We start from the raw sequence: 115,343 nt of genomic DNA, 5'->3' as shown, positions 1-115,343 counted from the left end.
ACGTATTAACAATTATTTATTTCCCGTTCTCTTCAAGCGCTTCCCAGAATTCGTAAGCTCTTCTTAAATGAGGAATAACAATTGTTCCGCCAACAAGAGTGGCAATTCCCATTGCTTCCATCATTTCTTCTTTAGAAACACCTTCTTTATAGCTAGTTTCCAAATGGTATTTTACACAGTCGTCACATCTTAAAACTGTAGATGCTACCAAGCCTAAAAGCTCTTTTGTTTTTACGTCAAGAGCACCTTCTGCATATGCATTGGTGTCAAGATTAAAAATTCGCTTTACAATTTTGTTGTTGTCAGCAAGCAGTTTTTCGTTCATTTTAGAACGATAGTCGTTAAATTCTTGAACTATATCAGACATTTTCTTTTAATTTATTTTTATAAACAATCTTCGAAATTAGAATACTAACCTCGTAAATAAGTAACATTGGAATTGCGACAATGGTCTGGCTCACAACATCTGGTGGCGTCACGATTGCAGCAATAATTAAAATAATTACGACGGCATATTTCCAATACTTTCTTAAGAATTCAGGAGTTACTAATCCTAATTTTGTTAAGAAATAGATAGCGATTGGGAGTTCAAAAAAGATGGCGCTTCCGAGAATACTCGTTTTAACCATTCCCATATAAGATTCCAGGGTGAATTGGTTCTTTACTACATCACTCACGGAGAATGTTGCAACGAAGTTTACCGACATCGGAATTACAACAAAATATCCAAATAATACTCCTAAAAAGAAAAGCAATGAAGAAACAAAGATGAATAATTTCGCATTTTTTCTTTCTTTCTCATAAAGAGCCGGGCTAATAAATTTCCAGATTTCCCATAAAATATAAGGGAAACTCAAAATAAAACCTGCCAAAAGACACATCCAGACAAAAATATTGACCTGACCTTCCATTTCGGTATTTTGAATAATGAAATTCAGCTCTGTAATACAGATGCTGTCTGCAAATCCTAATGAATGAGATAAGTCGCAAAACCATACATAAGTAAAAAATGTTGGTCTAATTGGACCTAAAATAATTTGATCAAATAAATAATCACTAATAAAATAAGTCACAATTGCCATTATGATTGTTGCAAGTGTACTTCTAACCAATAACCATCTTAATTCTTCAAGATGATCCAAAAATGACATCTCGCCAAGATTTTTCTTTGCCATTATACGATTCCTTCTTTTAAAATGTCATGTAAATGTAAAACTCCTTTATATTCTCCGTTATCCGCAACGATTAATTGCGTGATCGAAAAGTCTTCTAAAATATTTAAAGCATCAACAGCCATAGTTTCAGACGAAACTACTTTTGGATTTTTAGACATAATATCTTTTGCAGTTAAATCTGCAATAGTATCTACGTCGTTTAGCATTCTTCGGATGTCTCCATCGGTAATAATTCCAACAATTTTATTGTCTTCAATCACTGCTGTAACGCCTAATCTTTTTTCAGAGATTTCAAAAATCGCTTTTTTTATAGAAGTTTCTGGAGTTACAGCCGGTTTTAATGAATGCTCGATCATGTCTTTTACGCGAAGCAGTAATTTTTTTCCTAAAGCACCTCCCGGATGATAAACCGCAAAATCTTCTGGTTTGAAATCGCGCATTTCCATTAGGCAAACTGCCAATGCATCACCCATTACAAGTTGTGCTGTTGTACTATTTGTAGGAGCTAAATTGATAGGGCAGGCTTCTGTGTCGACAGTTGTATTTAAAACCAAATCAGAACCTTTTGCCAAAAATGAAGTTGTGTTTCCTGTAATGGCAATCAAAGTATTTCCGAATCTTTTTAATAAAGGTACAAGGACTTTAATCTCTGGACTATTCCCGCTTTTAGAAATACAAATAATAACGTCATCGTTTTGTATCATTCCTAAATCACCGTGAATAGCTTCTGCAGCGTGCAAAAACATAGAAGGAGTTCCAGTTGAGTTAAAAGTAGCCACCATTTTTTGAGCAATAATGGCGCTTTTTCCAATTCCTGTAACGATTAGACGTCCTTTAGATTCGTATATGCGTTGGACAGCTTCGTAAAAATTTTCGTCCAAAAAATCAATTAGTTTTGTAATTGCTTCACTTTCAGAGAGTATTGTTTTCTTGGCGATCGCCAATATATTTTCTTTTGTGATCAAAACAGAATATTTAAAATTTGTATGTATAAAAGAAAGTTGTATCTTTATGTGTTGCAAATTTATACAAAATACCATTAATATAGAGAATGAATTCAAATGAAATTGAAATACATAAAGAATTAAAGAAGTATTTCGGCTTTAGCCAATTTAAAGGCTTGCAAGAGCAAGTCATTACGAGCATTTTAGACGAGAAAAATACATTCGTAATTATGCCGACCGGTGGAGGAAAGTCTCTTTGCTACCAATTACCGGCTTTAATTCAAGAAGGAACAGCAATCGTTGTTTCTCCATTAATTGCTTTGATGAAAAATCAGGTTGATGCAATTCGAAGTCTTTCGTCTGAAAATGGAATTGCACATGTATTAAACTCCTCTCTAACCAAAACAGAAATTGCTCAGGTTAAAAAAGATATTACTTCTGGATTGACCAAACTTTTGTATGTAGCCCCAGAATCATTAACAAAAGAAGAATATGTTGCATTTTTACAAAGCGTACCTATTTCTTTTGTTGCCATTGATGAGGCACACTGTATCTCAGAATGGGGACATGATTTTCGACCAGAGTATAGAAATCTTAGAAATATAATTAAGCAGTTGGGTAAAGTGCCAATTATTGGTCTTACAGCAACCGCAACACCAAAGGTTCAGGAAGATATTCTGAAAAACCTTGACATGGCCGATGCCAATACTTTTAAAGCATCGTTCAACAGACCGAACTTGTATTATGAAGTTCGTACAAAAACTAAAAGCATCGAATCGGATATTATTCGATTCATCAAACAGCATAAAGGCAAATCTGGAATTATTTACTGCTTAAGCCGTAAAAAAGTAGAATCGATTGCCGAAGTTTTACAAGTAAACGGAATCAGTGCTGTTCCTTATCACGCAGGTTTAGATGCAAAAACACGGGCGAAACATCAGGATATGTTTTTGATGGAAGACGTAGATGTCGTTGTAGCAACAATTGCCTTCGGAATGGGAATTGATAAACCAGACGTTCGTTTTGTAATTCATCATGATATTCCAAAATCACTAGAAAGTTACTATCAAGAAACGGGTCGTGCAGGACGTGATGGAGGAGAAGGGCATTGTTTAGCTTACTACTCTTATAAGGATGTCGAAAAGCTAGAGAAATTTATGTCTGGAAAACCAGTTGCTGAACAAGAAATTGGTTTTGCACTTTTACAGGAAGTTGTGGCCTATGCCGAAACCTCAATGTCGCGTAGAAAATTCCTTCTTCATTATTTTGGTGAAGAATTTGACAGCGAAACCGGAGAAGGTGCCGATATGGACGACAACGTTCGTAATCCAAAACATAAAATTGAAGCGAAAGAACAAGTGGTTAAACTACTTGAAATTGTTCGCGACACCAAACATATCTACAAATCAAAAGAAATTGTGTTTACTTTGATCGGACGTATTAATGCGGTGATTAAAGCGCATAAAACAGATACTCAGCCTTATTTTGGTTCTGGTTCAGACCATGACGAAAAATACTGGATGGCATTATTGAGACAAGTTTTGGTTTCAGGCTATTTATCTAAGGATATTGAAACTTATGGAGTAATAAAAATTACGAAAGAAGGTTTAGACTTTATCAAAAAGCCAGTTTCATTTATGATGTCTGAGGATCATGAATATACAGAAGCTGATGATGAAACTATTGTAACAGGAGGTAAGTCTTCTGGAACAGCAGACGAGGTTTTAACAGGAATGCTTCGTGAACTTCGTAAAAAAGTAGCTAAAAAACTTGGAGTTCCGCCATTCGTAGTTTTCCAAGATCCTTCAATTGAAGATATGGCTTTAAAATATCCGATAACAATTCAGGAATTATACAACATTCATGGTGTTGGTGAAGGAAAAGCAAAAAAATACGGAAGCGAATTTGTTGCCCTAATCAGCCGTTATGTTGAGGACAACGATATTATTCGCCCAGACGATTTAGTCGTAAAATCTACAGGGGTAAATTCTGCCAACAAATTATACATCATTCAGAATATCGATAGAAAACTTCCGCTAAGTGATATCGCTTCCGCGAAAGGTTTAACGATGGATGCTTTGATCAAAGAAATGGAACAGATTGTTTATTCTGGAACAAAACTGAACATCAAATATTGGTTAGACGATATTTTAGATGACGATCAGCAGGAAGAAATTCACGATTATTTCATGGAATCGGAATCTGATAAAATCGAAGACGCACTAAAAGAATTTGACGGCGATTATGATATTGATGAATTGCGTTTAATGCGTATTAAGTTTATTAGCGAAGTAGCGAATTAAAAAGTTTACAGTCGCAGTTTACGGTCTCAGTAAACTGCGACTTAAAATTAGTCTCAGTACAAAACTGTAAACTGTGACCGAAAAGTGAAAACTACTCGTAGAGTTCCCCACGATGCGGTTTCAAAGCATCTCTTACTTGAATCATATTTTCGTCGGTTACGACCATAAATGCTATGGCGTACATTTCGTCTATGATTTTGTATCCTGTAATATTTAAAGGTAATTTTTCGATTGCAATATATTCTTTTAAATGAATTTCGTGGTGTTCAGCAGTTTTAGCTGAAGCTGGTCCGCGGAAATCCCAAATCAGTTTTATTTTTCTAGACATTTTTTATTAGGTGCAAAGGTTCTGAGTTGCAAAGGTACAAAGTCTATTTGAAAAAAGGTTCTAAGGTTCTGAGATACTAAGGTTCTAAGTCTTTTTTTTCGTAGAGACATACAGTGTGTCTAACTGCTCTTAAAAGAAATCTTTTTAATCCAAATAATCTGTGGCTAAAAATAAATCGCAAAGATTTTATGAAAAATAAATAAGGATAAAATCTGCTTAGATCTGCGTAAATCTGCGTGAAAATTTAGAGTAAATATAAAATCTCATTTCAAAATAGTACTTTTGCATGTTCTTTTCATAGAAAGAAAAGCTAATAGAATAAAAAAGACAAAATGCCTAAAGAACTTTTACTTCAAGTTACACCCGAAATTGCTGCAAACGAATCATTGCTAAAAGACCATTTGTCAAAGCAGATTAAAGTTTCTGCTCAAGAAATTCAGCATGTTTCAATTTTAAAACGCTCTATTGATGCACGTCAGAAAGCGATTAAAATTAATTTGAAAGTTCTTATTTATTTAAAAGGTGAACCTTTTCAAGAAACTAAAATTGAACTTCCTATATATAAGGATGTTTCCAATGCACAAGAAGTAATTGTTGTTGGAGCAGGTCCAGCGGGACTTTTTGCGGCATTGCAATTAATTGAATTAGGTTTAAAACCAATTGTTTTAGAACGCGGAAAAGACGTGCGAGGCCGTCGTCGTGACTTGAAAGCGATAAATCGCGAGCATATTGTAAACGAAGATTCTAATTACTGTTTTGGTGAAGGTGGAGCAGGAACGTATTCTGACGGAAAATTATATACCCGTTCTAAAAAACGTGGAGATGTAACTAGAATTCTAGGACTTTTAGTCGCTTTTGGAGCTTCTGAAGATATTTTGGTAGAAGCGCATCCGCATATTGGAACCAATAAATTGCCTAAAATTATTGAAGACATCAGAAATAAAATCAGAGAGTTTGGCGGCCAGGTTTTATTTGAAACCCGTGTAAACGATATTTTGGTAAAGAATAATGAAGTAGAAGGAATCGTAACGCAAAACGGAGATAAAATTCATGCCAATAAATTAATTTTGGCAACGGGACATTCAGCTCGTGATATTTTTGAATTATTAGATAAAAAGAAAATTTTAATAGAAGCAAAACCATTTGCTTTGGGAGTTCGAGCAGAGCATTCGCAGGAATTAATAGACAGCATTCAATACAGCTGTGATTTCCGTGGAGAACATTTGCCACCAGCGCCATATTCTATCGTAAAACAAGTTAACGGCCGCGGAATGTACTCATTCTGTATGTGTCCAGGAGGTGTAATTGCGCCATGCGCAACAAGTCCGGGTGAAGTGGTTACAAATGGTTGGTCGCCTTCTAAGCGTGATCAAGCAACAGCAAATTCTGGAATTGTGGTCGAGTTGAAATTGGAAGACTTTAAACCTTTCGCAAAATTCGGAGCTTTGGCGGGAATGGAATTTCAAAAAAGTATCGAACAAAAAGCTTGGCATTTGGCTGGGGAAACCCAAAAAGTTCCAGCACAGCGAATGATCGATTTCACTAAGAGTAAAGTTTCAGCAGATATTCCGAAAACATCTTATGTGCCAGGAACTACTTCGGTAGAATTGGGACAGGTTTTTCCAGGATTTCTAACTCAGATTATGCGTCAGGGATTTCAGGATTTTGGAAAATCAATGCGCGGTTATTTAACTAACGAAGCTATTTTGCACGCACCAGAAAGTAGAACTTCATCACCAGTTAGAATTCCGAGAGATCCTATAACCTTAGAACATTTGCAAATCAAAGGGTTATATCCATGTGGAGAAGGTGCAGGTTATGCGGGCGGAATTATTTCTGCAGCCATTGATGGCGAAAAATGTGCCTTGATGATTGCGGAGTCCTTGAAATAATTGGCCTCAGGTTTTTTGGTGTAGTAAAAAGATTGTTATCTTAGTGGTTTGATTGTAATAGAATTTGCCCCAAAGATGACAATACAAGAAATAGAGAAAAAATACGGATTCACTTTCCCGCTTTTATACAAGCAATTAGACGCTGACGGTATGTTGGACGTCGGAGAATATGGCCCAAATTGGTATACAGAAGTTTATCCAACCTTAAAAGATAATCCGCCTTTGCTTTTGCATTCGTATGATTTTGAATCGCTGAATTTGAAATCGGTTGCCGAAGAAATAGAAGAGCTTAGAGATCCTGAGGATTATCGAAATATCAATCCAGAATTTAAATTTATTCCGTTTGCCAAAAGTGGCGGTGGCGACCATTATTGTTTCTTTTTAAACGAAGAAAATAATGGAGATGTGCCGATCGTTTTTGTCTGGCACGATTCTAATGAAGTCAATTATTTGGCAAAAAACCTTCAAGATTTTATCTTCAAAGTTTTATTGATCGATATGTCAAAAAAAGATATTTACAACGAACTTTCTGATGATGAGTTTAGGAGTGATATTGAATTGGTGTTTAAGTCGCACCAGAAATATTTAACCGATAAGCAAAGAGATATTTTGTCAAATATTTTAAAGAGGGATATTATTGATTACGAAATTAATGTTTCTCCGAAAATAGTAGAATCTGCAAGAGGATTGCTAACGGATCATGAACTTCAGTCTATTATTGACAGCGTTATTCCTTTCGATAAAATGAATCAAAGTTTTAAATATTCGAACGAATAATTTTACAGAAAAACACTACTACATTTGCGTAAAAAATAACAATATATAATGGCAGGTTTTTTTTCCAATTTATTTAATAGAAATAATGATCCAAAATCAATTATTTCTTTTGATGTTATTGATGCAATTTATAGTCATTTGCATCATGAATCTAATAGTCTAGAGTTCAGAGTAAAAGGAATTCATGATACGGTTACTGTAAATTTATATTCTGTTCCTTCCTCATTAGATCACGAAGAAGGAAAAGCAGAAGTTAAAAAAGCGGGATTTAATAATGCGTATGAAGTTCTGAACGAACTTTATAAAAAACTGAATATTGGAGGCTTGTCAGAAGAAGCGATGCAAGATGATTTACAATATGATTTTATTCATATTCAGTTTTATTCGGAGCCAACTGCTGAGGAGAAAAAGTTTTTCAAACATTCCATAAAAAACTTTGTAATCTTTTTTTGCTGTACGAATAGTTTAGAAATAAATGACTTTAGGATGTTGTATTCAGGGAAACATTTCTTCGATTACACAAAAGGGTTGCTGGAGAGCGAAGCTATTGATGTGAATAATCCGAAGAATAAAAGTCAGGAAATAGGAATTAAAGATTTCAAAAAAGTTTTGCAAGCCATCTGCCAGTATTTTAGTATCGAGATTTCTGCGGGTGTTGAGCTTCCGTCTTCAGAAAATCTGCTATTAGATGACAAAGCAACTGTAGAGGATTTTGAAGAGTTTGTCAAATTGGTTTCAAGAAACAGTATTGAAGAAAGTGATCTAAAAAAATATGCAGAGAAACTTTTTGAAAACTTCAATGATGAAACCAAAGATTATTATGAAGCGACAGAAGATCATTTTATCTTTTTTGAAGAAATAAATACTTGGCATAGCGATTGGAAATTTGATCCAGAAGATGCCGAATATTTTATTTCTGAAATGCTTGGCGAAGATTTCAAATTTGATTATCCAGAAGAAACCTATAGTCATGATCTGTTTCCGTACATTCAATCAGCGTTGGAAAAACGCGGTTTTGAATTAATGACTTATAATACAAATGGAGATGATTATTTGTTTTTTGTAGCTAATAAAGAAGATGTATATAGGATTTTGGAGTTATCGGAAATAACTAAAATTGAAATAGATCGATTGTAATAATTTAACCGTATCAATTTCATTTAGTTCCTACGGGACAATTAATCTGGGGTGTTTAATTGTATTTTACTACCAATATTTAACTCCTATCGGAGTTTTTTTGAATCTTCTTTTTAGTGTCTCGTAGAGACTAAATATTGGTAGATCACAAATGATAAGGAAGAGTTGTCCCGTAGGGACTATATTGTGCGGTCAAATACAATGGATAGCCACGAATTCACGAATTTATTTAAAAACTTTACGCATAGATTTTAAAAATAAAATTCGTGAATTCGTGGCGAAAAAAAATTAAGGTATCAAAATAATTTTTCCTGTACTTTTTCTGCTTTCTAAGAAATCGTGCGCCAGTTTTCCTTCTGATAATTTAAATGAAGTTGGTTCTGAAAGTTTGATTTTTCCTTCGGTAATCCAATCGAATAATTGAGTTGCTCTTTTGATTCTTTCTTCTTTAGAATTTAAATAGCTCCATAAATCGCCTCCCGTTAAAGTTTTGGAACCGTCCATTAACATTCTCGGATCTACAGGTGCTGGATCGCCGCCCGCCATTCCGAAGAAAACAACTTGTCCGCATTCTTTGGTCACTTCAAAACTTTCCATTAAAGAGCTTCCGATACTGTCATAAACAACATCAACACCTTTAGAAGCAATTTTAAAAACTTGCGATTTCCAATCTTCATTATAAAGAAAAACATGATCTGCGCCTTGTTCAAAACCAATTTTTGCTTTTTCAGCAGATGAAGTTAAGCCAATAACTGTTGCGCCAAGAAGTTTACTGATTTGAGTTAAAATCTGTCCGACTCCACCAGCAACTGCGTGTATTAGAACCGTTTCTCCTTGAATGGTTTTATGGCTGTCTGTTGCAAGATAATGTGCTGTTAAACCCTGAAGCAAAACAGAAGCTGCAGTTTCAAAAGAGATTTTTTCTGATAATGGGATAATATGATTTACGTTAACGGCAACCAATTCTGCATTGGCAAATGGAGCATCGGCAAAAGCTACACGATCGCCAACTTTATATTCTGGATGATTGTTGGCATCGACTACAATTCCAGCGCCTTCATAACCGGCAATAAAAGGAGGATTTCCTTTTAAATGATAATTTCCTTTTCGACGGTAAACATCTGCAAAGTTTAATCCGATGGCTTTCATCTCGACTAAAATTTCGTCTTGTTTTAATTGCGGATTAGGGATTTCTATATATTCTAAAACATCTGATTCTCCAAAAGAAGAAAAGGTAAGTGCTTTCATTTTTTTTAATATTTTAAGAAAGCAAAGTTCGTGAAAAATCAAAAGAAAAAGCCTCAAATTATTTTGAGGCTTTAGTTATTTTTTTTGCCATTCCCGATAACTATAGGGAGTGGCAGAAAATATAAATTAGATCTTAGGGAATTTCATGTCATTAAAAGTACTTTTTTGTTTGGCTAAAGCTTCGATGTCTTGCCATTTTCTTGGAGAATCTGCAGAAAGGTTTTCATACGAATCTTTAAGCATCAAAATATCATCTTCAATACGAACACCGATATTCCACCATTTTTTATCGCATTTGCTGTTTGCAGGAATATAAATTCCAGGCTCAACAGTTAGAATCATATTTTCTTTTAGATTTCCCATATAGTTTCCTTTATCATGAACATCTAAACCAAGAAAGTGTGAGCAGCCGTGCGGATAATATATTCGGGCGTCTTTTGGATCTGTAATAATTCCTAATTTAATTAATCCAGCCGCAATAACTTCTTTTGCTTTTTTGTTCAAATCCTGAATTGGAGTTCCTTCTTTACAAAGTTTAAAAACTTCTTCTTGAGCATCATAAACAATTTGATAAATCGCTTTTTGTTCTTCAGTAAATTTCCCGTTAGCAGGAATTGTTCTTGTAACGTCTGCAGAATAACCATGATATTCAGAGCCAACATCCATTAATAATAATTGATTGTCGATTTTTGTGGCATTGTTTTCCCAATAGTGTAGGATGCATCCATTTGCTCCAGCGCCCACAATTGGGCCATAGCCTTCTCCTTCAGCTCCATAATGTTTATGAATGTAGGCATGAATTCCGTCAGCTTCGTTTTCGCTCATATCTGGACCTACAGCTTTCATAACTTCGTTGTGCGCAACACAAGAAAGTTTTACGGTTTTGCGCATCAGGACAAGTTCTTCAGGAGTTTTTATTTCACGAAGAGAACTGGTAATTTTATTGAATAATTCTGTTGAAGTTTCATTTGCTTGCGTAATTCCCGCTTTAGCTTTAAATGATTTTAGTAACGCATATAAATTATCAGGATTATTGTTTTCTGCTACATCTGTTGGAATTTTATCATAAATAATTTTATCAAATTTTGCGAAATCAATTGCAAATCCATTAAAATCTTTTCCATTATAAACGGTTGTAAAACCTAGTTTCGATTTTGCGCCTTCAATTCCTAAACGCCTACCTGTCCACATTTCATATGTTGCATTTCTCTCTCTAACAAAAAGCACTTCATTGTACTTTTCCGTTCCTTGTGCCTCTTTAAAAATTAATAATACAGCATCGGGTTCTTTGTATCCCGATAAATAATACATATCGGGATTTGCGTGGTAGTTGTAATCGACGTCTCTAGAAAAGACTCTTTCTGGATAAGAAAAAATAACGGCAACCGAATTAGCAGGCATTAAAGCTCTAAAAGCTTCGCGACGCCCGTGATGAAATTCTTTTTCGAGATAATCTGTTGGAAGGTTTTCTTGCGAATGAGCAAATGGCATTGTCAATGCAAATACAAGCAAGCATAGAAATTGTTTCATTTTTTTGGTTTTTTATTGATGATTTTTGGCTTTTTGATCAACGCAAATTACAAAAAAAATAATGGCACTTGTTTTATTTTAAACATTTGGACTATAGAACTTTAAAAAAATATAGTAACTTAGTTACAGAAATAACAGCTTATGGTAAAACATAAACTTCGATAAATCTTGTAACTGGGCATGGATATTGAGAAAAGAATTTTTATAGAATGGTTTGAATCTTCAAAAAACAAATTATAAATCTTTAAAGAACATTTTTATGAAAAAATACACATTTGCAGTCCTTTCAGTTTTAACCTTATTATTTGCTTCATGTACAGCATCAAAATCTGCTTCAAGCGGAGATGATTTATTTGGTACAACTTGGGAGTTGGAATATATTTCGGGGCCAAGAATTGCTTTCGAAGGATTATATCCGAATAAAAAACCACAAATTACTTTTGATAAAAAAGAAACAAAGGTTTATGGAAATAATGGCTGTAATGGTTACAGCGCGCCATATACTTTAAATGGTAAATCTCTAACTTTTGGAGAGCCTGGGCCAACAACAATGATGTTTTGTGAAGGCGGAGGAGAACAAACGTTTTTAAAACAAATGGAAAAAATTACAAGTTATTCTATTGATAAAGATGGCAAACTGAATTTAATTCAAGGTGATATACCAATGATGCGATTTAAAAAAGTAGCTAAACAATAGTCTAAAAATAAATACGGAAGAAAGTGAAATGAAACCAATCATTTCACTTTTTTTTGTTTTTATGGCAAAACAGTTTAGTTTAACTGCTTCATATTTTTACTGATTATGGCTTTGTCGGCAGAAGTTTTGGCTAGATTCATTGCGGTTTCAAAATGGTTTAAAGCCTTTTTTGTGTCAATTTCAGAATAGAGATTTCCAAGTAATGAATAATAAAAGTGATTATCGGTTAAATTTAGTTTTTCGGCTTCTTTGATTGCTTCTTTTTTACCTTTTACTTTAGACAAAGCGTAAGTTCTGTTTAAAGCCACAATTGGCGAATATTCTAAAATAATCAGGTTGTTGTAGAGTTCTAGGATATTTTCCCATTTTTCGATGGTTTCTTTTTTTATAGTGTGCCAATAAGCAATTCCAGCTTCCAAGTGGTATTTCGAAAGTGTATTTCCTGTTGAAGATTTGCTTAAAAAGTAAGTTCCTCTGTCAATCAATTCTTGATTCCAAAGCGATTGGTCTTGATCTTCATATAAGATAATTTCGCCATTTAAGCCAGTTCGTGCATCAAACCTTGAAGAATGAAAACACATCAAGGCCATTAAAGCATTGGTCTGAGGCAAATTGGTGCTTTCGTTTTGAATTAATAAATAAGTCAGACGCATGGCTTCAGTACAAAGGTCTTTTCGTAAAGTGGTATTTTGCGAAATAGAGTAGTAGCCCTCAGAATAAATGAGATAAATCGTTTTTAGAACGGTTTGAATTCTGTCTTTTATTTCAGAATTGCTGGGATGCTGAATTTTTATATTTTCTTCTTTGAGTTTTTCTTTGGCACGATTAATCCTTTTATAAATAACTTCTCTGTTAGATAAAAAGGCATCAGAAATTTCATTTACTCCAAAACCGCACAATAAATTTAAAGCAAGGGCAATTTGAGCTTCTTCAGAATTACATGGATTGCAAACCGTAAATATCATCGCGAGCTGACTGTCGGCAATATTCTGATCAGATAAATCAATATCTATTTCCGGATTGTTTAATGGAGTGTTGTGTTTTATTTCGGTAACAATTTTGGTTTCAAAAACGTTGTTTCTTTTCAGGTGGTTTTTGGTTTTATTTTTTGCAACGGTATAAAGCCAAGCTGAAGGGTTTTCTGGAATTCCTTTAATAGCCCAAGTTTCTGAAGCGGTCAAAAAAGTATCACTTACAATATCTTCTGCAATTTCGATATGCTGAATTCCGAATAAGCCGCAGAGAACTGAAACTATTTTTTGATATTCGGTTCTGAATAAATTGGGTAAAAGTTCTTTGTGCTCCATATTTTTAAGAAAAAATGCCTAAGTAAAGATACAAAGGCATTTTATATAAGTTAGTTTAAAATTTTAAACCGCCATTCTAATTTCGACATTTCCGCCAAAATTTAAAACTGGACATCCCTGCGCTATTTCGGCTGCTTCATCATAATCTTTGGCTTTTATGATTATTAATCCGCCAATAGATTCTTTGATTTCAACAAAAGGTCCGTCGGTAATTCCTTTATTCGAATTTACAAGTTTTCCTTGACCATCCCAGCGTTGCAATGGTCTTGCCAGTTTATCTTGAGCAGCAAGACTTCCAAACCAGTTTTGCCATTGCTGTAAATGCTGTTGCAATTCTTCTGGTGAAGGCTGTGCTTCTTTTGTTTTAAAATCTCTTCTGAAAATCAATAAAAACTCGTTCATTTTTTTATGTTTTTACAATTGAATAATCTGCTTTAAGTTGTATAAAGTTAATTGTTTTTTAGAAAATAAAAATCAATTATTGTTTATCCGAACTGTCCAACTCTGTAAGTTCCTGGTGTATTAGCAAAAGTAATATTTAGACGATTCCAAGCATTAATTGCAGCAACGGCAAGGGTAAGATCTATTAATTCTTGTTCTGTAAATTCAGCTTTTGCAATTTCGTAAATTTCGTCTGGAACATCGCAAGCGTTTACTGCTTCTGCCAAAGCAAGAGCAACTCTTTCTCTTTTTGTGTAATAAGGAGCTTCTCTCCAAACACTTAATCCAAATAAGCGTTGTGTTGTTTCTCCAGCGGCTAAAGCTTCTTTTGAATGCATATCTAAACAATAACCGCAGTTGTTGATTTGAGAGATTCTGAAATTTATTAATTCCATTAGAGAGGCTTCAATTGCTCCTTTTTTTAAGTAACCGCTAATTCCAAATAATGTGCTAACTGCTTTTTGACCTTGTTCGAATAAATTAAGTCTAGTTTCCATGATGTATAATTTTTAATTGTTTATATCCTAATAACAATCGAACTTTCAGGATTGGACAAAAAAATTGAAAAAAAGTAAAATATTTTTTCAATTAAAAGAGAACCCCAGTGTTTATTAGGGTTTTCAAAATAAAAAAAAACCGTCCACCTAAATGGACGGTTTTAGAATAATATCTATAATAATCGTTATTTCTTTTTGAGTTTGTCTTTAAAAACCTTTTCAAACTTTTCTATTTTAGGCTGAATTACCATTTTGCAATACGGCTGATTTTTGTTGTTTGCATAATAGTTTTGATGATAATCTTCGGCTTTGTAAAAAACTTTGAAAGGTTCCACTTTTGTTACTATCGGACTGTCATAAACTTTCGCTTTGTTTAGTTCGGCAATAATGCTTTGTGCCGCTTTTTTCTGTTCTTCATTTTTATAGAAAATAACAGAGCGATATTGCGTTCCGACATCAGCTCCCTGACGGTTTAAAGTTGTAGGATCGTGAACGGTAAAAAAGACTTTAAAGATTTCGTTAATATCAGTTACATTTTTGTCGTAAGCAATCTGAACCACTTCGGCATGTCCAGTTTCTCCTGTGCAAACTTCTTCGTAAGTTGGGTTTACGGTTTTTCCGCCAGAAAATCCAGAAACAACAGATTTTACGCCGTCAAGATTTTCGTAAACGGCTTCAACGCACCAATAACAGCCTCCGCCCAGTGTAATAGTTTCCAGGTTCGCTTTTTTATTTTGAGAAATGCCATTTAGCGAAAGCGCAAAAAGACATATTAAAAGTATATTTTTCATTTGTAAATTATTTGTTGTCTGGAATAAAGTCAAGAGCAATTGAGTTCATGCAGTAGCGTTTTCCAGTAGGAGGAGGACCATCATCAAATATGTGGCCTAAATGTCCACCACAGCGTCCGCAAAGCGCTTCAATTCTTTCCATTCCGAGAGAATTATCTTCTTTAAAAACAATGCTTTTTTTGTTTTCTTGTTCAAAAAAACTTGGCCATCCGCAGCTGCTTGAGAATTTTGCTGTAGATCTAAAAAGCAAGTTGCCGCAAGAAGCGCAATAATACGTTCCTTTTTCATCGGTATTCCAATATTTTCCCGTAAAAGGTCTTTCGGTGTCAGCTTCGCGCATTACGGCATAAACATCTTCAGGCAAAACCTTTTTCCATTCGGCATTGCTCACGTTTAGTTTCTTCGTGTCAGTATTAGAATAATAAGGGTTTCCGGGCTTGCTGATTTTATTTTCCGTAACAGCTGTGTTTGCAGATTGTTTTTTTGTGTTTTGTCCGCAAGCCTGTAAAACAAAAAGCGGAAGTAAAAAACAAAGGCTGAAAATTAGATTTTTAGATTTCATAGTTCTTGGGTGAATTAATCTGTACATCAAAGATACGTTGGGAATTAGCTTTAAAATACAGGGAGTGTTATTATTGAGATTTTTTTAAGTGTGTTTTAACTTTTTATTAGTTACGTAAAATACGACAATGTAGTTTTTATGTCTTAATTTTAACAGCTTTTAAATTTTACTGCATGATTATTTTGTTGGAAATCAGTAAAATAGAAGTTAAGTAAAAAGGTTGGCTTTTGCCAAACAGAATTAGGATTTTTAAGCCATTTCTTTTTTCGTATTTTTGTTTGCTTAAGAAGCCTTATGACAGAAGAAAACGTAATATTAGTTAATCAGAACGATGAACAGATTGGCTTAATGCCAAAATTAGAAGCACATGAAAAAGCGCTTTTGCACCGTGCCTTTTCGGTTTTTATTTTAAATAGTAAAAACGAAATTATGCTGCAGCAGCGTGCGCATCATAAATATCATTCTCCTTTGCTTTGGACTAACACTTGCTGCAGTCATCAGAGAGAAGGCGAGAATAATATTGAAGCAGGAAGCCGAAGATTGTTTGAAGAAATGGGTTTTAAAGCTGAATTGAAAGAATTGTTTCATTTTATATATAAAGCGCCTTTTGACAATGGTTTGACAGAACATGAATTAGATCATGTTATGATTGGCTATTATAATGAGGAGCCCAACATAAATCCAGACGAAGTAGAAGACTGGAAATGGATGAGTATTGAAGATGTGAAAGCAGATATTGAAAAACAGCCCGAAATTTATACCGTATGGTTTAAGATAATTTTTGATGAATTTGATCATTATCTTGAAGACCATAAATTATAGCCAAACTAACCAGAAGCATAAATGAGAGTAACCATATCAAGAAAAGCACATTTTAATGCTGCACATCGACTACATCGAAAAGATTGGTCATTTGAAAAAAACGATGCTGTTTTTGGAAAATGTAACAATCCTAATTTTCATGGTCATAATTATGGTTTAACAGTAAGTGTTACAGGAAAAATTGACCCCGAAACTGGTTTTGTTCTCGATGTGAAAGTATTAGCGGATATTATACGAGAAGAGGTAGAAATTCCGTTTGATCACAAAAATCTCAATCTGGACGTTCCAGAATTTGCAGATTTGAATCCGACCGCAGAGAATATTGCTGTTGTGATATGGAATAAAATTAGACAACGAATTCATGCCGACTTTGATCTTGAAGTTGTGCTGAACGAAACGGAACGAAATTTTGTAACTTATAAAGGAGAATAAAAAATGTCATTAAAAATAGGAGATATAGTTCCGAATTTTACTGCAAAAGACAACAATGGTGAACTTTTTGAAAGCCAAAGCGTTTTAGGAAGAAAGCCATTGGTGATTTATTTTTATCCAAAAGATAATACGCCTGGCTGTACAACCGAAGCTTGCAGTTTTCGGGATCAATACGAAGATTTTAAAGATTTGGGAGCTGAGGTAATTGGTATTAGCAGCGATAGTGTAAAGTCACATCATAAATTTGCCGCTAAACATAAATTACCTTTTATTTTGCTTTCAGATCAAGATAAAAGATTAAGAAAACTTTTTGGTGTTCGCAATAACTTATTCGGACTTCTGCCAGGACGCGTTACGTATATAATTGATAAAAATGGTTTGGTAATTTCGATATTTGATAGCGCAAATGCGGCTAAACATATACCGAAAGCCTTAGAAGCCGTACAGGAATTAGTGTCATAGAATACCAAAATAGTATCAGAATAAAATTAATTAAACAAATATATTAGCCTAAAAAACATGAGCCAAAATTTATACCCATTGCAATTTGAACCGATTTTGAAAGAAAGAATCTGGGGAGGAGAAAAACTAAAAACAATTCTAAACAAACCAATCGTTTCTAAAATTACGGGCGAAAGCTGGGAATTATCTACTGTACAAGGAGATGTAAGTGTGGTTGCAAATGGAGTTTTAAAAGGAAAATCTTTAATGGATTTAATCGATGAAACACCAGACACTATTTTAGGAACTAAAGTTTATGAAAGATTTGGAAAACAATTTCCGTTACTTTTTAAATACCTAGACGCGAGAGAAGATCTTTCGATTCAGGTGCATCCAAATGATAAATTGGCAAAAGAGCGTCACAATTCATTCGGAAAAACAGAAATGTGGTACGTAATGCAAGCCGATGCCGATGCTAGAATTATTGTTGGTTTTAAAGAAGATTCTAGTAAAGAAGAATATTTAAAGCATTTGCACGATAATACTTTAGTTTCCATTCTAGATGATGTGAAAGCAAAATCGGGAGATGTTTTCTTCTTAGAAACCGGAACTGTTCATGCAATTGGAGCTGGATTGGTAGTTGCAGAAATTCAGCAGACATCTGATATTACTTATAGATTGTACGATTTTGACCGTGTTGATGCACAAGGAAACAAAAGAGAATTGCACGTAGATCTTGCCCTAGACGCAATTAACTATAATAAAGTAGACACACAGAAAAAATACGAGACTAAAGTAAATACTTCAAATACGGTTGTAGACTGTCCTTATTTTACAACTAATTTTCTTCCGTTAGAAAATAAATTGGAAGTTGCTAAAAATGGAGAAACATTTACGGTATATATGTGTATTGAAGGTGATTTTGAAATTGAATATGACGGATTCAAACAGGCTTACAAAAAAGGAGATACTGTTTTGGTTCCAGCTGCAATAAATGCATTTAGCTTGAGCGGAAAAGCTTCAATTTTAGAAATTTACATTTCTTAGCATTAAATTTAAAGATAATATGTACTTTTGCAGACGCAAATTAAAATAAAAAGAAAAATGGCAAACGTTAAGAATTTAAAGAAAGACATCAACTTTGTATTAGGAGATATTATTGAGGCGGTTTACTTGTTTGAGATGTCAACAACAGGAAGTCCAACTCCAGAAACGAATGCTTTGGTTGATGAAGCTATTGCTGTATTTGATACTTTGATTACAAAAGTGAACGCTAAAAACGTTGAAAATAAAAAAGCACATTTCAAACAAATTAATGTTGAATTAGAACAAGCTGCTAATCAATTGATTGAAAAAATCAACGCACTATAAGCAAAAAAAAGCGTAAAAAAGTGCAAAAATATTTTGGGAAATTGAAAAACCGCTTTATATTTGCACCCGTAATGACGCCGATGTAGCTCAGCTGGCTAGAGCAGCTGATTTGTAATCAGCAGGTCGTGGGTTCGAGTCCCTCTATCGGCTCAAAAAACGGAAACCATCACAGAAATGTGGTGGTTTTTTTAATTATAGAGAGAGGTGTGAATTTTTTTTGGAATATTAAAAAACATTTATATCTTTGCACTCGCAAAATAGGCCGATGTAGCTCAGCTGGCTAGAGCAGCTGATTTGTAATCAGCAGGTCGTGGGTTCGAGTCCCTCTATCGGCTCAAAAACCATCACAGAAATGTGGTGGTTTTTTTTTTTGTTCCAAAATGAAAAAAAATCCAATTTTTAAATTTCAAATATCACCTTTCAATTTTTAAACTTATAAAGTTTTTTCAATGGGTGGTAAATGGCAATAGTTAAATATTTGGGATCTTTTGTTGTTTTTAAGAGGTTTTTTTTAATAGCGTGGGTGTTTGCATTATTTAATTTGAAATTTCAATTTAGAGCATAAAAAAAGCCCTGAATTTCTCAGAGCTTTGAATGTTTTGTAAACGAAAAATTATTTTTGTGCTTCAGTTGTTGTCGTTTCAGCTTTAGCAGCTGCAGGAGCTTTTTGTTCTTCTTTTTTGATGTCAGCAACATATTTTGTCAATTTCTTTCCGTAAAGCGATTGCGCTACTTTTGGAGTCATCGATTTTTGAATGGTGTCCAGAAACTTAAGGTTGATGTCGTAAATCTCTGCCAAAGCAATATAAGGTGCTACTTCGTGATCTTTATTGTTGATAGCAAAGTTTGTTGCGTACAAATATTTTCTTTTGATATTTGATTGCTGTTTTGCGTCAAGACTGTCAAGAGCTTTTTGGTCTTTTCTTTTTAAAGCTTTGAACTTTGCTTCAACCATAGATAAGTTCTCGTCTCTAAAGCGAGAATTTATTTTTTGATATTCTTCGTATAATTCTTGGTTTTTAGATCCAGTAATTTTTGCGCCAGCGATGAAATTATCTAAGTTGGTGTCAATATTGATATTTCCTGGTTCAGCAAAGAATAAAATGTTATTGTCTAATGAGTTTGTTACACCACGATCTAAATATAGGTATAACATTTCTGGAGATTCTAATTTAATGTCTCTTTCAAAAGCCGAGTTTCCGTCAATTTTGATGCTGTCAATGGCAACGAGAGAAGTGTCAACAATTCTTTGGATATATAAAGTTCCGGTTTTTAAACCTTTAATGTTTCCTGTAATGTGTAGGTTATCGGCAGCAGTTTCTTTTTTGCTGCAAGATGCTAATACTGCAAGAGTAACAAAAGCAATTAATGTTTTTTTCATTGGTTTTTGAGATTTTGGTGCAAAATAAAGAAAATAGTTTAAATGTAAAGAGACAGCCGTTTTATTTTTATAAAAAAAATAAATCCCAATCTATTTCTAAATTGGGATTTTAAAGTCGTATAGGAAAAGGTCTTACATCGAAAGATTGAATGAAGAACCGTTTTCGTGTGTATAAGTGTAAAGTGCATCGCAGTCGTTATTTCCGTAATCTACTACGCCGTTTAAAATGCCTCCTTGTACTTTTAGTTGTCCTTTAGAGATAAATAGGCAAGAATATTTTTTAATCAATGGTTCTTTTACAGTCAAAGTAAGCGTTTCTCCATTTGAAGCCGTTACTGTATGAGTTCCTTCTGAAATTTCATATACATTATCAGATAAGACAAGTGGTGTATCTACGCCAGCTGTTTGTTTAGTAGTGTAGATTCCTGAATTGGTATAAACACCTCCTTGTAAATCTGTCAATTTACCATTGGTTACTTTTCTAGTCCATTGTGGTACAGTTGCAACAGTTGTAGTATTGGTGTATTCAATAGTTCCTTCAAGTTTGATGCCTTTTATAGAATAGTCAATTCTTTCAATTGTCATTTTGCTTCCAGTTTCAGTGATTGGTCCAGAAAGCGTAACTTTTAGTTTTCCTTTGCGTGTAAGATTGTTCGCATCTGTGCATCCTACTGTTCCGAAATCTGCTAAAAAGACTTTAGGATAGCCTCCTTCGTTTGTTGTAACCGTAATTGTTGCGCAAATTCCAGGAGCTGTTTCGGCAGTTTTTCCGGTTGTTGATGTGCTTGTACTGATTAAAAGACCTGTGCTGAGGTCCATTTCGTTTGAAGTGTCAACTGCAACTGAAGCTCCGATGTTTACCAAGCTTGTTGAAGTAGTTTCTTCGTGATTATCACTTGAACAAGAAACATATAAAAGTGCTGTTGCACAAATAGCTGTTAATAAAATAGCAGTTTTTTTCATAATGGTTTTGTTTTTGGATTAGATTAATAAGGCATTCAAATGTAACAAAAAAATAAATTACAATTAAAAAATCCTGTAATGGGTATTTACAGGATTTTATAACGATTTTTTGAAGTAAAAATTATGACTGCTTAAATTAAAAATGATTTTATACAGATTTGTAATAATTGCTTTTTGCCTTTCTGATTTTTTTGTATTCTTCCCAATTAAAGCGGTTTAGGAAGGTGGCTGCATTTTGAGCGCCTCTTATAAAAAGGTCGATTTTTGCATCATCAGTCAGATTAAAGTTTAACCAATTATGGCTTCCTGTGTCAATGTATCCAATCAAGTGTTTGAAGTCTGGATTCTTTTGCAGAAATTCATAATCGTAACCATATCGAGCTGTGTCAAACATCGAACTTATTAAATTGGAGAATTTTTCGTTTTTATTGATTTCGTTTTTGTCATAACCTAATTTTATTCCGAAGGTAGGGGAGGCGGGGACATTCATATTTTCGTGAAAAATATCGATTGGGAAATTCGAAATAATGCCTCCATCCATAAACATAACTTCTGATGGCACCGATGTTCTTAGGCAAGTTGCATCGTTCCACTTGTTCCAAGCATCAATTCCGCCTGGAATATTTTTAATTTTAAAAGGAGTGAAAAATAACGGAATCGACATAGAAGCGCGAACAAAATCGGCTGGGTTTTGGACATCGGGATTGGAGTAAAATAAATCAATCATTTTAGGAAAAATGATTTTACTTTCGGTAGTGATATCAGCGGAGATAATTGCCATTTGGCTCCAATGATCTACTCGAGTATATTCTACTTTATCTCCGTGATTTGGCAGATTTATTCGATATAATTTATTCTTGTCTGAAACGCCTTTTTCTCTTAAAGCTCTCAAGTCGGCATAATTTTTTATTCCTTTTTGTGAAAGCAGATTGGTCATCCATTGATGAAAATTGTTCCCGGGATTTAATCCTAAATCATCTTTAAAATTATCCACAACCTGACATCCTTTCATTATTAATTTTAGATTTCCGGCATCGCTTAATAAAGCGTCGATAAATTCTCGGGCATCATGATCTCCATCAACAAAATCGTATAAGTTTTTATTGCAAAGACATTCCAAAATCCATTCTGATTTTTCGATATCGCATGTTCCGGCTGCGGCCATCAGCATAGTATTGATACTTCCTGCAGAAGTTCCTGCAAGACTTAAAAACCGAATTCCCATTTGTTCCAAAACATATACATAGCCGACTAATGCAATTCCAAGAACACCTCCGCCTTCTTGCACAAGATCAACATATTGGCAATTATTATTATCTATAATATCAGAGAATTTTTTGCCTTCAATCTGTTCTTTTAAATCTTTTATAATTGCTAGAACTTCCCCGTTTTCTGTAAACTTCTTCTTGTCCATGATTTCTAGAATTTTAGATTTTTTTGTTTAATATTCTGATAATCAAATGTATGTGATGTTCGTTTTTGAGAAAAGGGGAAAATGACCCTTTTTTAAAGAGCTATTTTAGAACAAAAAAAATCCTGCAAAACTTAATTTGCAGGATTTCAGAAATATTATTTTCGAATGATTATTTAATCATTTCAAAACTTCTCTTAACAAACGCTGTAAGCGCTTCGCCTTTTAAAAGGTTTTGAGATAATTTAGCTAAGTCTAAAGCTTGTTTCACTAAATGTTCTTGGTGCGTTTTGTCTTCAGTATTTAAAATGCTTGAAGCCAAGTCAGAATTTGTGTTTACAACCAAATTGTACATTTCTGGCATATTGCCCATTCCGAACATTCCTCCGCCGCCAGTTTGGCTCATTTCTTTCATTCTTCGCATAAACTCTGGCTGCGTGATAATGAAAGGAGCTGCCTGAGAATCCATCGCTTCCAACTGAACGCTATATGCTTTTGGAATGTATGCTTCTAACGAAGTTTTTAAAGCTGCTTTTTCGTCGTCAGATAATTTTGAGATTGTGTTTTCCTCTTTTTTAATCAAGTTGTCAATATGATCAGAGTCAACACGAACAAAAGTTAATCCGCTGTTATCGTTTTCAATTTTTTGGATTAAGTGTGAAATAATCGGAGAATCTAAAAGCAATACTTCGTAACCTTTATCTTTTGCTGCCTCAATATAAGAGTGCTGTGCATCTTTGTTTCCGGCATATAGAACTACAAGTTTGCCGTCTTTATCAGTTTGGTTTTCTTTTAGTTTCTCTTTTAATTCGTCTAAAGTGAAATATTTGTCATCTACAGTTGGGTATAAAACAAATGCACCTGCTTTTTCGTAGAATTTCTCTTCAGAAAGCATTCCGTATTCTAAAACGATTTTAATGTCATTCCATTTTTGCTCGAAATCAGCACGGTTTTCGTTGAATAAAGCTTTTAATTTATCAGCTACTTTACGAGTAATGTAGTTAGAAATTTTCTTAACCGCTCCATCTGCCTGTAAACCAGAACGAGAAACGTTTAACGGAATATCTGGAGAATCGATTACACCTTTTAACATCGTCAAGAATTCAGGAACAATTCCTTCTACGTTGTCAGTAACGTAAACTTGGTTTTGGTACAACTGAATTTTATCTTTCTGGATCTGCATATCTGTACCCAATTTAGGGAAATACAAAATACCAGTTAAGTTAAATGGATAATCTACATTTAAGTGAATGTTGAATAACGGCTCTTCAAACTGCATTGGATACAATTCTCTGTAGAAGTTTTTATAATCTTCATCAGATAATTCAGAAGGCTGTTTTGTCCAAGCTGGATTAGGGTTGTTAATGATGTTGTCAGTTTCAACAGTTTCATTAACGTAATCTTCTGGAGCATCTTCTGGTTTTGGAAGCGTTTCAGTTCTTGTTCCGAATTTAATCGGAATAGGCATGAATTTGTTGTATTTGTTTAATAAACCGCTGATTTTAGAATCGTCTAAGAACTCAAGAGAATCTTCTGCAATGTGAAGAATGATTTCAGTTCCGCGTGAAGTTTTGTCAGCAGGCCCTAAAGTAAACTCAGGACTTCCGTCACATGTCCAGTGTGCAGCTGGCTCATCTTTGTACGATTTTGTAATGATTTCAACTTTTTCAGCTACCATAAACGCTGAATAGAAACCAAGACCAAAATGTCCGATAATTCCAGAATCTTTAGCAGAATCTTTGTATTTGTCCAAAAATTCCTCAGCACCAGAAAACGCTACTTGATTAATGTATTTTTCAACTTCATCAGCAGTCATACCTAAACCTTGATCGATAATGTGGATTTTTTTACCTTCTTTGTCCACTTTTACTTCGATAATCGGGTTTCCGTATTCAACTTTAGCTTCGCCAATGCTGATAAGGTGTTTTAATTTTAAAGTAGCATCAGTACCATTAGAAACAAGCTCACGCAAGAAAATTTCATGGTCGCTGTACAAGAACTTTTTAATTAAAGGAAAAATGTTTTCTACTGAAACATTAATTTTACCTGTTGCCATATTTTTTATTTTTTTGATTTAATTTGATGATTTTCATTTATTCAAATAGAATACCAATTGTTTTTTGGGTGACAAAATGTCGGAAATGTTAATTTTGAAAGAAAATAAATGGATTGTAAAACAAAAAATATCTGAACGAATCGTATATTTGTGGTACAATAATTGTTAAAAAGACAAATATTAATCTAAAAAAATTGTACAAAATGAAGAAGAGTATTTTAATGTGTATGATTGCCGCTCTGTTTTTTGCGTGTAAATCATCTTCGTCCACAACAGCTTCATCTTCTGAGGCTACTACACTTTCAACAAAACTTGACAAGAAAACTCAGGTAGCTCTAAAAGGGAATTGGGTTCTAACTAATGTATCTTATCCAGGCTCAGATTATATCAAAGTGAATTCTTTCGATCTTGCCGATTCTAAATGTTTTATTGGAAGTACTTGGAGTTTTATTTCAAATAATAATAAAGGGAATATGGCTTTGACATCACCAAGTTGTACTGGATTTTCTTCTCCAATTGTATGGAGTATAAACAACCAAGGTTTATTTGTGCTTAAAATTCTTAATGCAGGTGAAAAAGCTAAGAAAGTAAGAGATGGTTATTTGCTAAAAGTTGCTGGTGTGACTGATAACTCTTTTCAGTTGATAGACAATATAAATGTGGGAGGTCAGGTAAAAGATGTGACTTACCAATTTCAAAGAGCTAATTAATATTTTAAAGGTATAAAAAATGAGAAAGATAACGGTTTTAGGATTAAGTAGTTTACTGGTATTAGCTAGCTTTTTTACAAGTTGCGATTCAGTAAAAAATGCAAATAATACACAAAAAGGAGCTGGAATTGGCGCCGTAGCAGGTGGTGTTATTGGTGGTATTTTAGGAAATAATATTGGTAGAGGCGGTAACGCTGCACTAGGAGCTGTAATTGGAGCTGCTGTAGGTGGTGGAACTGGAGCTTTGATTGGTAATAAAATGGATAAACAAGCTCGTGAAATCGATCAAGCTTTGCCAGGTGCTGATGTTGAAAGAGTTGGTGAAGGAATTCACTTGACTTTGAACGAAAATGCAGTTCGTTTTGATACTAACAAATCAACTTTGACTACTCAGGCAAAAGCTAATTTAGATAAATTGATCCCTGTATTCACTGAGTACGGAGATACTAATATTGAAATTTTTGGTTATACTGACAATACAGGAAAACCAGAATATAACTTAACACTTTCAGGACAAAGAGCAGCATCTGTACAAGCTTACTTAGTTTCTAAAGGATTAAAAGCAAGCCGTTTCAAAACTTCAGGATTAGGAATTGCAGATCCAATTGCAACAAATGATACTCCAGAAGGTAGAGCTCAAAACCGTCGTGTTGAATTCTCAATTACAGCAAATGACAAAATGGTAAATGACGCTAAAGCGGAAGCTGGAAAATAATTTCAAAACAAAATAAAATATAAAAAAAGCTGTTTCATAATTGAAGCAGCTTTTTTTTGACTTTAGAAATTAAACATTGTAAATTTGACGTCTCATATTACAACTCATGCTCGACATACAAAATATATCTTTTTCGTACACCGAAAGCCCCGTTATCAAAAACATCTCTTTTTCTATTGAAAAAGGCCAGAACATAGCCATTATTGGCGAGAGTGGCTGCGGAAAAAGTACACTGCTCAAACTAATATACGGACTTTACGATCTAGACGAGGGAAAGATTTTTTATGGGGATAAACCAGTTTTAGGACCAAAATTTAATTTGATTCCAGGAATGCCTTACATGAAATATTTGGCGCAGGATTTTGATTTGTCTCCATACGAGACTGTTGCAGAAAACGTAGGTAAGTTTCTATCGAATGGTTTTGCAAACATGAAAAAACTTCGTGTTCAGGAATTATTAGAAATGGTAGAAATGGATCAATTCTCTAATGTAAAGACCAAATTCTTAAGTGGAGGACAGCAGCAAAGAGTAGCTTTGGTTAGAGTTTTGGCTTTAGAACCAGAAGTCATTTTATTAGATGAGCCATTCAGTCAGATTGATGCTTTTAGAAAAAATGCCTTACGCCGTAATTTATTTCGATACCTAAAACAAAAAGGAATTACCTGTATTATCGCTACGCACGACAGTACCGATGCTTTGTCTTTTGCAGATCAGGCAATCGTAATGCGAAATGGGGAAGTCTTAGTTAAAGACGATCCTTCAAAAATATATGAAGATCCGAAAATTAAATATGTTGCCTCTTTGTTTGGTGAAGTAAATGAAATTCCGACTCATTTATTATTATCATATGAAGACGAAACTCATAAAACATTAGTTTATCCGCATCAATTTAAAATGGTTTCAGAATCAAAATTGATGGTGAAAATTAGGAGAACCTATTTTAGAGGAAGCCATTATTTAATTGAAACCGTTTATAAAAGACAGTTGATTTTCTTTGAAAGCGAAATAGATTTACCGCTCGAACAAGAAGTCTTTTTAGCTTTAAATTATTTATAATTAGGGAATGTCAATTAGAAAATTAGATAATTTCTAATTGTTAAAATAATAAACCCGACAAGTTTTTGAAACTTGTCGGGTTTACTTTTGGAATCAAATTATGAATTTAGTTTTTCAGATACTTTTCTAAAAACTGATCTTGTTCCCATAATAAGTGTAGAATATTTTCTTTGGCCACATAGCTGTGCGATTCTTTTGGAAGAATAACCATTCTTGCTGGCGCTCCTAAACCTTTTAATGCTTGAAAATAACGCTCAGTCTGCAAAGTAAAAGTTCCAGGATTATTATCGGCTTCTCCGTGAACCAATAAAATTGGAGTTTTCATTTTTTCTGCATTCATAAATGGAGACATTGCATTGTAAACTTCTGGAGCTTCCCAGTAATTTCTTTGTTCAGATTGGAATCCGAATGGGGTTAACGTTCTGTTGTAAGCGCCGCTTCTTGCAATTCCGCAAGCAAAAAGATTAGAATGTGTCAATAAATTTGCTGTCATAAATGCTCCGTAAGAGTGTCCGCCGACAGCCACTTTTTTACGGTTTATATAACCTAAAGCATCTACTGCATCGATTGCAGCTGCGGCATTATCAACTAGCTGAGAAATAAAATTATCGTTTGGTTCTGTTGTTCCTTCACCAATAATTGGAAAAGCGGCATCGTCTAAAACCACATATCCTTTTGTAACCCAATATACAAACGATCCATAGTAAGGGAATGTGAATTCGTTAGAATTTTGAGTAGATTGCGAAGCGCTGTTTCTGTCTTTGTATTCTGCAGGATAAGCCCAGATCAATAGCGGCAATTTTTCTTTTTTCGTTTTATCATAACCAGCAGGAAGATATAAAGTTCCTGAAAGGTCCAAACCATCTTTACGTTTGTATTTAATGACTTCTTTGCTAACATTTTTAATGCTTTCAAACGGATTTTTGAAATCAGTCACTTGTGTTAAGCTGTTTTGTTTTTTAATATTTCTGAAATAATAATTAGGATATTCTGTCTTTGACTGAATCTGAACTAATACTTTTCCAGATTTAAAATCTTCAATTTCTAAAATATCTTCTTTTTTGTCTTTGTATGGAGAAGTATAAATGCGTTTTGATTTTAAAGTTTCTAGATTGAATTCGTCCACAAAGGGGAATTGCCCGTCTTTAGTGTAACCTTCTCCAATTCTATACAGGTTATTTTTTTCGATAGCTAAAACATATTTATTGTATGCGTTTTTTCTTGTTTCGAAAACTCCAGGGTCAGAATAAACATCCTGAGAATTTCTATCGGTAATCAGTTTTGGCTGCTGACTTGGGTTTGATGGATTTATTAAAAACGTTTTGGTGTTTCGCGTATCGTACCATTCTTCTGAAAGAACCGCTAAATTGTCATTCCCCCAAGTAATATCACTAAAACGTTGTGGCGTTTTTGCCAACGAAGAAGCGTCTTTATCAAAAGGTGCATCCCAAAGAAAAACTTCGTCTCTAAAGTCAACTTTATTTGCTGGATCACCTTCATCCAAAGCTACAACATAAGATAAAGTTGCAGGTTTGTCGTTTCTCCAAGCCATTTCTCTTTTGCCTTTTCGGACAGCCATAAAACCTTTAGGCATAATTTCATTTAAAGGAACCTCGTTTACTGTTTTAATTTCTCTACCGCTTAAATCGTAAACAATTGTTTTGGATGGAAATCTATTTAATGGGACGACATAAGAAAATGGTTTTTGAATGGTTGTCAGCATAATGTAATTACCATCTGGTGAGATTCTTTCTCCGGCAAACATAGCGGCATCTTTGTATAAAACAGCATCGCCATTTAGTTTCACCTTATATAATTCAGAAGTGATGCAGTTTTCAAAATTAGCTTCGTCGTTTTTGTTTTTCAGCATATCTGGATAGGTTCTGTTTTGCGATTTCTCTCCCGAAGTGTTAGAAATAATTGGTCCCGTTGGAAGATCCTTTTTAGAATCCAAAAGTGGCTTTCTATTTTTAGGAAGCATTTTTACTAAGATAGTTTCATTATCCAAAAACCAGCTAAACGGATTTCCAAGATTTGCATTTACTCTAGCTTCTGTAAGTTTTGTTGCTTGTGCTGTTGCCACATCCAAAACCCAAAGCTCAACACCAGAATTTGTAGTATGCGAGAATAGGATTTTTTTGTCGTTTGGCGACCAAAGAATGTTTGTTATTTTCGGATTTTCAGGAAGGCTTTTAACCTGAATTTCTTCCTTACCACTTATTTTTCTTAGTTTTAGATTGTTTAGATAAGTTACAGTACTTGAAATGTTAGTAACGGGATTAATTCTTAAACCTGCCAAACGAACTTCGTCCTGATTGAGATCATCGAGTGTTTTATAGGTGTTGCGATACATTAGGAGCATGTTTTCTTTTTTGGTATCCATAGATACAGAAGGCGCTCTTTGGTAATCTGCCAAATCTAAAATAGATTTAGAAGGTTTTTGATAAGTCAGATTCTCTTGAGCAAAAGAGAAAAAACTTATATTTAGAAATAAAAACAGCGTAACCTTTAATTTCATAGTATAAATTTTAGGAGTTTGTAATAGTATTCAAAATGTTTGTCTAAAATACTTTTATGTTGTTACATCTTGTATCTGATTTTTAATTTTTTTCAATGTTTATGTCTGAATGCTGTCTTTTCAAGAAGTAAATGATCATAAGTTGCTGTATAATTAGAATATATTAAATTGCTAATAACGAAAAAAATAGTATTTTGTATACGTATATTTTAAAGTATGCGTAAATTTGCAATCCAAATTTTTAATAAATAATAATTGATTATGTATCATTCAAAAATAGCTGGTTTAGGATATTATGTTCCTTCCAATGTGGTGACTAACGATGATTTGTCTAAGATAATGGATACCAATGATGAATGGATTCAGGAAAGAACTGGAATTCAAGAGAGAAGACACATTATTCGTGGAGAAGACACCACGACTTCAATGGGAGTAAAAGCAGCTAAAATTGCAATAGAGCGTTCTGGTGTTGCCAAAGAAGATATTGATTTTGTAGTTTTTGCTACATTAAGTCCAGATTATTATTTTCCAGGACCAGGTGTTTTGGTTCAAAGAGATTTAGGTTTAAGAACAGTTGGAGCATTAGATGTTAGAAATCAATGTTCAGGTTTTGTTTATGCGCTTTCTGTTGCAGACCAATATATTAAAACCGGAATGTATAAAAATATTTTGGTTATCGGTTCTGAGGTTCACTCTACAGGATTAGACATGACTACTCGCGGACGCGGTGTTTCTGTAATTTTTGGAGATGGAGCAGGAGCGGCAGTTTTAAGCCGTGAAGAAGATTTAACAAAAGGAATTTTGTCGACTCATTTACATTCAGAAGGAGAACATGCTGAAGAGTTAGCATTACAAGCGCCAGGAATGGGAGCGCGTTGGGTAACAGATATTATTGCGGACAATGATCCAAATGACGAAAGTTATTATCCTTATATGAATGGACAATTTGTGTTTAAAAATGCAGTAGTTCGTTTTGCAGAAGTAATCAATGAAGGATTAGAAGCAAATGGGCTGCAGGTTTCAGATATTGATATGTTGATTCCACATCAAGCAAACTTGAGAATTTCACAATTCATTCAGAACAAATTTAAATTGACAGACGATCAAGTTCATAATAATATCCAGAAATACGGAAACACAACAGCAGCATCTATTCCGATTGCTCTGACAGAAGCTTGGGAACAAGGAAAAATCAAATCTGGAGATACTGTAGTTTTAGCAGCTTTCGGAAGTGGATTTACTTGGGCAAGTGCTATTATTAAATGGTAAAATAATCATCTTACATTTATATTTTTTAAAACCTGCTTCTTATTGGGAGCAGGTTTTTTTATAGAGATTTGTCAGGCTGAGCGGAGTCGAAGCCCACGTCCCAATAGGAGTGCCCTTCGACTCCGCTCAGGGAGACAAAAATTGTACATATTGGTATGTGGTTTGTCAGGTTGAGCGGAGTATAACCCTCGTTTCAATAGGAGTGCCCTTCGACTCCGCTCAGGAAGACAAAGATTGAACATATTATTATGTGGTATGTCAGGCTGAGCGGAGTCGAAGCCCTCGTTCCAAGTACCCACTTTTATCATTTTCTTTGAATTAATTTTCTTACTTTTATTTTTTTTGAAAATAGAAATTATGAAAATATATTATGTATACATTTTGAAATGTTCTGATGGAAGTTATTATACAGGAATGACAAATGATATAAATAGAAGACTAAATGAACACAATTATGGTTTAAACAAAGAAAGCTATACATTTAATAAAAGACCTTTAGAGTTGGTATTTTGCACAGAGTTCAATGATGTAACGCAAGCCATCGCATTTGAAAAGCAAGTAAAAGGCTGGAGCAGAAAAAAGAAAGAAGCTATAATAAAAGATAAATGGGAAGATTTGAAAAAACTTTCTCAATGTTTGAATAAAACAACTCATGAAAATTTTAATAAAAAGGATGTTTAGTAGTAAATTAGCAGTCGATTTTGCTCAGTAGAATATAAGCGACTTGTCAGGCTGAGCGGAGTCGAAGCCCACGTTCCAATAGGAGCGCCCTTCGACTCCGCTCAGGGTGACAAAGATTGGACATAATTGTTTTGAAGTTTGTAAGGCTGAGCGAAATGGAGCCCTTTAATAAAATCAAAATGAAAAAAAATCAACTAGAAATAGCTTGCTTTAATTACGAATCGGCGTTAATTGCTCAAGCAAATGGTGCGGACAGAATTGAACTATGTGAAAACATGAAACTGGGAGGAACTACTCCAAATTCTATTTTGGTAGTGAAAGTGCGTGAAAGTTTAAATATAAAAATGCATGTTATTATAAGACCTCGAGGTGGTGATTTTGTTTATTCGGATGAAGAACTTACTGAAATGAAGCAGGATATTAAGCACTATAAAAAACTAGGCGTTGACGGTTTTGTTTTCGGAATCTTAAAGGAAAACGGAAAAGTAAATAAAAAGCAAAATAAAGAATTAGTGCATCTAGCGCATCCGCTGTCGTGTACTTTCCACCGCGCTTTTGATGTGGTTAAAAATCCTGAAAAGTCTCTTGAAACGGTAATTGATTGCGGTTTCAAAACAATTCTGACTTCTGGTCAAGGAGTAAATGTAGAGGAAGGAATTTTGGCACTAGCAAGACTTCAGGAATTGGCTGGAGATCGAATAGAAATTATGCCAGGTGGTGGTTTACGATCTTCAAATATAAAATTGTTGCAAGATAAATTAGATCTGACTTTTTATCATTCTTCAGCAATCACCGATAATTCTGAAATTGCAAATCCAGAAGAAATAAAAGAATTACGAAACTTTTTATAAATATCTACAAAAAACAAAAAAAGTCTGGAGTGGCATCTCCAGACTTTTTTTTACAAGAAATATTTAAAAATTATTAAAAAAATCTTTTTAGGTAAGATTAGAACATTCCGCCTCCACCTTTGTTAGTATTGTCGTCTCTTTGTTTACGCTGTAAATTTTTGATTTTTCCGCCTCCAAAATTGTAAGTTAAACCAAAATAGACTGTTTGGCTTTCCCATTTGAACTGCCCAGCTTGAGGGTAAGGATTTTCGGTATCAAAAGCATATTTCATAGTATTAAAGACATCATTGAAACGAACACTTAAATTCATTTTGTTGTCTAATAATGTATATCGTGTACCAATATCCATTTTGTACATTTCGTGACTATTGTTCTGAAGTCCATCTGTTGCACCTCTATAGAATCCGAAAGCTAAGAAACTTAAACGTTTGTTTACTTTAAAGTTAGAGTTCATACGTCCATTAAATGCGGCAACAGTAACCGTTTTGTTCTTAGGTCCAATTTGATTTTCTTCTGGAATAAAACCATATATAACTCCTGATTGATCAATGCTTGAGAAATCAATCGATGGCTGAATATCCCACCATTTTGTGATTTTATAATTAAATGACATTTCAAATCCATAAGCAGTATTATGATCAAAATTTGTATAACTCATAATTTGCTTTTGCTCACTTGCATCGTTAGGATCAGGATATAAAATTCTACTAATTTGGTCATTAATGCTTCTCACGAAAACCCCTGCCGTAAAACTTCCTTTTTCAAGAGTTTTAGTATAATTTACTTCAATTGAGTTGGTGAACTGAGGTCTTAGGTCAGGATTTCCTATCGAAGTAACTAACGGAGTAGCAAATTCACGAATAGGTTTTGTCTGCTCTAAACTAGGGCGGTCAACACGACGGCTGTAGCTTAACTGTAAAGTATTTTTCTCAGTGATATTGTATGTTAAATAAGCTGATGGATACAAAGTAATGTAATCATCATCAAATTTATCTTTACCATAATTTAAGTTGGCTTGAACTTTATAGCTTTCAAAACGTGCACCTACTTGATAGCTTAGTTTTTTGAATTTTTGTCCAAATGTTACATAAGCAGAATAAATATCTGTGTCATAAGTATAGTGAGACGTTTGATCCGCAACAGGTAGCAAAGGATTTCCGGTAATATAATCGTTTTCTGTTCTCGTAATTCTTGCTTCAGCACCAGCTTCAAGCGTTGTTTTTTCGTTTAACGGATTAACATAATCTACGTTTATTGTGCTTAATTTTCTGGTTCCTTTCAAATAATCTTCATAGAAGACATTCCCTGCAGTATTGTCTATTTTTGTCGTTTCAGTATCAAAAGAAGCATTTTGAGTTTCTTTATTGTCACTATAGTTGGCTTCAAAATCTAAAGTGTGACCTTCTTTTTTGAAGATGTGTTTGTATGCTAAATTGTATGTTCCAACCTGATCTGGCCCCCAATATCTTGATTTTTGAAAGATATTCGAAATATCAGAACCAGTTACATTATTGTAATCAATATTAGTGTCCACATAACCTTTTCCTGTAGATTTATTCTGGTTAGTATAGATAGATAAAGTATTGTGGTCATCGATTAAATAATCCATCCCGATTTTGTATAAGTAAGAATCATTATCATTTAGTACATCTATATTTTGAGTAATATCTTGATCAAATCTTTGGATAAAACCTTTGTTATGATATTTTCCGAAGTTTTGTCCCACATTCCCAAAGAAATTTACTTTTCCAGTTTTATAGTTTAAATCTAAAGACTGATTATATTTTGCAGTTTCACCAAAAGTAATACCGCCACTGTAGCTTCCGTTAAAACCAGTGTTTGCATTTTTATGCAAAATAATATTAATGATTCCAGACATTCCTTCTGGATTATATTTGGCGCTTGGGTTCGTGATTAATTCAATTTTCTTGATAGAAGTTGAAGGAATCTGTTTCAATAATTGAGCAGGATCAATATTCGTTGGACGTCCGTCAATTAATACACGAACATTATCATTTCCGCGAAGCGAAAGTTTTCCATCCTGATCTACATTCACAGAAGGAATATTATTCATAATATCTGATGCGGAAGCTCCAGCTGTAGTTAAATCTTTACCAACATTAACTACTTTTCTATCGATTTTTTGTTCAATAGTAGAACGTTCAGCAACAATGTTAACACCTTTAAGTTGAGTAGCTTCTTCTTCAAGAGCAACATTTACAGTTGCCGTTTTTTTGTTTTCGCTCAAAAGTACAGAACCAATATATTTTCTAAATCCGATATATTGAATTTCGATAGTATAGCTTTTTAAAGCAATATTTTTAAATGAAAAGTCCCCGTTGTCATCTGTATTAACACCAGAAACTACTTTTCCATTTTCTTTTAGCGAAACTGTTGCATAAGAAATGGGTGCGTTGTTTGACTTCTCTGTAATTTTTCCAGAAACACTTCCAGTATTCTGGGCCTGTGCAGTTGCAATTATTCCTAATAATGCAAACAGAAAGAATTTTAATTTCATGATTTTTTTACTGATTATTTTTGATTTGATTGATGATGATTTCGTTTTGTTAGTTTTTCTTTTTTTTTGTTTTTTCCTGACTTCAAAAAATTAAAGTCTCTATTAAGACTCTTTTGCGGTTGATATGTTACAAGAAATTATAGAAAAAAAAATATTTTTTTTTCTCATTGGCTGTTTTGTAAGAGATTAGGGTTTTGATTTTTTGATAATTTTAACAATTAAAAAATGCGCTTTTTTGTCAAATTGCAACTCTTTTCTCGAATTTAATATGTTTTTGATTTTCTCTAATTGATGAATAAGCAGTATCTTTGCTCACTTTAAAATAAGTTTACATGTCATTACAACAAATTCTTACACCTTCTATACAAAAAGCAATACAAGCATTATTTGATGTTACTGTTGATAAAATCGAGTTTCAAACTACTAGAAAAGAGTTTGAAGGAGATATTACAATGGTAATTTTTCCTTTATTGAAAGTGATTAAAAGCAATCCAGCTGAATTGGGGAATAAAATTGGAAATTATCTAGTTGAAAATGTTTCTGAAGTTGCTCGCTTTAATGTAGTTTCTGGTTTCTTGAATATTGTAATTTCAGACAGTTATTATGTGAATTTCTTTAACGGAATTAAAGACCAGAAGCAGTTCGGTTTTGTGGCTCCAAGTCCAGATGAAAAAGCAGTTATGGTAGAATATTCTTCTCCAAACACTAACAAACCTTTGCACTTAGGACACGTTCGTAACAATTTGTTAGGATATTCTGTTGCAGAGATTTTAAAAGCTTCTGGAAAAAAAGTGTACAAAACGCAAATTATCAACGATCGCGGAATCCATATCTGTAAATCGATGTTGGCTTGGGAGAAATTCGGAAACGGAGAAACTCCTGAAACTTCTGGTTTAAAAGGAGATAAATTGGTCGGTAAATATTATGTAGAGTTTGATAAAGCTTACAAAAACGAAATTAACGGTTTGGTAGAAGCTGGTAAAACTGAAGAAGAAGCCAAAAAGCAAGCTCCAATTATTATTGAAGCGCAAGATATGCTTAAGAAATGGGAAGCTGGTGATGAAAAAGTGATTGCACTTTGGAAAAAAATGAACGAATGGGTTTATGAAGGTTTTGCTACAACTTATACGAATCTAGGAGTTGATTTTGATAGATATTACTACGAAAGCAATACTTATCTATTAGGGAAAGATGTTGTTCAGGTAGGTTTGGATAAAGGAGTTTTTGAAAAAGATCCTGATGGCTCTGTTTGGATTGATTTGACTGACGAAGGTCTTGATCGTAAAATCGTCTTACGTTCTGACGGAACAGCGGTTTACATGACGCAAGATATCGGAACAGCGATTCAGCGTGTAAAAGATATGCCAGATGTTGGAGGAATGGTTTACACTGTAGGAAACGAGCAAGATTATCACTTCAAAGTGTTATTCTTAATCTTGAAAAAATTAGGATTTGACTGGGCTTCAAGCTTATATCACTTATCATACGGAATGGTAGATTTGCCTTCTGGAAAAATGAAAAGCCGTGAAGGAACTGTTGTAGATGCAGACGATTTGATGCAAGATATGACCGATACAGCAAAACAGATTTCAGAAGATTTAGGAAAACTAGACAGCTATTCTGACGAAGAAAAAGCAAAATTGTACAAAACAATTGGTTTAGGAGCTTTGAAATATTACATTTTAAAAGTAGATCCTAAAAAACGTATTCTGTTCAACCCAGAAGAGTCTGTAGATTTTGCTGGAAATACAGGTCCGTTTATCCAATACACATATGCTAGAATTCAGTCCATAATTCGTAAAGCTGACTTTGATTTTTCTAACAAAATTGAAATTGAAGAACTGCACGAGAAAGAAAAAGAATTGGTAAAACAAATCGAGCTTTTCCCAGAAGTAATTCAGAATGCGGCTCAAAATCATAGTCCGGCATTAATTGCGAATTATACTTATGATTTAGTAAAAGAATATAACTCGTTTTACCAATCAGTACATATTTTAGGAGAAGTAGACCTGACTAAAAAAATATTCAGAGTGCAGCTTTCTCAAAAAGTTGCTGAGGTAATTAAATCTGCATTTCATTTGCTAGGAATTGAAGTTCCAGAAAGAATGTAAGAAATTAAAATACAGTTAAAAGAAAAAGCCAATAGTTTTTAAACTATTGGCTTTTTTTATTGCTTTTTTGGCTTCTATGGCGTTTTTGTAGTCTCATTCTTAGGTAATTTTGCACTGGCTTTTGTAAGTATTACAATGCAAGTGATAAAGTTTTAAGTCAATTCTTCTAATATTCATTTTTAACTATTTTGAATTAGTACGCTTTTAGTTGAGATGAAAAGAATGAAAAAACCATCTATATACTGGATGGTTTTTATTCTTAATTAAAGTTCAGTAATTAATTTCCTTCTCCAATAAGCTATCATAAAAAGCTTTTTTAATATCGCATAAGTTATTTAGTATGTAATTTGTAGTATTAATATTTCAAATTATAATGTTAAAAGTAAATTGATTCTTGTTAAAATTATTTTAATTTTTTAAGTTCGCCCTCTCTAATTAAAAAAACAAAATAATGAAACAAAAATTAAAAGGACTTATAATGCTTTTTTTCATTCTGATTCTGCAGTCAAGCATTGCTCAGGAGAAAAAAATTACAGGAGTGGTTTCGGATGCAAATGGTCCAATTCCAGGAGTAAATGTAATGGTCAAAGGCACAAAAACTGGAGTACAATCAGATTTTGATGGGAAGTATGTAATAAATGCTAAAACTGGAGATATTTTGACTTTTTCATACATGGGATTCAAAGATGTTAATTTGACTGTTGGATCTGGTTCTGTTCTAAATGCTAAGATGCAAGAAGACGGAAAAGAGTTGGATGAGGTTGTAGTAGTTGCTTATGGTACAGCAAAAAAGACATCTTATGTAGGGTCTGCTACTCAAATAAAATCAGAGCAATTGGAGAACAGGCCTTTAACAAATGCTCTTTCTTCTTTAGAAGGAGCGACATCTGGTGTCCAAATTCAAAGTTCTGCTGGACAGCCTGGTGCAGCTCCAGAAATTAGAATCCGTGGTTTTAGTTCAATTAATGGATCAAATACTCCTTTGTATATAGTAGACGGTGTTCCATATGCTGGGGATATAAGTAATTTAAATTCAAGTGATATTGAAAGTTTAAGTGTTTTAAAAGACGCTTCTTCAACATCTTTATATGGTTCAAAAGCAGCGAATGGCGTAATTATTATTACCACAAAATCAGGAAAGTCGCAAAAGGATAAATTTTCCCTTAATGTAAGTACTGGAATGACCTCTCGATCTATTAAAGATTATAAAAGGGTAAATGCTTTTGATTATTATCCTTTAGAATGGGAAGCAATTAGAAATAGTCGCCCTATGGGCAATCAATCAGAAATAGATGCAGCAAATCTTTATGCGTCTGCTAGAGTACCTGTTGTATTAGTTACCAACCCATTTGATGTTCCTAGTGGAAGCATAGTTGGAACCGATGGCAAATTAAATCCTAATGCAAAGTTAATGTATCCTCAAGATCTTGATTGGGCAAAACAATTGGAAAGAGCCGGAGTTCGTAAAAATGTAGATTTCTCTTATCAAGGAAAATCTGAAAAATCAAACTACTTTGCCTCTTTAGGTTATTTGGACGAAGAAGGATACATACAGAAATCAGGTTTTGAAAGAACAACGGGAAGGCTAAATTTAAATACAAGTTTAAAAGAATGGTTTAAAACAGGTGTAAATATATCAGGAACTTTGACTAATTCGAAATTAGGAACTGATGGAGTTGAAAATACCAGTTCATTCAAAAATCCATTTAGAACTATAAGAACAATGGGACCGATTTATCCTGTTTTTGATCATACGACAAATGGCGATTATGTGCTTGACGCAAATGGCGATCGAATTTATTCGACTGTTAGAGGTTCAGGAGCATCAAATGGGCGCAACGTTGTTTATGAAACTTTAAATGATACTGATGTAGTAAAAGGATTAGCGCTTTCAGCAAGAACTTTTTTTGAAATTTCATTTACTAAAGATTTAAAGTTCACAACAAATGCTTCTATTGACAAAACATATCGAAATAGAACTTATTCTTACAATACTGAAATTGGGGATGGAGCGCCAACTGGATTAATGGCAAAAGAGGATAAAGTTCTAACTGGAATTACTTATAACCAGCTTTTGAACTACTCTAAGAAAATAGGAGAACATTCATTCAATATATTACTAGGGCATGAAAGTTTCGATTATGAAACAAATTGGACCAGTAGCAGTAAAACAGGTCAAGTAACGCCGGATATTATTGAATATGTTAACTATGCAACAACTACAGGTTTGACTTCTTTTACAAGAAATTATGCAACAGAATCATACTTCTCAAGAGCCGGTTATGATTACATGAATAAGTATATTTTTTCAGCATCATTAAGAAGAGATGGATCCTCAAAATTTGCGGAGAATAATCGTTGGGGTAACTTCTGGTCTTTAGGCGGTGCGTGGGTGATTTCTAAAGAAAATTTCTTAAAGAATTATACTTGGCTTGATGATTTGAAATTTAGAGCTTCGATCGGACAAGTTGGAAATGATTCTCATATAATTGGCGATACTAATGATGCGGGCTCAAAAATTAATGGTTTAAATTACTATGTTAGCCAGCCTACTTATAGTTTAGGTTATGATAATGGAAGTGAAGGCGGTATTGTAACTTATGCTGCAGCTGCGCCAGATTTAAAATGGGAAGTTAATACTCAAAAAGATATTGCTGTAGAGTTTGGTCTGTTCAAAAACAGATTAAAGGGAAGTGTGGAGTATTATAATAGAAATACTGACGGGTTAATTTTTTCAGTTCCTAATCCTTTGTCTTCGGGTCTAGACAATAGAGTAGAAAATATTGGTTCTATGGTCAACAAGGGGATTGAAATTTCATTAGATGGTGTTATCATTAAAACAAATGATTTTTCTTGGAATTTAAATGTCAATGCGTCAACAATTAATAATAAAATTACAGAACTTCCTCAAGGAGAAATTATTAACGGAAGTAAAAAACTTTCAGTAGGACATTCAATTTATGATTATTGGTTAAGAGATTGGTATGGTGTTGATCCTTCGGACGGATACGCCTTATTTGTAGCAGATCCAAAATTTGTAAATTCAAGTGATACTTCAATAAGAATTGTAAATGGTGTAAATGTGACTACAGATCAAAATAAAGCATTATACCATTATGCGGGTTCAGCTATTCCAGATTTGTTTGGAAGTTTTGGAAATACATTTAAATATAAAGGACTGCAATTAGATGTAATATGCTCATATCAAATAGGAGGACAAATGTATGACACTAATTATGCTGTTTTAATGCATACTGGTAATAATTATGGATCTGCTTTAAGTACAGACATTTTTAGAAGATGGCAGAAGCCTGGTGACATAACTGATGTGCCTCGATTGGATGTCAATAGAAATACTCCAGCAAGTGCAGCTTCTGATAGATGGCTAATAGGTTCTGATTATTTATCATTAAGACAAGTCAATTTATCATATAAGATGCCTTCAGAGTTTATATCAAAATTCGAAATAGATAATGCTTCGGTATATATAAACGGAGAAAATTTAATGCTGTTTACAAAGCGTCAAGGGATGGATCCAACTCAAACTTTTAATGGAACAACTCAAAATAGATATATACCATCAAGAGTAATTTCGTTAGGAGTGAATTTAAATTTTTAATATTATGAAATCAAATTATATAAAAGTATTATTCGCATTTATAGTGCTAACTTTTTTAGGCTCATGCTCTGATGATTTTTTAGATAAAAAGCCAACTGAATTTGTTGACTACGAAGGAGCAACAAAAACAACTGAGAATTTAATGACACTTTTGAATGGCATTCATAGATCTTTATATGTTAGTTATGAGGATCAGAGTCAAGGAGGTTTAGGAGGTTTAATGGAACAAATTGATATTGCAGGTGACGATGTAGTTTTTCCAATTACTAATGGATGGTTTTTGACAGTGTATAATTGGAGCGCAATGAACAATGAAAATTCGACAGAACTCCGTTTTGCATATAGAACCTATTATAGAATTATTAGAAATGCGAATACAATAATAAATGCGACAGATGCTGCAATTGGTTCCGATGCTGATAAGAAAATTGTAAAAGGACAAGCTTTGCTTTACCGAGCATTTTGTCACTATCAATTGGTACAGTTATTTGGTAAAAGATATGTAAATGGTGAAACAAATTCTCAGCTTGGTGTGCCAATTGTCTTGACTGTAGGAAATGATAAATTTCCACGCTCAACAGTTGAAGAAGTTTATGCTCAAATAAATAAAGATTTAGATGAGGCTAATGTTTTATTAATAGGTTACACAAAACCGAATAATTCACATTTAGATTTGAAAGTGGCTCAAGGCTTAAAAGCCAGAGTAGCTTTGACGCAGGGGAATTGGTCAATTGCGGCCGAATATGCAAATAAAGCTAGAGCCGGTAAGACCTTAATGCCAATGGCAGAATATACTTTGGGTTTTAATGATTTTAATAACAGAGAATGGATGTGGGGAAGCCATATTAATGAAGTACAAACAACATATTTTGCAAACTTCGGAGCTTATATGTCTAGGAATTTTAGTTCAACAGTAATTCGTTCTTGTCCAAAGGCAATTAACAGTAAGCTATATAATATGATTCCTTCTACAGATGTTCGTTCTGCTATATTTGATAAAACTGGAAAACATACTGCATTAGCACTTCCTTCGAATTTTGCGAAATTCCCTTATACCAGCCAAAAATTTTTAGCTATAAGTACTGGAGATAGCAGATGTGATGTCCCATATATGCGTGTTGCAGAAATGTATTTAATAGAAGCAGAAGCAAAAGCAAGACTTGGAAATGCAGATGCGGCTAGCATACTTTTTGAATTTGAAAAAACAAGAAATCCTTCATATACATTATCAACAAATTCTGGACAAGCATTAGTTGATGAAATTTTACTTCAAAGAAGGATTGAGTTGTGGGGAGAAGGCTTTAGATTCTACGATTTAAAACGCACAGATTCTCCTCTTGACAGAACTGGTTCAAATCATGATATAGGTATTACAAATGGAGTTTTAACTGCTGTTTCTTCAGATAAAAGATGGCAATGGTTGATTCCAAAAGCAGAAATAGATGCAAACCCACTAATAGTTCAAAACCCATTATAATAAAATTGAAAGTAAAAAAAGCCTGAAGTTTCAAAACTTCAGGCTTTTTTACAACAACTAATTCTAATTACTTAACAAATTTGTCAATGATTTTATCTGTTTCTGCTTTTGCAGTATCTGGTTTCAAGTCAAATAAAAGAGAATAAAGAGCTTTTCTGTCCACTTTAGCCTCTAAGTTTAAGTCTTGGTGTCTGTCAAAAAGAGTTTGCCATTTGTCACGAACATTTTTCCAAAGCGCATTATTTTCTTTCCACCATTTTTGTCCAGCAATACATTTAGAATCATCTACTTTAGTGTAAACGTCAAATCCTTTTTCTTGAGCTAATAAAACATCTTTTCCAGTATCGTCGCGAACTAATTTATCATTGTCTTGCTCATGATTCCACCCTGTAGCAGTGATTTCGTGGATGTTTCTTCTTTTCAAAACGTTATAATCGTTACGTTTTGTCTGCTCTCTTCTTGGAAGCGGAGCATCTGCAACATTTGCCCAATAATCTTGCCCATCAACATGTACCCATGTTGAAGACCCTTCATATCTTGGGCTATCATCTACCTGATATACTTTTTGAGTCCACTGGCCTTTAACCGCTTTTTTGTCTAATTTCTTGTACTTCCAAGAATTGCCTTTATCAAAAGTATATAAGTCTGTGTTTTCGTATAGCCAATCTTGTCTCCAGTGTTTGATGATCATATCAGGACTTACAATAAGTAAATGCTGCATCACAATTTTGTTAGGAGTATCTTCTAATAACTCTACCCACTCTAAAGCAGATTCGTGTTTGGTCTCAGAAGGTTTATAAGTAAGAGAATCTTTTGGATATGAGAAAGTTTCTGTGAAGTTAAACTTTACCTCATAACAACCACACATTGATTTAATTGATTTTATGTCTTGTTGTTTTTTGTCCTGACTAAAACCAAGACTACATGTTAAAGCCATAGCGGCTGACAAAAAAAGGCTTTTTGAAATCATAACTTATTGTTTTGTTTTTAAAATTTTCGCAAATATATAAATTTTATTTAGAACAATTAAAAATAGTTATATATTTGCCTCGATTATTAAGACTGAATAAAAATAATGAATTTTAAAATTACTCTTTTTGCTGTTGTGCTTTTTTGTCAAATTTCTGTTTCTCAGGAGGTTCAAAAAGATAGTGTGGAAACAAATGAATTATCAGAAGTTAAAGTTACTACTGCAACTAGAACAGAAAGAGTACTTTCGTCATTGCCTTTGCCCATGACAATTATTACATCTGAAGCGATTATGAAGTCAGGCGTTACAAGATTAAATGAAATTTTAAACGAGCAAACCGGTATTATTTTAATTCCTGACGAAAGTGGTTTTGAAGGAATTCAAATGCAGGGATTGGATGCAGCTTATACCATGATTTTAATTGATGGAGTGCCGTTAGTAGGAAGAAGTGCAGGAGTTTTGGATTTATCAAGGGTTTCTGTGGGAAATATAGAAAGAATTGAAATTGTTAAAGGAGCTTCTTCAGCATTGTATGGTTCTGAAGCAATGGGAGGAGTAATAAATGTAATTACAAAAAGGCCTAAGAAAGATACTTTTACAGGAAGCCTTTCTTATCGATACGCAACTTTTAATACCAATGATGCTAACACAAATTTGCTGTGGAAAAAGAAGAAATTCTCAGCTAATCTTTTTGCTAATTTTTATTCTACAGATGGTTATGATTTAGATAAAAGTACACCATTAAAAAATGTAGAGCCATTTTATAATTTTACAATCCAGCCTAAAATATATTACGATTTTTCGGAGAATTTAAAGTTAATTGTAAATAACCGTTTTTACGATATGAAAATGGATAACGTAGCAATTATCGATTCTGAAAACTACAAAGGTGATGCAAAAGAAAAAGAATGGAATTCGCAAATTAAATTTGAGCATAAATGGAGCTCAAAAGTGTATTCTGAATATGAGTTTTATACTACAAATTACAAAAATGATTCCTTTTTAAATGATAAGAATAACGCTCTTTATGAGAGTGCCTATTACAATCAATGGTTAGTTCGGCCAGAAATTCGAACAACACTTTCATTAAAAAATGATAAACTGACAGGTGGAGTTGGATTAAATTATGAGACTTTAGATAGAACCTATTTTGAAAAGCAAGTAAATTTTAATTCCCAATATATTTATCTGCAATACGATTACAATCCAACCGAAAAATGGAATGTTCTTGCTGGATTTAGATATGATAATCATAGTGAATATGCCTCCCAGTTTAGTCCAAAATTAGCAGTCAATTATAAGATTAATGAAAATTTTTCTCTAAAATCTTCTGTAGGCTATGGATATAAAGCGCCAGATTTTCGTCAATTGTATTTCGACTTTACAAATCCGTCAGTTGGATACACGGTTTTGGGATATAATGTTGCAGAAGACCGCTTAAATCAGCTTGAAAAGCAAGGCCAACTTTTGTCTAGAGTAGATGGAGTAAATTTTGGAGAACCGTTGAAACCAGAAAGCTCAATAAATGTCAATTTTGGAACTTTTTATAAGAGAAATAAATTAAGATTAGACGTAAATGCTTTCTATAATTCAATAGAGAACTTGATTGATACCCGAGTTGTTGCCCAAAAAACGAATGGTCAGAATGTCTTCAGTTATTTTAATATTAGTAAAATCTTTACCTATGGTCTAGAGTTTAATTCAACTTATGATTTTACAAAACAATTATCAGTATCATTTGGGTATCAGTTTTTAACAGCAAAAGACAAATCGGTTCTAGATAATTTCGAAAATTACCATTACATCCGCAACTCAGATTTGCAGACCATTCAGATTAAAAAATCCGATTATTTTGGATTGTTTAACAGATCAAAACATACTGCCAATGTTAAGTTAGCCTACACTATACCTAAAATTAAGACCGACATCAATTTGCGTGTTTTTTACAGAAGCAAATACGGAATGTTTGATACAAACGGTAATCAGATGCTTGACAAATATGACACATTTGTTGATGGCTACTTTTTAACAAACCTGTCAATTTCAAAATATATCGCAGATAAATTTATGCTTCAAGCTGGAGCCAATAATCTATTTGATTTTACAGATCCTAGCCAAATTAGCAATTTGGCAGGTCGACAGTTTTTTGCACGAATTCAATATAATTTTTAATCAATATTTATTTAACACCATTTTCAAAATGAAAACAAAATTCTTAAAACTTTCGCTTTTAGCATTATTTATTTTTACAGCATCTTGCAGCAGCGATGATGATAAAAAAGAAGTAGCACCAGTGGTAACTACAAAAGTTTCTAATATTGCTGCGCCTCAGACAGGCGGTCAGGGACAACCAGCAGGTGGAGCATTTGCAAAATTTAGTTTTTCTCAAAATAAGTTGGTAACAGACAATAGCTGGGATATTGCTTTCCGTGGGACTACAATCATTGTAAATGGAGGAGCTAAAATTGGTCTTACAGATGAACCAGAAAGAACAGGATCTGGCGCAGTAAGCATTGTGTCTGGTACATTTGCTAGTGTAACTGCATTTCCTGCGGCAAGTACTTTTGCTCAAGATGCATCAACAGTTTATTCAATTCCGACAGGAAGCGGAAAAGGTTGGTATTCTTATAATGCAGAAACTCATATTATTTCTCCTATTGCAGGAAAAGTATTTGTAGTAAAAACACACGATGGTAAATATGCAAAATTTGAAATATTGAGTTATTATAAAGATGCACCTGCAAGTCCAACATTAACTTCTGAGTCGCCATACTACACTTTTAATTTCGCTTACCAGGCAAATAGCACTACTACATTCTAATAAAACTAATAATCTCGAATAGATTTTTTATATAGGGTACTTTTAAAAACATCAAAAATCTAGTCAATCATTAGCTTTGTTTTTTTTATTTTTTTTTGATAAGGAGGTTAGAATTTTTCTAACCTCTTTTTTTTGTTCTACTTTCCTGTTAAAATGAAATAGAAACAAAATGTTATTCTATCTTTGCACAAATTTTTTCTGCAGTAACTAAGCCGTTATTAATTGGTTTAGTTTTTGAATGCAGTCCTTCATACTTTATTATAATTATTTAAGTGAATACAAAGTCTTATTTTTTTCAGTCTTTTGCTATCGTAGCTTTGGCATTGGTGGCTTTTATTGGATTCAAACAAATCCTTCCAGACAAAATATTTTCTGAGAGTAAGTTAGATTCTAAAAATATATTAATAGACAGTCTGCTTTTAGAATCTGTTGCCCAAGATTCTCTTTCTTTAGATAAGGACAGTATTGCTGAAAGTGAAAAAGAGCTGAATCAGCAGAAAATTGTTTTTGATGAAACCGAAGGAATCGAATTTCCTGCTGAGACATTCGAAAATTATAAAGGATATCAATACCTGATTTCTTTCTATGAAAAATTGTATCAGTTAGAGAAAAATCCGCAGAACAAAGTTAGAATCGCTTACTACGGAGATTCTATGACTGATGGCGATTTAATCGTTCAAGATGTTCGTACCAATTATCAGGAACGTTTTGGAGGAAATGGAGTTGGATTTGTTCCTATCACTTCAGAATCTGCTGCTTCGAGAGGTTCTGTAAAATCAACTTATTCTAAAAACTGGAAAACGCAATCTTACTTAAATGTAAAAAGACCAACAAGTCCTTTTGGAGTTAATGGGCATGTGTTTTTTGCAAATGATAAATCTAATCCTACTTGGGTTCAGTACGAAGCTGGATTGAACAAATATTCAACTTCTTTAGATAACGCCACATTATTTTATGGGCGTGCTGCTAAAACAGGAAAAGTGAATTTCATTATCGGAAAAGATACAATTAAGAAAAGCCTTTCTCCAAATAATTTAGTGAACACGTTAAAAGTTTCATCGGGAAGTTTAAAAGCTTTTAAAGCTAATTTTGTTCAGGCAGATTCTATTCCGATTTACGGATTTAATTTTGATAACGGAAGCGGAGTTCACGTAGATAATTTCTCTCAGAGAGGAAATTCAGGACTTCCAATTTCTATGTTCAATGCTGATGTAATGAGAGCTTTCAATAATAGTTTGAAATATGACTTGGTTATCCTTCATTACGGGACCAACGTTTTAAATTACGGAACTAAAAATTATTCTTGGTATGAAAGAGGAATGACAAAGACCGTTAATAAAATTAAAGAATCGTTTCCTGGTGTTTCAATTTTAATCGTTTCAACTGCTGATAAATCGACAAAATATGATTTGGAAATGAAAACCGATTCAGCGGTAGTTCCTTTAATGAAAGCGCAAAAACATTATGCTTTAGAAACTCATGCAGGGTTTGTAAACTTATATACTTTAATGGGTGGAGACGGTTCTATGATAAAATGGGTTGACGAAACTCCGGCAAAAGCAAATAAAGATTATACGCATTTTAACCAGCGTGGCGCAAAAGCGATTGGTAATTTGCTTTACGAACAATTGAATAAAGGTTACGAAGAATATAAAGTACTCAGACAAAAAAGAGATGCTGAAGGAACTAAGCCAAAACCAGTAAAAAGAGCCAGACCCGATTCCATTTTAGTAACAAAAGATAGTGTATGATAAATAAACTTATGGTTTTCTTTTGTTGTCTTTTTTTTACAACAAATGAAAAAACTCCTAAAACAGATGTACAGCCAACACACGAAAGTATGATTCAAAAAGTGGATACAGCAGCAATTGATGCTCCTTCTGATGGCCAGATTTATAACGCAAAAGCGATAAGCGATTTTTTTGAGAAACTGGAAAAAAATGAAGATCAGAAGAATCAAAAAATCAATATTGTGCATATTGGCGATTCGCATATTCAAGGCGACTTGATGACCAATGAAATCAGAAAAAAATTGCAGCAGAGGTTTGGCAATGCTGGGCGTGGTTTAGTATTTCCATATCAATTGGCCAAAACAAACGGATCTTACAACGAACGTTTTCGATCTAACAGAACTTGGGAAAGCTATAGAAATATTCACCCATTTAAACAATGTCCGATTGGGATAAGCGGAATTGGGCTTTGGCGAGATTCTGGCGGATTTGTAATGGAGATGAATGTAAAAGATCCAGCGTATAAATTCAATACAATAAAAATTATTACGCCCCAGAATCAGAATATGTTCGATTTGGCAATTTCGTCTAAAATCAATTCTATTCAGACAACCGAGCGAAGAGTTATTACCCATAAGATTAAAAAAGGCGAAGTGCTTGGAACAATTGCAGATAAATACAATGTTTCGGTTGCTGAAATTAAAAGAGACAATCGTTTAAAAGGGAATAATATTCGTGCAGGAAGAACATTAAAAATTGCCACAAACGAGACAAGAGCAAAGACGATTTCAATGTCAGAGTTTGTTCCGTTGGCAATCGAATCAGATTCTTATACGCATTTTTATAATTCAGAAAATGCATTAAGCCGAATTTTCTTGATTCCAAACAAAGAGGCAAAAGATTATGAGCTAAACGGAATTGTTTTAGAAAAAGACGCTCCAGGAGTAATTTATAGCAGTATTGGAGTAAATGGAGCTAAATATTCAGATTACAATAAATATCCGTTGTTTTTTGAGCAGTTGAAATCATTGCATCCCGATTTGCTGGTTTTTTCACTGGGAACAAATGAAAGTTATGATCATTTAGATCCAGAGAATTATATTAAAGAGTTACGAGAGTTTATCAATAATGTAAGAGCACAAAAAATAGACGCTCCTATAATTGTAATGACGCCTCCGCCATCATTGTTAAGACGAAAGCCAAATCACTACATTGATAATTACGCGAGACAAATTATAGATATAGCCCAAAAAGACGGTCTTGCCGTTTGGGATTTGTACGACGAATTTGGAGGTATGAGCGGAATCAGACAATTAAAAGTACAAGGGCTAATTGGACCAGATTGGGTTCATTATTCTAAAAAGGGATACGAGAAACAAGGAGATTTGTTCACTCAAGCGATTTTAAGATCATACGATAATTTTAAATTAAAGAAGTAAGTTGACGACAATAGAGAGCATTAATAATTGGTTCATTCAAAATTTTGGTGCAATTACAATAGAACAAGTTAAAAGTTGGTTCGTTTATAATGAAGACGAAAAACTTTTATTCAATACCGGTTTATTCTTAGGTTTATTTCTGGTTTTCTATTTTGTGTATGGTTTTTTACGCAAAACATTTTATTTGAGATTAACATATGTTATTCTCTTCTCATTATTCTTTTACTATAAATCAAGCGGAATTTACTTTCTGCTTTTATTGCTTTCATCAGTAGTAGATTATGGTTTGAGCCAGATTATTTACAGAGAAAGCAGAGACAGCGTTAAGAAATTTTACTTGGTGATAAGTGTTATTTTGAATTTGGCACTTTTGGGCTATTTCAAATACATGAACTTTTTGATTGTGACTTACAATGACATGTTTCATGGTAATTTTGCACTTCATAATGTTTTTCTTCCTGTTGGAATTTCGTTCTACACTTTTCAGTCGATGAGTTATATTATTGAGATTTACAGAGAAGAAATCAAACCGACAAAAAATTACATTGAATATTTATTCTTCGTTTCGTTTTTTCCACAGTTAGTTGCTGGGCCAATTGTACGTGCAAAAGATTTTCTTCCTCAGATTTACCAAAAATTGAATCTGACGAAACAAGACGTAAACAATGCTTTGTTTTTGATTATTGGAGGTTTGATAAAGAAAACGGTAATTTCAAACTACATATCTGTAAACTTTGTTGATCGTGTTTTTGATACGCCAATGAGTTATACTTCTTTTGAAAACTTAATGGCGTCTTACGGATACGCGATTCAGATCTACTGCGATTTCTCAGGATATTCAGATATGGCCATTGGTATTGCATTACTGCTTGGATTTAAATTGCCAGTCAACTTTAGAACACCATATAAATCAACTTCGATTACCGATTTCTGGAGAAGATGGCATATTTCGCTTTCAACTTGGTTAAAAGACTTTTTATACATTTCGATTGGTGGAAACCGAGAAGGTTCTTTCGCTGGATATTTATTTCCAAGTTTATTTTTCTTTGGCTTATTGCTTTGGGGAATGTCTTGTTATAATGAAAGTGTAATTCCGCTTTTCATTGCAGGAATTAGTATCTTAATTTTTGCTTTATCGTTTTTACTGTCAAGCAAAATAAAACAAACCTTAGTAACCAATTTCAACTTGTTTACTACAATGCTTTTAGGAGGATTGTGGCACGGAGCAGGAGCGCAGTTTATAGTTTGGGGAGCACTTCACGGATTAGCTTTAGCGGTTCATAAAATTTTCATGGAATTCTTTCCTTCAAAGAAAGATAAGAACCCGAATTTCTTATGGAGATTTTTCTCAATCGTAATTACATTTCATTTTGTAGTTTTCTGTTGGATTTTCTTCAGAGCAAGAGATTTTGAAACAGCACTACAAGTAATTAATAATATCGGACAATTAACATTCGAACCGGAACTTTGGAAAACAATTGTCTTAGGATATAAAAATGTATTTGGATTAATGTTGTTCGGTTACGTTTGGCATTTCTTACCAGAAACATTCACCAACGGAATGAAATCGGTTTTCGACAAAACTCCATTATTAGTAAAAGCTATAATCTTAGGATTTGTTTATTGGATTGTATACGCAACTGCGGTAGCAGGTTCGCAACCGTTTATTTACTTCCAATTCTAAAAAGATATAGCCGCAAAGGCACAAAGGCGCAAAGGTCTTATTCTTTGCGCCTTTTATATTTATAGCCACAGATTAAAAGGATTGAAAAGATTTTTTAAAATCTGCTAAAATCTTTTTAAATCTGCGAGAAACAAAAACTTTGAGCCTTTGAGCCTTTGTGGCAAAAAATTGCGTATAAATAAAAATTGCCTGAAATATCTAATTAGATTATCTTTGCACTTCAAATAAACAAAAAGATATGTTTGATAATTTAAGTGATAAGTTAGATAAAGCGTTCCATATATTAAAAGGACACGGTAAAATTACAGAAGTAAACGTTGCCGATACCTTAAAAGAAGTTCGTCGTGCTTTACTTGATGCCGATGTTAACTTTAAAATTGCTAAAGATTTTACAGCAAGAGTAAAAGACAAAGCAATTGGTCAGGACGTATTGACAACCTTACAGCCAGGACAATTATTAGTAAAACTGGTAAAAGATGAGTTGACAGAATTAATGGGTGGAGATGTTGCTGGTGTAAACTTATCAGGAAATCCAACTGTTATTTTGATGTCAGGACTTCAAGGTTCTGGTAAAACTACTTTCTCAGGGAAATTAGCTAACTACTTAAAAACAAAGAAAAACAAGAAACCACTTCTTGTAGCGTGTGATATCTACCGTCCGGCGGCGATCAATCAGCTTCATGTTGTTGGAGATCAAATAGGAGTTGAGGTTTATTCAGAACCAGAAAATAAAAATCCTGTAGAGATTGCTCAAAACGCAATCAAACACGCCAAAGCAAACGGATTCAATGTTGTTATCGTCGATACAGCTGGACGTTTGGCAGTAGATCAGGAAATGATGGATGAAATTGCACGTGTACACAAAGCAATTCAACCACAAGAAACATTGTTCGTTGTAGACTCTATGACAGGACAAGATGCTGTAAACACAGCAAAAGCTTTCAACGATATCTTGAATTTTGATGGAGTTATTTTAACGAAATTAGATGGTGATACTCGTGGTGGAGCAGCGCTTTCAATCAAATCTATTGTAAACAAACCAATCAAATTTGTTGGTACTGGAGAAAAAATGGAAGCAATTGACGTTTTCTATCCAGAACGTATGGCAGAGCGTATCTTAGGAATGGGAGACGTTGTGTCTCTTGTTGAAAGAGCTCAGGAGCAATTTGACGAAGAAGAAGCAAGAAAACTCCAAAAGAAAATCGCTAAAAACGAATTCGGTTTTGATGACTTCTTAACGCAGATTCAGCAAGTAAAGAAAATGGGTAATATGAAAGATTTGGTTGGAATGATACCAGGAGCTTCAAAAGCCATGAAAGATGTTGAAATCGAAGATGATGCTTTCAAACATATCGAAGCGATCATTTATTCGATGACGCCAGCTGAAAGAAGCAAACCAGCCATTATCGACGTAAAAAGAAAAGCCAGAATCGCTAAAGGTTCGGGAACAAAAGTCGAGCAGGTAAATCAGCTGATGAAGCAGTTTGACCAAATGAGCAAGATGATGAAGATGATGCAAGGCCCAGGCGGAAAAAATCTGATGAAGATGATGGGAGGTATGAAAGGGATGCCGGGTGGTATGCCAGGAGGAATGCCGAGATAAAATAAGAAAAAGTTTCAAGTTTAAGGTTTCAAGTTAAGAGGCCAAAACTTGAAACTTTTTTAATTACATTAATAGTAAGTTTCAACAGTAACATGAAACTTGAAACCTGAAACAAAAACAACAAAACACAATGCAACTACTAGACGGTAAAAAAACATCTAACGACATTAAAAACGAAATTGCAATCGAAGTTCAATCTATAAAAGCAGCTGGAGGAAAAGTGCCTCATTTAGCAGCAGTTTTAGTGGGTAATAACGGGGCAAGTTTAACTTACGTAGGAAGTAAAGTAAAATCATGCCAAGAAATCGGTTTTGATTCAACTTTAGTTGCTTTACCAGAAACTATTACAGAAGACGAACTTTTAGCAAAAATCAAAGAATTGAACGAAGATGATAACCTTGATGGATACATCGTTCAGTTGCCTTTGCCAAAACATATCGACGAGCAAAAAATCTTATTAGCAATCGATCCAGACAAAGACGTTGACGGATTTCACCCGACTAACTTTGGAAGAATGGCTCTTGAAATGGAAAGTTTTATTCCAGCAACACCATTCGGGATTATGGAATTGTTAGAACGTTACAAAGTTGAAACTTCAGGAAAACATACCGTTGTAATTGGTAGAAGTCACATCGTAGGACGTCCGATGAGCATCTTAATGAGCCGTAAAGGAAATCCAGGAGATTCTACAGTTACTTTGACTCATAGTCGTACTAAGGATTTAGCTGAATTCACTAAAAATGCTGATATCATTATCACAGCTTTAGGAGTTCCAGAATTCTTAAAAGCAGATATGGTAAAAGAAGGAGTAACCGTTATCGACGTTGGGATCACACGTGTAGAAGATGCCTCAAATGCAAAAGGGTATGTTATCAAAGGTGACGTGGATTTTGACGGAGTAAGCAAAAAAGCATCGTTCATTACGCCAGTTCCAGGTGGAGTAGGACCAATGACAATTGCAATGTTACTTAAAAATACACTTTTAGCAAGAAAAATGAGAAGCGCAAGAAATCAATAATTTCTTCCTGAATAATATTCAAAACCCGTTCAAACGAACGGGTTTTGTCGTTTTTAATATATAATTAATAGTTTAAAGTTTCGGTTCTTAAAAATAAAGGATACTTTTGCAGCACTTTAAAAAATAACACTTCTCCAAATGGACGATTATTATTATTCGTTAGTATTAAATTAAGCAGCTTTTGAAATTTCAAAATGCTGCGCTAAAAACCTGTATTTTGAAATGAAAGCCTTTTACACAAACAACAACGGATTAGTAGAAATCCAAAAATGGACTTCAAATTGCTGGATTCATATCGAATCTCCAACAGAATCAGATAAAAATTATTTATTAGAAGAACTTCAAATTCCTGAAGCTTTTTACAATGATATCGAGGATATCGACGAAAGACCTCGTATCGAAATCGAAGACGGCTGGACTTTGATTATTATGCGCATTCCTATTAAAAGTGGCGATGTCAAAATTCCGTTTCATACCGTTCCGCTCGGGATCATTTTTAAAGACGACATCTGCGTAACTATCAGCTTTTATAAAACAGAAATCATAAAAGATTTTGTGGCTTATTCACAGCGCAAAAACATCGACATAGAAGACAATTTCAATTTAGTTTTAAGATTGCTTTTGTCTTCAAGCGTATGGTATTTGAAATATCTAAAACAAATCAACCAGAAAATAAAACTGGCAGAAGATAATTTAGAGAAATCAATCAAAAACGAAGAATTGCAAGCCTTGCTACAAATCGAAAAATGCTTTGTATTCTTCATTACTTCTCTAAAAGCAAATGACGTTTTATTTCAAAGAATCAAAAATCTAAAAGCGCACAAAGCTAGTTACGATCCAGAATTGTTAGAAGATGTTGAAATCGAATTAAATCAGGCGCAAGACACAGCCAACATTTATAATAACATCTTAACTGGAATGATGGATGCCTACGCTTCTGTAATTTCAAACAACATGAATAATATCATGAAGCAAATGACATCAATTTCAATCATTTTGATGATTCCAACCCTAATTGCCAGTTTGTACGGAATGAATGTCCCAAACGGATTAGAAGAAAGCAAATACGGAATCTGGATCTTACTTTTAGTCTCCATAATTCTATCTACTTTTGGAGTCTTTTTATTCAAACGCAGAAGATGGTTCTAAAACTTTAAATAACATTTAAGGCCTGTTCGTTAAGAATGGGCTTTTTTGTTTTTATAATTTGGGCGTGACCCCGACCCGTTGAGAGGGCAAATATACTTTGCGCTTATACGCCCTCTCAACGGGTCGGGGTCGGGCTATCCGCGCTACTTCGGTAGCTTGCTACTATCCCTCACGCAACTTTACGGAGAGACCTAACAGGTTTTTAAAACCTGTTAGGTCTTGTTGGATATCTTTTAAATATAGTCCCTACGGGACAAAAAAACGACGTAAATTATTGTTATACTAATATTTAATCTCTCCGAGATAACCCCGCTAGGAGTGAAATATCGGTAGCTCAAAATTATTAATACCCACATAAATATCCCGTAGGGATTATACATTTAAAGGAACAGAATACAGATTAAGATATAAAACAATTATTTTTTCACATTTTTTACTTGCCAATTCAAAATAAATAATAACTTTGTAACGCAAAGTACTTTAATTATGAATCAAAAGCACCAAGAAGATTTAGCACATATTCGTTCCATGATGGAGCGCTCTTCAAGATTTATATCGTTAAGCGGACTTTCAGGAGTTTTCGCGGGTCTTTCGGCTTTAATTGGTGGAATCTATGTATACCAATTGTTCAAGGCAAATGGAATGGATTATTTGACCGAAGAACATAGATTATATTCCGCTAATTTAGTTTCAGAATTATTCTGGATAGGAATCGGAATTTTAGTTTGCGCATTTGCATTCGGAATCTTTTTCACCATTAGAAAAAGCCGAAAATACAATCTGCCAATTTGGACATCTGCTACAAAAAAAATGCTATTCAACTTAACAGTTCCTTTGTTTGTAGGAGGTATATTCTGTCTAGCGATGATGTATCACGGTTACTTCGGATTGGTTGCGCCATCGACTTTGCTTTTTTATGGTTTAGCGCTTATTAATGCAGAAAAATATACTTTTTCTGATGTAAAATATTTAGGTTTCTGCGAACTTTGTTTGGGATTAATTGCTCTTTTCTTTATTGGGTATGGATTGATTTTCTGGATTCTCGGATTCGGAATCCTGCATATCTTATACGGATTAGTAATGTTCAAAAAATACAAATAATTGAATGGGAATTATTGACAAACTAAATAAAGATTTCGAAAGCCGTGTCAGACTGGGTATTATGTCCGTTCTGATGGTTAACGACTGGGTAGATTTTACCGAGATGAAAACGCTTTTGAATATCACCGATGGTAATTTAGCGAGTCATTCTTCTGCATTGGAGAAATCTGAATATATCGAGATTAAGAAAGAATTTGTGGGCAAAAAGCCAAAAACATCTTATCAGGTAACACCGCTTGGCCGCGCGGCGTTTAAAGAGCACCTTTCTTACCTCGAAAAATTAATGAAATCTTAGAATCTAAAATTTTTTACCTAAAAACTTTGAATTACAAAGTACTTTTAAAAACTAAAACCATGAAAAAACATCAAATTATCTTCGCATGTACAGCGGTTTTCATACTGCTTTTTTACAACGAATCTGTTGGAATCAATATTTCTATTTTTGGCGTTTTGCTAACACTTTTAATTAGTTATTTCTTTCAAGAAAAGCTTGTAGATAGATCACACCTTGTTTTGGTAATGACTTCTATTTTGTCATGTTTTGCCTTTGCGTGGTATGGAGATGCGGCATCGTTTTTTGCCTTGGCCTTATCAATTTTGTTTTTACAATTTAAAACACAAGATGGCGAACTCAAAACGATACAGATCTTTCCATTAATAATTTTAAACGGATTTACATCAGTAGGACGTATTTTTCTTTTCAGCCAATGGCTTCCAGAAAGAAAAATCCACAATGATTTTGCTAAAAAAATAGTGGCGTTTGTTGTTATTCCAATCATTTTTCTTGGATTGTTTTTTATCGTTTACTCTTTCGGAAGCGATCATTTCTCTTCACTATTTACAGACTATGAATTGGATATTAATCTGCCTCAATTAATTGCGATGTGCATTTTAGGCTTTTATATTTCATTCAGTTTTTGGAATTATTGGGTTCCAGATGCTTGTTACGAATTCAATCCAAAGCTGAATAATGATTTCAGTGCTATTTCTGAAGTCAAAGACCAAAGCACTTTTTCTTTTCTTGATTTAGACTTCGAAAGAAAAAGTGGCGAAATCACATTGTTTCTCTTGAATATTATGCTTTTAGTTTTTATTGGAACTTACGATTATGAGCAATTCTTCGAAGTTGTAGAAAAAACAAATTTAAGCGCAGATACACACGAACGTGTAAACGCGGTTATCTTCTCAATTTTAATGGCAGTTGGTGTAATCCTTTTTTATTTTAAAGGCGGATTTAATTTTGATGAAAAAGCCAAATCTTTAAAGAACTTGGCAAAAGTTTGGCTTGTACTAAACGTCATTTTAATTGTAAGTGCCATGATTAAGAATACAGAATATGTTTCTTTTTATGGTTTAACCTATAAACGTCTTGGAGTTTATGCTTTTTTAATCTTAGCTATTATCGGATTGGTAGTTTCATTTCAGAAAATCAGAAAACAAAAAACTAATGCGTATCTTTTCAATCAGATGGTTTGGTATTTCTACGGAACGATTCTTTTGTGCAGTTATGTAAATTGGGGAAGTCTTGTTACCAATTATAATATTTCAGTAAACAAAGGAGTAGAGCCAGTTTTTTTAAGCGGTTTGAATTTCAATGATGATGTCCGTCGCGAATATTTGCAAAAGAATAATCTGGATGGAAAATATGCAGAAGCAGTAAGAGAAGAATTGATTTCGAATTATCAAAACTCAAGCTTTTTGTCTAAAGCTTTATATTATGAGTTTTTGGATAAAAGGAAATAAAATGAAAAATCCCATTCGTTCAGAATGGGATTTTCTTTATTTATTATCTCCTCTTTTTTTAAATCGAGGATCATGTTTTGAAACAAATGTTTTTCTTCTGGTTGGAGCTGAAGCTGAATTGGAACTTGAGCTTTCAACTTTAGGAAAACTTGCTTCTTCCGTTTTACTCGAAGGTTCAATTAACTGATTTAATTCTTTAATTTCAGCATCTGTTAAATCTCTGTATCTTCCAACTGGAACATCCAACGAAATATTGATAATTCGAATACGTTTTAAGGCCGTAACTTCGTAACCCAAGTATTCAGACATTCTTCTAATCTGACGGTTTAATCCCTGCGTTAAAATGATTTTAAAAGTGTATTTGCTAATTTGCTCTACTTTACATTTTTTAGTAACCGTATCTAAAATCGGAACGCCATTTCCCATTCGCTGAATAAAACGTTCAGTAATAGGTTTGTTTACTGTAACCGTATATTCTTTTTCGTGGTTATTTCTGGCACGAAGAATCTTGTTTACAATATCACCATCATTGGTCATAAAAATCAAGCCTTCACTGGCTTTATCCAGTCGTCCAATCGGGAAAATTCGTTTAGGATAATTAATATAATCAACAATATTATTTTTTACTTCAAGATTGGTCGTGCATTCAATTCCGACAGGTTTATTGAATGCCAAATAGATCATTTTTTCGTTTTTCTCAACGATTAATTTTCCGTCAACGCGCACTTCATCCTCTGGCGAAACTTTTGTTCCCATTTCCGGCACAGCACCATTTATTGTTACGCGTCCTTCTTCAATTAATTTATCAGCTTCACGACGAGAACAAAAGCCCGTTTCGGCAATAAATTTATTAAGACGTTTAAGATTTTCTTCCATACTGCAAAAGTAGGCAAAAGTTTAGACATCTTAGAATTTTAGGTTTTAGAAAAAAAACTTAGTCCCGATAGCTATCGGGATAGCAACTTAGAATCTCAACATCTTTTTTACGAATCATGAAAAATGGAACTGTCTTCTGGAGTTTCTTTTCTATCGAACATTCCATAATCACGAACTACAGATGCAATTCGTAAATGATAATCTTTAAAAACTTCATTTCGGCCTTTGGCTTGTGCGGCGCGATGCATTTCAATATTTCGCCATTGCTGAATACTTTCTTCATCTCGCCAAAAAGACAAAGACAAAACTTTTGAAGGATCGGAAAAACTTTGAAATCGTTCTATCGAAATAAATCCTTCAATATTATCTAATTCCGGACGCAGACTCGCGGCGATATCCAGATATTCTTCTTTTTTTCCTTCATTAGGAATCACTTCAAAAATTACAGCTATCATATTTTTATTTTTTTATTGTAATGAAGTCCAGATTGTTTTGGGCAATCTGGCGTTGATCATGGGTTCATGTTGAATATTATTTTCTAAAATTGCAATGGCTTTAAATTTATTAAATAGAAACCATAAAGCTTCAGTCGCCAAATGAATCGAAAAATGTTTAGCGAGACACATATGACCGCCAATTCCGAAAGTTAGATTTTCAGCATTAGTATTTCTTTCAATATCAAATTTTGATTCATTTTCAAATTTCTTCGGATCTCGATTTGCCGATGCAAGCACAACTAAAATTGAATCATTTTTTTTAATTAGGCTTTCGCCAATAGAAATGTCTTCGGTTGCAATTCGTCTTGTATTATGAATGGACGGATCAAAGCGTAAAGTTTCGATAACCGATTTTTCTATTTCTGTTCTACTGGAAAAAGTTTTTTTGTTTAAAATCTGTAAAAGCGAATTACTCAAAATTCCTCTTCCAGCATCAAAACTCTGAATAAATAATCCAATTAAATTGCTAACACAAATTGTTTTGATTTCGTCAAGCGAAAGCGAATTTGGCTCCGAAATTTTTGATGATAAAGATCCGTAAATGTTTAATTGAAAAAGCTGTTTCTCTACGATTGAAAAGATTTGTTCAGAAATTTCATTGATAGATTTTACTTGCTCTTCTGTTTTCTGCGGAAGCATTATTTTAACCAAAGATTCTATTTGGTTTGCTATAAACTCACAATCTTTTTCATCAAAACCAAAACTTTTCAAAACAGCTAAAACCGGCATTTTTTTGCAAACCGAATTTACCCAATCTATTTTATTTTCAGTCAAATCGTCTTTTATTAATTGAGAAATAATAGAATTAATATCGACAGATTTCATTTTTGAAAACAGCAATATTGCAATTTCTTTTGAAATTTCATGTTGTATTCCGTTTGACAATCGGGTTAAATTGGTTAGAATATTTAGAGCATGTTTATTCAGTTTTTGCTCGTTGTTTGGGTTTACAGCTGGAATCTCTGCTTTAGGATTTTTCAAAATAGAAACACAATCTTCATAAGGATATATTGCCCATATTTTATTTGTTTCATCCCAATAAACGGGATTGTTCTGTAACATGGTTTTATAATTCGAATAAGGATTTTCGATATCAGATTGAAGGAATAAAGTCGAAGTCATTTGGAATGTTTTTAGCAAAGTTATTTAACTTTACAAGGCGATACTTCATTCTGCACTTAACTATGAATACCTAAATGGAAGATCAATTTATAAAAACGGCCTCTTTAATTGGCGATCCAACACGCGCCTCAATTTTGTGGACTTTGCTTGACGGAAGAGCTTTTACAGCTACAGAATTAGCGGTTTCAGCCAATACTTCGCCACAAAATATAAGTATGCATTTGGGAAAACTTCTCGATGCCGATTTGCTTTGTGTAGAAAAACAAGGGCGTCATAAATATTACCGATTTTCAAATAAAGAAGTCGCGTACGCGCTTGAAGCAATGGCAAGTTTAGTTCCGAAACCAGAAGTTTCTTTAAAAAATAAACCAGAAAATTATCCGCCAATAAAATTCTGCAGAACTTGCTACGATCATTTAGCAGGGAAAGTAGGCGTGGCTCTTGCGGATAGTTTATTGGAACAAGAAATAATTGTCGAGAGGGATAATGTTTTTGAAATAAGTCTACACGGAAAAAAATGGTTTTCGGATTTTGGAATTAATTTGGAAGAAGCGCAAAAACAAAAACGAATTTTCTTAAAACCGTGTTTAGATTGGAGCGAACGAAGAAATCATATTGCGGGTTCAGTTGGAACTTTGCTTTTCAATAAAATGAAAAATGAAGACTGGTTAAGGAAAACCGAAAATTCAAGAGCGATAATTGTCACTGCAAAAGGAAAGAAGGAGTTGTTGAAATATTTTAAAATTGTTGTTTAGACAAGTTAGATTGTTAGACTTTTAGATTTCCTATAAAGTTTGTCATTCCGAACGAGGAATCTTCAAGAGTAACGTGACAAAGATTGGCGATTTTAGAAGCGGAGTTTCTTACGGAGATTCCTCGTTCCTCGGAATGACAAAAATGCGACAAAACCTCTGTCCCTTTGCAACTTTGTTACTTTGAACCTTCAAAAAGAAACTCAATCACTTTATCGTACAATTCATCATCATGCATTCCGTGACCTAAACCGCTGGTTTCAATAAATTGACTATTTTTCCAGCCTTGAGCTATTTTTTTTCCTTCTGCAAAAGCAACAATTTTGTCTGCCGTATCATGAGCAATAAAACCGGGAATTGTAATTTCTGATGCAAATTTTTGACCTGAAAAGTCTTCTAGCTTAAAGTTGAAACGGTTTATGAATTTACTTTCCAAAAGAGGCAACATTCTTCTATTCAAACTAAGCATCGAAATATAATTGTCAATCAAAGTTTTTAAATCTGAAGGAGCACCAAGAATAACCATTTTGTTGATGCTCGTATTCGGAAACAAATATTGATGGTAAATGCATGCAGCACCACCAATAGAATGTCCAATGATAATTTCGGGCTGATATTTTTCTACCGCTTTATTTATGAATTCAGCATAAAGCGGAACATTAAATTCTTTTCCGCTGCTTTGCCCGTGTGCGGGTGCATCAATAGCTATAATGGTACTTCCAGATTTTTGAAGATGTGGTAAAGTTTTTTTCCAGCGAGCAGCATTGCTTTCCCAGCCGTGAACTAGTAGAATTTTGGTTTCATTTCCTTTCCAGACGTAGGTTTGGAAATGATGTTCGTTATGATGAAATATTTCTGTTTCTGTATGTCGCAAAACTTTTGGAAGTTCTTCTTTTTTTAATCGGCCAATTCGTGGTTGGCTGAAAAGTGCATACGAAAGTTCTGTAGCTTTCTGAGGACGAACGTAACTCAAAAAATTAATATAAGATCCAACTGATTTTAAAGTAATAAAACGAATGCCTTTTTTAATTCCCAAAACTTAATTTTTTTTCTAAAGGTAAAAAAAAAGTCTGCCACGAATTACACAAATTAGCACGAATTTTTTATTCACATTATTATAGGTAAAAAAATAATTAGTGAAAATTTGTGTAATTCGTGGCTAAAATAAATGCAAAAAAAAAGTCCCGATTTAATCGGGACTTGATATTTAGAATTTTGCGAACAATTGTTCCATTTTTTCTTTTTCTTCTTCAGCTAATTGCGTATCAACTAAAATTCTTCCAGAGTGCTCATCAGTGATGATTTTCTTTCTTGAAGCAATTTCAACCTGAGTTTGAGGTGGAATTGTAAAGAAAGATCCAGCAGAAGCTCCTCTTTCGATAGAAACTACAGCTAATCCGTTACGAACACTGCTTCTGATTCTGTTATAAGCAGCTAATAATCTGTCTTCGATTTGTGCAGCATATTCAGCAGATTTCTCAGTTAAGAAAGTTTCTTCTTTCTGAGTTTCAGCCATAATAGCGTCTAATTCAGATTTTTTATGTTTTAAATGAGAGCTTTTAGCATCAAGTTTTTCTTTTAAATTAGAAATAACTTCTTTTTTGTGCTCGATAGAAGCTTTCATTTCTTTGATTTGCTTTTCAGCCAATTGAATTTCTAATTCTTGAAATTCAACTTCTTTTGTCAAAGAATTAAATTCTCTGTTGTTACGTACTGATTCTTGTTGTTTTGTGTACTTTTTGATCACTTCTTTATGCTCCTCAATAGCAATTTTTTTTGCTTTGATTTGCTCCTCAATCACTTCAAGTTCACCTTTCAGTTTTTCTGAACGAGTGCTTAAACCTGCAACTTCATCTTCTAAATCTTCAACCTCTAAAGGAAGTTCTCCTCTAACGTTTCTGATTTCGTCAATTCTAGAGTCAATAAGCTGTAAATCATATATTGCTCTTAACTTGTCCTCAACACTTAATTCTTTCGTATTCGTCATATTTTATAAGTACTTAACTGGATTTGTATTTTCTTCCGATAAAATGATCGCAAAATTAAGAATTTTTTTTCGAAGATAATCAACAATATAGTTTTTTGTATAGCGTTCACTCTCAAAATGACCAATATCCGCCAAAAGTAACTTGTTTTCGGCTTCATAAAATTGATGATATTTTAAATCGGCTGTCAAAAAAGCATCGGCTCCAGCCTGAATTGCATTTTTTATAGCAAAACTTCCTGAACCGCCCAAAACTGCCACTTTTTTTATTTTTTTGCCTAAAAAAGCAGAATGACGAATTCCATCAGCAATCATTTTGTCTTTTACGAAGTGAAGAAATTCTTTTTCATCCATTTCAGTTTCAAATTCACCAATCATTCCCAAACCAATATTTTGATGCGAATTTTCAAGATTATAAATTTCGTAAGCTACTTCTTCGTAAATATGATTGGCAAAAAGCGCTTTTAAAATTCGTGATTGCAAGTGTTTTTCAAAAACTACTTCGATTTTGATTTCTTCACCTGTATGCAGTTTTCCTTTTTCTCCAATTACTGGATTGCTGTCTTCGTTTCCTTGAAAAGTAAAAAAGCCTTGAGTGTTAAAACTGCAATTGTCATAGTTGCCAATTTTTCCTGCGCCTGCTTCAAATAAGGCATTTCGAACTTTATCGGCATTATCTGGAACGGTAAAAGTGACTAATTTTTGAATGAAATTTTGTTTCGGAATCAAAACTTTGGTATTTGTCAATCCTAAAGCATCACAGAAAATTTTATTCACGCCTTGCGAATGATTATCAAGCGCCGTATGAACGGCATAAATAGCAATGTCATTTTTGATTGCTTTTAAAATTGAGCGTTCTACGTAATTTTTACCTGTGATTTTTTTAATTCCAGAAAATAATATCGGGTGAAAACAAACTACCAAATTGCAGTTTTTAGCAATTGCTTCATCAATTACATTTTCTAAGGCATCGTGGCAAACTAAAATTCCTGTGCTTTCGGTTTCCGAATTGCCAACTAAAAGTCCAACGTTGTCAAAATCTTCGGCGTAAGCCAAAGGAGACATTTCTTCAAGAACCGCTATTATTTCTTTAATTTTCATTCGTATTTTAAAAGGTTTAAGGTGAACAACAAAAGTAATCCAAATTCTAAACTATTACAATCAAAGAAATAATGTGACTTTTACTAATTGAGATTTCTGGTGAATTTTAGTTTTAAATGATTTTCAGTTAATAACATAAATCGAAAATGATTTTTTCATCAGGCAGGATAAAACTGTTATTTTTCCAAAAATCTAAATTTTCAGGAACTGAATTATTTAAGCCAATTTTTAAAAGCGCTCGATTGAGTTTTTCAGTATTTATCATTTTTACTTCTGTAGACATTAGATTGTTGACATTATAGGTGTCGTATAAAAAGGAATTATCAGCTGTTGAAGTGATAATCGATTTGTCTATTACATTGAGATAATTAATAAAATATTTTCCATCTGATAGTTTATACGTTATTGTGATTTTATGATTCATTTGTGCAGTTTTACCAACCTGATTTTTTAATTCAAATGGTTCTCTGGTAACACAATGTTGATACTTTAATACAGCAAATGTTTGCGTGTCGATATATAAAACTCCAGATGATTTTTTTGGTGCAGGATAACCATAACCTGTAGAATATGCACCAGGCTCATTGTTTTGGAAGCTTATTTTGTAGACTTTCTGGTCGTTGTAAGGGACAATGCCTTCTTTTTTTAACGTATAAGAAGCGGGTTTATAAAGTACATTGGCTTTGCTTAGAATAAGATCACGATCAAACAGAAAAGCAAAAGTAGCCATGCTGCCGAGTTTGTTTTTCGAAGTATTTTTAATAATCTCGCGGGTTTGCTGTATTTCTCCAAATATTTTTTCTTCAGGATTATTGACACCTTTCATTCCTGTTGAATTATAGGTTGCTATAATTGATTCGTCATGAGAAATAACTTCATTGTTTTTAATTACTTTATTGCTAAAAAAGAATGTTTGATTGTACGGGTTCTGATCGTAATTGAGTTCAATATTAATCTGAGCTTTTGCTACTATTTCTTCTGCAGATAATGGTTTTGGGGTCGAACTTACTACAACTTCATTTAAATTAATAGTTTGAAAATGAAATGGTCTTAGTTTTATTTTTACAAAATGTTTATTCGTATCAACAAGATTTTTAATTGAAATCGTGTCCGAAATATATCCAAAAGCCGATACAATGATTTTGTCATTAAAATTGGGTTTATCTATTAGAATCGAAAATTCCCCTTCTTTATTTGCCAGAATATTTTTGTTTGTTTGTTGTATTGAGACGTCAGCATTTGCGATTATTTTATGATTTTTAAAATCGTTTATTTTTCCATTTATGACAAATGCATCGTTTTGAGCTTGTACATAATTTTCTTTTTCAAATAATCTTGTTTCAGGCTGATATGATTTTTTAATGAAAAAAAGACCATCAAAAATAGTATTCCATTTTGCTTTTATTGGTATGTTTCCTAATGCAGAGCAGTAATAACCATTAGTTTCTTTCTTGTCAAATTCGAAAAACACTTTTTTATAACCTTTATTTGAATTTTGTTGTTCGATGCTATTTTCAGGAGGAGTAAGAATTGGAAGAGTTTTGCCATCTACACGTCCATAAAATCCTTCGTAAGAGGAAAATGCAATACTATAAACTTCATTTTTAAAATAAGTTTTTAAAAGACCGCCCAGTGGTAATGCTCCTTCAAGAATTTTTGCTCCTTCGCCAGGAGTATAATCTGTAAAACCAGTGATTTTAAGCTCCATGTCTGACTGCTTTTGCAAATAACTTTCAGTTACTTCAGTAAATTCTGTTTGGTCGATATTTTTGGAAAAATGATAAGAAGCTCCCCAGCAAATCATTTTTTCATTTGGATACATTTCGGATAAGAAAATCAAATTTTTTGACATTTGCTTGTCTCTCGGATTTTGAACCGCAACTTTTTGGTTTTGCAATTGCATGACCTCAAAATTGACATCAGAAATTTTACTATTGATGACCTGTTTCAGCATTTTTTCATGGAAAGTCGGATTTTGTATTTCTTTGAGAGCGTTTACCAGAATATTAAAATCTTGATACAAATCGGTAGAATCTTTTTTGCTGTTGGCAATACTTTCCAAGTCTCTAAAAACAAAGGCTTTTTCTATTCTTGTCAAACTGTTTTTAGCAATATTAATTTTTCTGTTTTTGATCAAATCAGTTAAATCATTCATAAAATGATTCGAAAAAAGAATTCCTTCCTGGCTATCAAATCCTAAGATTTTTATAGTGTCTTTTTGTTTGGCGCGTTCTTCAATATAAAGAAGTAAATTTTGAAATGCTTTGGTATCAGACCAAATGTCTATAATACTTTGGTCGAAAACTTCTATTGCTGTTTTTTTTTTCGAATATTCTTGAAACGCTTTATACTGATCATACATTCCACTTTCGAAAGCGATAGCATTGTATTTCTGCTTTTCGTGCAGATATTTTATGATATTCACTTTTTCATCAAAAGTAGCTCCGTCACCATGAGATTGTTCTCCCAATAAAACGATTTTTTTATTTTTAAGAATGGTATCTAAAAACGAATAGTCATTATTTTCGATTTTGCAATATTTGCCCGATATTATATTTTGTGAAAAAGTTAAATTTAAAAGTAAAACACAAAATAGCGTAAAATAAAATTTCATGATCTATTAGTTTTCTAATCAGAATTCTCTTGATTAGATTTTAAATTGTTTAAGGAAAAATCGTTCTAAAAGTAGTGTAATAATTTATTGTTTTTAGATTTTTTTCTGATATTTCTTTTTAATTTTTGTAGATAACCAAAAGTTGCTTTGCGTATAATTTTATCAATTTTTATATTTTTATAATTTCTAATAATAGTATAAAAAATTATACTTTCGTAAAATGAACATACTTAGAAAAATACTTTTCCCATTCGCTATTTTATACGGATTCATAACCTCAATCCGTAATTTTCTTTTTGATAATGGAATTTTAAAATCGACTTCATTTGATCTTCCAGTTATTGCGGTTGGAAATCTAAGTGTGGGCGGAACTGGGAAAACGCCTCAAATCGAATATTTGATTCGTTTATTATCTGATAAATATAAAGTGGCTACTTTAAGCCGTGGCTACAAAAGAAAATCGGAAGGTTTTGTTTTGGCTGACGAAAATTCAAACGCTGAAATTCTGGGAGATGAACCTTTTCAGTTTTATCAAAAATTTCCAAATGTGATGGTGGCAGTTGATGCTAATCGTACAAACGGAATTATGCAATTACTTTCACAAAATGAAAAGCCTGAAATTATTTTGCTTGATGATGCATATCAGCACAGAAAAGTAAAAGCTGGTTTTTATATTTTACTGACTTCTTATGGAGATTTGTATGCAGATGATTTTATGCTTCCAACAGGAAATTTGAGAGAAAGTAGGAGTGGAGCAGAAAGAGCCAATATTGTTGTAGTAACAAAATGCCCTAAAATTTTAGCAGAAGAAGAGCAGGCAAAAATTAGATTGAAATTGAAGTTAAATGCTACTCAGCAAGTCTTTTTTACTTTCATAGATTATGATATAGTCATTTATGGTAAAAGCGAAAAAATTGCAGTTGGAGAAATTAAGTCAGAATCAAAATTGTTAATCGCTGGAATTGCAAAGCCGAAACCATTTTTTGATTATTTAAAAAATGAAAGCGATGAATGTCTTACTTTTCCAGATCATCATCATTTTTCTGATGCCGATTTAGATTCGATTCTACGCAAGGCAAACGGAAGAAAAATTATTACTACCGAAAAAGATTATGTGCGCTTAAAAGATTCGGATCTGGTTGATCAGTTATATTATCTGCCAATAAAAAGCTCTTTCATCAATCATCAGCAAGATTTTGATGCCACAATTTTAGAGTATATAAAGAAAACTTAGAATCTCAGTATCTCAGAAACTTAGGAATCTTAATTAATCAAAAAACTTAGCAATAGTGCTATAGAATTCGTCTGGAACAAAAGGTTTTGTGATTACATCATCCATTCCGTAAGAAAGAAGCATGTCTCGATTTTCGTCAAGAGAAATTGCTGTCAATGCTATAATAGGAGTGGCTTTATCAAATTCACGAATCATTTTTGTTGCTGTAGTTCCGTTAATGCCAGGAAGATGAACATCCATTAAAATCATATCAAAGCGTTTGATTTTTAAAAGTTCTACAGCATCTTCCCCATTGTCAACAATCTCGCAGGTAATGTTTTTATTTTCCAGCATTTTACGAGTGATCATTTGATTGATTTTGTTGTCCTCAATCAATAAAATAGATTTGTTTTTCAATTGTTTATCGTTATATGGTTTTACTTCTTCAATTACTTCCAATGGTTCGTTGTTGATTTTAAAATTCAACTTGAAGGTAAATGTAGATCCTTTACCTACTTCACTTTTTAATTTTATTTCGCCTCCTAGAAGTTCTATTAATTTTTTTACGATAGTAAGGCCAAGTCCTGTTCCGCCATATTTTCTATTTACTTCGATGGAACCTTGAGAAAAACTTTCAAAAACAGATTGTAGCTTATCCTCCGGAATTCCAATTCCAGTATCCACAATTTCAAAGTAAATAGTTGCCTCATCTTCTTCTTGCGAATATAGTTTTGCGATAACATTTACATGTCCGTTCTGGGTGAATTTTAAGGCATTGTTTATTAAATTAAGTATGATCTGAGATAGTTTTGTGGGATCTCCAATTAAATTGTCTGGAATTGCTTTGTCTATCTCTAAATTAAAGTAGTTTTTGTTGGCTGTAGCCAGCTCTTTTAGTGAACTTTGAATATTGAAAAGCAATTCTTTTAAATTGAAACTGATATTTTCAATTTCTACTTTAGTAGAATCAATTTTATTGATCTCAAGGATTTCATTGATAAAAGTAGTCAAATAATTTCCAGAGAATTTTAAAGATTCTAAGTATTTCAATTGTTTTTTCTTTGGCTTGTCTTCAAGCAAAATATGAGTAATTCCGTTAATGGCATTCAATGGCGTCCGGAGTTCATGGCTTACTGTAGACAAAAATTCAGATCGGGCTTTCGAAGCTTTTTCTGCTTTGTTTTTGGCTAAAATTAATTCTTTATTTTTTTCGCGAAGCAGTAAATTATTCTGATTTCGTATAATATTGTTTTTGTACAAAGCCAGACTCAAAAGTGATAAAATCGAAATTAAGGCAATTGCCAAAATGCTGACTAATTTAGAATAGCGATAAGTTTTAAGTTGGAATTTCTCTTCGCTTTCTCTTTTTATCGTATTGTTTAAAGATTGATTTTTTTTGAATTTTTCATATTCGTCCAAATCAATTTTGGCATTTTTTAGTTTTAAAAGATAATTTTCAATCTGATAATGTTCGTCTAGATAAGAATACGCCAGATCATAATTTTTATTCTGTTTGTAGTACTGGCTTATCGCTAAAACAATTTTCGATTTTTTTGGAAGATCATTGATTTTGTTGTTATAATCTAGTGCTTTGTCAAAATAGACAATAGCCGAATCATTTCTTTTAAGCTGTCCTTCAATTAAACCAAGCTGATAATAAGCGTCTACTTTTGTTTTTAAATTTGCGTTGTTATCTGGCTTTGCGGTAATTATTTTAAAAGTTTTTAAAGCAGATTTAAGATCATTATTGGTTTTAAATGCCAAAGCTTTTTGATAATTTAATGCTTCTGCATTGTCTTTAAGATCTAACTGTTTTAATAAATCTTGGGCTTTTGTATAATAAGCAGCAGCTGTTTTATAATCGCCCTTTGCGGTATTGGTTACACCAATATAATGCAGAGCTAAAACTTTTGTACAACTAGGTTTAAAGGTGTCAAATAAAGAAACTGTTTTGTGGAAGTTTTTTAAGGCGTCTTCAAACTTTTTTTGATTATAATAAATCTTGCCAAGCTTGAAAGTCTGATTGGCCAAATTCTCTTTTTTGCCATTTTCTTCACAAAAATTAATTGATTTTTCTGTGAAAAAAATGGCTTGATTGTACTTTTTATTATTTAGGTTGCTGTTTGCTAGCTTGTTATAATAGGTCACGCTATCCGTATTCTTTTTGGCTTGAGAATACAAAAACGAGTTAAAAAAACAAACAACAATAAAAAGACAGTATTTCATGTATGGCAATGCTTTTACAATGAATCTTATTATTTTCTTACCAGTAAAATTAAATCAATCAATCTTGATGAATAGCCAATCTCATTATCATACCAGCCTACAACTTTTACCATTTTGTCGATAACCGAAGTTAGCTGAGCATCAAATAAACAAGAATGTGTGTTGCCAATTACATCAACCGAGACAATCGGATCTTCGGTATAATCTAATATTCCTTTTAAATTTGTTTTTGAGGCTTGTTTAAATGCTTTGTTTATTTCTTCAATGCTAACAGCACGTTTTACATTGAAGGTTATGTCTGTTAATGAACCGTCTGGAACTGGGACTCTAATACCACAGCCACCCATTTTATTATGCAATTTAGGAAAAATTTTTGTTAATGCCTTAGCTGCACCTGTTGTTGTTGGAACAATCGACTGGCTAGCGCCTCTCGCACGGCGTAAATCCTTATGTGGCTGGTCGTGAAGGCTTTGGTCTGTCGTGAAAGAATGTATAGTTGTAATGTATGCTTGTTCAATTCCGCACAATTCTTCAATAATTTTAATCATTGGTGCAGCATTGTTTGTTGTACAGCTTGCATTTGAAACTATATTTTCGGTTCCGTCCAAAATATGTTCGTTTACTCCAAGAACTACTGTTTTTATAGTATCTACTTCTGAAGGAGCTGAAAGAATTACTTTTTTTGCTCCAGCTTCAAGATGCGCATTTAACTCTTCATGCGTTTTATACTTGCCCGTCGATTCGATTACAATATCAATCGAATGCGATTTCCAATCTATATTTGAAATACTTTTTTCGTGAAAAAAGAAAAAATGCCTTCCGTCTACAATAATGCTATTTTCGTCATGACTTACTTCATAAGGCAAAACTCCATGAATACTGTCATATTTAATTAAATGCGACATGGTTTTGTTGTCAGCAATGTCATTTATAGCAACGACTTCAATTTCAGGGTGATTTAAAAGCAATCGGAATAAGTTTCTGCCAATTCTTCCAAATCCATTAATAGCAATTCTTGTTTTCAATTATTTGGTTTATTCGTTTAATTGGTTAATCGTTTAATTGTTTTCAAACCGTTAAACGTCTCTACGATTAAACGATTAACCTAAAAATTTATAAAATATGTTTTTGTGCTTTGTATGAAGAACGAACAAGAGGTCCGCTTTCGACATGTCTGAAACCTAATTCAAGACCAAATTGTTCATATCTGGCAAATTGTTCAGGCGTAATAAATTCTTTTACAGGAAGATGTTTTTTACTTGGCTGTAAATACTGTCCAATGGTTACCACATCAACATTTGCATTTTTTAAATCTCTCATCGTCTGGAAGACTTCTTCTTCAGTTTCTCCAAGACCAAGCATAATTCCAGATTTTGTTCTGTTGATTCCTTTTTCTTTCAGATAACGAAGCACTTCTAAACTTCTGTCATATTTTGCCTGAATACGAACTTCGCGAGTCAAACGTCGTACTGTTTCCATGTTATGAGAAACCACTTCAGGATTTGCTTCTACAATGCGATCTATATTTCTTTCAATTCCTTGAAAATCTGGGATTAAAGTTTCAAGCGTAGTTTGAGGATTCATTCTGCGGATTGCTCTAACGGTTTCCATCCAAATGATAGAACCTCCATCTTTCAAATCATCTCTGTCAACACTAGTAATAACAGCATGTTTAATGTTCATAATTTTAATAGAACGCGCTACTTTTTCAGGTTCGTCCCAATCTACTGTTTCAGGTCTACCGGTTTTTACACCGCAGAATCCGCAAGAACGCGTGCAGACATTTCCTAAAATCATAAAAGTCGCTGTTCCTTCACCCCAGCATTCTCCCATGTTTGGGCAGCTTCCAGAAGTACAAATGGTATTTAAACTATATTTATCAACTAAACCTCTAAGTTCAGTATATTTTTGTCCAATAGGTAATTTTACTTTTAACCACTTAGGTTTTGTGGTTTGTGTATTTTCAGCGACTGTTTCCATATATCAATGTTCAAAGTACAAAGATACGGAATGTAGTTTATTTTGAGACGTTTATTTGCTTTTCCTTTACATATTATATTTGTCGAAGAGATTGAGGATAAGTTGGATCAAATGTTAATAAATTGGTTTTAAATATATTTTGAAGTGATTTTTTTAGTCTCTATTTAATGATTTGATATTCCATTTAGCTTTTCTGAAATATAAAAGTTCGGTCTTAATCTGTTACAAATTTGGCTTCTTGGGAACTTGCAAAATTCATGCAATACTAATTTTGCTGTTAATTTAACAGTTTTAAAACCATGAAAAAGAGAATTATTGTATTAGGAGCTTTATTTGCAATTTTAAGCCTTACCAAAGCAAATGCGCAAATACTTTCAGATAAAACTATGGGGGCTTTAGGCAAGGGTGTTTCAGGATTTACCTTTAGTGATGCAGACGCTGCGGCTTTAGCTAAACAATCTATTGCAGAATTGGATGCAAACAATCCAGTTGCAGATCCAAAAAATGGATATTCAATTCGTTTAGATCGCTTATTTGGAAAACATACCACTAGCGAAGGAGTTACTTTAAATTATAAAGTGTATTTAGTAAAAGATATTAATGCTTTTGCATGTGCTGACGGAAGTGTACGCGTATTTGCAGGTTTAATGGATATTATGGATGATAACCAATTGCTTGCTGTTATTGGTCATGAAATCGGGCATGTTGTGAATCATGATACAAGAGACGCGATAAAAGCGGCTTATAAAAAAGAAGCTTTATTAGATGTTGCTTCTTCTCAGTCAGGAAAAGTAGAAACTCTTACTCAATCTCAATTAGGGCAAATAGGAAGCGCTATGATTGATAGTAAACATAGTAGAAAACAGGAATCTGAGGCAGATAATTTCTCTTATGATTTCATGAAAAGAAATGGTTACGATGTGAATGCTGTAGAGTCGGCTTTTAGAATTCTTCAAAATTTAAGCGAAGGAGCAGAGGCTTCTTTTATGACGAAGATGATGAGTTCGCATCCAGATTCTGGAAAAAGAGCTGATACGGCCAAAAAAAGAGCAACAAAAGACGGCTTGTATCATGCTTACGAACAGCAAAAAATTGTAAATACAGCTCCTGTAATTGCAACGAAGAAAACAAGTACAACAACAAAGAAAACAAGTACAGCAAAAAAGAAATAAGCGATACATGATACAAAACCGGTAAATCTAAAAATTTTGCCGGTTTTTTCTTTTTTTAATATAGATCAAAATCGGTTGTAAGTTGATTATCAGCTCGTAAAAATGTTATATCTTTATTTGTTGAAAAACAAGTTTTGTGTGAATTTAAAATAGCATTTTGTTATGCTACATTTGTTGTTAAATTGTAATTATAAAAAATATGAAAAAGAAATTTATAATCGTAGGACTTTTATTTACAGCATTTGGTTTAACTAAAATGACTGCACAGATTAATTTTGGAGATAAGGCAATTGGTGCGGTTCAGAAAGGAGTTACTGGTTTTACTTTTAGTAATGCGGATGCGGCAAAATTATCTAAAGAAGCGGTAGATAAATTAGATGCAGAGCATGAAATTGCTGGACCGACAGATGGTTATGCTATACGATTAAATCGTGTTTTTGGAAAACATGCAGCAGGAGACGGATTCACTTTAAACTATAAAGTATACAAATTAAAAGAAGTTAATGCTTTTGCAACTGCAGACGGAAGCGTTCGTGTTTATTCAGGATTAATGGATATTATGGATGATAATGAATTGATTGCTGTAATTGGGCATGAGATCGGACACGTAGCAAATAATGATTCAAGAGATGCGATTCGTGCAGCTTACCAAAAAGAAGCATTAATGGATGGAGCAGCTTCTCAATCGGCAACTGTGGCAACAGTTACAGACAGCCAGCTTGGAAAAATTGGAAGCGCGATCATTGATAGTAAATATAGTCGTAAACAAGAATCAGAAGCTGATTTGTTTGCTTACAACTTCATGAAGAAAAATGGTTACAATGTAAATGCTGAAGAATCTGCGTTTAGAATTTTAGCAAAAATGAGTGAAGGTGCTCAAGCTTCATTTATTGATCAAATGATGAGCTCGCATCCAGATTCTCAGAAAAGAGCTGATGATGCTAAGAAAAGAGCAGAGAAAGATGGTTTGTATAAACCGTATGTGCAACAGAAAATTGTAAATACAGCTCCTGCAACAACGACTAAAAAAACAACTACAACTACGAAGAAAACAACTACTGCAAAAAAGAAATAAGAGTTGTTACTTGAATTATAAAACCCGGCAAATTTCTACTTGCCGGGTTTATTTTTTTTATCCTAAAACGTGATGTGCCAATACTTTTTGCACTTCATAAACATTAACTGATTTATTGAATTGTTTTACAATACTTGGGTGCTGTTCGCTAGAAATCCAGATTTTTAATTCGGCATCAAGATCAAAAGTTCCTGCAGTTTCTACACTGAATCTTGTGATGCTTTTGTAGCCAATAGATTTGTATTCTGTTTTGCTTCCTGTAATTCCTTGCACATCTACTAAGATTAGCCTTTTGTTGGTGAAAATGAAAGTGTCGCGAATAAGTTTGAAACCCATTTCGATTTCTTCATTTGCTGTTAAAAGCTGACCGTATTTCTTAATTAAATCTTCTTGGCTTACTGAACCCGCGTTACCAAGAATAGCTGAAAATATTCCCATTATTTGTTTTAATTAGTTAAAATGAATTCCGTTTTGAAGCAGTAAAAGTAGTAGATTTTGTTAATTTTTTTGAGTTGGTTTTGATTTAATTATTAGTGGAATTATAGTTATTGCAATCATAAAAGAGGCTATAAAAGTAACAACCAAATTTCCAATATTTAGCACTTTTGGATTTAGTACAAATCGAATAAATAAAATTGCTGTTGTAAATAAAATCACAGAACTCCAATATAATTTAGTAATCGAATTTGTGGAATTGCTTGTTATTGGCAATCTAAAGAAAGTTATCAATAGAATAATGCTGCCAATCAAAGTGCTTAAATGCTGAGCTATTTTCCAGAATGGGATTACTGTTCCAAAGATTGCTGTCGTGCTTTTCAAAGTTTCAATTTGATTCACAAAATAACCGTGTTTATGGGTAAAGGCATCCCATAAAATATGAGAAAATATTCCGATAAGCAAAGACATTATTATGATAAGCCAATTTCTTTTAAAATAAACATTCCAGTTAAAATCTGTAAAAATCAAAATTCGACTTCTGATAAATGAAGGAAGATTTTGAAATAATAGATTTCTAGTAAGATTGTGAAAGAGAAAAGTCAATAAAAGAGCAAGAGGTAAATCGAACCAAAAAATGCCACTTAAAGTATGGCTATAGTTGCTTTTAACTTTCATGCGAAGGAAATATTCAAAATCTGGAGTTAAACTTCCAATTGCTAAAGCTGTTAAAGAAAACCATGATTTTGGCAGATGTCTTAAAGGAAGAATTATTGCAGGATGCGAAAAAGTGAACGGCATTAAGTTTATTTTTAGTTTTGATTTTAGGAATTAAATGTAACAAAAAAGCAGAACCGAAGTTCTGCTTTTCTCACTTTTCAAAATATTTATATTATTCGACTTCTGTTTTTATTGTGATAGGAAGATTGTATGCTGTTCTAACTGGTTTTCCGTCTAGAATTCCTGGCGCCCATTTTGTTTTTAATGATTTTAAAACTCTAATGGCTTCTTTGCCCATTCCGTAACCAGGATCATTCTTTACAATAATGTCTGTAAGTGATCCATCTTTTTCAACCACAAAAGAAACATACACTCTTAATGTTTTTTCTACGTCAAGTTCTGGTCTGCGGAAATTGTTTCCAACATACTTGTAGAACTGAGCAATTCCGCCTGGAAATTCAGGAAGTTTATCCAATATAGCTGTAGAAACAGGTTCATTGCTTGGTGGCGCAACCGAAGTGGCGTCACCATTACCTCCTCCGCCTCCCGTTGTAGGTAATACATTTACCGAAGTTCCTGTTCCGGTAGCGTTTTCAACAACTGGTGCGTTTTCTGTATTAGGTGCGATTTCCTGTACAGCGTCTTGAGTTCTTGTAACAACAGGATTGGTTAATTGAACTGCCTCTGTTTGGCTTGTTGCAGTTTGTTCTACAACCGGTGCAGGTGGTGCTGGTGGTGGTGGCACAACAGTAGGATCAATGTTTACGGGCGTTATCGGGTCGTAAATCATTGGTTCTGGCTCGACTGGAACTACTGAGGAATTAAATTTGCTAATAAGTGCAGATGCACTCCCTAAAGCCGTTAATAACAATAAACCCATAAAGAGAGCTGTAACAGAATTTTTAGAATTTTCTTGGCGTAATTGGTACGCGCCGTATTCCTTGTTTTTGTTCTCGAAAACAAGATCGGTCCACTTGTTTTCATAAATGCTTAATTTAGACATAATTTTTGGGTTTTAAGGTTAAGTAACTTTAAATCATACGCAGAAAAGGTTTAGGTTTGAGCTAGCAACTAAAAGTTGTAGTTTTAATATTGTAGAAATGTTTTTATTTTAAGAATAAATATGAGAATAATTTATTCTTTGATTAAAGATAATAAATTATCTATTACGTTCGATAATTTCAGCCAATAATTTTTTAGCGCGTAAAAGTTTTACCTTAACACTGCTTAATGGTTCGTCAATCTTAGTGGCAATTTCCTGATAAGACATTTCCTGAAAATAACGAAGCTGAATTACTTCTTGGTAGTGCGGTTTGAGTTCTTTGATGCATAAGAGCAGACGGGAAAGATTCTGTTCTTTAATTAATGCGTCTTCTGCAGATGGAGTAGGGTCGGCAATATTGTATGCCTGTTGGTCTTCGTTGTCTGTGATTTCTATAAAAAGATTGGTTTTCTTTTTTCGCAACAAATCAATATAGACGTTTTTTGCAATTGCAATAAGCCAGGTATTAAACTGAAATTCTGGATTGTAAGAAGCAATTTTATCAAAAGCTTTAGAGAAAGTTTCTATCGTAATATCTTCTGCGGTGGTTTCATTTTCGGTACGTTTGAGCATAAACGAATACACCTCATTCCAATAATGATCTAATAAAAAAGTAAAGGCGATTTGATCGCCTTTTTTTGCTTTTTCTATTTTAGAATTTATTTCCAATATACTGGTTTTGAAAAGATATTAGTTATAAAGATATTAATTTGCGTTAATATAAGCGCTATCTCAACAACCGGAAACCAAATTTTAATATCTTTTTCTTTTAATTTTCCTGCTGAACATCCAACTACTGTCCACACAATAGTATAGCGTGTAGCTAAAATTGCTAATACGGCGATCCATTGGAATTGAAATGCTAACAGTATAATAACTAAAATAAAGAAGAATAATTGTGAGAGAAAGAATAATCCTAACTGCATTTTATCAAAAAACTTGTAATGTTCTGCGGTAGAAATATGTCTTCTTTTCTGAGTGAACCATTCTTTATAGGTTTTCTTAGGTTCTGAATACGTAAAACTTTCAGGTGCATAAGAAATAGTCGTATTCGCTTTATTTGCTGCCTGATTAATGAATAAATCGTCATCGCCAGAACGAATCTGAATATGATCAATAAAGCCATTTACATTAAAAAACTCTTCTTTTTTGTAGGCAAGATTTCTTCCAACTCCCATATAAGGAAGTCCCATTTTTGCCCACGAAAAATATTGAATTGCAGTTAAAACTGTTTCAAAACGGATAATTTTGTTTAAAAATGAACGCTCTACTTTTTCATAACCTCCGTAACCTAAAACTATTGTTTTATTCATGGTAAACTGAGAAGTCATAGAAGTAATCCAATCTTTAGAGTTTGGGAAACAGTCTGCATCTGTAAAAAGTAAATACTCTTTCCTTGCTGCTTTTATTCCCAGCGTTAAAGCGTATTTTTTATTTCCCCAAAAAGCTTCGTTGTTTTCAACTTTTACTAGACGGATATTAGAGAATTCTTTTTCAAATTCTTCAAAAACTTCAAGAGTTTCATCGCTAGATGCGTCGTCGATTAAGACAATTTCAAAATCTGGATAATCTTGCTGTGCCAAAAGCGGAACGTATTTTTTTACATTCTCTTCTTCGTTTTTAGCGCACACAATTACAGAAACCGGAAGATTTTTAGGTTTCACATGCTGTGGTTTGGCAAAAGCAAATTTGCCAAAAACTCCTAAATAATAAAATAATTGAACTACGACAATAGCAATAAAAAAGTAAAATATGTATATAAGCATCTGATTTATTAGGTTCTATTAATTTCACGTTCTGCGACTGCAAATGTACTTATCAATTCGCTAAATTCAATAACCAAAACCGATTTACTTTCGGCATTTTGACATTTCTTTTGCAACAGCAATAGACTGAGGGTTTTCGGTTTTTTCTAATTCCGAAATTATGTTTTTATAATTGTGATCGTCACGATTTTGAGAGATTTTTTTTGTAGCTTGAATTTCTTCAATTTCGATTTCAAAACCAAAGATTCCTTTTGCTTCGCGCATGGTTTTTTCAGATAAATTTTCAACACGAACAGGATTTTTAGAATTCACTTCATATTTATCTACCAGCTTTTTCAACTGGCCTACCGAAGTTTCGTAATCTACAATCTTGATTCTTCCATAAACATGTACGGCTATATAATTCCAAGTCGGAACATTTTCGTGATCGTACCAAGAAGAAGAAATGTAACTATGAGGTCCAGTAAATACAGCCAAAACTTGGTCATTTTCTCTAAAACCTTCAGCTTGCGGATTTAGTTTTGAAATGTGACCTTGAAGAATCTCTTTTCCATCAGCATTCAATTCCAATTCTATCGGAATATGCGTTGCACATAACTTTCCGTTAGTTTGATTAATCAGAATTCCAAAACTATTCTCTTTCAAAAAAGCTTTTATTTCTTCCTGATTTTCGTTTTTGTATAAATCTGGTGTGTACATGATCTTGTTGTTTATACAATTTGTCACATTGAGCGGAGTCGAAATGTTTTATAGCAAAGACTTCGACTCCGCTCAGTCTGACAATGGGTTAAATTCGTGACAATTAGTGAAATTTGTGCTTTAAATCACATTCACTTCCGCTTCAATCTGAATGCCGAATTTTTCAAAAACGGTTTTTTGCACTTCTTTTGAAACAGCTAAAATTTCTTGTCCTGTTGCGTTTCCGTAATTTACCAAAACCAAAGCTTGATTTTTGTGAACTCCCGCATCTCCAAAACGTTTTCCTTTAAAACCAGCTTGTTCAATCAGCCATCCCGCTGGAACTTTTACTTCAGTTTCTGAAACTTCGTAGAATTTCATTTCTGGGAATTTTTGGTGGATTTTCTCAAAATCAGATTTCAATAAAATCGGATTTTTAAAGAAACTGCCGCTATTTCCTAGTTCTTTCGGATCTGGCAATTTACTTTGTCTTATGGCAATTACAGCATTACTTACATCTTTTAAAGTAGGTTCAGTAATATTGTTTTTGGCCAATTCTGCCAAAATATCTCCGTAAGAAGTATTGATTTTATGATTGCGTTTAGTCAGTTTAAAAATAACCGAAGTAATAATAAATTGGTCTTTTACCTCATTTTTGAAAATACTTTCGCGGTAGCCAAAATTACATTCAGCATTGTGGAAAGTCTTCATTTCTTGGGTAGCAATATTCATCGCTTCGCAAGAAACAAAAGTGTCTTTAATTTCGGTTCCATAAGCACCGATATTTTGAACTGGAGTTGTACCAACATTTCCAGGAATAAGAGACATGTTTTCTAATCCGCCAAAATTGTTATCGATCGTCCAAAGAACGAAATCGTGCCAAGTTTCTCCCGCCTGACTTTCAACCCAGACAAAATCGTCGTCTTCCTTAATTATTTTTTTTCCTTTTAAATCAATATGAATAACCAATGCATCAATGTCTTTGGTTAAAAGCATATTGCTTCCGCCTCCTAAAATGAATTTTTTCTCGTTTTGGTTTTCTTTTAAAATGGTTTTTAATTCGTCAACAGAATGTACTGCAACAAATTGTTTTGCACTGGCTTCAATGCCGAAAGTATTGTGTTTTTTTAAAGAAAAATTGGATTGGATTTCCATAAATAAAAGGCTTTTTAATCTGAGTTCAAAAGTAAGGATTATAAGTTTTGGTTTAACCGCAAAGACGCAAAGTTTGCGCAAAGTTCGCTAAGCTTCGCGTTCATAGCGTAAACCCTTGCGAACTTTGCGGTTAAGTATTTCTAGAATTCAACAACTCATGATATTTCTTTGAAATAATCTTCATATTAATATCATAATTCGCATTTTCTTCTACAAATTTTCTGTTTCGAATAATCGTTTCATTTCGTAATTCGGCACTTTCAAAAGACCAAATTAATTCATTGGCTAGCATTTCGATATTGTCAACTTCAATCAATTTTCCGTTTTCACGATGCGTAATCCAGCTTTGATTTCCAGGAATATCAGAAACAATGGGATAACAATTGCATGCCATTGCTTCAAATAAAGAGGCAGAAACGCCTTCAGTAGTAGGCATGCTGATGTAAACATTGGATTGCTGGAGTAATTTTGGAAGTTCTGTATTCGGAATTCTTCCTGTAAAAATCACTTTGTTTTCTATTTGGAGTTCTTTTGCTAAATCTTTTAAAAATTGCAATCTGTTTCCGTTGCCAACAATGGTCAAAGAAAAATCAATTCCTTTTTGATTTAAAATTCCGAAAGCTTTTAAAATGCAATCATGACGATATTCTGGTTGCAGCGAACGTGTTACAATCGCTTCAATTTTATTCGAATTGTTAGTTAATGGAGTAAAAAGCGATAAATCTATTCCTTTTGGGAGAACCAAAACTTTGTTCATGTCAACTCCAGTTGCTTTCATGTGAATTGCCATTACAGGACCCCATGCATGAATTAAATGTGCTTTTTTGAAAGCGTATTTCTGAATGAATTTTTTAAAAGGATATAATTTAGATTCTTCCGGCCATAAATCACTTCGGCCTTGTTGTGCGATTGCAATGGCTTTAGAGCCAGAGATTGCTGCAAGAAAACCATAACTGGTAGTTCTTTCTGCAATTACCATGTCTGGCTTTTCTTTTTTAATTATTTTTCGAATAGAAATTGGAGCGAAGAAATATTCTAAAATACGTTTAGATCTGCGATTGTTTGATGTTTGAAGCTCCCAAGTGATGATTTCAAAATCGCCAAATTTTTTAAGGCCTTTCATCCAAGTGATGGCATCAGCGCGATAAGATTCTCCAAGAAAAAGTATTTTCCTATTCATTCAATTATTTGTTTTTTTGCCACAGATTAAAAAGATTAAAAGGATTTTACAATTGCGAAGAATTAATCTGTGAGAATCTGTGAAATCTGTGGCAAATAAAGCTAAAATTCTTCAGTATCTAAAGCGCGATTTATAAATTCGTTGAGTGGTTTTAGGGCAATAAGTTTTTGGCTCATTTTTTTTACAAAATCCTTTTTTGTAACTTCAGAAATATCGTAGGTTTGGCTTGCTGTAAAACTTTTTAATTTTAAAAATTCAATAGCAGGATGGTCTTTTTCGTAACCGCGAGGCATGCTTTTTAATGAATTGTTTTCGTTTACGTCCAAACTTCCAAATTCCTTTTTAAAGTTTTTATCATTTAAGATTTCCTGTAAATCATCATAGAAAAAAGCGATTTCTTTACGGACTTTCTTTAGCTCTTCTGCATCAGGAGAATAAAACCCGCCAGCAATAAAACTTCCTCCTTTTTCAATATGAACGTAATAGCCCGAACGATTTGCGCCTTTTGCTCCAGCTGACATCCAAACGCCCAAATGAGATTTGTAAGGAGATTTGTCTTTAGAAAATCGTATGTCGCGATTGATCCTAAAAGTGCAGTCTTTTATTTCAAGAAGTTCCAACGACGGATCAAGAGGTTTCATTACATCCAGAAAATCACTCACCAACTGATGGTAGTCTTTCTTAAAAACTTCATATCGCTTTTTATTTTCCTGAAACCATTCTCTGTTATTGTTCTTTTTTAAATCGTCTAAAAATTGCAATGATTCTTTCGCTAACATATTCCTTAATATATTTATTGCAGTTGTTTTTAAGTTTTTTGCTCAGGCTAATTTACTGATTTCTATTTTGGGATTGATTCTAAAATCTGATATAAATTGTATCAATTTTGCAGAATCAGAAAAAATCACAAATTAAATATTTTATAAGTTTGATGCGTCGATTTGACAATCGCTTCTGTTCTTTCGGGATGTGTGTCCGAAATAAAAAGCTGTCCAAACGTTTCGCTGTTTACCATTTCAACGATTTTGGCAACGCGCGTTTCATCTAGTTTGTCAAAAATATCATCAAATAAAAGGATAGGTTTTACACCGCTTTGTTTTTTTAGAAATTCAAATTGAGCCAATTTCAGTGCAATCAGGAAAGATTTCTGCTGTCCTTGCGATCCGAATTTTTTTATCGGATGTGAGTCGATTTCAAAAGACAAATCATCTTTATGAATTCCAACACTTGTATATTGAAGCGCACGGTCTTTATTTATATTTTCTTGCAAAAGCATCAAAAGGTCTTTTTCAAATAAATGGCTTTCATAAACCAGTTGCACACTTTCTTCAGATCCAGTTATAACTTGATGATGCTTATTAAATATAGGTATAAACTGCTCTAGAAAATCTTTTCGTTTTTCAAAAATCGATTTTCCGTAACCTCGCAATTGCTCGTTATATATAGATAAGGTGTCGTTGTCAAAAACATGATTCAGAGCGAAATATTTTAAAAGAGCATTTCGCTGTGTAATTACTTTTTGATATTGTATTAATTCGTGGAGATATGTGGCATCCAACTGCGAAATCACACTGTCCATAAATTTGCGGCGCGTTTCGCTTCCTTCAATAATTAAATCACGATCTGCTGGCGAAATAATTACTAGCGGAATAAACCCGATATGATCTGAAAATTTATCGTAAGGTTTTCCATTTCGTTTTAAAACCTTTTTCTGTCCTTTTTTTAAACTGCAAACAATCTGTTCGGTTCTTTCGTTCTTTTCCAGTTCGGCATCAATAACAAAAAATTCTTCGCCGTGTTTGATATTTTGAACAGCAAGTGGATTAAAATAGCTTTTCCCATAAGCTAAATGATAAATAGCGTCGAGCACATTGGTTTTTCCAATGCCATTTTTTCCCACAAAACAGTTGATTTTGATGTCAAAATCAAAACTTGCTTCTGAAAAGTTTTTATAATTGAATAATGAGATTTTGTTTAAATGCATTTTTTCGGGACTTCCACGTATAAAATTTACCCTTTTTGAACAGTAAAAATTTGAGGCTGCAAATTACCGAAAATTATCGATATAATTGGCTTTGGCGCTTTCTTGGGCATATTTATTTTACCGCTTGCGCGAAAGGATGAGCGAATACGGAAAATATTTTTTTTAAAATAGTGATAAAATTGAAATTTTTTACCTCAGTTTCAAGAAAAATTTTATTTTTGCCGTTCACTAAATAAATTTTAAATGGCAACTTACAATAAAAGAGGATATAAGACACCAAAAGAAAAGGAAGTAAAAGAGGTGGTTACAGAAGAGCAACAAGTAATTATTGACGAAAAAGACAGTACTACAGCTGGAGTTTTCTCAAAATTAGATGAAACTGCTTCAAAAACTGAGGATTGGGTGGCTAAAAATCAAAAAATCATTATTGGTTTAGTTGCTGGTATTGCAGTTGCTACAATTGGATATTTGGCTTATCAAAAATTTATTGCAACTCCTAAGCAAGAAGAAGCTGCAAGTGAAATGTTTGTTGCTCAGCAAAACTTTGAAAAAGCGGTAAATGGAGTTTCTAGCGATTCATTATTCAAATTATCATTAAACGGTTCAGAAGGTAAATTCGGATTTATTAAAATCGCTGACGAATATTCTGGAACAGATGCTGGAAACTTAGCAAACTACTATGCAGGTATCGCTTACCTAAACACTGGTAAATTTGATGAGGCAATTAAATATTTAGGTGAATTTAAATCGGAAGATGCAATCTTAAGTGCTTTGGCAAAAGGTGCTACAGGTGATGCTTATTCTCAAAAAAATCAGCAAAAAGAAGCTTTAGATTTTTATGTAAAAGCTGCTGAGTCTAACAAAAATGATTTTACAACGCCTCGTTTCTTGTTGAAAGCTGGTAAAACGGCTTTAGCTTTAGGACAAAAAGAGGATGCATTGAAATATTTCAATGACATTAAAGATAATTATGACAGTACTCCAGAAGCAGCATCTGTTGATGCTTTGATCGGATTAGCGCAATAAAAATTTTAGACTTTAGATTTTAGATTGTAGATTTGTAATTAAGAATCTAAATTCTAAAATAAAAAATCTAAAATATATAAGATGGCTACTCAAAATAAAAATCTATCAGAATACGATAAAAACGCAATCCCAAACGCGAAAGACTTTCGGTTTGGGATTGTTGTTTCTGAATGGAATGATACTATAACAGAAGGACTTTATAATGGTGCTTTTGACGCTTTGGTTGATTGCGATGTTCCTGCTCAGCAAATTATCCGTTGGAATGTTCCAGGAAGTTTTGAGCTGATTTACGGAGCAAAAAAAATGCTTCAGACTCAAAATGTTGATGCGGTTATCGTAATTGGTTGTGTAATTCAAGGAGAAACGAAACACTTTGATTTTGTTTGTGAAGGTGTTACGCAAGGAATTAAAGACTTGAATGTTCAGACTGATATTCCAGTTATTTTCTGTGTTTTGACAGATAATAATATGCAGCAATCTATCGATAGAAGTGGAGGAGCTCACGGAAACAAAGGAACCGAAGCTGCAATTGCGGCAATAAAAATGGCTTATATTCGTCAGCAAGCTTCAATCGCACATGTTTTCAATCAGCCATTATTGACTTCTGGAGCGCTTCAAATAGAAGATTCTCCGAAAAAAATAGAAAACGAATAAAGCACATTTGTTTTAAAAACATTAAAACCTATACTGTGTAATAACGGTATAGGTTTTTTTGTTTTTTTTATGATTATTCTTATTCTAAAAGCCAACCAAAATTCATTAAATTTGTACTTCTTGGTTTGCAAAAACCTAATCTAACTTTTAAACCTATTTTTGCTTAATGTCGAGTATTATTCAATTGCTTCCTGATCACGTTGCTAACCAAATTGCTGCTGGAGAGGTGGTTCAAAGACCAGCTTCAGTCGTAAAAGAATTGTTAGAAAATGCTGTTGATGCCAAAGCAACCGATATTAAATTAATTATAAAAGATGCCGGTAAATCGCTGGTGCAAGTTATTGATAACGGAGTCGGAATGACGGTTACCGATGCACGCTTGTGTTTTGCCCGTCATGCAACATCCAAAATCCGTCAGGCAGAAGATTTGTTTTCGCTAGGAACAAAAGGTTTCCGTGGAGAAGCGTTGGCTTCTATTGCGGCGATTGCTCACATGGAAATGAAAACGAAACAAGATCAGGACGAGCTTGGAACGCATATCGTAATTGAAGGAAGTAAATTTATCTCACAGGAAGTAGCCGTTTTGCCAAAGGGAACTTCGTTTGCGGTTAAAAACTTGTTTTTTAATATTCCTGCTCGCCGTAATTTCTTAAAGTCAGATACAGTTGAATTTCGTCACGTTATGGATGAGTTTCAGCGTGTGGCATTAGCGCATCCAAATATTCATTTTAGCTTTTATCATAACGGCAGCGAAATGTACAATCTTCCTGCAGCAGGATACCGTCAGAGAATTGTGGGTATCATGTCTGGAAAAACAAATGAAAAATTAGTTCCGGTAAACGAAGACACAGAAATTATCAACGTTCAGGGTTTTGTATGCAAACCTGAATTTGCTAAGAAAAATAGAGGAGAACAGTTCTTTTTTGTAAACGATCGATTTATAAAAAGCAGTTTCTTGCATCATGCAGTTATGTCTGCATACGACGGATTGCTGAAAGATGGTTCTCAGCCAAGTTATTTCTTGTATCTGCAGGTTCCGCCAAATACAATTGATATCAATATTCATCCAACCAAAACAGAAATTAAGTTTGATGACGAACAGGCATTGTATGCTATTTTAAGAGCATCTATTAAGCATAGTTTAGGGCAATTTAATGTTGCTCCAGTTTTAGATTTTGATCGAGATGCTAATTTAGATACGCCATATCATTATAAAGATGTAGAAGTTGGAATTCCAACTATTCAGGTTGATGGAACTTTTAATCCTTTTACAGATGACAAAACCAATCAGCATTATAGTAAAGCCGCTTCGGGATCTTCTGGATATAGTTCGGGTTCTTCTTTTTCGTCTTCATCAGGATCATCATCGTCTGGATCTTCGTATTCAGGATATTCTAAAAGAGTAGAGCCAACTGCGAGCTGGGAAAGTTTGTATGTTGGTTTGGATGTAGAGAATCCTGAAAGTATAGAAAGTTCACCTTTTACATTCGAAAATGAAGAAGTAACCTCTTCTTTGTTTGATGATGAAGATGTCGAACAAGCAACACATAAAACGTATCAAATACATAAAAAATATATTGTATCGCCAATAAAATCAGGAATGATTATTGTTGATCAGCAACGCGCGCATCAGCGAATTTTGTACGAACAATTTTTGTTGAATATGACTGTTAATCAGGCTTCTAGTCAGCAGTTGCTTTTTCCTTTAGATTTGTTTTATTCGGCTTCAGAAATGAAATTGATTGAGGAATTAAAACCTTCTTTAGAAACCACCGGATTTGTTTTTGACGAAAGTAAAACAGATCACGTTGTAATTTCTGGAATTCCTGTAAATATTACAGAAAGTGAAGTTTCGCAGGTAATTGAACAATTATTAAGCGATTTGCAGGATGGAATTCCAGCAAACAGCTACAGTCAGAATGATACAATTGCCAAGTCGATGGCTAAAAGTTTAGCGGTTAAAACAGGATCTTATTTAACCGAAAAAGAACAAGATAATTTGGTAAACGGTTTGTTTGCTTGTAAAGATCCAAATATTTCACCTTTTCAAAAACCTACCTTCATCACCATGCGTGTTGAAGATATAGATAAAAAGTTTGCTTTATGATGAATATCACGCCAGTAGTTAAACAACTGCTAATTATTAATATAATATTCTTTATTGGTGCTCAATTAGTGCCAGTTTCTTACGAGTATTTGTCATTGTTCTATCCAGAAAGTGAAAGTTTCAGAGCTTGGCAAATTATTACTCATATGTTTATGCATGCGCCTTGGCCAAATTTTGCGCATATTTTATTTAATATGTTTGCCTTATACAGCTTTGGATCTGCATTGGAACATTTTTGGGGTGGAAAAAAGTTTTTGTTTTTCTACATTTCTTGCGGATTAGGTGCGGCATTGCTTCATACTGGAGTAAACTACCTTCAGCTACAATCTCTTTTAAGTTCGGTTTCTGAATTGAATTTATCTAAATCAGAATTACACTTGATTTTAAATGCAAATTATTCTTCTTTGTTCGATGCCAGTGGCCGAATGGTGCAAGGAGAAATCGCTACAATTTTGAATAAAGCACATTGCACGCAAGAACAATTTAATGCTTTGGCACAAGCTAGCGGTATAGTTCAATCGCCAGTTTTAGGTGCTTCTGGAGCAATTTATGGTTTGCTTACTGCTTTTGCATTTATGTTTCCAAATGCTCAGCTTGCCTTGATCTTTATTCCTGTTCCAATCAAAGCAAAATATTTTGTGCCTGGAATTTTAGCAATTGACTTATTTTTAGGTTTTAAAGGAAGTTCTTTATTTGGAAGTGGCGGAACTGGAATTGCACATTTTGCACATATTGGTGGAGCAATTGCTGGTTTTTTAATGATGTTATACTGGAAAAAAAATCAGTTTAATAACAACCGTTGGAATTAATTTTTAACTTTAAAGTACAAATTCTAAAAACAAAAAGGGTTTTATGAATATTCTAGACGATTTAAAATTACAATATAGATTGGGTGGTATTGCTATGCGCGTTATGTATTGGAATATAGCATGTTTTATTGTATCACTTATTTTCTTCTATCAATTTTCAATAGGTCAGTTTGCTTTTCCAAGTTGGTTGGCTTTGTCGTCAGATCCTCAGGTTTTTATGTTTAAGCCGTGGACTTTTTTAACGTATGCTTTTTTTCATGATGGATTTTTCCATCTGTTATTCAATATGATGGTGCTTAATTTTGCGAGCACTTTGTTTTTGACTTATTTTACTCAAAAGCAATATTTAGGATTGTATCTTTTAAGCGCTCTTTTTGCAGGAGTAGCTTTTGCATTGAGTTTTTATTTTTCTAACATCAGCGGTTCCATTGTTGGTGCTTCAGCGGCTATTATGGCTATTTTAGTGGCGGCAACAACCTATTCTCCTTTAATGAATGTTCGTTTGTTTCTATTTGGAAACGTGAAACTCTGGCATATAACAGCAGTTATTCTAATTTTAGATTTAATGCAGTTCCGTTTAGGAAATATGGGCGGACACATTTCGCATCTTGCTGGTGCTTTCTTCGGATTTGCTTATATTAAACTGCTTCAGAACGGTACCGATTTGAGTATTATTGTTTCTAAAACGTTAGATTTCTTTGTAAATCTTTTTAGAAAATCTCCTACGACCCCATTTACAAAAGTTCATAAAAATTACAAAAAACCTACAGAAAAAACTACATCAAGAATTGTTACGAAAGACAAGACGCAACAGCAGATTGATGAAATTTTAGACAAAATTAGCCAGTCAGGTTATGATTGTCTGACAAAAGAAGAAAAAGAGTTTTTATTTAAAGCTGGAAAATAAACTTGTAGGAGAAAAATATGAAAAACCTTTCTTGGTTTAATAAAATAATGTTCTTTTTGAACATAGTGCTGACTGTACTTACATTTAGCATCTATGTTTTACCCTTTTTAGCACCTAAAAGTTTTCCGCTTTTATCGGTGCTTACCTTGTTTATGCCTGCTTTTTTTGTAGCCAATGGATTATTCTTTATCTATTGGGGAATTCAATTTAAAAAACGGCTTATTTTGTCTGGTTTGGTTTTGCTGACCGGAATTACATTCATCAGTAAATTTTATAAGTTTTCTGGAAAAGAGTATGTGAAAGATGAAAAGGATTTTTCTGTAATGAGTTATAATGTGCGTCTTTTTAATGTTTTTAAATGGCTGGATCGTGATGATATTCCGTCAAATATTAAAGGTTTTATTGACGAAAAAGATCCTGATATTTTATGCATTCAGGAATATTCAAATTCAGCACATTTGGATTTAAAGGTTTATCCGCACCGCTATATTTTTATTGATGGCAAAAAAATTAAGACTGGGCAGGCTATTTTTTCTAAGTTTCCAATTATTGACGAAGGGAATATCATTTTTCCAAAGTCAGATAATAATGTAGTTTATGCTGATATTAAGCGCGGAAAAGATATTATTCGCGTATACAATATGCATTTGCAATCAATTAAAATATCTCCAGATGTAAGTGAGATTTCAGATGACATTGATAATGTAAATCAGAAGAAATCACAACGCATTTATGCTAGAATCAGTAAAGGATTTACGCAACAGCAAGAGCAGGCGGAAATTTTTAAAGAGCATATTAAAAAATGCAATTACCCAATTATTATCTGCGGAGATATGAATAATAGTCCGTTTTCTTATGTGTACCGAAATATAAAAGGAAAACTTAAAGATGCTTTTGAAGAAGCTGGAGAAGGTTTTGGTGCTACTTATAAATTCAAATACTATCCTGCTAGAATTGACTATATTTTTACAGATAGTAAAATGAAAGTAAAACAATTTGAAAGCTTCTCTGACTTCGAAAATTCAGACCATTATCCGATTATGACAAGACTTTCTGTGGAATGATTTTTTTTAGTCGAAAGTCAAAAGTTATGGTGGTATGAAAATTCATAACTCATAACTTATAATTCATAATTTATATGATCTTTTGGGTTTTCAAATAATCCATTGCAAATTTACCTTCGTTAAAAAGCAAATCCAGAACACTTAAATTGTTGATAAAACCATGTTTGTCATCAAACACCTGAGTGTATTTTTCAAAAGAATTAGCATCCTTTTTACCATTTGCTAGATATCTGAAATCGGCAAAATCAGCAACTTCATGAAAGTATTCTGTAGTTTTTCCGAATTCCAGTTTCATTCGAAGGCATTTTGTCACAACGTCTAATACTTCGAAGTTTAAATCCATCAAAAATTGGTGTTTTTTCTCGAAAATAGGTGTGATATCATCTTCGAAATATTCGAAGAAAGGAGAGCTTCTATATGCGGCTTCAAGCGATTTAAAATGCTGTTTCTGCCAATCAAATTCGTTTTCGATCAAAATATCTTTTGTCTTCTGATGTGTTGCTTTAGAGTGCTTAACAGGAATGTTTAATAATTGAATTCCATTTGGGCTATAGATATATGTCCTGTTTCTATTGGTCTGTTTCTGAAAATTATCTTCCATTTCAAAAGTAATGCTGTCTGATTGTGCTATTACGGCAAAATGACTGATAGATGGGAAATAAGTTGGAAGTATTAAGGAATTCATGGTTTTAATTCTTGTTTAAACGTTTCAGGTTTCAAGCTGACGTTAAAAACGCAAAACTTGAAACCTGACACAAAAATAACTTATTTTTTAATTATGTTTATTCTCTCTTCTTTTTTTCCAGATAAAATCTCCAACGAAGTAGATTGCAAGAAGTATTAAGAAATATTTAAAGTAAGAATGAGGCTGGCCTTCGCCGTCTACAGTTGTAAATACTCTGTTCCAACGAATTTTATTGATGCCTTTTCCGTTCGTATCCCAGCTCATCCAAATGAATACTGGTTTTCCTACGATATGATTTTCTGGAACGTATCCCCAATAACGGCTATCTTCTGAGTTATGACGGTTGTCTCCCATCATCCAGTAGTAGTTCTGTTTGAAAGTGTACGTCGTTGCAGGTTTTCCGTTAATTAAGAATTTTGACCCTTGAAGTTCTAATGTGTTGCCTTCATAATTAGTGATAATCTCTTTATAGAAAGGAAGAGATTCGTTGGTTAAAGCAACTGTTTTTCCTGCCTCAGGAATATAAATTGGCCCCATATTGTCTTGGTTCCATTTGTTTATATGAGGGAAAATATCGTTGTTGTCTCCATGATCAACTTTTCGGATAACAGCAGTAACGCCAGGAGTGTTTTTAAATCTTTCTGCTCCAGCTTCTGTTAAGGCTCCTAAATAAAGTGTATCTCTTTTTTCTGTTCTAAAGCCTGCAGGATCTGTAATGTCTAATTCTTTGAAAATTGTTTCAAAGTCAATTGGTGTTTTCCCGTCTAATGCTACAGCGTATGAGTATTGTGGTTTAGCTCTTTCTGGTAAAACTAATTTTTTCCCATTAATAAAAACATAGCCATCTTTTATTGATAAACTGTCTCCAGGAATACCAACACATCTTTTTACGTAATTTGATTTTTTGTCAATAGGCTTAATTACGCCAGGTCTTCCTTTTGGTTCAAAGAAATAATGAACCGTATCGACAGGCCAGTTAAAGACGACAATATCGCATCGGTTTATTTTCTGGATAGCTGGTAGTCTTAAATATGGTAATTGTGGCCAGCTTAAATATGATTTGCTTTTTGTCATAGGAATAGAGTCGTGAACCATTGGCAATGCAACAGTTGTCATTGGAACTCTAGGACCATAGTTTAATTTGCTTACAAATAAGAAATCGCCAATCAATAAAGATTTTTCTAAAGATGATGTCGGAATGGTGTAAGGCTGTACAATATAGGTGTGTACTAATGTAGCTACTATAATGGCAAATAATAAAGAACTAACAGTGTCTGCAGCTTTATTTTCTGGAGTTAATTTACGGTCTTTATGATACTCTAATTTTTGAGTATAATTGACTACATAGATATAAAAACCTAAAGTAACAAGGCCTAAAATAGTATCTAAAGTTGATTTTTTATCAAATGTTCTTAATGTTTCTACCCACACAACTGGAAACATAATCAAGTTGATGATTGGGATGAAAAGTAATAATGTCCACCATGTTGGGCGTCCGATAATCTTCATTAAAACGATAGAATTGTATACCGGAATTGCAGCTTCCCAGCTTTTTCTTCCTGCCGCCTGATATAATTTCCATGTTCCAAGAAAGTGAATAATTTGAACACCTAGGAAAAATACGAACCAAGAGTAAAATGTCATAATATTGTATTTTAAGTTTCAAATTCAAGTTTTTTGATGCCTTGAATTTTGGTCAATTTATTGTAAGTTTAGTACATCTTTCATAGAGTAAATACCCTGTTTTCCTGCTAGCCATTCTGCTGCAATAACAGCGCCAAGGGCAAAACCTTCACGGTTGTGAGCGGTATGTTTGATTTCGATGCTGTCAATTGGCGAATCGTACGTTACTGTATGTGTTCCAGGTACTTCTCCAATTCTTTTTGCTTCGATATGAATTTGATTGTTTTTAGCTTCTTCCAAAGTCCATTCCGCATAATTGCTATTCTCAATAACGCCTTGAGCTAAAGAAATAGCAGTTCCGCTTGGTGCATCAAGTTTGTGGATGTGGTGAATTTCTTCCATCGAAACTTTATAAGAATCAAATTGATTCATAATTTTAGCTAAATACTCGTTTAGTCCAAAGAAAATATTTACTCCCAAACTGAAATTTGAACTAGAAATAAATCCTCCTTTTTTCTCGTTGCAAAGTGCAATCATTTCATCATAATGTTCTAGCCATCCTGTTGTTCCTGATACTACAGGCACATTAGCATTAAAAGATGCTGAGATATTGCTAACCGCTGCTGATGGAACGCTGAAATCGATGGCAACATCGGCTGTTGAAAGTCCGTCATAGGTGTTAAATTCGTCTTTCTTTAAAACTATTTCATGACCTCTTTCTAAAGCAATTCTTTCAATTACTTTACCCATTTTTCCGTATCCTAAAAGCGCAATTTTCATTATGATTTGTTTTTGATTTTTTTTAATAAATGTGCTCTATTAAAACTTATAATTAAAGGTTAGTCCGACATTTGGTTTAAATGTTACATCGTCGGGATAAATTTCTGGACGCATTGAAAGCCTTTCGTTCACGTTAAACTGTATCAACGCGGCATCAACATTGGCATCGATAATATTTAAAACATAGAATCCGACAACAAACAAAGCAGAGAGATCTCTATTTCTTTGATAGAATTTTTGTCCATCAACTAGACGGCTGTCATCCAAAAATTGATATTTATCATCATTGTAGCCTTCTAATCTTCGTTTGTAGGCGTCACGATAATCATGGTATTTTTTATTGTTGTCTATATAAAAATATAAACTGGTTCCGATTGCTCCGTAGACCAATGGAATTTTCCAATATTTTTTATTGTATGCTTGGCCTAAACCGGGTAAAATAGCAGAGTAAAAAGCTGCTTTTGCTGGTGTAAGCGGATCTATTTCTTGTAATGCAGTGGTGTCTTTTACGACCAAAACCGTGTCTTTTTTTACCTGGGCAAAAAGAGAAACGGTTCCTGTTAGAAAGAACAATAGACCAATGGGGACAATTTTATTCACTATCCGTTTATTAATTTTATAATTCTGTTAAAGTCAGCTTCAGAATTAAATGGAATTGTAATTTTTCCTTTTCCGTTACCAGCGACTTTTATGTCAACTTTTGAGCCAAAATAATCGTTGAAAGTGTTCTTTTGTGTTTCTCTAACTACAAATCCAGCATCAGCTTTAGGTTTTGAATCAGCTTTTGGCTGTTGGCCTTCATGATAATTTTTAACTAAAGCTTCTGTTTCACGAACAGATAGATTTTGACTAACGATTTTTTGATAAATATCAGTCTGAACGTCTAAATCTTCAATGTTGATAATTGCTCTACCATGTCCCATGCTGATAAAACCATCACGAATACCAGTTTGGATAATCGGATCTAATTTTAAAAGACGTAAATAGTTAGCAATTGTAGAACGTTTTTTTCCGACTCTTTCACTCATTTGTTCTTGAGTTAATTGAATTTCGTCGATTAAACGCTGGTATGATAAAGCAATCTCAATTGGGTCTAAGTCGTGACGCTGGATGTTCTCAACCAAAGCCATAACCAGCGATTCGTTGTCGTTTGCAATACGAATATATGCAGGAACATGAGTCAATCCTACTAACTTAGATGCGCGAAGACGACGCTCTCCAGAGATTAACTGGTATTTATTAAAATCTAATTTACGAACAGTAATAGGTTGAATTACGCCAAGTTCTTTAATAGAAGTGGCTAATTCGCGTAATGATTCTTCATTAAAATTGCTTCTAGGCTGAAACGGATTTATTTCAATCGCACTTATTTCAAGCTCAATAATATTTCCAACAACTTTGTCAGCATTTTTATCTTCTACTGATTTAATGTCGTTTTCCGGATCTTTTAATAAGGCAGATAATCCTCTTCCTAAGGCTTGTTTTTTAATTACTTTTGTCATAAAAACTATTTACTGTTTTTCTTTATAATTTCTTGTGCTAAATGAATATAGTTTACGGCACCTTTACTTGTAGCATCATAGTTGATGATGCTTTCTCCAAAACTCGGAGCCTCACTTAATTTTACATTTCGCTGAATTACAGTATCAAAAACCATATCGTTAAAGTGTTTTTGAACTTCTTCTACAACCTGATTAGATAAACGTAATCTTGAATCGTACATTGTAAGCAATAATCCTTCAATGTCAAGATCTGGGTTGTGTATTTTTTGAATACTCTTAATAGTGTTCAATAGTTTTCCTAATCCTTCAAGTGCAAAATATTCACACTGAATAGGAATAACTACAGAATCTGCAGCTGTTAAAGCATTCAGGGTTAACAAACCTAGAGAAGGTGCGCAGTCGATAATGATGTAATCATATTCTTCTTTTGCTTCTTCTAATGCTTTTTTAAGCATGTATTCACGGTTTTCTTTGTCAACCAATTCAATTTCGATAGCAACAAGGTCAATGTGAGCAGGTATCACATCCACGTTTGGAGCTGTACATTTTAAAACGGCTTCTTTTGGTGTTACAGTATGCTCAAGTATTTGGTAAGTTCCAGTTTCAACTGTTTCTACGTCAATTCCAAGGCCAGATGTAGCATTGGCCTGTGGATCAGCGTCGATCAACAATACTTTTTTTTCTAAAACACCTAATGAGGCAGCAAGATTTACTGATGTAGTAGTCTTTCCAACGCCTCCTTTTTGATTAGCAATAGCAATGATTTTGCCCATTTATTTTCTGAATTTTGAACCGTAAAAATACAATTATTTATGGTTTCTGAAAATCTATTTTGTTAACATTTGTGAAAGTTTGATTAATCGGGGATTCATGGGTGTTTGGCACAAAATAATTTTAGTTATGAATAAAATTATCTTCAAGATTTTAATCAATTTAGCCGATTTTTTTGCTGTAAAAAGGCGAGAATCCAAAATTTTTTCTTTTACAAATAGGTCTTATTTTAAAATTTCGATAGTGACATAAACCAAACCACTTTTTTTGTTGGTAGCAATATCCATAAAAGCTCTTTTGCTAAGATCAATTTCTCTTCCTTTTACAAAAGGTCCGCGATCTGTAATTTCTACGATAACAAATTTATTATTTACTTCATTAGTTACTTTTAACATGGTGCCAAAAGGAAATTTTTTGTGTGCAGCAGTATAATCATTGTTGTTGAATCTTCTGCCGCTTGCTGTTTTTCTTCCGTTAAATTTATCATGATAATAAGAAGCGTGGGCATTTTGTTTGTACAATTCGATTTTTCTGACTGGAGCGCACGAATCAATAGGAGTGATGTTTTTTTGTTGCGCGATTCCAATGGCAGAAAAAAATAAGGCAATAAATAGTATGATCTTTTTCATTTTGTGTTCTCTTTCTATTTACGGACAAAAAAAGACTATTAAAGAAAAACAGATAAGTTGGATAAGCTTTATTTATGTTAGAAAAAGACAAAATTTTGAGGTTTTGTAGTGTTTTTGATAAGAAAATTGAACTCTGAAACGGACGTAAAGGTGCGAGATTATTGCTATTTTGGGCTTTCTTAAAACTACAGGTATTACAATCTATCAAACCACAAAATGAACATTCTTATGAGTAAAAAAGTAATCTCATTATTGACAGTATTTACGTTTATGATGCTTTTATGCAGTTTTGTTTCGCCTTATTCGGCTAACGAAAAAATAGAAGGAAATAAAAATATAGAACGTAAAATTGTTTACAACAAAAAGAAACATAGTATCACATTATCATGGTCGGCTTTTGGGACTTCTGGAAATTATACCATTACAAGAGGAGGCAGTCGTTTGGCATCTGATTTTGTATCGGTAGGATCAACTTCTAAATTGACATTTATCGATAATAAACCCAACAGCAACAAATACGAGAACTATTATAAGGTAACTCGAAATGATATCACGATTATCATTTCGCTTGAAAGTCAGATTTTTGGAGACAATATGTATTTTTATGACAGAAAACATGAAAAGGCTGAGACGGCGCGAAATGAAATTAATTCGCAATTTAGCAGTATCGGTTTAGGCGGTGCAAATGGCGAGTGGACAACAAAACGTCAAGCCTATTATTTCAAACCAAATGTGAATGGGCAGACTTATGATGTCGGAGGAACGGGTTCTGCGTCATCTGCAGAGGCTAATTCTATAGAGTTAGGGTTTTATTCTCATATTGGAGGTTTGGGTAAAGTGCCTTCAGATGTAAAATTAGGAGCCATTTTTACAAGACCTCATCTTTCGGGTGGAGCAAATGCGACTTGTACGTTTTGGCGTTCTGTGGAAAATGTAGAAGTGATGCGTGATTTTTCGTGGACGGTTTCTCAGTCAACAAGTGCACGAAGATTATTGATTGAAAGCACTTCTAAATATATTTCTGATATTGGAGATACAAACTTTTGGGGTAGCGGAGGTTTTATTGCCGATGCCCATTATACAACTTCAAGACCAAATTGGGGCGGGCAGCAGCAATGGTATACTAGAAATACAGTTTTTCCATCGGGTTCTGGAGCGATGGGAGGTTCTTATAATATGGTTTGGCAGGGATGCGTAAATCCGCCGCTGGAAAATGAAGCTAATTCTCCAATTTCGAAAACGCCAATTATTAGAGAAAAACCTTTTCTTTTTATTGGAGATGATGGAGAATATAAAGTTTTTGTTCCTGCATGGCAAAAAGATAGAGTTGGAGTTTCTTGGTCGGCTGCAAATATGGGAGAAGGTAAAGTTCAAGATTTGATTGAGAGCTGGTACGTTGCCAAAGAAGGAGATACAGATGCGGAGATTAATGCTGCATTAAAAGCTGGTAAAAATATATTTTTTACTCCTGGACATTATGCATTGAATGCTCCGATTCAGGTGAACCGAAAAGATGCTATACTTTTGGGAGCTGGTATTGCTTCTGTAACGCTAGAGCCGACAGAAAAAAACACTTGGGGATGTATTTATGCTGATGATAAAGACGGAATTATTATTGCAGGACTTTTAATGGATTCATTTAATAGTACCACATATCAAGTTAGGATTGGAAATGAAGGGGCAAATGCAGATCATAGTGCAGATCCTATTTTATTGAGTGATATTACTTGTAGAGTTGGCGGAGTTCAGTCAAAAAATATTCAGATTCAGGTTTCAATGCAGATAAATAGCAATAATGTTGTAGGAGATCATTTCTGGCTATGGCGTGCAGATCACGGTTCGCAGAAAGGCGGCGAAGCGCGTTGGAAAAGAGACAGATGCAAAAACGGACTTATTGTTGCGGGAAATGATGTGACGCTTTATGCGTTATTTGTTGAGCATTATCAGGAATATGAAGTATTGTGGCTTGGGGAACGCGGCAGAACATTTTTCTTTCAGAACGAACCTCCATACGATGCGCCAAACCAAGCAAGCTGGAGCAGTCAAGGTGGAAAAGTTGATGGCTATGCAGCATTTAAAGTTGCGAATACTGTAAAAGAACATCATACAATAGGAATGGGATCTTATGCTGTTTTTACAGGAACTGACGGAAATGTGAATAAGAAAAACGGTTTTGAAATTCCGAATAGTCCAAATGTAAAATTGGAGAAAATGTGCATTACTCGTTTTGCAGGTCCAGGAAATATTCAAAACGTTATAAATGGTACAGGCGGAAGTACAGCAACTGGTGTAAAACGTGTCACATCTTATAATAATGGTGAAGGCACACAACCTTTTGATGAAGAGTTTACGTTGCCTAATAAAGAATCTTATCCTTCTTATATAAGTATGGAGAAATAATAAAAACTATTTTTTTTGCCACGAATTCACGAATTATTTTTTTTCAAATCTTAGCGATTATTTATTCGAATTAATTCGAATAATAATTAGATAAAGTATTTTAAAAGAAAATTCGTGAATTCGTGGCTATTTGTTTCGTTTCGGCTTTGTTTGAGGATATAGCCAATGGTTTCAACCATTGGAACACAATATATGAAAAATAAAAAAGCAAAACATTCCTGTTCGGCTTTTGTCGTGGTGGCAGTCCCGAAAGCTTTCGGGAGAACCTGCGGCTTTCCCGATCTCAATCGGGGCGCGATAACCGTTTGCCAATATTTTTATTTTGAGTTTAGTGCAAAAAAAAAAGTCTTTTCAAAAAAAATGAAAAGACTTTTGTCGGGGTGGCAGGATTCGAACCTGCGGCCTCCTGCTCCCAAAGCAGGCGCGATAACCGGGCTACGCTACACCCCGAAGATGTAATTTTTGTTGTAGTGCCCGAAAGCGGATGCAAAGATATAAATAAATTTGATTTGTAAAAGAAAAAAAGGAAAATAAATAAAACTTATTTTAAGATAGCTATTTCAGATTTATTTTCGAGGTTATTTTTTATAATAAAGTTTACATTTGCAACTCAAAAAAACTATTACTATGTCAAATACAATCGAAAAAATTAAATGCCTTATTATAGGTTCTGGTCCTGCAGGTTATACTGCGGCAATTTATGCAGCCAGAGCTAACATGAATCCAGTGTTATATCAAGGAATGCAGCCTGGTGGTCAATTGACTACAACTAACGAGGTTGAAAACTTTCCTGGTTATGTTGATGGAGTTACAGGACCAGAAATGATGATTCAGTTGCAGGAACAAGCAAAACGTTTTGGTGCTGATATTCGTGACGGTTGGGCAACAAAAGTTGATTTTTCTGGAGATATTCATAAAGTTTGGATTAACGATACAATCGAATTGCACTGTGAAACTGTAATTATTTCTACAGGCGCTTCGGCTAAATATTTAGGATTGCCATCAGAACAGCATTATTTAAATATGGGTGGTGGAGTTTCTGCGTGTGCAGTTTGCGACGGATTCTTCTACAGAAACCAAGATGTTGTGATTGTTGGAGCAGGAGATTCTGCTTGCGAAGAAGCGCATTACTTATCTAAACTTTGCAAAAAAGTAACGATGTTAGTGAGAAGCGATAAATTCAGAGCTTCTAAAATTATGGAAGAACGTGTTCGTAAAACTGAAAACATCGAGATTTTAATGAATCACGATACTGTTGAAGTTTTAGGAGATAACAATGTAGTTCATGCCATTAAAGCTTTAAACAAAACAACTGGCGAAACAATCGAAATTCCTGCAACTGGTTTCTTCGTGGCAATTGGTCACAAACCAAACACAGATATTTTTAAAGATTACATTACTCTTGACGAAACTGGATATATTATAAATACTCCAGGTACATCTAAAACAAATGTTGAGGGTGTATTCGTAGCAGGAGACGCTGCAGATCATGTATACCGTCAGGCAATTACTGCTGCAGGTACAGGATGTATGGCTGCATTGGATGCTGAAAGATATTTGGCTTCTAAAGAGTAATTTTTAGTTTACAGACTATAAAATAAAAGTCCCAATCATAAAGATTGGGACTTTTTCATTATATCTTAAACCCTAGAAAGTTTTCAAAGTTTACAATGTCGTTGCTTTTGGTTTTGCTGCGCCTGGTTTTTTTATCAGTTTTGCTTCTTCGCTAAAACGTGTAAGTTCTATTTTTGGATCGCCGTATAATGAAATTTCAGATTTGTCTCCCGCTGCTATTGCAATTGTGGTATCTGCTAAAATTGTAGCAACGGCCGAACCTTCAGCTGTAACATTTGCATCTTTCAAAGTAAATTTTGTTCCTGTAAAAACAGAATTATTGTCCAATCTGATAGTTGCTTTTTCTGCAATACCTTCAATTGCAGCGCTTGCTTTTTGATACAAATCGCATTTGAATTTTATTGCAGAAACCAATGTTTTAACTCCAGCGTTTTTACTCAATTGTAAATTTCCGTCTTCAGCTTTTAAGTTTAATTCTGTTCTGGATTTATCATCTGCAATTAAAGTGAATTTTTTTGAGTTTACATTCAAATACAATTTGGAAAAATCAACGCAATTCATTGTAATGTCATCCAATTGCAGTTCTTGAATAGCATAAACAATAGCTTCATTTTTAGTGATTACCTTATTCAATGATTTAGTATAAGTAACCTTAACAGATAGTTTCTTGAAAATAGTAGATTCTTTATTGGTGTATAAGCGAAGTGTTTTTTCTCTTAAATCCATCCCTACAATATCGTGTAGGTTGTCATCGGCTTCGATTTTAATTTCGTTTTTCTCTCCTTGTTCCAAATAAACTTCCAGATTATCATCAACTTCAAGGGCATCAAAACTTCCAACTTCTTTTATTGAGGTCGTTACAATTTTAGAACCTTTAATTTTTTCTCTTTTTTGAGAGAAAGTCAGAGTCGTAACAAATAATAATAGGAGTAGGGCGGTACTTTTTTTCATTAATTCTAGATTTGATTTTGACAAATATAAAAAAATCATCCACTTTTGATGAATGATTTCGTTTATATTTAACAGTTGCTTTTTTAGCTTTTGTTTACGCTTCCTCCAGAACTTGAAGATTTTTCAACCGTTTTAGGATTGCCGCTGTAGTTAATATTTCCACCGCTAGAAGCATCAGCTTTTAAACTTAAAATTGGGCGAACAGAAACTGTACCACCGCTAGAAGCATCTGCATGAACATCATTTGCCATTAATTTTTCGGCATCAATACTTCCTCCGCTAGAAACCGAAGTAGTAAGACTTAATGCTTTACCTTCAATATCTACAGAACTTCCGCTTCCTGCATCTACTGCGATTCTGTCCGATTCGATTTTAACATCCATTGATGCTGCGCTCGAAGCTTCTAAAGTGATATCTTCACCTTGAACAAGTCCGTCAGTTTCAACAGTTGAAGCGCTTGAAGCTTCTATCTTATGAATAACAGGCATTTTTACAGTTACTTTTTTTGATGTAATATTTCGAAAAGAGTTGTATTTGCATTCGATGATAAGTGTTCCGTTTTCTACTTTGGTAACAATTTCTTTTTGAAGATTGTCATCAGCTTCAACCGTAATTTCTGTAGCATCAGACTGTACAACAACCACATCGATGGCATTGCTTACAGAGATATTTTTAAATTCTCCTTGAACAGTTCTTTTTTCTGTGGTAACATTTCCGCTTCCTTCAATTGCATTCATGTTAAAATTACATGAGGCAAACAATAAAGCTGTAACAGTTGCAATTATAAATTTCGTAATATGAATGATTATTTTTATCATGGTTTAGTTAGTTTTGATTATAACTCCGTTTTTGTCAATAGTTAATTTTCCTTTTTTTCCGTTTAAAACTTCTTTTCCATTAATTTTAACCGAAACTTCTTTTATAGTATCATTTGTGCTACCTGTATTATTCTCATAGTCATTTTCGTAGTCGTTCTCATAATCATTTTCATTATTGTTGTCATTGTCCTTGTCAGCAGGGCAGTTTAAACATTTTACTTTAGACCCGATAACTTTATAATTGTAATCTCCATTGTAATTTAATTCGAAGAAATTGTCATCTGAGTTATAGTAATCCCTAACAGAAGAATCTGGTTTTACTAATTGTCCTTCTGGTAAATAAAGGTAAATGTCAACTTCTTGCCCTCTGAATTTGTTTTTTACATCTGTCAGAAAATAATTATCCAAAATTAAATGATTTCCACTAATTTGAAACTTATAGGCAATTTTTTCTGCTCTTTTTTTAGCATTTGTAAAAGAGTTTCCTCTTGCACTTTTTTCGATCTGCATAAACGGAGCCGATTCGTCTGTATGTAATACGTGTAAACGTACATCATTAGAATAAATCAATTCGTTGTTTGCAGAATCTTGTACGAATTCAAACTCTCTATAGTGGTTCAAACTTTTTGTATAATAATCATTGTACTTGAACTTAATGTATAAAGTATCAGTAGGTTTGATTGCCAGAACTTTTTTCTCTACTACTTTATTATCATATGAAATTTCAGTTGCCTGTTTGATTCCGATACTAGTAAGAATTGCGATAGAAATAATCCAAAGAGCCAAAAGCGTATATTTTGTAATGTTTCCGATTGATTTTAAGTTTGGAGATAACAGCTTAAATCCTAAAAGAGTTAAGAAGAAAAACGGAATTCCAACAGCAAAGAACATTAACAATCCGAATGACCAAAGAGGATATTCTGTAAAGTTTCCAGCTTCAACAAAATTCTGCCAAGGGAAATCGATGAAAATATTAGTCCCTAAAGTAAATACGCCAATCAATAACATGATTAAGGTAGAAATCCCTGATATAATTAGAATTACTCCTAAGAACTTAGCAAAGATTTTAAAAACCGTCATGACAAAGTCTCCAAATGAACTACTTATTCTCCCAGCTCCCGACTTTACTTGGTTTCCCATTTTGTCATAATCTGCATTTTTGAATTTCTCAGAAAGTGAATCAATTTCTTCACGAACTTTTTTTTCAATGTTCGAAATTGTTACAGGTTCTCCAGTCATTTCCAATTTTTCTGAAGTTGTTACCGCTTCAGGAGTTACAATCCAAAGAACGAAGTAAGCTAAAATTCCTGTTCCAAAACCTGCGAAAACAAAGATTAAGAATACGATTTTAATCCAAACAGCGTCAATTCCGAAGTAATGTCCTAAACCTGTAGCCACACCTCCGATCATACCATTTTCTTTATCACGGTATAATTTTTTGTGTTTTCTTGTAGTATAATTATTGAAAGATTGGCTTGCGTTTTCTTCGTCTTCAATTCGATAGTCTTCCGGCTGTCCCATCACTGCAATCACTTCGTCAACATCTTTCAGTCCAACAACATGTTTTTCGCTTTTTTGTTTTTCTGTCAACAATTCAGAAACACGCATTTCGATGTCTTTAATGATTTCATCTTGGCCAGATGAGTTGTTAAGTGATCGTTTTATAGCGTCAAAGTAGCGTGTCAATTTTAAGTATGCATCTTCATCGATGTGAAAAAACATCCCGCCTAAGTTAATATTTACTGTTTTGTTCATGACTTATTGATTTTGATTGGTGATTAGATTTACGGCGTCGGATAATTCTGTCCAAGTGCCGCTAAGTTCGTTTAAAAAAGTTTGTCCTATCTCGGTTAATCCATAATATTTTCGCGGTGGCCCTGAGGTCGATTCTTCCCAGCGATAATTTAGTAAACCGTCATTTTTCAATCTAGTTAACAACGGGTAAACGGTTCCTTCTACAACTAGTAATTTTGCGTTTTTTAAAGTGTCTAATATTTCAGATGTATATGCGTCTTTTTCTTTTAGAACCGATAAGATGCAAAACTCAAGAACACCTTTGCGCATCTGTGCTTTTGTGTTTTCAATGTTCATAATTTCATTTTGTTTTTTTTTGATTGAACAATTCGTTTTTTGATTGATGATGATTTGATTGATGATTGATTTCGAAACTTATATGATTTGATTGATGTTTCGACTATAACTTTTAATTTTTAATGTCACACTGAGCGAAGTCGAAGTGTTACTTAATAAAAGGAATCGTAATCGGATATTTGTATAATTCTCCGTTTGAAGCTTTTATAGAAGCATAGATTACTAAAAAGAATTCAACAAATTTTAATAATCCGAAAAGTATAACAGCTGTTATGGCTACACTTAAGGTTCCAATATGCCCTTCGAAATTGAAATTTCTAATTACAAGATTCTCGTTGTACATAAATGTTTCGATTGGAATATTTTGTAAAACTACTGATATAAAAATCGGTATTGCAATAAGCGCTAAAATCAAACAATAAAGCAAAATGCTTAATTGAAAGTTCAAAGCCTGTTTTCCGTGATGATCTGCAAATTCAGACTTGTCTTTATAATTTGTCCAAATGATTAGCGGAAAAATATAGTTCCCAAACGGAATTATATATTGGCTCAAAGTACTCAAATGAGTAAATGTTGCTGTATTCTTTTCTGATGTTTTTTCCATGATGAGTGGCGTTGTTGTTTCCATGATTAAAAGTATATAGTAATTTCTTATGCAAATATATGTCTAAAAAACAGTATCTTGTTTTGCATAGTACTAATTATTAACAAAAATTTAACAAATATTCAAGTAGGAAATTTTGTTTAAATTGCTGAAAATCATTCGGAAGTGCCGTATTTATTGAGATTCTTTTGATAGTTTAATAATTTATTGTGCGCGCATAGTTTTTTTGTATTTTTACATAAAAAAATAAATATCATGGCAGTTTCAGTTTCCAAACTCAACAAATTTGTATTGTTCAAATTACCATCAGCATACTTTTGCGGGGTACGTGTAAAAGCTATCGACAAAGACAGCTGTATTGTCACGGTAAAACATAGATGGATCAATCAGAATCCGTTTAATTCCATGTACTTTGCAGTTCAGGCAATGGCGGCGGAGCTTACAACAGGAGCTTTGGTTATTTCTCAGATCCAGGAAAGCGGACGAAAAATATCAATGCTAGTAGCCAACAACAAAGGAAACTTCACTAAAAAAGCAACCGGAAGAATTACATTTGTCTGCAATGACGGGCATTTGATTGCTGAAGCTATTCAAAGAACTATAGAAACTGGTGAAGGACAAACTTTCTGGATGAAATCCATTGGAACCAACGAAGAAGGTGTTCAGGTTTCTGAAATGGATTTTGAATGGAGTATTCGAGTGAAATAAAAATAGCAATATTGATTTGTAAATAGAAACGGCAGTAAGTCTTTACGTGTTGTTATATATAAAACGCCAGTAAATTTTTTTACTGGCGTTTTATATTTTTAAAGCTTTTTTTTGCCTTTTTTTGTTTTTAATGTGTTGAATTTCAGTATATTTATAGTTATAAACTCGTATACGCAAGAAAAATACTTTTTTTCTAAATCAAAATTTTAGCTGATAAATTGATCTTAAATATTTATTAAGCTACTTCTACAAGCCTTTATAATTTGAGGAATTTTTGAATAATTAAGTTTAACTAAAATCGATTAAAATTGAGTATTTATAATTAGAAATACTCTATTCTGTTATTTTTTAGGCTTTTAGTGGAAATTTAAAAAAAAAGTCTACCATACTTTTGCCCCCCGAAATACAGAAAACCTACGCTGTATTATTTTTTAGAAAATAAATGAACAATTGTTATTTAAAAGTGATTTGATCTTTTCTGGAGAATAGATTATTTTTTTAAGGAGCTATTGTCGAATTAACAAAAACAAATATGAGGACAAAAATTACTTTAATTCTTGCATTGCTCATCCTGCCTTTCATTAGTAACAAAGTTTTTTCGCAGACTGTTACTGGTACACCAAGTAATACTGGCTGTCAGAGCCAAGGTATAATTACTTCAAGTAGTACAGGATTAGGAGCAACTCCACAGTATCAGCTTTTAAAGGCTGGTGTAGTCGTTTCTCCCGTTCCGGGAGATAATACACAATTTTCTACTAATCCTGTTTTTACAGGTTTAAGTTCTGGTATTTATGTTGTAAATGCAAGAGCTACATCTGGCGGAACAGTTTATTCAAGTGCCAATATAACTGTCACAGATGGTTATACTGCAATGACAGTTACAACTCCAACAAAAGTTGCAAATTGCGTAGGAGGAACAGGAGTGTTAACTTCAACAGTTACAAACGGAAAGGCACCTTTTACATACAAAATTGCAACTCAGTCAGCACCTGCCACAATTTTGCAAAATAGCGGACCAATAACTCCTCGTACTTTTACTTTTACAGCTCTGCCTGCAAATAATTATATTGTAAGCGTGACTGATAGCTGTGGACAAACTATTACTGGAGCAACTTCTATTGCAAATCCCACAATAACTATTGATGATATAAAAATTGCTACTATTGCATATCCTATGAGGCCAGGGCTTTCTTGTACTGATGCAATTAGGTTGTATATAGAGAGAGGTTTTTATTATACAGCAAGTAATACAATTGTTTCAGCTGCAGATGCAGCATTATTCAGATGGAAAATTAAGTTTCAAGGACAAGAGTATGGTCAAGACACGAATAGCGATGGTTATGCTGATATTGGAGGAGAAGGATTTTTATTGTCTAATTTAAATCCTACTATGCCAATAATTGCAAACAGAAATAATGTAACTAATGATATATCCAATATGCGAGTAGTTTTGATGGATATGTGTGGTAAAAGTAAAGAATTTATAGTTACAAATTATAATACAGTTTATTCTAGTTTGTCTGTAAGAAATTGTGCAGGAAACGCAATTGTAAGATCTAGTATAGTTGGAGGCTTAGATTGCTTACCAGTTGATGTGACTATGACTAATGCATCTAATTCTGCAGATACTCATAGTTTTGTTATCACTAGTGCTTCAGCACAAAATTATAACATACCTCTAACTCCAGGAGGGATTTATAATGTCACATTTAAAGATGGAGAAGGCTATACTACAGGTTTGTTTACACCTGCTTCTAATCGATTGACTTTTAGTGCTACCTCTGCATTTGCGGTTTCACAAAGCCCCCAAAGTGTAGCAAGTTTAAATAATTTAGATTATGGGTCATTATATGTAGGGATAACTCCTTACCAAGCTACTGATGTTTTAAGTTATACAGTAACAGCCTCTAACAACCCATTAGTAGCTGTTGGGTATGCATACAGTGCACAATTAAGTGCTTTTACTAATGGATCAAGTGGAACTCCTAGGTTGCCAAGTCCTAACCCAACAGATCCTCAACCCTATTGGCCTAAAGGTAATTATACTTTGCAAATTTCTACAGATTGTGGAGCAGCTTCTTTGAATGTTATTGTTCCGGGACGTACAGCCAGTTTATCTGGTAATACGACAACACCTGTCTGCGGTGGGTTTAATTATGTTATGAATGGTAACTTCGATGATCCAACAGCTTATCAGGTTATAATTGTTTCGGGGCCATCAAGTGTCGGTCAGGTTAGAGATTTGGCCAGTACTACAGCGTCACTTCCTTTTAATGGGCTAAGTTATGGTACCTATGTTTTTGGACTGCGTATCAAAGGAGGAACTGTGAATGTTTTAACTCAAACTATAACTTACGATGCAAACAACGCCATAATTGTAGATAAAACAAATACAGGAGGTTATGTCTGTGCAACAGGAGCCACAAACGGAGTTTTAACTATTACAGCTGCTTCCAATTCACCCGCACCGGGAAATGTTTTGGAATACGCGTTAAGCACAGACGGCGGATCAACTTTTGGAGCCTACCAAAGCAACAATACCTTTAGCGGACTTACCGATAATACTTATTATTTCAGGATAAAAGATGGCTGCGGGAATGTTATTACACAATCAGTTCAGATTGGTGTTGCAGCAGCTCCGGATGCCACTGCTGACGGATTGAACACCCCAGCAGTAATCTGTGATAAGACTTCCGGGACTGTACATTTAGATGTTGATGTTTTTGGTGCAATTTCCTATCAGTGGACAGGTCCCGGAATAAATGCATCCAATCAAGGACAGAAAGATCCTTTGATTAATTACTCAGATCTGACTGTTGGTGCTAATAATTACACCTGCACTGTTAGACTTGGGGCGCCTTGTAACAGTAGTACTGTTTCTGCTTTAACAATTAATGTAAATGCAAGGCCAACAGTTGTAACTACGGCTCCAGCGGCAGTTTGTTTTCCAAACACAATTGATATTACGGCACCAGAAATTACAGCTGGAAGTTCGGCAGGACTGACATATACCTATTTTTTAGACGAGCAGGCTACTATTTCTGTTACTGATCCTACGGCAATTTCAGTCAGAGATACCTATTATATAAAAGGAACCAATGGCAATGGGTGTTTCACCATTACTCCGGTAGATGTAATTGTCAACGATTTGCCGCAGGCTACAATAAATTATACAAATACTCCATATTGTCAGACGGGAACTGTATTACCCGAACAATTAGGTACTGCAGGAGGGACGTATAGTTCTGATGCTAATCTTGTTGTTGATGTAAATACTGGAGAAATAAATTTAGAAACGTCAACGATAGGAGATCATACTATTACGTATACATTTAATGATGGCAATTGCTCGAACAATGTGACCACAGAGATAACAATTAATCCGCTTCCTGTAGCTGCAATAAGTTATCCTAATGGGCCTTACTGCAACAGAGGAACAGCCACATCTGTAGAAACCGGGATTACCAGCGGGAAGTACAGTTCTGATCCAGGATTAAGTATAGACGAATTGACAGGGGATATCGATCTTTCGGCTTCTGTGCCCGGGACTTATACAGTAAGTTATGAATTCAGCAATGGAACCTGTTCAAATGTTGCGACTGCAATAATCAAAATAAACCCGACCACGCTTCCTTCAGCTCTGGCAGATGTCAAAAGCGAATGTTCGGTATCCCTTGCATCTCCGACACTTACAGATCCGTGCGCAGGCGTTATCACGGGAACCACTGCTACAGCTTTCCCAATCACTGCGCAGGGAACCACTGCAGTTACTTGGACATTTGATTACGGAAATGGTTATACAAAAACAGCAAATCAAAATGTTATTATTGATGATACAATAGCTCCAGTTGCACCAGTTCTTGCAGATGTAACTGATGAAGAATGTTCCGTGTCATTGGAGGCACCTACTGCGACGGATAATTGTGCAGGAATAGTTACTGGAACTACAACAACAATTTTTCCAATAACTAAACAAGGAACAACGGTGGTGACCTGGACTTTTAATGATGGTAATGGAAATATAGCAACAGCAAGCCAGAATGTTATCATTAAAGATATTACTTTACCAACTGTCCCTGTCCTTGCTGATGTACAAGGGCAATGTTCTGTTTCTCTAACACCTCCAACAGCTACTGATAATTGCTCTGGAACAATTACAGGAACCACAAATACTGTTTTTCCAATAACAGCGCAAGGAACAACTGTAGTGACTTGGACATTTGATGACGGTAATGGAAATATAGCTACAGCAAATCAGAATGTAATAATTTTGGATAATATTGACCCAATTTTACCAATTCTTCCAGATATTACATCAATCTGTTCGGCTTCATTAACAGCACCAATCGCAACAGATAACTGTGCTGGATCAATTGTAGGGACTACAGCTACGGTTTTCCCAATAACAGCACAAGGAACAACAGTTGTAACTTGGACTTTTGACGATGGTAACGGAAATATAGTAACGGCTAATCAAAATGTAACCATCAGTGACACGACAGCACCTGCCGCGCCAGTTCTGGCAGACATACTAGGGAAATGCTTCGCTTCGCCTCCGACACCTTCAGCTATAGACAATTGTGCTGGAAGTGTATTAGGGACCACTACCACAGTTTTTCCGATAACGACTCAGGGAACAACAGTAGTTACATGGATATTTGATGATGGAAATGGAAACATATCAACGGCCAATCAAAATGTTATTTTAGACAGTACAATAGAAGTTCCGACGGACCTGCCCGATATAATTGCAGAATGTGAAGCAACGCTTACTGCGCCAGCGACTGCAGTAAATTGTTCCAACATTATAACAGGAACCACCACCACGGTTTTTCCGATAACGACTCAGGGAACAACAATAGTTACATGGACATTTGATGACGGAAACGGAAATATATCTACAGCTAATCAAAATGTCATTATTAAGGATGTTACTGCTCCGGCAGTTCCGATACTTAGCGACATAACAGCAGAATGTTCTGTTTCGCCACCTATTCCAATAGCTATAGACAATTGTGCCGGAATCATTTCCGGGACAACTTCAACAGTTTTTCCAATCACAGCTCAGGGAGCCACAATAGTTACTTGGAGTTTTGATGACGGAAATGGTAATATAGTAACTGTGGATCAAAATGTTATTATTAAAGATACAGAAGCGCCTATTGCACCTGTTTTAGCAGATATACAAGAGCAATGTTCTGCTACAGCGTCTATTCCTGCAGCAATTGATGCTTGCGCAGGAACAATTTCCGGGACCACAACAACGATTTTTCCAATTACAAAACAGGGAACAACGGTGGTTACATGGACTTTTGATGATGGAAACGGTAATATATCAACGACTAATCAAAATGTAATCATTAATGATACTACGCCGCCAATTATACCAATATTGGATGATGTAAATGGAGAATGCGAAGTAACACTTACCGCACCTTCAACGGTGGATAATTGTTCTAAAACTATTATTGGAACAACAAATACTGTTTTTCCAATTACAACACAAGGGACAACGGTAGTTACTTGGACTTTTGATAACGGAACTAACAATGTCGTAACAGCAAATCAAAATGTTATGATAAAAGACACGTCAGCACCTGTAGCACCAATTCTTGAAGATGTATATGGAGATTGTGAAATAACTCTTTCGGCGCCGACAGCAATAGATAATTGTTCAGGGATTATTATCGGCACAACCAATACAATATTCCCACTAATAACTCAAGGAACAACTGTAATAACTTGGACTTTCGATGATGGTAATGGAAATATAACAACTGCAAATCAAAATGTAATTATTGATGATGCTATTGCACCTTCAGCACCAGTCTTGGCAGATGTCAGGGGAGATTGTAGTGTTACATTAATTGCTCCAACTACTGTTGATAACTGTGCAGGACCAATTACTGGAACGACAACTACTATTTTCCCAATTACAACTCCGGGAACAAGTATTGTGACTTGGGCTTTTGATGATGGAAATGGAAATATCTCTATGTCAAATCAGAATGTAATCATTAATGATGAAACACCTCCAGTAGTACCTATTCTGGCAGATGTTATAGGAGAATGTTCAGTGACACTTCCAATACCAACAACTATGGATGCATGCGTGGGAACAATTACGGGGACCACCACAACAGTTTTCCCAATTTCGACACAAGGAATAACAGTTGTGACATGGACATTTGATGATGGAAACGGCAATATTTCAACAGCAAACCAAAATGTAATTATAAAAGACATCACTCCTCCAGTTGTACCGGTTTTGGCAGATGCAACAGCCGAATGTTCAATTACGCCTGCAGTTCCTATAGCAACAGATGCCTGCGCGGGAACAATTATAGGAACCACCACAACAGTTTTCCCAATTTCGACACAAGGAACAACGGTTGTGACATGGACATTTGATGACGGAAACGGCAATATTTCAACAGCAAACCAAAATGTAATTATAAAAGACATTACTCCTCCAGTTGTACCGGTTTTGGCAGATGCAACAGCCGAATGTTCAATTACGCCTGCAGTTCCTATAGCAACAGATGCCTGCGCGGGAACAATTAGAGGAACCACCACAACAGTTTTCCCAATCACAGCACAGGGAACAACAGTGGTTACGTGGACTTTTGATGATGGAAGCGGAAATATTTCAACAGCCAATCAGAATGTAATTATTGATGATGTTACTCCGCCTGCAATACCGATGCTTGCTGATATAACAGGACAATGCAGTGTAACACCAATGGCTCCGACAACAGCGGATGTCTGCGCGGGAATAATAACAGGAACAACTACAGTGGCCTTCCCCATAACAAATCCGGGAACGACAGTTATTACGTGGACATTTAATGACGGAAACGGAAACAGCGTCAAGGCAAACCAGAATGTGATTATCAGCCAGATTGCTCTGGCAGGAGTAGAGACTGCAACCTGTTCAGCCACACAGCCGGGATATAATATTACCTTGTCGGTAACCGGTCAGGCGCCTTATACTGCTACCGGAACCGGAGCGCCGGGAACCTGGTCAGGAAATACTTGGACATCAGGACTTATCAGCTCTGGAGCCAATTATAATGTAAACTTTCAAGATGCAAGCGCTTGTAATACGGTAAATGTAGCTGGAATTTCGCCAAACTGCTGCCGTTTCAGTGTGATCTGCCCGACTTTCCAGCCAACTTCAGTACAATGTTATGAGGAGCTTCCTTCGGAAGTCAGCTTAACAGAAACTCAGTTCGAAACCTTGGGAAATGGCGACGGACGCATTGCAGACACCCGATGCGGAGTGATCGAAATTACAGCATCAAATGGAGCAGATCCAGGTTGTAATGCCAATGTAACCAGAACTTATACCATTACAGAATATGAAGATACCAACAGCAATGGAGTTCGTGATGCGGGAGAGAATAATGTTCTGGATACGGCAACGTGTACACAGACGATATTAATTCATGATACTACAGCACCAGTGTTTGTAGAAAAACTACCTGACGCGACGATAACAGCAGACTGTGATACCATTCCTCTAGCCCAAACTTTTACAGCTACAGATAACTGTGGCAGTGCAACAGTTGCTTATGACGAGCAGAGAGTCGACGGAGATTGCGCCAGCAGATATTCACTGATCAGGACATGGACTGCATCAGATAATTGTGGAAATCAGAATTCTTTTGTCCAGACGGTAAACGTCTCTTGTGTAGAAGAAGTCTACAATGCGGTATCGACCAACGGTGACGGATTAAATGATAGTTTCTTTATAAAAGGAATTGACTGCTATCCAAACAATGTTGTAAGAATCTATAACAGATACGGAGTGGTGGTTTACGAGAAAAACGGCTACGACAACGTTACTAACCCATTCCAGGGCTTCTCAGATGGACGCGCAACGGTTGCCAGAGGAAATAAACTTCCGACAGGAACTTATTTCTACACCTTGGAATATGATAGCAACGGAAGAAAGGTTGAAAAGGCAGGGTATCTGTACGTGAATAGCCAATAATTAAAATATAATTCTATAAAAAAGGCTTCAAAATATTTGAAGCCTTTTTCTTAAAATCCAATTTCATTTATTTTTTAACACAACAAGATTTTGTGTCTTTTTTGTCTGTTGTTTTTTTACAGCACGATTCTTTTTTTGCCTTGTCTTTTGTTGCTGGTTTTGTATCCTGAGCCATTACGCCAATAGAGAAGAAAGCAACTGTTACTACGGTGATTACTTTTGTCATTTTGATTAAAATGTTTTTTGTGTTAAAGATTATAATTGGTAAATCAAATATAATTCAAATTCTTGTCGTTTATTCTTACAAATTGTTAATGTTTTTGTAAAATCTGTTAATGAGTTGTAAAGCCTCCGCCATTGTATTTAATAGTTAAGATTAACTCCAAATCCAATTCCCATATCGCTATCGTAATGCGTTGTGATTCCGAAGTTTCTGGCGACGATATATTTCAATCCTGCCATATATTCTTTATCAGTATTCCACATTAAATTCATTCGAAGTCTTTGCGAAAGCGGAATATCTTTTCGTTCAAATTGTACTCTCACATTTCCATCTGTATAAACTTCGACTTGTGCTTTTATGAGCATTGGTAAAGTGTATTCGGCTCCTAAACTGAAAACCGAACGATTGTCTTTGGTATTTTTTTGTCCCCAAAGATTTTGTTCCTGTTCATCCATTCCCATTTTTCGATAACGCCAGTCAAAACCAATGAAAGGCATTAACCATTGATTTTTTCCAATGTAGCGACCAATATGAGTTTCAGTTTCATAACCATGTTTGTCGTTGTAGCCCAATCTCCATTCCGTTCCGATGCTCCAGCGTGTATTGCTTAACATTGCTTCACCATCATTTCCGTTTGTAGCAAAATCATTTTCAGCCATAAAATGAAACATTCTGTCGTCCATTTTCAGCATTTTAAAAGCCATTTCCGGATGATGAATCAACGGATTTGGAGCTGAATTTTCATAACTAAAAATTCTTCCCATTCCAGCCATCATGTGATACAAAATATGACAGTGAAAAAACCAGTCGCCATCTGCATTTGCTTGGAATTCGATTGTATCGGTTTCCATTGGCATAATATCAATCACATTTTTTAATGGAGAATAATCTCCATGTTCGTTTAGAATTCTAAAATCATGTCCGTGTAAATGCATCGGATGGCGCATCATAGAACCGTTGTATAAAACAATACGAACGTTTTCTCCTTTTTTAATTAGAATTTTATCCGTTTCAGAAACTACTTTGTTGTCCAAACTCCAAACGTAACGATTCATATTTCCAGAAAGCGTAAAACGCAATTCTTTCACAGGCGCATCTTTTGGAAGATTTGTTTTAAAAGGAGATTTCAGCATTCCATAATTCAAAGTCACAATTTCAGAAGTTTCAGTGCTGTCACTTTCCATCTTCATGTTTTCCATATTATGATTCGAATGATCCATTGCAGGTTTTGTATTTTCATCTTCGCCCGAAATTTCCGGATACATTACGGCATTCATGTCCATTTTATTCAAAGACATATTCATGCCCATATCATTCATTTCACCATTCATTTTCATCATATCGTTCATCATTTTCATCCCTTCAAAATATTTTAATTTCGAAAGATGATGAACAGGCTGTTTTTCTCCACTTCCTAAAAACAAAGACGCAGATCCTGTTCTATCTTCGGCTGTAGCCAAAAAAGCAAAAGATTTATTTTCTTCCGGAATCGTAACGACAACGTCATAAGTTTCAGAAACCGCAATAATCAAACGATCGACTTCTACAGGTTCTACGTCATTTCCGTCGCTGGCCACAACCGTGATTTTTCCTCCGCCATAAGTCAGCCAGAAATAACTGGAAGCACCGCCGTTGGCAATTCGTAAGCGGACTTTTGAACCTGGTTTAAGATCTGAAAACTGCTGTTCATTTTTTCCGTTAATTAGAAACTTTTCATAATAAACATCGCTGACGTCCATTGCGTTCATTCGTTTCCATTCGTTGGTCACTTTGGTCGAAAAATGCCCTTGTTTGATAGCTTCGGAATAACTTTGAGTCGTTCCTTTTTTAATCGCAAACCAGTCATTGGCATTGTGTAGTATTCGCTGAATATTCTCTGGTTTCAAATCTGACCATTCGCTTAAAATAACTGGAATCGTCGGCAAATCGTCAATTCCCTTTCTAATTGTTGAATCGTCTTTTTTCTTATTGATGATAAAAAGTCCGTACAAACCAATTTGTTCCTGCAAACCAGAATGACTATGATACCAATACGTTCCATTCTGAATAATTGGAAACGTATATTTATGTGTTGTTCCAGGTTCAATTGGCATTTGCGTAAGATATGGAACTCCATCTTCTTTATTTGGAAGAAATAATCCGTGCCAGTGCATCGAAGTGCTTTCCTTTTTTAATTCGTTATGCACATAAATTTCTGCAATATCACCTTCAGTAAAAGTCAGAGTCGGCATCGGGATTTGTCCATTTACTGCAATCGCACGTTTTTCTTTACCTGAAAAATTAACAATCGTATCACGAACATGCAAATCGTAACGCACGACTTTTTGGGCCTTTAGCTGAAAAGCGATTACAAAAAGGATCAGGATATATTTAATTTTAATCATTAGTTTATAATTTTAAATCAATTGAACATAATTGAATTTTAACACATAGAGACATAGATTTTTGTGTCTATAAAAAGAGAAGAGAAGAAACAAGTTTCTACACATAGCTATGTGTATTGAAATAAGTGAAACGCCTCTAACCGCAAAGCAGAACTATGTTTCTATGTGTTTAAA

At 34.0% G+C, this 115,343-nt stretch carries 96 protein-coding genes and 3 tRNA genes; 46 read left to right on the top strand and 53 right to left on the bottom strand.

The window, feature by feature from the left end; all coding sequences use genetic code 11:
* Positions 1-16: 16 nt before the first annotated feature.
* Genes ACNRYB_RS01350 through ACNRYB_RS01340 form a run of 3 tightly spaced genes read right to left on the bottom strand, consistent with a single transcriptional unit; the run spans position 17 to position 2,140 of the window.
* Complete coding sequence (locus ACNRYB_RS01350; protein ID WP_473729027.1) at positions 17-367, bottom strand: carboxymuconolactone decarboxylase family protein; 351 nt, start codon at positions 365-367, stop codon at positions 17-19.
* Positions 360-1,175 carry a twin-arginine translocase subunit TatC gene (gene tatC / locus ACNRYB_RS01345; RefSeq protein ID WP_111364306.1) on the bottom strand — a complete coding sequence of 272 codons (816 nt, stop codon included), beginning with the start codon at positions 1,173-1,175 and terminating at the stop codon, positions 360-362. Before tatC ends, ACNRYB_RS01350 begins: the two co-directional genes overlap by 8 nt.
* Positions 1,175-2,140 carry a KpsF/GutQ family sugar-phosphate isomerase gene (locus ACNRYB_RS01340; RefSeq protein WP_165352458.1) on the bottom strand — a complete coding sequence of 322 codons (966 nt, stop codon included), beginning with the start codon at positions 2,138-2,140 and terminating at the stop codon, positions 1,175-1,177. Before ACNRYB_RS01340 ends, tatC begins: the two co-directional genes overlap by 1 nt.
* Before the next feature lie 86 nt (positions 2,141-2,226).
* Between ACNRYB_RS01340 and recQ the strand changes: the two genes are divergently transcribed.
* On the top strand, positions 2,227-4,422 hold the full coding sequence (gene recQ, locus ACNRYB_RS01335) for a DNA helicase RecQ (protein ID WP_473729026.1): 2,196 nt from the start codon (positions 2,227-2,229) through the stop codon (positions 4,420-4,422).
* Between the two features lie 91 nt (positions 4,423-4,513).
* On the opposite strand, the gene ACNRYB_RS01330 is transcribed toward recQ, so the two are convergent.
* Positions 4,514-4,750, bottom strand: a complete 237-nt coding sequence (locus tag ACNRYB_RS01330; RefSeq protein WP_111379894.1) for a hypothetical protein — start codon at positions 4,748-4,750, stop codon at positions 4,514-4,516.
* 332 nt (positions 4,751-5,082) lie between these two features.
* Here ACNRYB_RS01330 and ACNRYB_RS01325 point away from each other — a divergent pair, with 332 nt between their 5' ends.
* From ACNRYB_RS01325 to ACNRYB_RS01315, 3 genes are all read left to right on the top strand, one after another.
* Positions 5,083-6,642: an NAD(P)/FAD-dependent oxidoreductase gene (locus tag ACNRYB_RS01325; protein ID WP_473729025.1), complete on the top strand. Its 1,560-nt coding sequence runs from the start codon at positions 5,083-5,085 to the stop codon at positions 6,640-6,642.
* Between the two features lie 75 nt (positions 6,643-6,717).
* The gene (locus tag ACNRYB_RS01320; RefSeq protein ID WP_473729024.1) at positions 6,718-7,419 is read left to right on the top strand and encodes an SMI1/KNR4 family protein; all 702 of its coding nucleotides are present in this window, start codon (positions 6,718-6,720) and stop codon (positions 7,417-7,419) included.
* 48 nt (positions 7,420-7,467) lie between these two features.
* Positions 7,468-8,556, top strand: a complete 1,089-nt coding sequence (locus ACNRYB_RS01315) for a DUF6630 family protein (RefSeq protein ID WP_473729023.1) — start codon at positions 7,468-7,470, stop codon at positions 8,554-8,556.
* A gap of 288 nt (positions 8,557-8,844) precedes the next feature.
* Here the strand turns inward: ACNRYB_RS01315 and ACNRYB_RS01310 are convergent, their stop codons facing one another.
* Together ACNRYB_RS01310 and ACNRYB_RS01305 are read right to left on the bottom strand one after the other, a co-directional pair.
* The gene (locus tag ACNRYB_RS01310; RefSeq protein ID WP_473729022.1) at positions 8,845-9,804 is read right to left on the bottom strand and encodes a quinone oxidoreductase family protein; all 960 of its coding nucleotides are present in this window, start codon (positions 9,802-9,804) and stop codon (positions 8,845-8,847) included.
* A gap of 126 nt (positions 9,805-9,930) precedes the next feature.
* Positions 9,931-11,334, bottom strand: coding sequence for an aminopeptidase P N-terminal domain-containing protein (locus ACNRYB_RS01305; protein WP_473729021.1), 1,404 nt, complete (start codon positions 11,332-11,334; stop codon positions 9,931-9,933).
* A gap of 259 nt (positions 11,335-11,593) precedes the next feature.
* Between ACNRYB_RS01305 and ACNRYB_RS01300 the strand changes: the two genes are divergently transcribed.
* Entirely contained in the window at positions 11,594-12,031 is a 438-nt protein-coding gene (locus ACNRYB_RS01300; protein ID WP_129749015.1) for an META domain-containing protein, read from the top strand.
* A gap of 74 nt (positions 12,032-12,105) precedes the next feature.
* Here the strand turns inward: ACNRYB_RS01300 and ACNRYB_RS01295 are convergent, their stop codons facing one another.
* The 5 genes from ACNRYB_RS01295 to msrB all read right to left on the bottom strand — a co-directional run bounded on the left by ACNRYB_RS01295 (position 12,106) and on the right by msrB (position 15,629).
* Positions 12,106-13,338: an RNA polymerase sigma factor gene (locus tag ACNRYB_RS01295; RefSeq protein WP_473729020.1), complete on the bottom strand. Its 1,233-nt coding sequence runs from the start codon at positions 13,336-13,338 to the stop codon at positions 12,106-12,108.
* A gap of 63 nt (positions 13,339-13,401) precedes the next feature.
* Positions 13,402-13,740 carry a YciI family protein gene (locus tag ACNRYB_RS01290; protein ID WP_129749013.1) on the bottom strand — a complete coding sequence of 113 codons (339 nt, stop codon included), beginning with the start codon at positions 13,738-13,740 and terminating at the stop codon, positions 13,402-13,404.
* Positions 13,741-13,823: 83 nt separating this feature from the next.
* Entirely contained in the window at positions 13,824-14,276 is a 453-nt protein-coding gene (locus tag ACNRYB_RS01285) for a carboxymuconolactone decarboxylase family protein (RefSeq protein WP_095929380.1), read from the bottom strand.
* 185 nt (positions 14,277-14,461) lie between these two features.
* Positions 14,462-15,067: a peptide-methionine (S)-S-oxide reductase MsrA gene (gene msrA / locus ACNRYB_RS01280; protein ID WP_473729019.1), complete on the bottom strand. Its 606-nt coding sequence runs from the start codon at positions 15,065-15,067 to the stop codon at positions 14,462-14,464.
* Between the two features lie 7 nt (positions 15,068-15,074).
* The gene (msrB, locus tag ACNRYB_RS01275; RefSeq protein ID WP_129749011.1) at positions 15,075-15,629 is read right to left on the bottom strand and encodes a peptide-methionine (R)-S-oxide reductase MsrB; all 555 of its coding nucleotides are present in this window, start codon (positions 15,627-15,629) and stop codon (positions 15,075-15,077) included.
* Between the two features lie 294 nt (positions 15,630-15,923).
* On the opposite strand from msrB, the gene idi reads away from it, so the two are divergent.
* The 7 genes from idi (at position 15,924) to ACNRYB_RS01240 (ending at position 19,030) form a co-directional block, all read left to right on the top strand.
* On the top strand, positions 15,924-16,451 hold the full coding sequence (idi, locus tag ACNRYB_RS01270; RefSeq protein WP_473729018.1) for an isopentenyl-diphosphate Delta-isomerase: 528 nt from the start codon (positions 15,924-15,926) through the stop codon (positions 16,449-16,451).
* 21 nt (positions 16,452-16,472) lie between these two features.
* The gene (locus tag ACNRYB_RS01265; RefSeq protein ID WP_066033610.1) at positions 16,473-16,883 is read left to right on the top strand and encodes a 6-carboxytetrahydropterin synthase; all 411 of its coding nucleotides are present in this window, start codon (positions 16,473-16,475) and stop codon (positions 16,881-16,883) included.
* Between the two features lie 3 nt (positions 16,884-16,886).
* Positions 16,887-17,345: a peroxiredoxin gene (locus ACNRYB_RS01260; RefSeq protein WP_129749009.1), complete on the top strand. Its 459-nt coding sequence runs from the start codon at positions 16,887-16,889 to the stop codon at positions 17,343-17,345.
* Between the two features lie 57 nt (positions 17,346-17,402).
* Positions 17,403-18,371: a type I phosphomannose isomerase catalytic subunit gene (locus ACNRYB_RS01255; RefSeq protein WP_473729017.1), complete on the top strand. Its 969-nt coding sequence runs from the start codon at positions 17,403-17,405 to the stop codon at positions 18,369-18,371.
* A 57-nt stretch (positions 18,372-18,428) separates the two neighbouring features.
* Positions 18,429-18,695, top strand: coding sequence for a hypothetical protein (locus tag ACNRYB_RS01250; protein ID WP_119792966.1), 267 nt, complete (start codon positions 18,429-18,431; stop codon positions 18,693-18,695).
* Between the two features lie 76 nt (positions 18,696-18,771).
* A tRNA-Thr gene (locus tag ACNRYB_RS01245) sits at positions 18,772-18,845 on the top strand.
* A gap of 111 nt (positions 18,846-18,956) precedes the next feature.
* A tRNA-Thr gene (locus ACNRYB_RS01240) sits at positions 18,957-19,030 on the top strand.
* Between the two features lie 278 nt (positions 19,031-19,308).
* Here ACNRYB_RS01240 and ACNRYB_RS01235 read toward each other — a convergent pair.
* From ACNRYB_RS01235 to htpG, 4 genes are all read right to left on the bottom strand, one after another.
* Positions 19,309-20,076, bottom strand: coding sequence for a DUF4369 domain-containing protein (locus ACNRYB_RS01235; protein WP_129749007.1), 768 nt, complete (start codon positions 20,074-20,076; stop codon positions 19,309-19,311).
* Between the two features lie 132 nt (positions 20,077-20,208).
* Complete coding sequence (locus ACNRYB_RS01230) at positions 20,209-21,039, bottom strand: hypothetical protein (RefSeq protein ID WP_473729016.1); 831 nt, start codon at positions 21,037-21,039, stop codon at positions 20,209-20,211.
* A 148-nt stretch (positions 21,040-21,187) separates the two neighbouring features.
* On the bottom strand, positions 21,188-22,453 hold the full coding sequence (locus ACNRYB_RS01225; protein WP_129749005.1) for a patatin-like phospholipase family protein: 1,266 nt from the start codon (positions 22,451-22,453) through the stop codon (positions 21,188-21,190).
* A 169-nt stretch (positions 22,454-22,622) separates the two neighbouring features.
* Positions 22,623-24,506 (bottom strand): molecular chaperone HtpG, encoded by a 1,884-nt coding sequence (gene htpG, locus ACNRYB_RS01220; protein ID WP_473729015.1) that lies wholly within the window; start codon positions 24,504-24,506, stop codon positions 22,623-22,625.
* A 203-nt stretch (positions 24,507-24,709) separates the two neighbouring features.
* On the opposite strand from htpG, the gene ACNRYB_RS01215 reads away from it, so the two are divergent.
* The 3 genes from ACNRYB_RS01215 to ACNRYB_RS01205 all read left to right on the top strand — a co-directional run bounded on the left by ACNRYB_RS01215 (position 24,710) and on the right by ACNRYB_RS01205 (position 26,988).
* Positions 24,710-25,216, top strand: a complete 507-nt coding sequence (locus ACNRYB_RS01215; RefSeq protein WP_473729014.1) for a hypothetical protein — start codon at positions 24,710-24,712, stop codon at positions 25,214-25,216.
* Positions 25,217-25,235: 19 nt separating this feature from the next.
* The gene (locus ACNRYB_RS01210) at positions 25,236-25,931 is read left to right on the top strand and encodes a YiaD family glycine zipper/OmpA-like lipoprotein (protein ID WP_473729013.1); all 696 of its coding nucleotides are present in this window, start codon (positions 25,236-25,238) and stop codon (positions 25,929-25,931) included.
* 106 nt (positions 25,932-26,037) lie between these two features.
* Entirely contained in the window at positions 26,038-26,988 is a 951-nt protein-coding gene (locus ACNRYB_RS01205; protein ID WP_473729012.1) for an ABC transporter ATP-binding protein, read from the top strand.
* A gap of 106 nt (positions 26,989-27,094) precedes the next feature.
* Here the strand turns inward: ACNRYB_RS01205 and ACNRYB_RS01200 are convergent, their stop codons facing one another.
* Positions 27,095-29,506 (bottom strand): alpha/beta hydrolase family protein, encoded by a 2,412-nt coding sequence (locus tag ACNRYB_RS01200; protein ID WP_473729011.1) that lies wholly within the window; start codon positions 29,504-29,506, stop codon positions 27,095-27,097.
* Positions 29,507-29,767: 261 nt separating this feature from the next.
* Here ACNRYB_RS01200 and ACNRYB_RS01195 point away from each other — a divergent pair, with 261 nt between their 5' ends.
* The 3 genes from ACNRYB_RS01195 (at position 29,768) to ACNRYB_RS01185 (ending at position 32,307) form a co-directional block, all read left to right on the top strand.
* Positions 29,768-30,775, top strand: a complete 1,008-nt coding sequence (locus ACNRYB_RS01195) for a 3-oxoacyl-ACP synthase III family protein (protein ID WP_008464493.1) — start codon at positions 29,768-29,770, stop codon at positions 30,773-30,775.
* Positions 30,776-31,132: 357 nt separating this feature from the next.
* Entirely contained in the window at positions 31,133-31,456 is a 324-nt protein-coding gene (locus tag ACNRYB_RS01190) for a GIY-YIG nuclease family protein (RefSeq protein ID WP_129749001.1), read from the top strand.
* 179 nt (positions 31,457-31,635) lie between these two features.
* Positions 31,636-32,307 carry a copper homeostasis protein CutC gene (locus tag ACNRYB_RS01185; RefSeq protein WP_129749000.1) on the top strand — a complete coding sequence of 224 codons (672 nt, stop codon included), beginning with the start codon at positions 31,636-31,638 and terminating at the stop codon, positions 32,305-32,307.
* A 97-nt stretch (positions 32,308-32,404) separates the two neighbouring features.
* On the opposite strand, the gene ACNRYB_RS01180 is transcribed toward ACNRYB_RS01185, so the two are convergent.
* Positions 32,405-34,825 (bottom strand): TonB-dependent receptor, encoded by a 2,421-nt coding sequence (locus tag ACNRYB_RS01180; protein WP_473729010.1) that lies wholly within the window; start codon positions 34,823-34,825, stop codon positions 32,405-32,407.
* Positions 34,826-35,157: 332 nt separating this feature from the next.
* Between ACNRYB_RS01180 and argS the strand changes: the two genes are divergently transcribed.
* The 3 genes from argS (at position 35,158) to ACNRYB_RS01165 (ending at position 42,032) form a co-directional block, all read left to right on the top strand.
* On the top strand, positions 35,158-36,936 hold the full coding sequence (gene argS, locus ACNRYB_RS01175; RefSeq protein ID WP_129748998.1) for an arginine--tRNA ligase: 1,779 nt from the start codon (positions 35,158-35,160) through the stop codon (positions 36,934-36,936).
* A gap of 451 nt (positions 36,937-37,387) precedes the next feature.
* Positions 37,388-40,555: a SusC/RagA family TonB-linked outer membrane protein gene (locus tag ACNRYB_RS01170; protein ID WP_473729009.1), complete on the top strand. Its 3,168-nt coding sequence runs from the start codon at positions 37,388-37,390 to the stop codon at positions 40,553-40,555.
* 4 nt (positions 40,556-40,559) lie between these two features.
* A complete protein-coding gene (locus tag ACNRYB_RS01165; protein ID WP_473729008.1) occupies positions 40,560-42,032 on the top strand; it encodes a RagB/SusD family nutrient uptake outer membrane protein in 1,473 nt (490 codons plus the stop codon).
* A 67-nt stretch (positions 42,033-42,099) separates the two neighbouring features.
* Here the strand turns inward: ACNRYB_RS01165 and ACNRYB_RS01160 are convergent, their stop codons facing one another.
* Complete coding sequence (locus ACNRYB_RS01160) at positions 42,100-43,002, bottom strand: DUF6607 family protein (protein WP_343707545.1); 903 nt, start codon at positions 43,000-43,002, stop codon at positions 42,100-42,102.
* Positions 43,003-43,107: 105 nt separating this feature from the next.
* Here ACNRYB_RS01160 and ACNRYB_RS01155 point away from each other — a divergent pair, with 105 nt between their 5' ends.
* The 11 genes from ACNRYB_RS01155 to ACNRYB_RS01105 all read left to right on the top strand — a co-directional run bounded on the left by ACNRYB_RS01155 (position 43,108) and on the right by ACNRYB_RS01105 (position 57,290).
* A complete protein-coding gene (locus ACNRYB_RS01155) occupies positions 43,108-45,174 on the top strand; it encodes a TonB-dependent receptor plug domain-containing protein (protein WP_473729007.1) in 2,067 nt (688 codons plus the stop codon).
* Between the two features lie 28 nt (positions 45,175-45,202).
* The gene (locus ACNRYB_RS01150) at positions 45,203-45,823 is read left to right on the top strand and encodes an HmuY family protein (protein WP_343707543.1); all 621 of its coding nucleotides are present in this window, start codon (positions 45,203-45,205) and stop codon (positions 45,821-45,823) included.
* Between the two features lie 272 nt (positions 45,824-46,095).
* Positions 46,096-47,574 carry an SGNH/GDSL hydrolase family protein gene (locus tag ACNRYB_RS01145; protein WP_473729006.1) on the top strand — a complete coding sequence of 493 codons (1,479 nt, stop codon included), beginning with the start codon at positions 46,096-46,098 and terminating at the stop codon, positions 47,572-47,574.
* On the top strand, positions 47,571-48,992 hold the full coding sequence (locus ACNRYB_RS01140; protein WP_473729005.1) for a GDSL-type esterase/lipase family protein: 1,422 nt from the start codon (positions 47,571-47,573) through the stop codon (positions 48,990-48,992). Before ACNRYB_RS01145 ends, ACNRYB_RS01140 begins: the two co-directional genes overlap by 4 nt.
* A 1-nt stretch (position 48,993) precedes the next feature.
* Complete coding sequence (locus ACNRYB_RS01135; protein WP_473729004.1) at positions 48,994-50,676, top strand: MBOAT family O-acyltransferase; 1,683 nt, start codon at positions 48,994-48,996, stop codon at positions 50,674-50,676.
* Positions 50,677-50,914: 238 nt separating this feature from the next.
* The gene (ffh, locus tag ACNRYB_RS01130) at positions 50,915-52,279 is read left to right on the top strand and encodes a signal recognition particle protein (protein WP_129748989.1); all 1,365 of its coding nucleotides are present in this window, start codon (positions 50,915-50,917) and stop codon (positions 52,277-52,279) included.
* Positions 52,280-52,409: 130 nt separating this feature from the next.
* Positions 52,410-53,297, top strand: coding sequence for a bifunctional 5,10-methylenetetrahydrofolate dehydrogenase/5,10-methenyltetrahydrofolate cyclohydrolase (locus tag ACNRYB_RS01125; protein ID WP_073416324.1), 888 nt, complete (start codon positions 52,410-52,412; stop codon positions 53,295-53,297).
* A 222-nt stretch (positions 53,298-53,519) separates the two neighbouring features.
* A complete protein-coding gene (locus tag ACNRYB_RS01120) occupies positions 53,520-54,446 on the top strand; it encodes a magnesium transporter CorA family protein (protein ID WP_091134675.1) in 927 nt (308 codons plus the stop codon).
* Positions 54,447-54,932: 486 nt separating this feature from the next.
* Positions 54,933-55,547 carry a hypothetical protein gene (locus ACNRYB_RS01115; RefSeq protein WP_473729003.1) on the top strand — a complete coding sequence of 205 codons (615 nt, stop codon included), beginning with the start codon at positions 54,933-54,935 and terminating at the stop codon, positions 55,545-55,547.
* 4 nt (positions 55,548-55,551) lie between these two features.
* Positions 55,552-55,842, top strand: coding sequence for a winged helix-turn-helix domain-containing protein (locus ACNRYB_RS01110; protein ID WP_008464519.1), 291 nt, complete (start codon positions 55,552-55,554; stop codon positions 55,840-55,842).
* A 59-nt stretch (positions 55,843-55,901) separates the two neighbouring features.
* Positions 55,902-57,290, top strand: coding sequence for a DUF4153 domain-containing protein (locus ACNRYB_RS01105; protein ID WP_473729002.1), 1,389 nt, complete (start codon positions 55,902-55,904; stop codon positions 57,288-57,290).
* 36 nt (positions 57,291-57,326) lie between these two features.
* On the opposite strand, the gene rluF is transcribed toward ACNRYB_RS01105, so the two are convergent.
* The 3 genes from rluF to ACNRYB_RS01090 form a co-directional block, all read right to left on the bottom strand.
* Entirely contained in the window at positions 57,327-58,166 is an 840-nt protein-coding gene (rluF, locus tag ACNRYB_RS01100) for a 23S rRNA pseudouridine(2604) synthase RluF (protein ID WP_129748881.1), read from the bottom strand.
* Between the two features lie 107 nt (positions 58,167-58,273).
* Positions 58,274-58,621 (bottom strand): antibiotic biosynthesis monooxygenase family protein, encoded by a 348-nt coding sequence (locus ACNRYB_RS01095; protein ID WP_343707535.1) that lies wholly within the window; start codon positions 58,619-58,621, stop codon positions 58,274-58,276.
* Between the two features lie 12 nt (positions 58,622-58,633).
* A complete protein-coding gene (locus ACNRYB_RS01090; protein WP_473729001.1) occupies positions 58,634-59,785 on the bottom strand; it encodes a cytochrome P450 in 1,152 nt (383 codons plus the stop codon).
* Between the two features lie 74 nt (positions 59,786-59,859).
* Here ACNRYB_RS01090 and ACNRYB_RS01085 point away from each other — a divergent pair, with 74 nt between their 5' ends.
* Positions 59,860-60,540 (top strand): ArsR/SmtB family transcription factor, encoded by a 681-nt coding sequence (locus tag ACNRYB_RS01085; RefSeq protein WP_473729000.1) that lies wholly within the window; start codon positions 59,860-59,862, stop codon positions 60,538-60,540.
* 175 nt (positions 60,541-60,715) lie between these two features.
* Here ACNRYB_RS01085 and ACNRYB_RS01080 read toward each other — a convergent pair whose 3' ends face one another.
* The 4 genes from ACNRYB_RS01080 to ACNRYB_RS01065 all read right to left on the bottom strand — a co-directional run bounded on the left by ACNRYB_RS01080 (position 60,716) and on the right by ACNRYB_RS01065 (position 66,092).
* Complete coding sequence (locus ACNRYB_RS01080) at positions 60,716-61,573, bottom strand: alpha/beta fold hydrolase (protein ID WP_473728999.1); 858 nt, start codon at positions 61,571-61,573, stop codon at positions 60,716-60,718.
* A gap of 171 nt (positions 61,574-61,744) precedes the next feature.
* Positions 61,745-62,524: a zinc ribbon domain-containing protein gene (locus tag ACNRYB_RS01075; RefSeq protein ID WP_091496387.1), complete on the bottom strand. Its 780-nt coding sequence runs from the start codon at positions 62,522-62,524 to the stop codon at positions 61,745-61,747.
* A 3-nt stretch (positions 62,525-62,527) separates the two neighbouring features.
* The gene (locus ACNRYB_RS01070; protein WP_473728998.1) at positions 62,528-63,622 is read right to left on the bottom strand and encodes a Nif3-like dinuclear metal center hexameric protein; all 1,095 of its coding nucleotides are present in this window, start codon (positions 63,620-63,622) and stop codon (positions 62,528-62,530) included.
* Between the two features lie 127 nt (positions 63,623-63,749).
* Positions 63,750-66,092, bottom strand: coding sequence for an erythromycin esterase family protein (locus tag ACNRYB_RS01065; RefSeq protein ID WP_473728997.1), 2,343 nt, complete (start codon positions 66,090-66,092; stop codon positions 63,750-63,752).
* Positions 66,093-66,456: 364 nt separating this feature from the next.
* Between ACNRYB_RS01065 and lpxK the strand changes: the two genes are divergently transcribed.
* Complete coding sequence (gene lpxK, locus ACNRYB_RS01060; RefSeq protein WP_473728996.1) at positions 66,457-67,470, top strand: tetraacyldisaccharide 4'-kinase; 1,014 nt, start codon at positions 66,457-66,459, stop codon at positions 67,468-67,470.
* 33 nt (positions 67,471-67,503) lie between these two features.
* On the opposite strand, the gene ACNRYB_RS01055 is transcribed toward lpxK, so the two are convergent.
* The 3 genes from ACNRYB_RS01055 to lipA form a co-directional block, all read right to left on the bottom strand.
* Positions 67,504-69,675: a tetratricopeptide repeat-containing hybrid sensor histidine kinase/response regulator gene (locus ACNRYB_RS01055; protein WP_473728995.1), complete on the bottom strand. Its 2,172-nt coding sequence runs from the start codon at positions 69,673-69,675 to the stop codon at positions 67,504-67,506.
* Between the two features lie 29 nt (positions 69,676-69,704).
* Positions 69,705-70,700 (bottom strand): type I glyceraldehyde-3-phosphate dehydrogenase, encoded by a 996-nt coding sequence (gene gap, locus ACNRYB_RS01050; protein WP_129748889.1) that lies wholly within the window; start codon positions 70,698-70,700, stop codon positions 69,705-69,707.
* Positions 70,701-70,788: 88 nt separating this feature from the next.
* Positions 70,789-71,655, bottom strand: coding sequence for a lipoyl synthase (gene lipA / locus ACNRYB_RS01045; protein ID WP_008464530.1), 867 nt, complete (start codon positions 71,653-71,655; stop codon positions 70,789-70,791).
* Positions 71,656-71,954: 299 nt separating this feature from the next.
* On the opposite strand from lipA, the gene ACNRYB_RS01040 reads away from it, so the two are divergent.
* The gene (locus ACNRYB_RS01040; protein WP_473728994.1) at positions 71,955-72,827 is read left to right on the top strand and encodes a M48 family metalloprotease; all 873 of its coding nucleotides are present in this window, start codon (positions 71,955-71,957) and stop codon (positions 72,825-72,827) included.
* Positions 72,828-73,026: 199 nt separating this feature from the next.
* Positions 73,027-73,902 (top strand): M48 family metalloprotease, encoded by an 876-nt coding sequence (locus tag ACNRYB_RS01035; protein ID WP_473728993.1) that lies wholly within the window; start codon positions 73,027-73,029, stop codon positions 73,900-73,902.
* A gap of 57 nt (positions 73,903-73,959) precedes the next feature.
* Here the strand turns inward: ACNRYB_RS01035 and ACNRYB_RS01030 are convergent, their stop codons facing one another.
* From ACNRYB_RS01030 to recF, 10 genes are all read right to left on the bottom strand, one after another.
* The gene (locus ACNRYB_RS01030; RefSeq protein ID WP_119792913.1) at positions 73,960-74,340 is read right to left on the bottom strand and encodes a PH domain-containing protein; all 381 of its coding nucleotides are present in this window, start codon (positions 74,338-74,340) and stop codon (positions 73,960-73,962) included.
* Positions 74,341-74,400: 60 nt separating this feature from the next.
* On the bottom strand, positions 74,401-75,138 hold the full coding sequence (locus ACNRYB_RS01025; protein WP_473728992.1) for a DUF4184 family protein: 738 nt from the start codon (positions 75,136-75,138) through the stop codon (positions 74,401-74,403).
* 91 nt (positions 75,139-75,229) lie between these two features.
* Positions 75,230-76,060, bottom strand: coding sequence for an energy transducer TonB (locus tag ACNRYB_RS01020; protein WP_473728991.1), 831 nt, complete (start codon positions 76,058-76,060; stop codon positions 75,230-75,232).
* 156 nt (positions 76,061-76,216) lie between these two features.
* The gene (locus ACNRYB_RS01015) at positions 76,217-76,768 is read right to left on the bottom strand and encodes an RNA polymerase sigma factor (RefSeq protein WP_091134697.1); all 552 of its coding nucleotides are present in this window, start codon (positions 76,766-76,768) and stop codon (positions 76,217-76,219) included.
* Complete coding sequence (locus ACNRYB_RS01010) at positions 76,759-77,865, bottom strand: glycosyltransferase (RefSeq protein ID WP_473728990.1); 1,107 nt, start codon at positions 77,863-77,865, stop codon at positions 76,759-76,761. Before ACNRYB_RS01010 ends, ACNRYB_RS01015 begins: the two co-directional genes overlap by 10 nt.
* An 84-nt stretch (positions 77,866-77,949) precedes the next feature.
* Positions 77,950-78,564 (bottom strand): FMN-binding negative transcriptional regulator, encoded by a 615-nt coding sequence (locus ACNRYB_RS01005; protein ID WP_129748895.1) that lies wholly within the window; start codon positions 78,562-78,564, stop codon positions 77,950-77,952.
* Positions 78,565-78,684: 120 nt separating this feature from the next.
* Positions 78,685-79,698: a UDP-N-acetylmuramate dehydrogenase gene (murB, locus tag ACNRYB_RS01000; RefSeq protein ID WP_129748897.1), complete on the bottom strand. Its 1,014-nt coding sequence runs from the start codon at positions 79,696-79,698 to the stop codon at positions 78,685-78,687.
* Between the two features lie 130 nt (positions 79,699-79,828).
* Positions 79,829-80,878, bottom strand: a complete 1,050-nt coding sequence (locus ACNRYB_RS00995) for a glycosyltransferase (RefSeq protein WP_473728989.1) — start codon at positions 80,876-80,878, stop codon at positions 79,829-79,831.
* 101 nt (positions 80,879-80,979) lie between these two features.
* Positions 80,980-81,657, bottom strand: coding sequence for a DUF2461 domain-containing protein (locus ACNRYB_RS00990; RefSeq protein WP_473728988.1), 678 nt, complete (start codon positions 81,655-81,657; stop codon positions 80,980-80,982).
* Between the two features lie 125 nt (positions 81,658-81,782).
* Complete coding sequence (recF, locus tag ACNRYB_RS00985) at positions 81,783-82,862, bottom strand: DNA replication/repair protein RecF (protein WP_250348270.1); 1,080 nt, start codon at positions 82,860-82,862, stop codon at positions 81,783-81,785.
* A 243-nt stretch (positions 82,863-83,105) separates the two neighbouring features.
* On the opposite strand from recF, the gene ACNRYB_RS00980 reads away from it, so the two are divergent.
* The 6 genes from ACNRYB_RS00980 (at position 83,106) to ACNRYB_RS00955 (ending at position 89,429) form a co-directional block, all read left to right on the top strand.
* Entirely contained in the window at positions 83,106-83,888 is a 783-nt protein-coding gene (locus tag ACNRYB_RS00980; RefSeq protein WP_129748902.1) for a tetratricopeptide repeat protein, read from the top strand.
* Positions 83,889-83,969: 81 nt separating this feature from the next.
* Positions 83,970-84,542: a 6,7-dimethyl-8-ribityllumazine synthase gene (ribH, locus tag ACNRYB_RS00975; RefSeq protein ID WP_129748903.1), complete on the top strand. Its 573-nt coding sequence runs from the start codon at positions 83,970-83,972 to the stop codon at positions 84,540-84,542.
* Between the two features lie 166 nt (positions 84,543-84,708).
* Positions 84,709-86,649 carry a DNA mismatch repair endonuclease MutL gene (gene mutL / locus ACNRYB_RS00970; protein ID WP_473728987.1) on the top strand — a complete coding sequence of 647 codons (1,941 nt, stop codon included), beginning with the start codon at positions 84,709-84,711 and terminating at the stop codon, positions 86,647-86,649.
* Positions 86,646-87,458 carry a rhomboid family intramembrane serine protease gene (locus ACNRYB_RS00965; protein ID WP_165352494.1) on the top strand — a complete coding sequence of 271 codons (813 nt, stop codon included), beginning with the start codon at positions 86,646-86,648 and terminating at the stop codon, positions 87,456-87,458. Before mutL ends, ACNRYB_RS00965 begins: the two co-directional genes overlap by 4 nt.
* A gap of 43 nt (positions 87,459-87,501) precedes the next feature.
* On the top strand, positions 87,502-88,365 hold the full coding sequence (locus ACNRYB_RS00960; protein ID WP_129748906.1) for a rhomboid family intramembrane serine protease: 864 nt from the start codon (positions 87,502-87,504) through the stop codon (positions 88,363-88,365).
* 17 nt (positions 88,366-88,382) lie between these two features.
* Positions 88,383-89,429: an endonuclease/exonuclease/phosphatase family protein gene (locus tag ACNRYB_RS00955; RefSeq protein WP_165352495.1), complete on the top strand. Its 1,047-nt coding sequence runs from the start codon at positions 88,383-88,385 to the stop codon at positions 89,427-89,429.
* Positions 89,430-89,499: 70 nt separating this feature from the next.
* On the opposite strand, the gene ACNRYB_RS00950 is transcribed toward ACNRYB_RS00955, so the two are convergent.
* The 7 genes from ACNRYB_RS00950 to ACNRYB_RS00920 all read right to left on the bottom strand — a co-directional run bounded on the left by ACNRYB_RS00950 (position 89,500) and on the right by ACNRYB_RS00920 (position 95,419).
* Positions 89,500-90,114: a WbqC family protein gene (locus tag ACNRYB_RS00950; protein ID WP_129748907.1), complete on the bottom strand. Its 615-nt coding sequence runs from the start codon at positions 90,112-90,114 to the stop codon at positions 89,500-89,502.
* A gap of 87 nt (positions 90,115-90,201) precedes the next feature.
* Positions 90,202-91,758: a signal peptidase I gene (lepB, locus tag ACNRYB_RS00945; protein ID WP_473728986.1), complete on the bottom strand. Its 1,557-nt coding sequence runs from the start codon at positions 91,756-91,758 to the stop codon at positions 90,202-90,204.
* 57 nt (positions 91,759-91,815) lie between these two features.
* Positions 91,816-92,517, bottom strand: a complete 702-nt coding sequence (dapB, locus tag ACNRYB_RS00940; protein ID WP_129748909.1) for a 4-hydroxy-tetrahydrodipicolinate reductase — start codon at positions 92,515-92,517, stop codon at positions 91,816-91,818.
* 39 nt (positions 92,518-92,556) lie between these two features.
* A complete protein-coding gene (locus tag ACNRYB_RS00935; protein ID WP_052017591.1) occupies positions 92,557-93,117 on the bottom strand; it encodes a DUF5683 domain-containing protein in 561 nt (186 codons plus the stop codon).
* The gene (locus ACNRYB_RS00930; protein ID WP_129748911.1) at positions 93,117-94,019 is read right to left on the bottom strand and encodes a ParB/RepB/Spo0J family partition protein; all 903 of its coding nucleotides are present in this window, start codon (positions 94,017-94,019) and stop codon (positions 93,117-93,119) included. Before ACNRYB_RS00930 ends, ACNRYB_RS00935 begins: the two co-directional genes overlap by 1 nt.
* Positions 94,020-94,024: 5 nt before the next feature.
* Entirely contained in the window at positions 94,025-94,792 is a 768-nt protein-coding gene (locus tag ACNRYB_RS00925; RefSeq protein WP_008464569.1) for a ParA family protein, read from the bottom strand.
* 222 nt (positions 94,793-95,014) lie between these two features.
* A complete protein-coding gene (locus ACNRYB_RS00920) occupies positions 95,015-95,419 on the bottom strand; it encodes a septal ring lytic transglycosylase RlpA family protein (protein ID WP_473728985.1) in 405 nt (134 codons plus the stop codon).
* A gap of 228 nt (positions 95,420-95,647) precedes the next feature.
* Here ACNRYB_RS00920 and ACNRYB_RS00915 point away from each other — a divergent pair, with 228 nt between their 5' ends.
* Entirely contained in the window at positions 95,648-97,819 is a 2,172-nt protein-coding gene (locus ACNRYB_RS00915; protein WP_473728984.1) for a hypothetical protein, read from the top strand.
* Between the two features lie 375 nt (positions 97,820-98,194).
* On the opposite strand, the gene ACNRYB_RS00910 is transcribed toward ACNRYB_RS00915, so the two are convergent.
* Positions 98,195-98,269, bottom strand: a tRNA-Pro gene (locus ACNRYB_RS00910).
* Between the two features lie 177 nt (positions 98,270-98,446).
* Between ACNRYB_RS00910 and trxB the strand changes: the two genes are divergently transcribed.
* Positions 98,447-99,394, top strand: a complete 948-nt coding sequence (gene trxB / locus ACNRYB_RS00905; protein ID WP_129748915.1) for a thioredoxin-disulfide reductase — start codon at positions 98,447-98,449, stop codon at positions 99,392-99,394.
* 90 nt (positions 99,395-99,484) lie between these two features.
* On the opposite strand, the gene ACNRYB_RS00900 is transcribed toward trxB, so the two are convergent.
* The 5 genes from ACNRYB_RS00900 to ACNRYB_RS00880 form a co-directional block, all read right to left on the bottom strand.
* The gene (locus tag ACNRYB_RS00900; protein WP_473728983.1) at positions 99,485-100,345 is read right to left on the bottom strand and encodes a GIN domain-containing protein; all 861 of its coding nucleotides are present in this window, start codon (positions 100,343-100,345) and stop codon (positions 99,485-99,487) included.
* 83 nt (positions 100,346-100,428) lie between these two features.
* Complete coding sequence (locus ACNRYB_RS00895; RefSeq protein WP_473728982.1) at positions 100,429-101,163, bottom strand: head GIN domain-containing protein; 735 nt, start codon at positions 101,161-101,163, stop codon at positions 100,429-100,431.
* 3 nt (positions 101,164-101,166) lie between these two features.
* Positions 101,167-102,918, bottom strand: a complete 1,752-nt coding sequence (locus tag ACNRYB_RS00890) for a PspC domain-containing protein (protein WP_129748918.1) — start codon at positions 102,916-102,918, stop codon at positions 101,167-101,169.
* A 3-nt stretch (positions 102,919-102,921) separates the two neighbouring features.
* The gene (locus ACNRYB_RS00885; RefSeq protein ID WP_008464689.1) at positions 102,922-103,254 is read right to left on the bottom strand and encodes a PadR family transcriptional regulator; all 333 of its coding nucleotides are present in this window, start codon (positions 103,252-103,254) and stop codon (positions 102,922-102,924) included.
* A 148-nt stretch (positions 103,255-103,402) separates the two neighbouring features.
* Positions 103,403-103,882 carry a DUF4870 domain-containing protein gene (locus ACNRYB_RS00880; protein ID WP_473728981.1) on the bottom strand — a complete coding sequence of 160 codons (480 nt, stop codon included), beginning with the start codon at positions 103,880-103,882 and terminating at the stop codon, positions 103,403-103,405.
* Positions 103,883-104,113: 231 nt separating this feature from the next.
* Between ACNRYB_RS00880 and ACNRYB_RS00875 the strand changes: the two genes are divergently transcribed.
* Both ACNRYB_RS00875 and ACNRYB_RS00870 read left to right on the top strand, forming a co-directional pair.
* The gene (locus ACNRYB_RS00875) at positions 104,114-104,566 is read left to right on the top strand and encodes a DUF4442 domain-containing protein (RefSeq protein WP_129748919.1); all 453 of its coding nucleotides are present in this window, start codon (positions 104,114-104,116) and stop codon (positions 104,564-104,566) included.
* A 532-nt stretch (positions 104,567-105,098) separates the two neighbouring features.
* Positions 105,099-112,562, top strand: a complete 7,464-nt coding sequence (locus ACNRYB_RS00870) for a T9SS type B sorting domain-containing protein (RefSeq protein ID WP_473728980.1) — start codon at positions 105,099-105,101, stop codon at positions 112,560-112,562.
* 67 nt (positions 112,563-112,629) lie between these two features.
* Here the strand turns inward: ACNRYB_RS00870 and ACNRYB_RS00865 are convergent, their stop codons facing one another.
* Together ACNRYB_RS00865 and ACNRYB_RS00860 are read right to left on the bottom strand one after the other, a co-directional pair.
* Positions 112,630-112,788: a hypothetical protein gene (locus ACNRYB_RS00865; RefSeq protein ID WP_165352463.1), complete on the bottom strand. Its 159-nt coding sequence runs from the start codon at positions 112,786-112,788 to the stop codon at positions 112,630-112,632.
* A gap of 137 nt (positions 112,789-112,925) precedes the next feature.
* On the bottom strand, positions 112,926-115,169 hold the full coding sequence (locus ACNRYB_RS00860) for a multicopper oxidase family protein (protein WP_473728979.1): 2,244 nt from the start codon (positions 115,167-115,169) through the stop codon (positions 112,926-112,928).
* Positions 115,170-115,343: the final 174 nt, after the last annotated feature.

This window comes from Flavobacterium sp. CR10 (assembly GCF_055814415.1).
This window is presented reverse-complemented; position numbering and strand designations above follow the sequence as displayed.

Bases quoted from the DNA above. Each gene is read 5' to 3' on its own strand.
- ACNRYB_RS01350 (WP_473729027.1), bottom strand. From the start codon at position 367: ATGTCTGATATAGTTCAAGAATTTAACGACTATCGTTCTAAAATGAAC.
- tatC (WP_111364306.1), bottom strand. From the start codon at position 1,175: ATGGCAAAGAAAAATCTTGGCGAGATGTCATTTTTGGATCATCTTGAA.
- recQ (WP_473729026.1), top strand. From the start codon at position 2,227: ATGAATTCAAATGAAATTGAAATACATAAAGAATTAAAGAAGTATTTC.
- ACNRYB_RS01330 (WP_111379894.1), bottom strand. From the start codon at position 4,750: ATGTCTAGAAAAATAAAACTGATTTGGGATTTCCGCGGACCAGCTTCA.
- ACNRYB_RS01325 (WP_473729025.1), top strand. From the start codon at position 5,083: ATGCCTAAAGAACTTTTACTTCAAGTTACACCCGAAATTGCTGCAAAC.
- ACNRYB_RS01320 (WP_473729024.1), top strand. From the start codon at position 6,718: ATGACAATACAAGAAATAGAGAAAAAATACGGATTCACTTTCCCGCTT.
- ACNRYB_RS01315 (WP_473729023.1), top strand. From the start codon at position 7,468: ATGGCAGGTTTTTTTTCCAATTTATTTAATAGAAATAATGATCCAAAA.
- ACNRYB_RS01310 (WP_473729022.1), bottom strand. From the start codon at position 9,804: ATGAAAGCACTTACCTTTTCTTCTTTTGGAGAATCAGATGTTTTAGAA.
- ACNRYB_RS01305 (WP_473729021.1), bottom strand. From the start codon at position 11,334: ATGAAACAATTTCTATGCTTGCTTGTATTTGCATTGACAATGCCATTT.
- ACNRYB_RS01300 (WP_129749015.1), top strand. From the start codon at position 11,594: ATGAAAAAATACACATTTGCAGTCCTTTCAGTTTTAACCTTATTATTT.
- ACNRYB_RS01295 (WP_473729020.1), bottom strand. From the start codon at position 13,338: ATGGAGCACAAAGAACTTTTACCCAATTTATTCAGAACCGAATATCAA.
- ACNRYB_RS01290 (WP_129749013.1), bottom strand. From the start codon at position 13,740: ATGAACGAGTTTTTATTGATTTTCAGAAGAGATTTTAAAACAAAAGAA.
- ACNRYB_RS01285 (WP_095929380.1), bottom strand. From the start codon at position 14,276: ATGGAAACTAGACTTAATTTATTCGAACAAGGTCAAAAAGCAGTTAGC.
- msrA (WP_473729019.1), bottom strand. From the start codon at position 15,067: ATGAAAAATATACTTTTAATATGTCTTTTTGCGCTTTCGCTAAATGGC.
- msrB (WP_129749011.1), bottom strand. From the start codon at position 15,629: ATGAAATCTAAAAATCTAATTTTCAGCCTTTGTTTTTTACTTCCGCTT.
- idi (WP_473729018.1), top strand. From the start codon at position 15,924: ATGACAGAAGAAAACGTAATATTAGTTAATCAGAACGATGAACAGATT.
- ACNRYB_RS01265 (WP_066033610.1), top strand. From the start codon at position 16,473: ATGAGAGTAACCATATCAAGAAAAGCACATTTTAATGCTGCACATCGA.
- ACNRYB_RS01260 (WP_129749009.1), top strand. From the start codon at position 16,887: ATGTCATTAAAAATAGGAGATATAGTTCCGAATTTTACTGCAAAAGAC.
- ACNRYB_RS01255 (WP_473729017.1), top strand. From the start codon at position 17,403: ATGAGCCAAAATTTATACCCATTGCAATTTGAACCGATTTTGAAAGAA.
- ACNRYB_RS01250 (WP_119792966.1), top strand. From the start codon at position 18,429: ATGGCAAACGTTAAGAATTTAAAGAAAGACATCAACTTTGTATTAGGA.
- ACNRYB_RS01235 (WP_129749007.1), bottom strand. From the start codon at position 20,076: ATGAAAAAAACATTAATTGCTTTTGTTACTCTTGCAGTATTAGCATCT.
- ACNRYB_RS01230 (WP_473729016.1), bottom strand. From the start codon at position 21,039: ATGAAAAAAACTGCTATTTTATTAACAGCTATTTGTGCAACAGCACTT.
- ACNRYB_RS01225 (WP_129749005.1), bottom strand. From the start codon at position 22,453: ATGGACAAGAAGAAGTTTACAGAAAACGGGGAAGTTCTAGCAATTATA.
- htpG (WP_473729015.1), bottom strand. From the start codon at position 24,506: ATGGCAACAGGTAAAATTAATGTTTCAGTAGAAAACATTTTTCCTTTA.
- ACNRYB_RS01215 (WP_473729014.1), top strand. From the start codon at position 24,710: ATGAAGAAGAGTATTTTAATGTGTATGATTGCCGCTCTGTTTTTTGCG.
- ACNRYB_RS01210 (WP_473729013.1), top strand. From the start codon at position 25,236: ATGAGAAAGATAACGGTTTTAGGATTAAGTAGTTTACTGGTATTAGCT.
- ACNRYB_RS01205 (WP_473729012.1), top strand. From the start codon at position 26,038: ATGCTCGACATACAAAATATATCTTTTTCGTACACCGAAAGCCCCGTT.
- ACNRYB_RS01200 (WP_473729011.1), bottom strand. From the start codon at position 29,506: ATGAAATTAAAGGTTACGCTGTTTTTATTTCTAAATATAAGTTTTTTC.
- ACNRYB_RS01195 (WP_008464493.1), top strand. From the start codon at position 29,768: ATGTATCATTCAAAAATAGCTGGTTTAGGATATTATGTTCCTTCCAAT.
- ACNRYB_RS01190 (WP_129749001.1), top strand. From the start codon at position 31,133: ATGAAAATATATTATGTATACATTTTGAAATGTTCTGATGGAAGTTAT.
- ACNRYB_RS01185 (WP_129749000.1), top strand. From the start codon at position 31,636: ATGAAAAAAAATCAACTAGAAATAGCTTGCTTTAATTACGAATCGGCG.
- ACNRYB_RS01180 (WP_473729010.1), bottom strand. From the start codon at position 34,825: ATGAAATTAAAATTCTTTCTGTTTGCATTATTAGGAATAATTGCAACT.
- argS (WP_129748998.1), top strand. From the start codon at position 35,158: ATGTCATTACAACAAATTCTTACACCTTCTATACAAAAAGCAATACAA.
- ACNRYB_RS01170 (WP_473729009.1), top strand. From the start codon at position 37,388: ATGAAACAAAAATTAAAAGGACTTATAATGCTTTTTTTCATTCTGATT.
- ACNRYB_RS01165 (WP_473729008.1), top strand. From the start codon at position 40,560: ATGAAATCAAATTATATAAAAGTATTATTCGCATTTATAGTGCTAACT.
- ACNRYB_RS01160 (WP_343707545.1), bottom strand. From the start codon at position 43,002: ATGATTTCAAAAAGCCTTTTTTTGTCAGCCGCTATGGCTTTAACATGT.
- ACNRYB_RS01155 (WP_473729007.1), top strand. From the start codon at position 43,108: ATGAATTTTAAAATTACTCTTTTTGCTGTTGTGCTTTTTTGTCAAATT.
- ACNRYB_RS01150 (WP_343707543.1), top strand. From the start codon at position 45,203: ATGAAAACAAAATTCTTAAAACTTTCGCTTTTAGCATTATTTATTTTT.
- ACNRYB_RS01140 (WP_473729005.1), top strand. From the start codon at position 47,571: ATGATAAATAAACTTATGGTTTTCTTTTGTTGTCTTTTTTTTACAACA.
- ffh (WP_129748989.1), top strand. From the start codon at position 50,915: ATGTTTGATAATTTAAGTGATAAGTTAGATAAAGCGTTCCATATATTA.
- ACNRYB_RS01125 (WP_073416324.1), top strand. From the start codon at position 52,410: ATGCAACTACTAGACGGTAAAAAAACATCTAACGACATTAAAAACGAA.
- ACNRYB_RS01120 (WP_091134675.1), top strand. From the start codon at position 53,520: ATGAAAGCCTTTTACACAAACAACAACGGATTAGTAGAAATCCAAAAA.
- ACNRYB_RS01115 (WP_473729003.1), top strand. From the start codon at position 54,933: ATGAATCAAAAGCACCAAGAAGATTTAGCACATATTCGTTCCATGATG.
- ACNRYB_RS01110 (WP_008464519.1), top strand. From the start codon at position 55,552: ATGGGAATTATTGACAAACTAAATAAAGATTTCGAAAGCCGTGTCAGA.
- ACNRYB_RS01105 (WP_473729002.1), top strand. From the start codon at position 55,902: ATGAAAAAACATCAAATTATCTTCGCATGTACAGCGGTTTTCATACTG.
- rluF (WP_129748881.1), bottom strand. From the start codon at position 58,166: ATGGAAGAAAATCTTAAACGTCTTAATAAATTTATTGCCGAAACGGGC.
- ACNRYB_RS01095 (WP_343707535.1), bottom strand. From the start codon at position 58,621: ATGATAGCTGTAATTTTTGAAGTGATTCCTAATGAAGGAAAAAAAGAA.
- ACNRYB_RS01090 (WP_473729001.1), bottom strand. From the start codon at position 59,785: ATGACTTCGACTTTATTCCTTCAATCTGATATCGAAAATCCTTATTCG.
- ACNRYB_RS01085 (WP_473729000.1), top strand. From the start codon at position 59,860: ATGGAAGATCAATTTATAAAAACGGCCTCTTTAATTGGCGATCCAACA.
- ACNRYB_RS01075 (WP_091496387.1), bottom strand. From the start codon at position 62,524: ATGACGAATACGAAAGAATTAAGTGTTGAGGACAAGTTAAGAGCAATA.
- ACNRYB_RS01070 (WP_473728998.1), bottom strand. From the start codon at position 63,622: ATGAAAATTAAAGAAATAATAGCGGTTCTTGAAGAAATGTCTCCTTTG.
- lpxK (WP_473728996.1), top strand. From the start codon at position 66,457: ATGAACATACTTAGAAAAATACTTTTCCCATTCGCTATTTTATACGGA.
- ACNRYB_RS01055 (WP_473728995.1), bottom strand. From the start codon at position 69,675: ATGAAATACTGTCTTTTTATTGTTGTTTGTTTTTTTAACTCGTTTTTG.
- lipA (WP_008464530.1), bottom strand. From the start codon at position 71,655: ATGGAAACAGTCGCTGAAAATACACAAACCACAAAACCTAAGTGGTTA.
- ACNRYB_RS01040 (WP_473728994.1), top strand. From the start codon at position 71,955: ATGAAAAAGAGAATTATTGTATTAGGAGCTTTATTTGCAATTTTAAGC.
- ACNRYB_RS01035 (WP_473728993.1), top strand. From the start codon at position 73,027: ATGAAAAAGAAATTTATAATCGTAGGACTTTTATTTACAGCATTTGGT.
- ACNRYB_RS01030 (WP_119792913.1), bottom strand. From the start codon at position 74,340: ATGGGAATATTTTCAGCTATTCTTGGTAACGCGGGTTCAGTAAGCCAA.
- ACNRYB_RS01025 (WP_473728992.1), bottom strand. From the start codon at position 75,138: ATGCCGTTCACTTTTTCGCATCCTGCAATAATTCTTCCTTTAAGACAT.
- ACNRYB_RS01020 (WP_473728991.1), bottom strand. From the start codon at position 76,060: ATGTCTAAATTAAGCATTTATGAAAACAAGTGGACCGATCTTGTTTTC.
- ACNRYB_RS01010 (WP_473728990.1), bottom strand. From the start codon at position 77,865: ATGCTTATATACATATTTTACTTTTTTATTGCTATTGTCGTAGTTCAA.
- ACNRYB_RS01005 (WP_129748895.1), bottom strand. From the start codon at position 78,564: ATGTACACACCAGATTTATACAAAAACGAAAATCAGGAAGAAATAAAA.
- murB (WP_129748897.1), bottom strand. From the start codon at position 79,698: ATGGAAATCCAATCCAATTTTTCTTTAAAAAAACACAATACTTTCGGC.
- ACNRYB_RS00995 (WP_473728989.1), bottom strand. From the start codon at position 80,878: ATGAATAGGAAAATACTTTTTCTTGGAGAATCTTATCGCGCTGATGCC.
- ACNRYB_RS00990 (WP_473728988.1), bottom strand. From the start codon at position 81,657: ATGTTAGCGAAAGAATCATTGCAATTTTTAGACGATTTAAAAAAGAAC.
- recF (WP_250348270.1), bottom strand. From the start codon at position 82,862: ATGCATTTAAACAAAATCTCATTATTCAATTATAAAAACTTTTCAGAA.
- ACNRYB_RS00980 (WP_129748902.1), top strand. From the start codon at position 83,106: ATGGCAACTTACAATAAAAGAGGATATAAGACACCAAAAGAAAAGGAA.
- ribH (WP_129748903.1), top strand. From the start codon at position 83,970: ATGGCTACTCAAAATAAAAATCTATCAGAATACGATAAAAACGCAATC.
- mutL (WP_473728987.1), top strand. From the start codon at position 84,709: ATGTCGAGTATTATTCAATTGCTTCCTGATCACGTTGCTAACCAAATT.
- ACNRYB_RS00965 (WP_165352494.1), top strand. From the start codon at position 86,646: ATGATGAATATCACGCCAGTAGTTAAACAACTGCTAATTATTAATATA.
- ACNRYB_RS00960 (WP_129748906.1), top strand. From the start codon at position 87,502: ATGAATATTCTAGACGATTTAAAATTACAATATAGATTGGGTGGTATT.
- ACNRYB_RS00955 (WP_165352495.1), top strand. From the start codon at position 88,383: ATGAAAAACCTTTCTTGGTTTAATAAAATAATGTTCTTTTTGAACATA.
- ACNRYB_RS00950 (WP_129748907.1), bottom strand. From the start codon at position 90,114: ATGAATTCCTTAATACTTCCAACTTATTTCCCATCTATCAGTCATTTT.
- lepB (WP_473728986.1), bottom strand. From the start codon at position 91,758: ATGACATTTTACTCTTGGTTCGTATTTTTCCTAGGTGTTCAAATTATT.
- dapB (WP_129748909.1), bottom strand. From the start codon at position 92,517: ATGAAAATTGCGCTTTTAGGATACGGAAAAATGGGTAAAGTAATTGAA.
- ACNRYB_RS00930 (WP_129748911.1), bottom strand. From the start codon at position 94,019: ATGACAAAAGTAATTAAAAAACAAGCCTTAGGAAGAGGATTATCTGCC.
- ACNRYB_RS00925 (WP_008464569.1), bottom strand. From the start codon at position 94,792: ATGGGCAAAATCATTGCTATTGCTAATCAAAAAGGAGGCGTTGGAAAG.
- ACNRYB_RS00920 (WP_473728985.1), bottom strand. From the start codon at position 95,419: ATGAAAAAGATCATACTATTTATTGCCTTATTTTTTTCTGCCATTGGA.
- ACNRYB_RS00915 (WP_473728984.1), top strand. From the start codon at position 95,648: ATGAGTAAAAAAGTAATCTCATTATTGACAGTATTTACGTTTATGATG.
- trxB (WP_129748915.1), top strand. From the start codon at position 98,447: ATGTCAAATACAATCGAAAAAATTAAATGCCTTATTATAGGTTCTGGT.
- ACNRYB_RS00900 (WP_473728983.1), bottom strand. From the start codon at position 100,345: ATGAAAAAAAGTACCGCCCTACTCCTATTATTATTTGTTACGACTCTG.
- ACNRYB_RS00895 (WP_473728982.1), bottom strand. From the start codon at position 101,163: ATGATAAAAATAATCATTCATATTACGAAATTTATAATTGCAACTGTT.
- ACNRYB_RS00890 (WP_129748918.1), bottom strand. From the start codon at position 102,918: ATGAACAAAACAGTAAATATTAACTTAGGCGGGATGTTTTTTCACATC.
- ACNRYB_RS00885 (WP_008464689.1), bottom strand. From the start codon at position 103,254: ATGAACATTGAAAACACAAAAGCACAGATGCGCAAAGGTGTTCTTGAG.
- ACNRYB_RS00880 (WP_473728981.1), bottom strand. From the start codon at position 103,882: ATGGAAACAACAACGCCACTCATCATGGAAAAAACATCAGAAAAGAAT.
- ACNRYB_RS00875 (WP_129748919.1), top strand. From the start codon at position 104,114: ATGGCAGTTTCAGTTTCCAAACTCAACAAATTTGTATTGTTCAAATTA.
- ACNRYB_RS00870 (WP_473728980.1), top strand. From the start codon at position 105,099: ATGAGGACAAAAATTACTTTAATTCTTGCATTGCTCATCCTGCCTTTC.
- ACNRYB_RS00865 (WP_165352463.1), bottom strand. From the start codon at position 112,788: ATGACAAAAGTAATCACCGTAGTAACAGTTGCTTTCTTCTCTATTGGC.
- ACNRYB_RS00860 (WP_473728979.1), bottom strand. From the start codon at position 115,169: ATGATTAAAATTAAATATATCCTGATCCTTTTTGTAATCGCTTTTCAG.